The sequence below is a fragment of the Oceanidesulfovibrio marinus genome (assembly GCF_013085545.1).
GTDB lineage: Bacteria > Desulfobacterota > Desulfovibrionia > Desulfovibrionales > Desulfovibrionaceae > Oceanidesulfovibrio > Oceanidesulfovibrio marinus.
In genome coordinates this window covers 3321550-3435790 of sequence record NZ_CP039543.1, presented here as the reverse complement: position 1 = coordinate 3435790, position 114241 = coordinate 3321550, and the positions used below count along the sequence as shown (strand labels likewise).

Annotated in this window: 99 protein-coding genes (2 of these 99 running past the window's edge); 36 read left to right on the top strand and 63 right to left on the bottom strand. The window is 63.7% G+C overall.

Annotated features, from left to right (window positions below; all coding sequences use genetic code 11):
- Positions 1-410, bottom strand: the 5' portion of a protein-coding gene (locus E8L03_RS15225; RefSeq protein WP_144234028.1) for a homocysteine biosynthesis protein. Its footprint begins 799 nt before the window's first position; 410 of the gene's 1209 nt are visible here — the first part of the coding sequence; its start codon is at positions 408-410; its stop codon lies beyond the left edge, outside the window.
- A gap of 223 nt (positions 411-633) precedes the next feature.
- Between E8L03_RS15225 and E8L03_RS15220 the strand changes: the two genes are divergently transcribed.
- From E8L03_RS15220 to E8L03_RS15210, 3 genes are all read left to right on the top strand, one after another.
- Entirely contained in the window at positions 634-864 is a 231-nt protein-coding gene (locus E8L03_RS15220) for a rubredoxin (protein WP_144234029.1), read from the top strand.
- A gap of 282 nt (positions 865-1146) precedes the next feature.
- Positions 1147-1437, top strand: a complete 291-nt coding sequence (locus tag E8L03_RS15215) for a hypothetical protein (protein WP_144234030.1) — start codon at positions 1147-1149, stop codon at positions 1435-1437.
- Between the two features lie 254 nt (positions 1438-1691).
- Complete coding sequence (locus E8L03_RS15210) at positions 1692-2033, top strand: hypothetical protein (protein WP_171267792.1); 342 nt, start codon at positions 1692-1694, stop codon at positions 2031-2033.
- Between the two features lie 137 nt (positions 2034-2170).
- Here the strand turns inward: E8L03_RS15210 and sppA are convergent, their stop codons facing one another.
- From sppA to rimO, 3 genes are all read right to left on the bottom strand, one after another.
- Positions 2171-3067, bottom strand: coding sequence for a signal peptide peptidase SppA (sppA, locus tag E8L03_RS15205; protein ID WP_244963538.1), 897 nt, complete (start codon positions 3065-3067; stop codon positions 2171-2173).
- Positions 3057-4784: a 30S ribosomal protein S1 gene (locus E8L03_RS15200; protein ID WP_144234032.1), complete on the bottom strand. Its 1728-nt coding sequence runs from the start codon at positions 4782-4784 to the stop codon at positions 3057-3059. The genes sppA and E8L03_RS15200 overlap by 11 nt, the downstream gene beginning before the upstream one ends.
- 132 nt (positions 4785-4916) lie before the next feature.
- Entirely contained in the window at positions 4917-6311 is a 1395-nt protein-coding gene (gene rimO, locus E8L03_RS15195; protein ID WP_171267791.1) for a 30S ribosomal protein S12 methylthiotransferase RimO, read from the bottom strand.
- A gap of 214 nt (positions 6312-6525) precedes the next feature.
- Here rimO and E8L03_RS15190 point away from each other — a divergent pair, with 214 nt between their 5' ends.
- The 9 genes from E8L03_RS15190 to E8L03_RS15150 all read left to right on the top strand — a co-directional run bounded on the left by E8L03_RS15190 (position 6526) and on the right by E8L03_RS15150 (position 18570).
- On the top strand, positions 6526-8070 hold the full coding sequence (locus E8L03_RS15190; protein ID WP_144234034.1) for a two-component system sensor histidine kinase NtrB: 1545 nt from the start codon (positions 6526-6528) through the stop codon (positions 8068-8070).
- A complete protein-coding gene (locus E8L03_RS15185; protein ID WP_171267790.1) occupies positions 8071-8337 on the top strand; it encodes a hypothetical protein in 267 nt (88 codons plus the stop codon). It begins immediately after the preceding gene.
- Positions 8334-8972: an XTP/dITP diphosphatase gene (locus tag E8L03_RS15180; protein ID WP_171267789.1), complete on the top strand. Its 639-nt coding sequence runs from the start codon at positions 8334-8336 to the stop codon at positions 8970-8972. Before E8L03_RS15185 ends, E8L03_RS15180 begins: the two co-directional genes overlap by 4 nt.
- 60 nt (positions 8973-9032) lie before the next feature.
- A complete protein-coding gene (glmS, locus tag E8L03_RS15175; protein WP_171267788.1) occupies positions 9033-10880 on the top strand; it encodes a glutamine--fructose-6-phosphate transaminase (isomerizing) in 1848 nt (615 codons plus the stop codon).
- Positions 10881-10923: 43 nt separating this feature from the next.
- Positions 10924-12873: an N-acetylmuramoyl-L-alanine amidase gene (locus tag E8L03_RS15170; protein WP_171267787.1), complete on the top strand. Its 1950-nt coding sequence runs from the start codon at positions 10924-10926 to the stop codon at positions 12871-12873.
- Between the two features lie 53 nt (positions 12874-12926).
- Positions 12927-15542, top strand: a complete 2616-nt coding sequence (locus E8L03_RS15165; RefSeq protein ID WP_171267786.1) for a DNA polymerase I — start codon at positions 12927-12929, stop codon at positions 15540-15542.
- Between the two features lie 38 nt (positions 15543-15580).
- Positions 15581-15922, top strand: a complete 342-nt coding sequence (locus E8L03_RS15160; protein WP_144234040.1) for a DUF1844 domain-containing protein — start codon at positions 15581-15583, stop codon at positions 15920-15922.
- 15 nt (positions 15923-15937) lie between these two features.
- Complete coding sequence (argC, locus tag E8L03_RS15155; RefSeq protein WP_144234437.1) at positions 15938-16993, top strand: N-acetyl-gamma-glutamyl-phosphate reductase; 1056 nt, start codon at positions 15938-15940, stop codon at positions 16991-16993.
- A 230-nt stretch (positions 16994-17223) separates the two neighbouring features.
- Positions 17224-18570, top strand: coding sequence for an EAL and HDOD domain-containing protein (locus E8L03_RS15150; protein WP_171267785.1), 1347 nt, complete (start codon positions 17224-17226; stop codon positions 18568-18570).
- 202 nt (positions 18571-18772) lie between these two features.
- On the opposite strand, the gene E8L03_RS15145 is transcribed toward E8L03_RS15150, so the two are convergent.
- Positions 18773-20062, bottom strand: a complete 1290-nt coding sequence (locus E8L03_RS15145) for a phenylacetate--CoA ligase family protein (RefSeq protein WP_144234042.1) — start codon at positions 20060-20062, stop codon at positions 18773-18775.
- Between the two features lie 215 nt (positions 20063-20277).
- Between E8L03_RS15145 and purD the strand changes: the two genes are divergently transcribed.
- Together purD and purE are read left to right on the top strand one after the other, a co-directional pair.
- Positions 20278-21549 (top strand): phosphoribosylamine--glycine ligase, encoded by a 1272-nt coding sequence (gene purD, locus E8L03_RS15140; RefSeq protein ID WP_171267784.1) that lies wholly within the window; start codon positions 20278-20280, stop codon positions 21547-21549.
- A 233-nt stretch (positions 21550-21782) separates the two neighbouring features.
- Positions 21783-22280 (top strand): 5-(carboxyamino)imidazole ribonucleotide mutase, encoded by a 498-nt coding sequence (purE, locus tag E8L03_RS15135; RefSeq protein ID WP_171267783.1) that lies wholly within the window; start codon positions 21783-21785, stop codon positions 22278-22280.
- Between the two features lie 111 nt (positions 22281-22391).
- On the opposite strand, the gene E8L03_RS15130 is transcribed toward purE, so the two are convergent.
- A complete protein-coding gene (locus E8L03_RS15130) occupies positions 22392-22694 on the bottom strand; it encodes a hypothetical protein (RefSeq protein ID WP_171267782.1) in 303 nt (100 codons plus the stop codon).
- 148 nt (positions 22695-22842) lie between these two features.
- Positions 22843-23544, bottom strand: coding sequence for an ABC transporter ATP-binding protein (locus tag E8L03_RS15125; RefSeq protein ID WP_171267781.1), 702 nt, complete (start codon positions 23542-23544; stop codon positions 22843-22845).
- Positions 23545-23668: 124 nt separating this feature from the next.
- Here E8L03_RS15125 and mutL point away from each other — a divergent pair, with 124 nt between their 5' ends.
- Positions 23669-25579, top strand: a complete 1911-nt coding sequence (gene mutL / locus E8L03_RS15120; RefSeq protein WP_171267780.1) for a DNA mismatch repair endonuclease MutL — start codon at positions 23669-23671, stop codon at positions 25577-25579.
- Between the two features lie 155 nt (positions 25580-25734).
- Here mutL and rfaD read toward each other — a convergent pair whose 3' ends face one another.
- From rfaD to dsrA, 8 genes are all read right to left on the bottom strand, one after another.
- Positions 25735-26709: an ADP-glyceromanno-heptose 6-epimerase gene (rfaD, locus tag E8L03_RS15115; protein ID WP_171267779.1), complete on the bottom strand. Its 975-nt coding sequence runs from the start codon at positions 26707-26709 to the stop codon at positions 25735-25737.
- Positions 26710-26736: 27 nt separating this feature from the next.
- Positions 26737-27459: a YkgJ family cysteine cluster protein gene (locus E8L03_RS15110; protein ID WP_171267778.1), complete on the bottom strand. Its 723-nt coding sequence runs from the start codon at positions 27457-27459 to the stop codon at positions 26737-26739.
- Positions 27459-28892 carry a protein kinase domain-containing protein gene (locus E8L03_RS15105; RefSeq protein WP_171267777.1) on the bottom strand — a complete coding sequence of 478 codons (1434 nt, stop codon included), beginning with the start codon at positions 28890-28892 and terminating at the stop codon, positions 27459-27461. The genes E8L03_RS15110 and E8L03_RS15105 overlap by 1 nt, the downstream gene beginning before the upstream one ends.
- Before the next feature lies 1 nt (position 28893).
- Positions 28894-29616: a metallophosphoesterase family protein gene (locus E8L03_RS15100; protein ID WP_171267776.1), complete on the bottom strand. Its 723-nt coding sequence runs from the start codon at positions 29614-29616 to the stop codon at positions 28894-28896.
- 38 nt (positions 29617-29654) lie between these two features.
- Positions 29655-31094: a cobyrinic acid a,c-diamide synthase CobB gene (locus E8L03_RS15095; RefSeq protein WP_171267775.1), complete on the bottom strand. Its 1440-nt coding sequence runs from the start codon at positions 31092-31094 to the stop codon at positions 29655-29657.
- A 65-nt stretch (positions 31095-31159) separates the two neighbouring features.
- Positions 31160-31381, bottom strand: a complete 222-nt coding sequence (locus E8L03_RS15090) for a dissimilatory sulfite reductase D family protein (RefSeq protein WP_144234052.1) — start codon at positions 31379-31381, stop codon at positions 31160-31162.
- A gap of 78 nt (positions 31382-31459) precedes the next feature.
- Complete coding sequence (gene dsrB / locus E8L03_RS15085; RefSeq protein WP_144234053.1) at positions 31460-32620, bottom strand: dissimilatory-type sulfite reductase subunit beta; 1161 nt, start codon at positions 32618-32620, stop codon at positions 31460-31462.
- Positions 32621-32638: 18 nt separating this feature from the next.
- The gene (gene dsrA / locus E8L03_RS15080; RefSeq protein ID WP_144234054.1) at positions 32639-33952 is read right to left on the bottom strand and encodes a dissimilatory-type sulfite reductase subunit alpha; all 1314 of its coding nucleotides are present in this window, start codon (positions 33950-33952) and stop codon (positions 32639-32641) included.
- A gap of 449 nt (positions 33953-34401) precedes the next feature.
- On the opposite strand from dsrA, the gene E8L03_RS15075 reads away from it, so the two are divergent.
- The gene (locus E8L03_RS15075; protein WP_171267774.1) at positions 34402-34662 is read left to right on the top strand and encodes a hypothetical protein; all 261 of its coding nucleotides are present in this window, start codon (positions 34402-34404) and stop codon (positions 34660-34662) included.
- Here E8L03_RS15075 and E8L03_RS15070 read toward each other — a convergent pair.
- The 14 genes from E8L03_RS15070 to E8L03_RS15005 form a co-directional block, all read right to left on the bottom strand.
- Complete coding sequence (locus E8L03_RS15070) at positions 34655-35272, bottom strand: type I restriction enzyme HsdR N-terminal domain-containing protein (RefSeq protein ID WP_171267773.1); 618 nt, start codon at positions 35270-35272, stop codon at positions 34655-34657. The genes E8L03_RS15075 and E8L03_RS15070 overlap by 8 nt on opposite strands.
- 124 nt (positions 35273-35396) lie before the next feature.
- Complete coding sequence (locus E8L03_RS15065; protein WP_144234057.1) at positions 35397-36824, bottom strand: NADH-quinone oxidoreductase subunit N; 1428 nt, start codon at positions 36822-36824, stop codon at positions 35397-35399.
- A 19-nt stretch (positions 36825-36843) separates the two neighbouring features.
- Entirely contained in the window at positions 36844-38448 is a 1605-nt protein-coding gene (locus E8L03_RS15060) for a complex I subunit 4 family protein (protein WP_144234058.1), read from the bottom strand.
- 15 nt (positions 38449-38463) lie between these two features.
- The gene (locus E8L03_RS15055; RefSeq protein ID WP_144234059.1) at positions 38464-40275 is read right to left on the bottom strand and encodes a Na(+)/H(+) antiporter subunit D; all 1812 of its coding nucleotides are present in this window, start codon (positions 40273-40275) and stop codon (positions 38464-38466) included.
- Positions 40265-40738: a hypothetical protein gene (locus E8L03_RS15050; RefSeq protein WP_144234060.1), complete on the bottom strand. Its 474-nt coding sequence runs from the start codon at positions 40736-40738 to the stop codon at positions 40265-40267. The genes E8L03_RS15055 and E8L03_RS15050 overlap by 11 nt, the downstream gene beginning before the upstream one ends.
- A gap of 11 nt (positions 40739-40749) precedes the next feature.
- Positions 40750-42231: a monovalent cation/H+ antiporter subunit D family protein gene (locus E8L03_RS15045; RefSeq protein WP_144234061.1), complete on the bottom strand. Its 1482-nt coding sequence runs from the start codon at positions 42229-42231 to the stop codon at positions 40750-40752.
- A 4-nt stretch (positions 42232-42235) separates the two neighbouring features.
- A complete protein-coding gene (gene nuoK, locus E8L03_RS15040) occupies positions 42236-42547 on the bottom strand; it encodes an NADH-quinone oxidoreductase subunit NuoK (RefSeq protein WP_144234062.1) in 312 nt (103 codons plus the stop codon).
- A complete protein-coding gene (locus tag E8L03_RS15035) occupies positions 42544-43065 on the bottom strand; it encodes an NADH-quinone oxidoreductase subunit J family protein (protein WP_144234063.1) in 522 nt (173 codons plus the stop codon). Before E8L03_RS15035 ends, nuoK begins: the two co-directional genes overlap by 4 nt.
- An 18-nt stretch (positions 43066-43083) precedes the next feature.
- Positions 43084-43680 carry a 4Fe-4S binding protein gene (locus tag E8L03_RS15030; RefSeq protein ID WP_144234064.1) on the bottom strand — a complete coding sequence of 199 codons (597 nt, stop codon included), beginning with the start codon at positions 43678-43680 and terminating at the stop codon, positions 43084-43086.
- A 21-nt stretch (positions 43681-43701) separates the two neighbouring features.
- Positions 43702-44691: an NADH-quinone oxidoreductase subunit NuoH gene (gene nuoH / locus E8L03_RS15025; RefSeq protein WP_208738194.1), complete on the bottom strand. Its 990-nt coding sequence runs from the start codon at positions 44689-44691 to the stop codon at positions 43702-43704.
- Positions 44688-45908 (bottom strand): NADH-quinone oxidoreductase subunit D, encoded by a 1221-nt coding sequence (locus tag E8L03_RS15020; protein WP_171268502.1) that lies wholly within the window; start codon positions 45906-45908, stop codon positions 44688-44690. The genes nuoH and E8L03_RS15020 overlap by 4 nt, the downstream gene beginning before the upstream one ends.
- Positions 45909-45938: 30 nt before the next feature.
- Positions 45939-46586: an NADH-quinone oxidoreductase subunit C gene (locus E8L03_RS15015; RefSeq protein WP_167512328.1), complete on the bottom strand. Its 648-nt coding sequence runs from the start codon at positions 46584-46586 to the stop codon at positions 45939-45941.
- 19 nt (positions 46587-46605) lie between these two features.
- Positions 46606-47100: an NADH-quinone oxidoreductase subunit B gene (locus E8L03_RS15010; protein WP_235896530.1), complete on the bottom strand. Its 495-nt coding sequence runs from the start codon at positions 47098-47100 to the stop codon at positions 46606-46608.
- A gap of 29 nt (positions 47101-47129) precedes the next feature.
- Positions 47130-47507, bottom strand: a complete 378-nt coding sequence (locus E8L03_RS15005; RefSeq protein WP_144234067.1) for an NADH-quinone oxidoreductase subunit A — start codon at positions 47505-47507, stop codon at positions 47130-47132.
- 592 nt (positions 47508-48099) lie between these two features.
- Between E8L03_RS15005 and E8L03_RS15000 the strand changes: the two genes are divergently transcribed.
- Positions 48100-48879: a tetratricopeptide repeat protein gene (locus E8L03_RS15000; RefSeq protein WP_171267772.1), complete on the top strand. Its 780-nt coding sequence runs from the start codon at positions 48100-48102 to the stop codon at positions 48877-48879.
- A gap of 134 nt (positions 48880-49013) precedes the next feature.
- Here the strand turns inward: E8L03_RS15000 and E8L03_RS14995 are convergent, their stop codons facing one another.
- From E8L03_RS14995 to E8L03_RS14965, 7 genes are all read right to left on the bottom strand, one after another.
- Positions 49014-50279 carry an ABC transporter substrate-binding protein gene (locus E8L03_RS14995; RefSeq protein ID WP_171267771.1) on the bottom strand — a complete coding sequence of 422 codons (1266 nt, stop codon included), beginning with the start codon at positions 50277-50279 and terminating at the stop codon, positions 49014-49016.
- 244 nt (positions 50280-50523) lie between these two features.
- On the bottom strand, positions 50524-53019 hold the full coding sequence (locus tag E8L03_RS14990; protein WP_144234070.1) for a penicillin-binding protein 1A: 2496 nt from the start codon (positions 53017-53019) through the stop codon (positions 50524-50526).
- Positions 53016-53876, bottom strand: coding sequence for a hypothetical protein (locus tag E8L03_RS14985; protein WP_171267770.1), 861 nt, complete (start codon positions 53874-53876; stop codon positions 53016-53018). The genes E8L03_RS14990 and E8L03_RS14985 overlap by 4 nt, the downstream gene beginning before the upstream one ends.
- Before the next feature lie 229 nt (positions 53877-54105).
- Positions 54106-58710, bottom strand: coding sequence for a translocation/assembly module TamB domain-containing protein (locus E8L03_RS14980; RefSeq protein WP_171267769.1), 4605 nt, complete (start codon positions 58708-58710; stop codon positions 54106-54108).
- Positions 58711-58712: 2 nt separating this feature from the next.
- The gene (locus tag E8L03_RS14975; protein WP_144234073.1) at positions 58713-60563 is read right to left on the bottom strand and encodes an autotransporter assembly complex protein TamA; all 1851 of its coding nucleotides are present in this window, start codon (positions 60561-60563) and stop codon (positions 58713-58715) included.
- 87 nt (positions 60564-60650) lie between these two features.
- Positions 60651-60863, bottom strand: coding sequence for a hypothetical protein (locus tag E8L03_RS14970; protein ID WP_144234074.1), 213 nt, complete (start codon positions 60861-60863; stop codon positions 60651-60653).
- A gap of 97 nt (positions 60864-60960) precedes the next feature.
- A complete protein-coding gene (locus E8L03_RS14965; protein WP_171267768.1) occupies positions 60961-62379 on the bottom strand; it encodes an RtcB family protein in 1419 nt (472 codons plus the stop codon).
- A gap of 172 nt (positions 62380-62551) precedes the next feature.
- Between E8L03_RS14965 and E8L03_RS14960 the strand changes: the two genes are divergently transcribed.
- Together E8L03_RS14960 and E8L03_RS14955 are read left to right on the top strand one after the other, a co-directional pair.
- A complete protein-coding gene (locus tag E8L03_RS14960; RefSeq protein WP_171267767.1) occupies positions 62552-62755 on the top strand; it encodes a dodecin family protein in 204 nt (67 codons plus the stop codon).
- Between the two features lie 89 nt (positions 62756-62844).
- On the top strand, positions 62845-63486 hold the full coding sequence (locus tag E8L03_RS14955; protein WP_144234077.1) for a DUF72 domain-containing protein: 642 nt from the start codon (positions 62845-62847) through the stop codon (positions 63484-63486).
- Positions 63487-63520: 34 nt separating this feature from the next.
- Here the strand turns inward: E8L03_RS14955 and E8L03_RS14950 are convergent, their stop codons facing one another.
- The 5 genes from E8L03_RS14950 to cimA form a co-directional block, all read right to left on the bottom strand.
- Entirely contained in the window at positions 63521-65323 is a 1803-nt protein-coding gene (locus E8L03_RS14950) for a hypothetical protein (RefSeq protein ID WP_171267766.1), read from the bottom strand.
- The gene (locus tag E8L03_RS14945; RefSeq protein WP_171267765.1) at positions 65320-66276 is read right to left on the bottom strand and encodes a WxcM-like domain-containing protein; all 957 of its coding nucleotides are present in this window, start codon (positions 66274-66276) and stop codon (positions 65320-65322) included. The genes E8L03_RS14950 and E8L03_RS14945 overlap by 4 nt, the downstream gene beginning before the upstream one ends.
- The gene (locus tag E8L03_RS14940; protein ID WP_144234080.1) at positions 66266-67243 is read right to left on the bottom strand and encodes a glycosyltransferase family 2 protein; all 978 of its coding nucleotides are present in this window, start codon (positions 67241-67243) and stop codon (positions 66266-66268) included. Before E8L03_RS14940 ends, E8L03_RS14945 begins: the two co-directional genes overlap by 11 nt.
- Positions 67240-68349 (bottom strand): DegT/DnrJ/EryC1/StrS family aminotransferase, encoded by a 1110-nt coding sequence (locus E8L03_RS14935; protein ID WP_171267764.1) that lies wholly within the window; start codon positions 68347-68349, stop codon positions 67240-67242. The genes E8L03_RS14940 and E8L03_RS14935 overlap by 4 nt, the downstream gene beginning before the upstream one ends.
- A 344-nt stretch (positions 68350-68693) precedes the next feature.
- The gene (cimA, locus tag E8L03_RS14930) at positions 68694-70304 is read right to left on the bottom strand and encodes a citramalate synthase (protein ID WP_171267763.1); all 1611 of its coding nucleotides are present in this window, start codon (positions 70302-70304) and stop codon (positions 68694-68696) included.
- Positions 70305-70731: 427 nt separating this feature from the next.
- Here cimA and E8L03_RS14925 point away from each other — a divergent pair, with 427 nt between their 5' ends.
- Positions 70732-71388 carry a hypothetical protein gene (locus E8L03_RS14925; RefSeq protein ID WP_171267762.1) on the top strand — a complete coding sequence of 219 codons (657 nt, stop codon included), beginning with the start codon at positions 70732-70734 and terminating at the stop codon, positions 71386-71388.
- 84 nt (positions 71389-71472) lie between these two features.
- Here E8L03_RS14925 and topA read toward each other — a convergent pair whose 3' ends face one another.
- A complete protein-coding gene (gene topA, locus E8L03_RS14920) occupies positions 71473-73746 on the bottom strand; it encodes a type I DNA topoisomerase (RefSeq protein WP_171267761.1) in 2274 nt (757 codons plus the stop codon).
- A 224-nt stretch (positions 73747-73970) separates the two neighbouring features.
- On the opposite strand from topA, the gene E8L03_RS14915 reads away from it, so the two are divergent.
- Positions 73971-75461: a VgrG-related protein gene (locus E8L03_RS14915; RefSeq protein ID WP_171267760.1), complete on the top strand. Its 1491-nt coding sequence runs from the start codon at positions 73971-73973 to the stop codon at positions 75459-75461.
- 194 nt (positions 75462-75655) lie between these two features.
- Here E8L03_RS14915 and E8L03_RS14910 read toward each other — a convergent pair whose 3' ends face one another.
- Positions 75656-76933, bottom strand: a complete 1278-nt coding sequence (locus tag E8L03_RS14910; protein ID WP_171267759.1) for an adenylate/guanylate cyclase domain-containing protein — start codon at positions 76931-76933, stop codon at positions 75656-75658.
- A 231-nt stretch (positions 76934-77164) separates the two neighbouring features.
- Between E8L03_RS14910 and E8L03_RS14905 the strand changes: the two genes are divergently transcribed.
- A complete protein-coding gene (locus tag E8L03_RS14905; protein ID WP_171267758.1) occupies positions 77165-77827 on the top strand; it encodes a hypothetical protein in 663 nt (220 codons plus the stop codon).
- 114 nt (positions 77828-77941) lie between these two features.
- Here E8L03_RS14905 and nifB read toward each other — a convergent pair whose 3' ends face one another.
- From nifB to E8L03_RS14845, 12 genes are all read right to left on the bottom strand, one after another.
- The gene (gene nifB, locus E8L03_RS14900; RefSeq protein ID WP_171267757.1) at positions 77942-79213 is read right to left on the bottom strand and encodes a nitrogenase cofactor biosynthesis protein NifB; all 1272 of its coding nucleotides are present in this window, start codon (positions 79211-79213) and stop codon (positions 77942-77944) included.
- An 89-nt stretch (positions 79214-79302) separates the two neighbouring features.
- Complete coding sequence (locus E8L03_RS14895) at positions 79303-80691, bottom strand: nitrogenase component 1 (protein ID WP_171267756.1); 1389 nt, start codon at positions 80689-80691, stop codon at positions 79303-79305.
- Positions 80688-82127 carry a nitrogenase iron-molybdenum cofactor biosynthesis protein NifE gene (gene nifE, locus E8L03_RS14890; protein WP_171267755.1) on the bottom strand — a complete coding sequence of 480 codons (1440 nt, stop codon included), beginning with the start codon at positions 82125-82127 and terminating at the stop codon, positions 80688-80690. Before nifE ends, E8L03_RS14895 begins: the two co-directional genes overlap by 4 nt.
- A gap of 199 nt (positions 82128-82326) precedes the next feature.
- The gene (locus tag E8L03_RS14885; protein WP_144234091.1) at positions 82327-82629 is read right to left on the bottom strand and encodes a (2Fe-2S) ferredoxin domain-containing protein; all 303 of its coding nucleotides are present in this window, start codon (positions 82627-82629) and stop codon (positions 82327-82329) included.
- Between the two features lie 39 nt (positions 82630-82668).
- Positions 82669-83859, bottom strand: a complete 1191-nt coding sequence (locus tag E8L03_RS14880; RefSeq protein ID WP_171267754.1) for a radical SAM protein — start codon at positions 83857-83859, stop codon at positions 82669-82671.
- A 112-nt stretch (positions 83860-83971) separates the two neighbouring features.
- On the bottom strand, positions 83972-85354 hold the full coding sequence (nifK, locus tag E8L03_RS14875) for a nitrogenase molybdenum-iron protein subunit beta (RefSeq protein ID WP_144234093.1): 1383 nt from the start codon (positions 85352-85354) through the stop codon (positions 83972-83974).
- A 19-nt stretch (positions 85355-85373) separates the two neighbouring features.
- Positions 85374-87038 (bottom strand): nitrogenase molybdenum-iron protein alpha chain, encoded by a 1665-nt coding sequence (nifD, locus tag E8L03_RS14870; protein ID WP_171267753.1) that lies wholly within the window; start codon positions 87036-87038, stop codon positions 85374-85376.
- Between the two features lie 35 nt (positions 87039-87073).
- Entirely contained in the window at positions 87074-87448 is a 375-nt protein-coding gene (locus E8L03_RS14865) for a P-II family nitrogen regulator (RefSeq protein ID WP_144234095.1), read from the bottom strand.
- 2 nt (positions 87449-87450) lie between these two features.
- Positions 87451-87807, bottom strand: a complete 357-nt coding sequence (locus E8L03_RS14860; protein WP_144234096.1) for a P-II family nitrogen regulator — start codon at positions 87805-87807, stop codon at positions 87451-87453.
- 45 nt (positions 87808-87852) lie between these two features.
- Positions 87853-88677: a nitrogenase iron protein gene (nifH, locus tag E8L03_RS14855; protein WP_144234097.1), complete on the bottom strand. Its 825-nt coding sequence runs from the start codon at positions 88675-88677 to the stop codon at positions 87853-87855.
- 316 nt (positions 88678-88993) lie between these two features.
- Entirely contained in the window at positions 88994-90529 is a 1536-nt protein-coding gene (locus E8L03_RS14850) for a sigma 54-interacting transcriptional regulator (protein ID WP_144234098.1), read from the bottom strand.
- 74 nt (positions 90530-90603) lie between these two features.
- Positions 90604-91383: a Mut7-C RNAse domain-containing protein gene (locus tag E8L03_RS14845; RefSeq protein ID WP_171267752.1), complete on the bottom strand. Its 780-nt coding sequence runs from the start codon at positions 91381-91383 to the stop codon at positions 90604-90606.
- A gap of 77 nt (positions 91384-91460) precedes the next feature.
- On the opposite strand from E8L03_RS14845, the gene E8L03_RS14840 reads away from it, so the two are divergent.
- On the top strand, positions 91461-92759 hold the full coding sequence (locus tag E8L03_RS14840) for a M48 family metallopeptidase (RefSeq protein WP_171267751.1): 1299 nt from the start codon (positions 91461-91463) through the stop codon (positions 92757-92759).
- A 90-nt stretch (positions 92760-92849) separates the two neighbouring features.
- On the opposite strand, the gene E8L03_RS14835 is transcribed toward E8L03_RS14840, so the two are convergent.
- Together E8L03_RS14835 and E8L03_RS14830 are read right to left on the bottom strand one after the other, a co-directional pair.
- On the bottom strand, positions 92850-93257 hold the full coding sequence (locus E8L03_RS14835) for a hypothetical protein (protein ID WP_171267750.1): 408 nt from the start codon (positions 93255-93257) through the stop codon (positions 92850-92852).
- Between the two features lie 189 nt (positions 93258-93446).
- Complete coding sequence (locus E8L03_RS14830; RefSeq protein ID WP_171267749.1) at positions 93447-94034, bottom strand: Spy/CpxP family protein refolding chaperone; 588 nt, start codon at positions 94032-94034, stop codon at positions 93447-93449.
- Positions 94035-94256: 222 nt separating this feature from the next.
- Here E8L03_RS14830 and E8L03_RS14825 point away from each other — a divergent pair, with 222 nt between their 5' ends.
- The 9 genes from E8L03_RS14825 (at position 94257) to E8L03_RS14785 (ending at position 103948) form a co-directional block, all read left to right on the top strand.
- Positions 94257-96050 (top strand): ATP-binding protein, encoded by a 1794-nt coding sequence (locus E8L03_RS14825; RefSeq protein ID WP_171267748.1) that lies wholly within the window; start codon positions 94257-94259, stop codon positions 96048-96050.
- The gene (locus E8L03_RS14820; RefSeq protein ID WP_171267747.1) at positions 96047-97396 is read left to right on the top strand and encodes a sigma-54-dependent transcriptional regulator; all 1350 of its coding nucleotides are present in this window, start codon (positions 96047-96049) and stop codon (positions 97394-97396) included. The genes E8L03_RS14825 and E8L03_RS14820 overlap by 4 nt, the downstream gene beginning before the upstream one ends.
- A 31-nt stretch (positions 97397-97427) precedes the next feature.
- Positions 97428-98510, top strand: coding sequence for a magnesium/cobalt transporter CorA (gene corA, locus E8L03_RS14815; protein WP_171267746.1), 1083 nt, complete (start codon positions 97428-97430; stop codon positions 98508-98510).
- The gene (locus tag E8L03_RS14810) at positions 98501-99358 is read left to right on the top strand and encodes a mechanosensitive ion channel family protein (protein ID WP_144234106.1); all 858 of its coding nucleotides are present in this window, start codon (positions 98501-98503) and stop codon (positions 99356-99358) included. The genes corA and E8L03_RS14810 overlap by 10 nt, the downstream gene beginning before the upstream one ends.
- 3 nt (positions 99359-99361) lie before the next feature.
- Positions 99362-100330 carry a calcium/sodium antiporter gene (locus E8L03_RS14805; RefSeq protein WP_171267745.1) on the top strand — a complete coding sequence of 323 codons (969 nt, stop codon included), beginning with the start codon at positions 99362-99364 and terminating at the stop codon, positions 100328-100330.
- Between the two features lie 84 nt (positions 100331-100414).
- Entirely contained in the window at positions 100415-101494 is a 1080-nt protein-coding gene (locus E8L03_RS14800; protein ID WP_171267744.1) for a hypothetical protein, read from the top strand.
- Positions 101491-101937, top strand: a complete 447-nt coding sequence (locus E8L03_RS14795) for a universal stress protein (protein ID WP_144234109.1) — start codon at positions 101491-101493, stop codon at positions 101935-101937. The genes E8L03_RS14800 and E8L03_RS14795 overlap by 4 nt, the downstream gene beginning before the upstream one ends.
- A gap of 216 nt (positions 101938-102153) precedes the next feature.
- Positions 102154-102897, top strand: a complete 744-nt coding sequence (locus tag E8L03_RS14790) for a GGDEF domain-containing protein (protein ID WP_167512333.1) — start codon at positions 102154-102156, stop codon at positions 102895-102897.
- A 184-nt stretch (positions 102898-103081) separates the two neighbouring features.
- Positions 103082-103948, top strand: coding sequence for a GGDEF domain-containing protein (locus tag E8L03_RS14785; protein WP_171267743.1), 867 nt, complete (start codon positions 103082-103084; stop codon positions 103946-103948).
- A gap of 15 nt (positions 103949-103963) precedes the next feature.
- Here the strand turns inward: E8L03_RS14785 and E8L03_RS14780 are convergent, their stop codons facing one another.
- A complete protein-coding gene (locus E8L03_RS14780) occupies positions 103964-105613 on the bottom strand; it encodes a glycosyltransferase (protein WP_216367908.1) in 1650 nt (549 codons plus the stop codon).
- Positions 105614-105790: 177 nt separating this feature from the next.
- Here E8L03_RS14780 and E8L03_RS14775 point away from each other — a divergent pair, with 177 nt between their 5' ends.
- Positions 105791-106753: a DUF2333 family protein gene (locus E8L03_RS14775; RefSeq protein WP_167512335.1), complete on the top strand. Its 963-nt coding sequence runs from the start codon at positions 105791-105793 to the stop codon at positions 106751-106753.
- Positions 106754-107026: 273 nt separating this feature from the next.
- Here the strand turns inward: E8L03_RS14775 and E8L03_RS14770 are convergent, their stop codons facing one another.
- The 5 genes from E8L03_RS14770 to E8L03_RS14750 form a co-directional block, all read right to left on the bottom strand.
- A complete protein-coding gene (locus tag E8L03_RS14770) occupies positions 107027-107686 on the bottom strand; it encodes a redox-sensing transcriptional repressor Rex (RefSeq protein WP_144234114.1) in 660 nt (219 codons plus the stop codon).
- A gap of 84 nt (positions 107687-107770) precedes the next feature.
- Positions 107771-108115, bottom strand: coding sequence for an ATP synthase F0 subunit C (locus E8L03_RS14765; protein WP_171267742.1), 345 nt, complete (start codon positions 108113-108115; stop codon positions 107771-107773).
- A 70-nt stretch (positions 108116-108185) separates the two neighbouring features.
- On the bottom strand, positions 108186-108890 hold the full coding sequence (gene atpB, locus E8L03_RS14760; protein WP_144234115.1) for a F0F1 ATP synthase subunit A: 705 nt from the start codon (positions 108888-108890) through the stop codon (positions 108186-108188).
- Positions 108891-108894: 4 nt separating this feature from the next.
- Positions 108895-109371 (bottom strand): ATP synthase subunit I, encoded by a 477-nt coding sequence (locus E8L03_RS14755; protein WP_235896507.1) that lies wholly within the window; start codon positions 109369-109371, stop codon positions 108895-108897.
- A gap of 13 nt (positions 109372-109384) precedes the next feature.
- Positions 109385-109753 (bottom strand): AtpZ/AtpI family protein, encoded by a 369-nt coding sequence (locus E8L03_RS14750; RefSeq protein ID WP_144234116.1) that lies wholly within the window; start codon positions 109751-109753, stop codon positions 109385-109387.
- A gap of 449 nt (positions 109754-110202) precedes the next feature.
- On the opposite strand from E8L03_RS14750, the gene E8L03_RS14745 reads away from it, so the two are divergent.
- The 3 genes from E8L03_RS14745 to E8L03_RS14735 all read left to right on the top strand — a co-directional run.
- The gene (locus E8L03_RS14745; RefSeq protein ID WP_144234117.1) at positions 110203-112647 is read left to right on the top strand and encodes a Lon protease family protein; all 2445 of its coding nucleotides are present in this window, start codon (positions 110203-110205) and stop codon (positions 112645-112647) included.
- 197 nt (positions 112648-112844) lie between these two features.
- Positions 112845-113630 (top strand): hypothetical protein, encoded by a 786-nt coding sequence (locus tag E8L03_RS14740; RefSeq protein WP_171267741.1) that lies wholly within the window; start codon positions 112845-112847, stop codon positions 113628-113630.
- Positions 113627-114241, top strand: the start of a protein-coding gene (locus tag E8L03_RS14735) for a histone-lysine N-methyltransferase (RefSeq protein ID WP_171267740.1). It continues 735 nt past the right edge of the window; 615 of the gene's 1350 nt are visible here — the first part of the coding sequence; it begins with the start codon at positions 113627-113629; its stop codon lies off the right edge, out of view. Before E8L03_RS14740 ends, E8L03_RS14735 begins: the two co-directional genes overlap by 4 nt.

Sequence of the window (114241 nt, the reverse complement as noted above, 5' to 3'; positions counted from 1 at the left end):
TCGATGACGTGGCCGCCGCCGTACTTGAACTCGCCGGGGTAGACCTTGTTCAGCGGATCGTCCAGGGAGGTCTCGGTGGCGCCCAGGTAGCAGTCCACGGCGGCGATGCCGGCGTAGGCCGGCACATCGTTGACCGTCATCTGGGAGACGCGCATGGACTCCCCGCGCTGGCCGATGTTGAAGAGCATGCCCGAGGAGCACATGGGCGAGAACGTGCCGGTGGTGACGACGTCCACCTCCTTGGCCGCCTCCACCTTGCCCATCTCGGACACGGCTTTGGTCATCTCTTCGGCCGTCAGGACAACGGCCTTGCCTTTGCGAATTCGTTCGTTGATCGAGTCGAGGGTCTTGTTGACGACGTGTTCTTCGGACACGTGAGCCTCCGGTTGCACAGACTGACTTGGATGCATGAATGTAAACGGCTGCGACTGCGGGAGACGCCTCTCTACATGGTTTGTCCCCCAAGGAAAAGCCCTGGCTGAAAACCTTTGTTCAGGGCATCGAAACCGCGCGCAGCGCCTTGACTTTTGCTCGGCGTGTTTGACTCTCATAGTAAGGGGATGTGGACCCGTCAATGCACTCGACGGGTCTGGCGGCGCAAGCAGATTCATTGACATCCCACAAGGAGGCAGCATGTCCAGACCGGAAGAAATGTACCAATGTCAGACCGTGAACTGCGGTTACATCTACGACCCGGACAAGGGCGACCGCAAGGGCAAGATTCCCAAGGGCACGAAGTTCGAAGACCTTCCCGATACGTGGCGGTGCCCTATCTGCGGGGCGACCAGGAAGTGCTTCAAGCCCCTTGCCGGACCGGGCTCCACCAAGGACGATCTTTCCAAGTGCGAGACACCGACCATATGAGCGGGAGCAGATCGACTCGCGCGCTCTCCACAGCAAGGCGACGGCCAGCCCAGCCGTCGCCTTTTTGATGCACGGCGGCCACGCAACCCGTACATTTCTTTCAGAACTATTCGTATAGCTTTTAGACACGCTGTATACTTTATATACGCCTGTTCAGCTCTCGCCGCGCAGCCTGATTTCCATTTTTATCAACAATTGCAGCCTGTAAGCTGAACCATGTCGGTTTGGCATGAGTGATGCTTTTCTAGAGTCGAACGCAACGAAAAAAGAGGAGCAGACATCATGCGCAACGCCTTTTTCATCGCAACACTCTTCGCAGCGCTCATTCTCCTGGCCGGCCATTCCTTTGCCGCCGGCCCCAACACGGCCCGCCAGGGGTATCGATATGGGCACGGACCATGCGGCATGGGCATGGGACACGGCTACAACCACGCCGCATACAACAACCAGAACCGCGGTTACGGTTACGCACCCTGCTGGACGGGGAGCCAGGACGGTTCCCATATGAGCTACGACACGTACCGGCAGAACACACCCCGCCGACTGAACACCGGCGGCACCACCAACCGGTAGCCTTTCCAACGATCGTGCTCTTGGCCTGACGCCGCACAGGACGAGAGCGCATTGTTGGGCCACCCTCCTGCCGTCCGTAGGGAAGACGGGCTCCTGGCCCCCCTTGGCCCGTCTTCCCGAAACTTTCCTTCCGTCTGACCCGCCCTGGCAGCCGTCGCATGACGGCTGCCTTCTTTTTATACAGATATCGGACGCCCGCCGCCTGTGCTATGGTGCAGCCAATACCGACCGCTGACGCCACAAGGAGGACGGCCATGCGATATGTACTGCTTGCCTGGGCCATGCTCATCGCTTTGTCCTGCGCGGCCCCTGTGCATGCGCAGTCGAGGCTGGACCGCGGGCTCTACCGCCGCTACCCGAACCGCTACGACGACGCGCCCTCGCCCTTGGTGCGCCGCTGGCGCGAGGAACGCCACGGCGGGCGCTACGCGCCGGAGGGCCCGTATGTCTCGGAGGACAACGCAACAGGTAATGCAACGGGGAATGCGACGGATAACTCGACGGCGACTGCGGCAGCCAATGCGACAGGGAACGGAATGGACAACGCCGCGAATGACGCAGCGAGAAATGCGACGGGCGATGCCGGTCAGCAGTGAACCAGGCGGGCCGGAAACGCTGGCCACAAGCGAGACAGTGAGGCTGGTGAGCGGAAGCCGCTACGCGGCATGAGCGCGAACACGGCGCAACGCGCCGCAGCGATCACAGATTGTACAACGGTGCGGGCTGAAGCGCCCTAGCGGAGGGAGTACTCGAAGCGCGGGCCTTGTTGCGTCCTGGCGCCGTCCACGTGGGAGACGACGCTGCCGATGACCCTGTCGAGCAGGCTCTCCTCCTCGACCGGACCTTCGTCAAAGGGCAGGTCGCCCTTGCCGGTCTTCTTGCGCAGCACGTCCTTGGCGTCCTCGAAACCGCCGAGCTGGTCCACCAGGCCGAGCTTCTTGGCCTGGCGTCCGCTGTAGACACGGCCGTCTGCCAGCTCGCGCACCTTGGCCTCGTCCATGTGCCGGCCCTCGGCCACGTCTTCCACAAACTGCGAGAAGAGGTCGTCCACAAGGCTCTGGAAGTAGGCGCGCTCCTTGGGCGTGAGTTCGCGATAAGGCGAGCCGGCATCCTTCATCTCGCCGGAGGTGATGGCTTCGTAGGTGTAGCCGATCTTGCCCATGAGGTCCTGCCAGCTGCCCAGGGACATGATGACGCCGATGGAGCCGGTGAGGGTGCCGGGGTTGGCTACGATGGTCTCTGCCGGACAGGCCACGTAGTAGCCGCCGGAAGCGGCAAGGGAGCCCATGGAGACGACCACGGGCTTGACCGCGGCGAGCTTCTTGACCGCGGCATAGATCTCCTGCGCCGGACCGACCACGCCGCCCGGGGAGTCGATGCGGATGAGCACGCCGGGCACGTCCGAGTCCTCGCGCAGCGTGTCCAGGAAATCCACCACGGACTCGGAGTCCCCGATTTCCCCTTCCACGCGCACGAGGCCGTAGCGCTCGCCGCTCATGCCGCCATCCCCGTTCAGTATCCAAAGACGAACGGCAGCCGTGGCTCCAACCATGAAGACCACGACTGCCGCGAGAAGTGCGAATCCGAAAAGAAACGGGTGGCGCTGGCTGAAATCGCCGCTACTCGTCACCGTCCCCTTCCAGCTTTTGCTTCAACAGGTCGCCCAGGGTGGTGCCGGCTTCCTCGCCGGAGGAACGGAACTCCTTGGGCTTCTTGCGCTCTTCCTCTTCCTTGATCTGCTTGATGGAGAGGCCGAGCCGGCGCTCTTCAGCGCTGACATGGATGACCTTGGCTTCGATCTCCGCGCCCTCGGTGAACATCTCGGAGGGGCTCTTGACCTTCTTCATGGAGATCTCGGAGACGTGCACCAGGCCCTCGATGCCTTCCTCGACCTCAACAAAGAGACCAAAGTCGGTGATGTTGGTCACGGTGCCGCGAACAAGGCTGCCTACGGGGTAGCGCATGGGAACCTGGGTCCACGGGTCCTCGTTGAGCTGCTTGATGCCGAGGGTGAACTTCTCGTTCTCCTTGTCCACGGTGAGGACCTTGGCCTGGACGGTGTCGCCGACCTGGTAGATTTCCTCGGGGTGGCGGATCTTCTTGGTCCAGGAGATGTCCGAGACGTGGATGAGGCCGTCGATGCCGTCCTCGATGCCGATGAAGATACCGAACTCGGTGATGTTCTTGATGGTACCTTCGAGCACGGTGCCCTCGGGGTACTTCTCAGCCACGAGATCCCAGGGGTTCGGGCTGACCTGCTTCATACCGAGGGAGATGCGCTTCTTGTCGGGGTCGACGCCCAGGATGACCACCTCGACCTCGTCGCCCACCTTCACCATCTGGGAGGGGTGGCGCAGCTTGCGGGTCCAGGACATCTCGGAGATGTGCACCAGGCCCTCGACGCCGGGCTCCAGCTCCACGAAGGCGCCGTAGTCCACCAGGTTGGTGACCTTGCCTTCCAGGCGCTTGCCCTCGGGGTATTTCTCGGTGATGTCTTCCCACGGATCGGGCACGAGCTGCTTGAGGCCCAGGGAAACCTTCTTGGATTCCTTGTCGAAGTTAAGGACCTTGAGCTCCAGCTCCTGGCCCAGCTTGACCATTTCCTTGGGATGCTTGATGCGCTTCCAGGACATGTCCGTGATGTGCAGCAGGCCGTCGAGGCCGCCCAGATCGACGAACACGCCGTACTCGGTGATATTCTTGACCTTACCGGTAACGGTCTGGCCTTCCTCCAGCGTCTTGAGCAGCTCGGTGCGCTTGGACTCGCGCTCTTCTTCGAGCAGCACGCGGCGGGAGACAATGACGTTGGACCGGCGGCGGTTGATCTTCAATACGCGGAAATCGAATTCCTCGCCCACGAGCGCGTCCATGTCCGGCACGGGTCGCAGATCAACATGCGAACCGGGCAGGAACGCTTCCAGGCCGCCAAGATCCACCGTGTAACCGCCTTTGATGCGGCGCACGATACGGCCGTGGATCGTGTCGTCCTTTTCCTGAATCTCTTCGAGCTTGTCGAAGAGCTGCATGCGCTTGGCCTTGTCGCGCGAAAGGATCAACGTCCCTTCCAGCTCGTCCTTGCGGACGACGAAGACATCGACCTTGTCACCAACGCTCACCGTCAGGTTGCCTTCGGCGTCGGTAAACTCTTGCGCAGGGATCTGGCCTTCAGATTTGAAGTTGACGTCGACGAGGACGGTGTTCTCGTCTGCCTTGACTACCTCGCCCTGGACAATGGAGCCTTCTTCGAGGGCGCCGAAATCCGCGTTAAGGTAATCTTCAAGGGCAGCCTCGAAATCCAGGCCCCCATCGGTCATCAAAAGGTCTTTTTGGGTTGACTCGTTGGACATAAAGGGATTCACTCAAAATGACAAAAGGTTACACACTTGACCCGCAATACGGGTCAGGCCTTAAACACATCCTTCCTAATTCAAAGGAACCCGTCGTCTAACAGAGAAAAACAGGGTTGACAACTGTTATATTCAAGACAGCGCTACTAGATCGTAGGTTTTCGAGTCTTCCACCAGCGCTTTGACTACGACTCCCGGATGAACTCCCTTACCGGAGATATAGGTAACCCCATCCACATCCGGCGCCTGCAGCCACACCCGGCCCCGGTGCAGACCCGGCCAGTCCGGCACCATGTCGTCCACCAGCACGTCCATCTCCTCGTCCACGTAAGCCTCCAGCAGCTCCGCGCTGATCTCCGCCTGCATGCTCATGAGCCGCGCGAGCCGCTCCTGCTTCACCGCGTCCTCCACCTGGTTCTCCATGGCCGCCGCCGGCGTGCCCTCCTCCGGCCAGTAGGGGAACACCCCCAGATGCTGGAAGCGCACCTCGCGCACAAACTGCTCCAGCGCCTCGAAGTGCTGCTCCTCCTCGCCGGGATAGCCCACGATGAACGTGGTGCGCAGCACCGATTCCGGCACCTTGGCGCGCACCCGCTCCACCACGCGCATGGGATCGCCGGAGAACGGCCGCCCCATCCTGCGCAGGATATCCGGATGCGCATGCTGCAGCGGAATGTCGAAGTACGGCAGCAGGGTTCCCTGCGGATCGGCGTTGGCCCTGTAGAAGTCCAGCAGCCGCTCGTCCAGCCCGGCCGGGTAGAGATACATGGTCCGCAGCCAGGTCAGGCCGTTGATCTTCAGTAGGCGCTCCAGCAGCGCCGTCAGAGATTTCGAGCCCGTACCCCCGGTCCGACCCCAGGCCGTGAGATCCTGGCCCACGAGCACGAGCTCCTTGACCGGCGGTCCGTGCCTGCCGGCGACCAGGGCCTCGGCCTCGGCCACCAGGGCGTCGGCGTCGAAGCTCACATGCGGCCCCTTGATGGACGGGATGGTGCAGAAACCGCAGGCGTGGTCGCAGCCTTCGCTCACCTTCAGATAGGCATGCCCGGCCGTGGTGGAGAGCGAGCGCAGGCTGCCCGGCTTCAGATCCAGAGCCCCGACTGTGTCCGCCGCATCGCTCTGCCCGCCGGCGAACTTGAAGAGGCCGCCGGCGCGGCGTGCCTCCACAGCCGCAAGGACCAGGCCGTGCCAGCGCGGCCAGTCATCCGGAACAAGCCACAGATCCACCTCCGGCATCTCGGCGGCCAGCTCGTCTGCGCCGTAGCGCTGCACCAGGCACCCGGCCACGGCCACTACGGCCGTGGGGTTCTCCTCCTCTGCCGTGCGCACCAGCTCCAGAATCGTCTCGATGGACTCCTCCACGGCCGGATGGATGAAGGCGCAGGTGTTCACCAGGATGAGGTCGGCGTCGTCAGGATGGGGCGTGAGCTCCATTCCCGGCGAGAGGGCGCCCACCAGCCGCTCCGTGTCCACGGTGTTTTTCGGACAACCGAGGCTCGTGACATGAACTCGTATGGGGTGATCCATGTGGACATTCCATTCAAAAATGTTCTCGAGACAGGTGGTTGCGTTCATTCAGCCGCATTTCCCGCCGCCTTGTGCCGGAAAGGACGAGGCCAAACCAATCACCCCCCCTTTTCATATGCCTCGGAAAAAGTGTAGGCTCGAATATCACATCATTCCGAGCAGGCCGGTTTTACCGGTAGACTGAACGAGCTGAGGGGGCTCCGCTTAGACACGCATGCCCGAGCACACGAGACAAAACCCTCCGGATACGGACACCGACGCCAAGGCGTTCCTCATCGGCGCCGTAGGGCCACACACGGCTCTCGACGAGTTCGTCGAGCTCGTCAACACGGCCGAGTTCCGCTCCTCATGCCCCTGGATGGCCATAGGCGGCGTTGTTGTCATGAACGGCGGCGATCCCGCTGCCGATCCTCCGGCCCAAGTGGCGGCCCATGCCGCTGCCAACCCCGTCTTCTCCAGTGTTCCGGACCTCCTGGCCGCAGTGCCCGATCTGGAGCTGCTGCTGGACCTGAGCGGCGACTCCGAGCACTTCCTCGCGCTCCGCGCCTCGCTGCCTCCCACGGTCTCGGCCATCAACGCCCGCTCGGCAGGATGCTTCAGCCGGCTGCTACACTCCATGCACGAGTTCGGCAAGTGCGTGGGCGACCTCTCCTACACACGCTCGATCTTTAACACCTTGTTCGACGAGGTCCAAGAAGACATCGTGCTCCTCGCTCCGGACGGCACCATCCTGGACATGAACAACCACCTGCCGCAACGGGTGCACCAGCCCAAGGAGAGGCTCATCGGCGGCCAGTGCTCGGACATCGAGGGCGGCTCGTTCTGCTGCACCCTGGATGCTCAGTGCCCCCTGAGCAAGACCATGGAGACCCGCCAGAAGGCCGAGAGCGTGTACACCTACGTGGATAAGGACGGCCGGATGCGCTACTACCGCATCTACACCTATCCCGTGTTCAACGCCGAGGGCGAGATCCGCGCCGTGGTGGAGATGCGCCGGGACATCACCAACCGCACGCACATGGAGCAACGCCTCGCGCAGTCGGAGAAGATGGCCGCCATCGGCGAGCTCTCCACCTACATCGCCCACGAGATCCGCAACCCGCTCTTCGCCATCGCCGGGTTCGCCAATGCGCTGATGCGCTCCTCCGCCCTTGGGGAGAACGACCGCGAGAAGGTCTCCATCATCCTGGAGGAGTCCAAACGGCTGGACAGCATTCTCAAGTCCACCACCAACTTCGCCCGGCCCACGGACGCCAAGCAGGACTGGGTGGACGTGAACGCCATGGTGCGCGAGACCATGGAGCTTTTCGGCCTGGCCTGCGACTCCCAGAAGATCTCCTGCTGCATGGAGCTGGACGACTCCATCGCCCGCGCCAAGGGCGACGCCGACCTCCTCAAGCAGTGCGTCATCAACCTCATCCGCAACGCCATGGAAGCCATGCAGGGCGGCGGCAAGCTGCAACTGCGCACCGGCATGCGCGACCAGTTCATCTCCCTGGAGGCCGAGGACAATGGTCCCGGCATTGCCGAGGACCTGCGGGAAAAGGTCTTCAACCCGTTCTTCTCCACCAAGAACCAGGGCGCCGGCCTGGGGCTTGCCATGACCAAAAAAATCATCGAGGAAATGGGGGGCCAGGTGGAGCTGACCAGCCGCGTGGGTCAGGGCACTACGGTGCGCCTCCTGTTGCCTCCGGTCCTGGCTGTGGACGAAGACGCGGACGCCGAACTCGGCCAGGAGAGTGCGAACGGCTCAGAGTAGTTGTATAATACCATATTATTACAGCAGCTTATTCAAAACGCTTTTCCCGTGCGGTTTTCCCGCGCCTCCGGCGACGCCAAGCCCGCGACATCCCTTGTCTTTGTAGATGATCTCTTGAGTTTATCTATACTCTTTGATATCGAAGAAAGCGGACGTTTTTCGACAGCGCTTTCCCATGCGCTTTTTTTCAAGACCGCCGGCATGCCGCATGCGTCCGATGGCGTACGGGAAAACGCCGCGCTGCCGACGACTGGAGACGATTTGTGACGACACTGGTCCTGGCCACCCGCAACGCCGGCAAGATCGCCGAGCTCACGCGGCTGCTTGAACCTTACGGGGTCGAGGTCCTGGGCCTCGACCGCTTCCCCGAGATCGGCGAGATTCCCGAAGACGGCGAAACCTTTGCCGAGAACGCCCTGTTCAAGGCGCTCACCGTGGCCCGCGCCACGGGACACATTGCCGTGGCCGACGACTCCGGCCTGGCAGTGGACGCCCTGGACGGCGCGCCCGGCGTCTACTCCGCCCGTTACGCCCAGCCCGGCGACGTGCCCGGCGGCGAAGCGATGACCCAGGATGCGCGCAACAACGCCAAGCTTCTGGCCGCCCTGCAGGGCGTGCCCATGGATAAACGCACCGCGCGGTTCGTCTGCTGCATGGCCGCGGCAGCGCCCAACGAAGAGACCCTTGTGGCCGAGCGTGCCTGGGAAGGACGCATCGCCCTGGAGCCCGGCGGCGACAACGGCTTCGGCTACGACCCGCTCTTCCTCGTGCCGGACGCCGGCTGCACTTCGGCGCAGCTCGCCCCCGAGGAAAAGAACAGGCGCAGCCACCGCGGCCAGGCCCTCAAGGCCCTGCTGCAAGGTTGGCCCGAGTTTCTCGCCCGGGCCGGAGAGGCGCAATGAACCGGCGGAGCCGCTTCCGCAAACTGTTACCGGACACAATGTCCCGCTAGGAGTCCGTCCATGTGCGGCATTATCGGATACACAGGCGGCCGGCCGGCCGTCCCCCTGATCATAGAGGGCCTGCGCCGTCTGGAGTACCGTGGCTATGACTCCGCCGGCACCGCGTATGTCCAGGATGGAGAGCTGCAGGTGGTGCGCGCCGAGGGCAAGCTCATCGAGCTCGACACCAAGCTCGCCGCTCTCGACACCTCCAGGGCCCGCGCCGGCATCGGCCATACCCGCTGGGCCACGCACGGCGTGCCCGTGGAGCGCAACGCCCATCCCCACATCGACCAGGACGGCACCATCGCCCTGGTCCACAACGGCATCATCGAGAACTACCAGGAGCTGAAGGACGAGCTCACTGCGGCCGGCCACACCTTCCGCACGGAGACGGACACCGAGGTCATCGCCCATCTCATCGGTGCCGTGCTCAACGCCTGCATCGTAGAAGGCGTGCCCGAAGAGGACTGCATGATCCAGGCCCTGTCCCGGGCGCTGGCCCGCGCCGAAGGCGCCTACGCCCTGGCCGTGATCAACCTGGCCGAGCCGGACGTCATCTACGGCGCGCGGCACTCCAGCCCGCTGGTCATGGGCGTGTCCGACGAGGAGAACTTCCTGGCCTCGGACATCCCGGCGTTCCTGCCCTACACCCGCAACGTGGTGTATCTGAACGACGGCGAGCTCGTCCGCCTGACCAAGAACTCCTGGACAGTGTACGACTGCGCCACCGCCAAGAAGATCGAGCGTACGCCCCAGCGTATCGAATGGGATATCCAGGCCGCGCAGAAAGGCGGCTACAAGCACTTCATGCTCAAGGAGATCTTTGAGCAGCCCATGGTGGTGACCAACTGCCTCACCGGCCGGCTTTCCCCGGACCACAAGCACGTGACTCTGCCCGAGCTGGAAGAAATGCCCGTGCCCGAGCGCCTGCACATCATCGCCTGCGGCACCTCGTTCCACGCCGGACTGTGGGCCATGTACCTGATGGAGAACTGGGCCAAGATTCCCACCTCCGTGGAGATCGCCTCGGAGTACCGCTACCGCGACACCATCCTCGGCGAGGGCGACCAGGTGCTCGTCATCAGCCAGTCCGGTGAGACGGCCGACACCCTGGCCTGCCTGCGCAAGGTCAAGGAGCAGGGCGCCAAGGTCATCGGCCTGTGCAACGTGGTGGGATCGTCCATCGCCCGCGAGTCCGACACGGTCATCTACACCCAGGCCGGGCCGGAGATATCCGTGGCCTCCACCAAGGCCATGTGCAGCCAGCTCGTGGTGCTCACGCTCATGGCGCTGTTCTGGGGCCGGCGCAAGAACCTGCTCACCGAAATGGCCGAGACCGAGTGCCTGGACACGCTCAAGCGCATTCCGGAGCATCTGGAGACCGCCCTGCCCGAAATGCGGGAGACGGCACGCACCCTGGCGCGCCAATATTCCGGCGCGCGCAGCTTCCTCTTCCTGGGCCGCGGCTCCTGCTACCCCCTGGCCCTGGAAGGCGCGCTCAAGCTCAAGGAAATTTCCTACATCCACGCCGAGGGCTACGCCGCCGGCGAGATGAAGCACGGGCCCATCGCACTTATCGATCCGGACTTCCCGACCTTTGCCCTGGCCCTGGCCGACGACCTCTTTCCCAAAGTGCAGTCCAACCTGCAGGAGGTGCAGGCGCGCAACGGCAAAATCATTGCATTGACTCAGGACGGAATGGATTTAACTGTAGACAGTGTTTGGAAAATTCCCCACGCATGGGGACCGTTGGACGTATTTTTCGCACTCCCCGCCTTGCAGCTCTTTGCCTATGAGGTGGCGGACTATCTCGGCAAGGACGTGGACCAGCCCCGCAACCTGGCCAAGAGCGTAACCGTGGAGTAGCGTCGGTTTTCCGGCGAAAGGGGCAGGTGTGCGGGTTACTGACATGCTCGATACCATCCTGAAAACAAACGCAAGAAAGCGCCTCGCCGCCGTACTGGCGGCGTGTCTGTGCATCATGCTCTGGGCAGGCGCGGCTTCGGCCAACGCCGAGGCCGAGTTCAAGTCCGCGTGGAAGGACTTCCACTCCCTGCGGCAGGACTCGAAGCGCGCACAGTACCGCTCCCACTGGCAATCCCTGGAAACACGGTTCCTCGCCGTGTTCAAGGAGTCGCCCGAAGGCCCCTATGCGCCCAAGGCCCTGTTCTACGTCGGCCGGGTCAACTACGAGCTCGGCAAGCGCTCCTATCTGAAGACCGACTTCCGCGTGGCCGTGGACTACTTCCAGCGCGTGGCCACGCGCTATCCCGGCCACTCCTGGTCGGACGACGCCCTCTACCACATGGCGGTCATCGAGTATCAGCACCTCAAGAACGCGCCCAAGGCCGTGGACGTGCTCGACGCGCAGATCGCCACCTATCCTGAGGGCGACATGGTGGAGCGGGCCAAGGCCCTGCGCGCGGAGATCGTGGGCGAGGAGCACGCGGTCATCGCCGCGACGCCCACCGGCAAGCCTGATCCCGCCGAGCTGCAATCCACCGACGCCGGCGCAAAGGCCGTGGCCGAGGCTCCGGCGAAACGCAACGTGCCGCCCGGTGACGCCCGGCTCATCGACGTGCGCTACCAGTCCTCGGACGAGTTCTCCCGCGTGGTGGTGGTGCTGAACAAGGAAGCGGCCTACACCTACAACGTGCTGGGCCCCAACGCGGCTGCCAACAAGCCCCACCGCCTCTACATCGACTTCGAGCACACCCGCCTGGCCAACAACGTCAACAACGACCTGGCCATCTCCGACGGTATCCTGCGCCGGGTTCGCGCAGGGCAGAACACCCCCACCAAGGCGCGCGTGGTTCTCGATTTCCAGGACATCCGCAAGTACAAGATTTTCGCCATGGAGAGCGGCGAGGACTACCGCCTGCTCATCGACGTCTCCGCGCCGGACGCCAACCTCGACCCTGCCAGCCTCAAAGAGCAGGCCCTGAAGGAAGCGGCGCAGGCCGCGGCCCAGGCCGTACGCCAGCCTGTTGGCGACAATCCCCTCAGGCCGGTCAAGCGCCCTGTCCGCGAGCCCGTGAAGAAGGAGCCGGCCACGGTGGCGGACAACGCCAAGCCCTCTGCCGGCGGCGCGAAATCCTCCGGCGAGGCCAAGGTGAACTACGACCTCACCCCGGACCGCAAGAAGCACGCCGACCAGCTTGTGGAGCAACTCGGCCTGACCATCGGCACAATCATGATCGACGCAGGCCACGGCGGCAAGGACCCCGGCGCCATGGCCAACGGCGTGATCGAGAAGAACGTCAACCTCCAGTTCGCCAAGCTGCTGGGCGAGAACCTGAAGGAAAAGGGATTCGAGGTCCTCTACACCCGCGAAAAGGACATCTTCATTCCCCTGGAGGAGCGCACGGCCCTGGCCAACGTGAAAAAGGCCGATCTCTTCGTCTCCGTCCACTGCAACGCCTTCCCCACGTCGAACAAGATCAGCGGCATGGAGACGTACTACCTGGACCTCGCCACCTCGGACGACGCCGTACGCGTGGCCGCGCGGGAAAACGCCGTCTCCACCAAGAAAATCTCCGATCTCCAGTTCATCCTCACGGACCTGATGCTCTCCTCCAAGATGAAGGAGTCGCGCGAGCTGGCCAACTCCGTGCAGTCCGCCGCCATCACCTCTCTGCGCAAGCACTACAAGATCCGCGACCAGGGCGTGCGCTCGGCACCGTTCTACGTGCTCATGGGCGCGCGCATGCCATCCGTCCTGGTGGAGCTCGGCTACATAACGAACCACACCGAGGCCAAGCGGCTCAAGTCCAAGACATACCTGAAGCGTCAGGCCGAGGGACTGGCCGAGGGCATTGCCGCATACAAGAAGGCCATCGAGCGTTTCGCCAGCCTCTGATAAACCTTCCGGCCTCTGGTCTTTTCGGACGCAAGTCCGTATAGTTCCGGGCCATGTCCCTGAAAGAACGACTCGGGTTCGAAAAAGACCCGCTCTACCTCATCGACGGCTCCACGTACGTCTATCGCGCGTTCTACGCCTTTCCGGATCTGCAACGCGCCGACGGCTTTCCCACCAATGCGCTGTTCATCGTCATGCGGCTGATGCTCCGGCTGCTGCGCGAGGAAGAGCCCAGCCACATGGCCTTCATCCTGGACGGCCCGGGCCCCAACTTCCGCCACGAGCTGTACGAGCCGTACAAGGCCCAGCGCATGGCCATGCCCGAGAACCTCAAAGCGCAGCTCGCACCCATCCGTGAAGCGCTTGAGCTGCTGGGCTGCCCGGTAGTGGTCTCGGAAGCGTGCGAGGCGGACGACGTCATCGCCGCGGTCTCCAAAAAGGCGCAGGCCGAACGGCCCGTGGTCATCGTGGGCGCGGACAAGGACCTCAAGCAGCTCCTGGCTCCCGAGGTGGTCATGTGGGACCCGGGCGGCAAGCAGGAAAAGCTCGTCACCCTGGACTCCTTCACCAAGGAGACGGGCCTCAGCCCCCAGCAGTGGCCGGACTTCCAGGCTCTGATCGGCGACTCCGCCGACAACATCCCCGGCGTGCCCGGCGTGGGCCCCAAGACCGCCGAGAAGCTGATGCGGCGCTACCCCACGCTGGAGGACCTTTCCGCCGCGATCAAGGGCGGCGGCGACCTCACCAAGGCCGAGCGCAACAAGCTCAAGGACCACGGCGACGACATTTTCATCTTCAGAAAGCTCACCCGCCTGGACACGGACTGCGCAGACATCGACCTGACCACGCTTCAGACCCAGGCGCCGAATATCAAGGAGCTCGCGCACTTTCTGGAAGAGTACGAGTTCCGCTCCCTGCTGCGCGAGATGCCCAAGGAAAAGGCCATCCGCGTGCACGCCGAGGAGCTGCCCCTGTTCGGCGCAGGCGCGTCCAAGGACGACGCCCCGGAGCTGGACGAGATCTCCGGCCCCAACGCCCTGCCCGCCGTGGCAGGCAAGGAGGTCTGCCTCGTACCGCAGCAAGAAAGTGGGAAAGGGCTGCTCCTGGCCGTTGCCGGCGAGAAGGCCGGCTGCCGCTACGTCGGTCCGCTGGAGCCGCTGGCCACAAAGCTCGCCGGGGCGGAGCGTGTCTACTGCCCGGCGCTCAAGGAGCTTTTGCGCGTCCATCCCGTGTTCGAGGCCGTGGAGACCGCCCGCTGGTCCGACATCTCCGTGGCCGCCTACCTGCTGGAGCCCGAGGAGCGGGACTACTCCCTGCCCCATCTGTTGCAGCGCTACGAGCCGGAGCTGCCCACCCGGCCCAAGGACCTTGCCAGCGGCGGCCTGGAGCTCGGCAGGCTATTGAATCAGCGCCTGGACGCCGCGCAGATGCACGAGCTTTTCCGCGATCTGGAGATGCCCCTGGTCACTGTGCTCGCCGCCATGGAGCGTTGCGGCGTGGCCATCGACATGGAGGCATTCGCCGAGTTCCTGGACGAGGTCACCACCCAGGCCCAGGCCCTGAACGACAAGGTCATGGAGCTGGCCGGCAAGGAGTTCAACCCGCGCTCCAGCCAGCAGCTTGCCGAGGTGCTGTTCACCGATCTGGAGCTCAAACCGGCCGGCAAGACGCCCGGCGGCTCGGCCTCCACCTCCCAGGCCGTGCTGGAACGTCTGGCCGACAAGCACCCCATCGTCTCCACCATCCTGGAGTACCGCAAGATGGAGAAGCTGCGCTCCACCTACCTGGAGCCAATGCCCAAGCTGGTGGACCCAAAGGACGGCCGCATCCACACCACCTTTAACCAGACCGCCACGGCCACGGGCCGGCTTTCATCATCCGGGCCGAACCTGCAGAACATCCCCATCCGCGGACCCATGGGCAGCCGGATGCGCTCGTGCTTCATCGCCGCGCCCGGCCATCTGCTCGTTGCCGCGGACTACTCCCAGATCGAGCTGCGCGTGCTGGCGCACATGTCCCAGGACCCGACCCTGCTGGAGGCGTTCCGCAAGAACCAGGACATCCACTCCCGCACGGCCGGGCTGCTCTTTGACAAGAGCCCGGAGGAGGTCTCGCCGGACGAGCGCCGCAACGCCAAGACCATCAACTTCGGCCTGATCTACGGCATGGGTCCGCAGAAGCTCGCCCAGGAGCTTTCTGTCCCGCTCAAAGAGGCCAAGGCTTTTATCGACCGCTACTTCTCGCGCCTCTCCGTGCTGCGCGACTTCTACGAAAGCATCGAGGAAAAAGCCCGCGAGCAGGGGTACGTGACCACCCTGGCCAACCGCCGCCGGCTGCTGCCGGATCTCTACTCCCGCAACTCCCAGCTCCAGAGCCAGGCGCGGCGCCAGGCCATCAACACTGTGGTCCAGGGCAGCGCCGCGGACATCATCAAGCTCGCCATGCTCGCCGTTGCGCGCGACCATGCCTTGCAAAGCCTCAATGCACGTCTTATCCTCCAGGTACACGACGAGCTGCTCCTCGAAGTGCCCGCCGGAGAAGGCGAATCGGACGATGCGGCCCGCGAGGCCGGGACCCGTCTCGAAGCGCTCATGTCCGGCGTGGTCGACCTCGATGTGCCGCTCCTCGTGGAGTGGGGCACGGGCCGCGACTGGGGTTCCGCCCACTAGGCAGTACCGACGCACCAAACGTTCAGGAGCATTGTTTCATGGCAGACGAGAATTCCACACCCAAGGACGAGACCCGGGCGGGCGAGGCCCAGACCGGCGCAGGCGAGTGCCATTCCGGCCAGCACGACTGCCCCTACCCGCAGGTCACCTTTTCCACATTCATCCTCTCCCTGAGCTCTTCGGCGCTGGTCCACCTGGGCGAAGTGCCCGATCCGGACACCGGCCAGACCATGGAGAACCTGCCGCTGGCCAAGCACACCGTCGACATCATCGCCATGCTCAAGGAAAAGACCAGCTCCTGCCTGGACGCCGACGAGGCCAAGCTCATCGACGGCATTCTCTATGAACTGCGCATGAAGTACGTCATGCACCGCAAGTAAGGATCTTCCATGAGCATCGAGCGCATCCCCGTCGGCCTGGTAGGCGTGACGGGCTATACCGGCATGGAGCTCGCGCGCATCCTGGCGCACCACCCTTCTTTCGAGCTGGTCACCGCCACCTCCCGCGCCGAGGCCGGCAAGAAGCTGGTGGATATCTATCCCTTCCTCCAGGGGATGGACATGGGCTCCATCGAGATCAGCCAGCCCGACCCGGACCAGATCGCCAAGGCCTGCTCCCTGGTCTTTCTGGCCGTGCCGCACGGCGCTGCCATGGACATGGCCGCCGAGCTCATCGCCCGCGACGTGAAGGTGGTGGACCTCTCGGCCGACTTCCGGCTGCGCGACGCCGCCGTCTACGCCCAGTGGTACGGCCTGGAGCATCGCCACGTCGCGCTGATCCAGGAGGCTGTTTACGGCCTGCCGGAGCTCTACGCCGACGCCATCGCCAGAGCGCGGCTCATCGCCAACCCCGGCTGCTACCCCACCTCCGTCATCCTGGGCCTGCTGCCGCTTCTGCGCCACGACCTGATCGAGACAGACTCCATCGTGGCCGACTCCAAGTCCGGGGCCACGGGCGCCGGCCGCAAGGCCGCCACAGGCACGCTGTTCTGCGAGGTCTCGGACTCCTTCCGCGCCTACAACCTGGGCAAGCACCGCCACACCCCGGAGATCGAGCAGGAACTCTCGCGCATCGCGGGCTCGTCGCTCACTGTCTCCTTCAACCCGCACCTTCTGCCCATCAACCGCGGCATCCTGACCACGCTGTACACGCGCACCACAGGTGAAACGCCCACGGCCGAGTCCATCCACGAGCTCTATACGGACGCCTACGCCGAGCACGAGTTCGTCCGGGTTCTGCCCCTGGGCCGGCTGCCGGAAACGCGCTGGGTGCGCGGCACCATGTACTGCGACATCGGTCTGGTCTGTGATACGCGCACAAACCGCGTCATCGTGGTTTCGGCCATCGACAACCTGTGCCGCGGTGCATCCGGCCAGGCCGTGGCTTGCGCGAACCTTATGAGCGATTTCCCCCTGTCCGAGGGGCTCGCCATGGCGCCGCTGATGCCGTGATTTTTCCCTTGCATAGCGGGTAATTCGTTGCCTAATATGCGGTGTATTTTTTAAAAGAGCTATTTTAACTGCTTATTGGCGTATCAGTACGGCACCCCGGGGGGCGGTCCGCCGTGGCTTGGCTCGCCGTGCATTCTGCTGTAGCGCAGCCGGCCCTGTCCGTCTCCCTGCCGTCAACGGATTCGGGGGAGATTTTGGCGAAACGTATATTCCCGTTGCGCAGAGCCGCGGTGGGCTTCAAATCCGACGGCTCGGCTTCGGCGTCCAATGACCCAACGTCTACGGGTCCGGATTCCGAGGAGGATACGTCATCCCCCTTCTGCCTCCCGCCCCACTTTCCCATCTTTGTCGCACGGCAGCCCATTTTCGACCGCGCCGGCCACATCTGGGGCTATGAGCTGCTCTTCCGCAGCTGCGCGGAAGCCACTGTCGCCTCGTTCGACAATCCCGACCTCGCCACGTCCAAGATCATTGCGGACGGCCTCTCCCTGGCCGCCGGCCCCATGGAGAAAGAACGCAAGTTCTGCATCAACTTCACCCACGATCTGCTGGTGCAGGACGCCCTTTACGCCCTGCCGCCGGAGCACATCGTGGCCGAGGTCCTGGAAGACACGCCCCCCACTGACGAGGTGCTGAAGGCCATCCGGCGGTACAAGGACGCCGGCTACAGCTTCGCCCTGGACGACTACTCCGGCCAGCCCGAGCTGGAGCCATTTCTGGATCTCGTGGACATCGTCAAGATGGACTTCATGGCGCTCGAACACGTCGACCTCATCAAGACGACCCAGAAAATCCGCCAGCACGGGCAGTTCACCCTGCTTGCCGAAAAGGTCGCCACCTCCAAGAGCCTCCAGTTGGCGCAGGCCCTGTGTTATGACCTGTTCCAGGGCAACAGGCTGATGCGGCCGCGGCTCATTTCAGGCCGCTCGCTACCGTCGAGCAAGCTGGCCAAGCTGCGGCTTCTGAGCAAGCTGGCGTCGCAGGACTTCGAGGTGGCCGAGCTGGCGCAGCTCATCGCCACGGACGTCTCCTTGAGCTACCGCCTGCTGCGGCACATCAACTCCGCCTACTACGGCTTTGCGCGGAAGATATCCTCGCTCCAGCAGGCCGTGAGCCTCCTGGGCAGCGACGCCCTCCGCCACTGGATCATGGCCGCGGTGCTCACGGAGCTGGAGCCCGGTCCCCTGGGCAAGGAGCTGGCGTTTCTTTCCGTGCGCAGGGCGCGGTTCATGGAGCTTATCTCCCGTTGCATGCCGAAGCCGCCCGGCTCTGCCGAGTCCATGTTCCTTGTCGGGCTTTTTTCCATGCTGGACATCCTGCTGGGCACCACCATGGAGCAGGCCACCTCCGACCTGCCCCTGGACGAGCCGATCAAAGACGCCCTGCTCGGAGAGGACTCGGAGTACTCCAAGTGGTTCTCGCTGCTCAACGCCCTGGACGGCGGGTTGTGGGACGATGCTCTGGAGACGCTGCAACAGGCCGACCTCGCTCCCGAGACCGCTGCGGCCTCCCACGCCCTGGCCACCACGTGGGCCCGGCAGATGCTGGAGCTCTCCACAGAAGGCCAGGCGGCCTGAGCAGACTTCCCGACAAACTGCTGAAAGCTTTCTTCCGACAGGCCGTGCAGCGGCCGCACCGTGAAGGTGCACAGAATATTCAAAACCCTCGCGTATGCAGAAGTACGCGAGGGTTTTGATTTTTGACGCAAGCCACCTGCCGTGATGGTGAAGGGATGAGCCCGGCGTCACCATTTGGCGAACGGTCATTGTTGGAGGGCTTCTACTCCCGGTCGTCCACCACCCGCTTGGACTTGGCAAAGGACCGCGGCAGCTCGCCCGGATCCAGAATCTCCACCGTTGCCCGCGCCAGCAGCTTGTCGCGCAGGGCCACGCCGAAGTTCGCCGCGCTCTCTTTGTCTCCGGCCGGGTCCAGCCCGGGTTTGCGCTCCACCTGGATGGTCATGTTGTCGCGGCCTTCGCGCCGCTCCAGGAAGATGCGGTACTCCGAGGAAAGCCGCGGGAAGTGCTCCAGCACGTCGGCGATCTGTCCGGGGTAGATGTTCACCCCGCGGTAGATGATCATGTCGTCGGAGCGGCCTATGATCGGCGCATGCCGCGGCAGGGTGACGCCGCAGGAGCACTCGCCGGGGATCAGCCGCGACAGGTCCCGCGTGCGGTAGCGGATCAGCGGCGCGGCCTCCTTGCGCAGGGTCGTCACCACCATCTCGCCCACCTCGCCCGGCTCCACGGGCTTGAGCGTCTGCGGGTCGATGATCTCCAGGATATAAATGTCCGCCCAGTAGTGCAGGCCTTCGTGGGCCGAGCACTCCAGGGCCGAGCCCGGGCCGTACAGCTCGGTCAGGCCGGCGATGTCGAAGCTGTCCTCCAGACCCAGCTTTTCCGTGAACGCCTCGCGCATCTTCCTGCTGTGCGTCTCCGCGCCGAAGATGCAGCGCCTCAGGGCCAACCGGTCGGTCATGCCGCGCTTCTCCGCCTCCTCGCCCATAAGCAGGGCCATGGACGCCGTGGAGCACAGGCAGGTGGACTGCATGTCTTCGGCCAGGGCGAGCTGCATCTCCAGGTTGCCGGGACCGATGGGCACAGCCGTCGCCCCGAACCGCTCGCAGCCGAGCTGGAACCCGGCGCCGGCCGTCCACAGGCCGTAGCCCACGGCAATCTGCACGCGGTCCAGCCGGGTCAGGCCGGCCAGCTCGTAGCAGCGCGCGAACATCTCCTTCCAGGTGTCGATGTCGTTCTGGGTATAGGCCAGGATCTTGCGCTTGCCCGTGGTGCCGGAGGACGCGTGGATGCGCACGACGTCTTCTTCCGGAACGCTGAGGAGCGGCAGCGGGTAGCCGTCGCGCAGGTCCTCCACCGAGGTGAAGGGCAGCTTTTCCAGATCGTCCAGGCTGCGCACGTCGCCGGGTTGTACGCCGGCGGCGTCCAGCTTGGCTCTGTGTTGCGGGCTGTTCTCATAGGCGTGGCGCAGGGTCCACTGGAGACCGTCGAGCTGTTTTGCGGCGATTTCGTCGGCGGAAAGGGAGGGAATGAAACGGTGGGTCTGGCTCATGGGTACGCCTCCCGGCGCATATATGACGTGACACCCGGATAACAGGCCGCCTCCGGCGGCCGCCGGCGGCGCGGGGAAGCCGCCTTGTTTCCGGAACAAAAATTCTTTAGCCTGTTTCGATTGTTCCCCGTTGTTCGGAAGGAGATTTTCCTAGCACGTATGATCCCGGCGGAAAAGTCGCACCCGGCCGGGGATTTTCCCCAGGAGGATAACTCGTGAAGATTCTTATCGTCGGCTCGGGCGGCCGTGAGCATGCCCTTGCCTGGAAGCTCGCACAAAGCCCCAAGGTTGACGACATCTTCGTGGCACCAGGCAACGGCGGCACGGCCGGCATCGCGGAAAACGTGCCCATCCCGGACAGCCACGTACCGGCCCTGGCGCGTTTTGCCAAGGAGCGCGGCGTGGATCTCTGCGTGGTGGGTCCAGAGGTGCCACTGGTGCTCGGCCTAGCCAACGCCATGGCCAAGCAGGACATCCCCTGTTTCGGTCCGGACGCCTACGCGGCCCAGCTCGAAGGCAGCAAGTCCTTTGCCAAGCTCGTCATGGAGCACACCGGCGTGCCCACGGCCCGTTCCGCCACCTTTGACGACTACGACTCGGCCAAGGCGTACCTCGACAAGCACCCCATCCCCGTGGTCATCAAGGCCGACGGCCTGGCCGCCGGCAAGGGCGTAACCGTGGCCGCCACCCGCGAGGAAGCCGAGAAAGCCCTGGACACGTGCATGCGCAAGCAGTCCTTTGGCATGGCCGGCGAGCGCGTGGTCATCGAGGAGGCCCTGGAGGGCGAGGAAGCCTCCTTCCTGGCTCTGTGCGACGGCAAGACCGTCGTGCCCCTGGCCTCGTCCCAGGACCACAAGGCCGTGGGCGAAGGCGACACCGGCCCCAACACCGGCGGCATGGGCGCCTACAGCCCGGCCCCCATCCTGCCCGAGTCCGAGCTGGAAAAGGTCTGCGACCTCGTGGCCCGGCCCGTGGTCGAGGCCATGGCCGCCTCCGGCCACCCCTTCATCGGCATGCTCTATGCCGGCCTGATGGTCAAGGACGGCGCGTACAAGGTTCTGGAGTACAACGTACGCTTCGGCGACCCCGAGTGCCAGCCCCTGCTGGCGCGGCTCGACAGCGACCTGGCCGAGCTGATGCTCGCCTGTGTGGAAGGCCGGCTGGAGCCGTCCATGATCGCCTGGAAGCCGCAGACAAGCTGCTGCGTGGTCATGGCCAGCCAAGGTTACCCCGGCTCCTACCGCACGGGCATGGCCATCGAGGGCATCGACGAGGCCGAGGAGCTGGAGGGGGTCACCGTGTTCCAGGCCGGCACCAAAATCGAGGCCGGCCGGCTCGTCACCTCCGGCGGCCGCGTCCTGGGCGTCACGGCCCTGGGAGACGACCTCAAGGCGGCCAAGGAGCGTGCCTACGAGGCCGTGGACCGCATCCGTTTCGAGAACAGCTACGTGCGCCGCGACATCGGCGACAAGGGCCTGGCCCGCTAATAGTACCGGGAGCAGAAAATAACTGTATTTTCGCTCTCCAATTATAAGAACGGCCACGCCTCGGGCGGGGCCTCGCGGCAAATGCCGCGGGAGCACGAAGATAACGACTTGGTGCTCCAAGTAATAATCGGCGGCCGCTGGCCGCACCCCTATTCTTCCATGGAGGGCCGCGCACCGTCCCCCGGTGCGCCGTCCTTCATGTGCTTTCAATTGTTTGTAATCCTGGAGGATTCATGATCAAGGTAGCAATCTTCATGGGCAGCGCCTCGGACGAGGAGCTCATGCGCCCATGCGCTGACATTCTGGACTCGATGGAGATCAACCACCGCTTCACCATCACCTCGGCCCACCGCACCCCGGAGCGCACCGAAAAGCTTATCCGCGAGCTGGAAGGCGAAGGCTGCGAGATTTTTATCTGCGGAGCCGGCATGGCCGCCCACCTGGCCGGCGCCGTGGCCGCACGCACCCTCAAACCCGTCATCGGCGTACCGCTCACGGCATCCTCCCTGGGTGGCATGGACGCCCTGCTCTCCACCGTGCAGATGCCGCAGGGCTTCCCCGTAGCCACCATGGCCCTGGATCGCTCCGGCGCGCGCAACGCGGCCTGGCTCGCCACGCAGATACTCGCCCTCAAGGATGAGGCCATTGCGGCGCGACTCAGGGACGTTCGCGATGGGTTCAAGGAAGCAGTGGACGAAGCCGCATTCAACCTGGAAAACGGCGCGATCTAGATTCCGATCCGGTAATATTCACCCTGGCCGGGGCTGTCGCACGGGGGTTGTCGCACGGACACGCCGCCGGCTTGATCCGGCGGTAACGATCGACTACGCCGGCGACTTGCTCTACGCCCTGCCTGCGGCGCTCTCGCCGCATCCCGCGTACGACTCCACCCGCACGAGCATGGTCTTGAAGCTCTTCAGCTCCGGCGCGCAGTGCGGGCAGCCGTACGTGCCGATGAGGCAGGAGTAGTCGAGCTCTTCGGGAAGCAGGCCAGCGGCCTCGATGAGGCTGCGTGTGCGTGCGGGCCGCCAGAGCACCGGCCGGCCGCACTCCAGGCATTCCACATAGAGGAGAGCGGGATCAAAGCGTTTTGGTCCGGTGATCAGGGACAATGCGACGCGTTGGATGTCGATGCGGCCTTCCATGGGCTGCTCCTGCAGACGTGCTGCGCGGTTTCGGAGCGCGGATGGGCTGCGCCCCGCTTACCCATGCCTATCGGCCGCTTTGGCCAGGCCTTAAGCGTGTGGCCTGAAAGAATTCAGCGTCACACCGCGCGGGATTCCGAATCAGGCGTCACTCCTCATCGACCCGGCGCGCCTCTCCCCCGGCCACGCGCCAGTGTACGGCATCTGCCGGCGGCTCATACCCGTGGTGCGTCACGCAGACCACGGCCACATTGTCCTCGCGGTTGACCCGCTCCACCTCGCGCATCACCACCCCGGCCGACTCGGCGTCCAGGGCCGAGACCGGTTCGTCCAGCAACAGGGCTCGCGGCCGCATGAACAGCGCCCGTATGAGGCAGAGCCGCTGCCGTTGGCCCACCGAGCACTCCGTGGCCTTCTTGTCCAGGCCGAGATCGGCGAGCAGAAAGCGCTCCAGCGCCGCGCGCATGGCCGCGTCGTCAGGCGGCTCCGGTCCCTCGCTTTTGGTGATGGCGAACCCGAACGGCAGCAGCAGGTTGTTGCGGATGGAGTCATCCTGCAGCACCGGCGTCTGCTGCATGTGGATGACCCGGCGGCGGAAGACTTCCGGCCGTATGGCGGCCGCATCCTCGCCGTCCAGCAGCAGCCTGCCCGCGCTGGGCGCATCCAGCCGGCTGAGCAGCCGCAGCAGGCTGGACTTGCCGCCTCCGGAAGGCCCTGTGACAAGGGCGAACTCCCCGGCGCGCAGGTTGAAGTCCACACCGGCGAACACGGTTCCCCCGCCGGGGTAGGCGAAGTGCGCCCCTTCCAGAACAAGTAACGGCGGGGCGGGCTGCGATGGATTCTCTTGCATCGGAACTACTTATCATGAACAACCTGCGCCGGACAATCGTCTGCCTTGACACGGATACGCGCGCATGGAATCGTTTTGTTATTGACGACCATCCGCACTGCACCAGGCTTTCCCGAAACGCTCCATGACCAACGACGCAATACCCACCCGACGCCCCATCCGCGAACTGCCCCCGGCCCTGCGCAACCAGATTGCCGCGGGCGAGGTGGTGGAGCGCCCGGCCAGCGTGCTCAAGGAGCTGGTGGAGAACAGCCTGGACGCGCGGGCCTCGCGCATCTCGGTTACCCTGGATCGTGGCGGGCAGGGGCTCGTGGAGGTCCAGGACGACGGCCACGGCATGGGCGCCGAGGAGCTGGAGCTGGCCGTGATGCGCCATGCCACCAGCAAGGTGGCCACCTTTGAGGAGCTTCTGGCCGTGGGCAGCTACGGCTTCCGCGGCGAGGCCCTGGCCTCCATCGCCTCGGTCTCCACCTTCACTATCGCCTCCAGTCCGGACGGCGAGTCGGGCCACGCCCTGGAGGTGGTGCACGGCCGGCTGGAGTCCAGCAAGCCCGTAGCCATGCAACGCGGCACGCGCATCACCGTGCGAGAGCTCTTCACCAACGTCCCGGCGCGGCTCAAGTTCCTCAAGACCCCGGCCACCGAGAACCGCCGCTGCACCGAGATCTTCACCCGCCTGGCCCTGACCCGGCCCGAGGTCGACTTCCGGCTGGAATCCGGCGGCCGCGAGGTGCTGCGCTTCCTGGCCGGGCAGACCCTGCGCGAGCGGCTGGCCGTGGTCTGGCCGCCTGCCGTCACCGAAGGGCTCATCCAGGTGCACGAGTCGGCGCACGGCCGCCGTGTGTACGGGCTCATCGGCCACCCCGGATCGGCCCAGGGCCGGCCCGACCGCATCCTCTTTGCCGTCAACGGACGGCCGGTGCAGGACAAGCTCCTGCTGCGCGCCGTGCGCGACGCCTACTCCGGCCGGCTGCTCTCGCGCGAGCATCCGCAGGTGGCGCTCTTTCTGGAGCTCGACCCGCACGAGGTGGACGTGAACGTGCACCCGGCCAAGGCCGAGGTGCGCTTCCGCGACGAACGCGCCGTCTTCTCCCTGGTGCGGCGGGCCATTGTCCACGGGCTGGAGGGCTCCCTGCCCGGCGCGGCCCTGGGCGACCGTCCTCTGCACACACCTGCCGCAGATTCCTCTTCCCAGGGCGTCGCAGCCACATCCTCGGCGCCAGACATCCCGCAGGAGCAACGTCGCGAGCCCCACGCCCAACCGCCAGAGCGTCGACCGGCCGCCCTCAACGAGTCCTCGGCCAGCTATGCCGGCTCCCTGACCACGCCGGAGCCGCCACCGTTTACGCGCAGCGCGCCACCGCTCACGCCGCCGCGTTCATCGCAGCCGGATCGCTCCCAGGCGCCGCTGCCCTTTGCCCCTGCCGAGGTTTCTTCCACAGAGGCCCCTGCGGTGCGTGACGCGAGCCACGTCGGGCCCGGCGCTGCCGGCCGCGGGTTCGAGTACCTCGGGCAGGTGGCTGCCACCTATTTGCTGCTGCGTCTGGATCACGGCGGATTGGCCGTGCTGGATCAGCACGCCGCGCACGAACGCGTGCTCTTCGACAAGCTTCGCAACGCCAGGGACGCGGGCTCCCGGCCATTGGCCGTGCCCATGGAGCTGCCCCTGCACCCGTCCGAGGCGCAACGGTTCATGGAGCTTGCCGTGGAGCTGGAGCGGCTCGGCTTCTCACTCGTGTCCGAGGGCGCCAAGCTCTCCATCCACGCCGTTCCCGGCGGTCTCTCCCCGGCCAAGGCGCGCGAGTTTCTGCAGTCCTGCCTCGCCGAGCGCGTGGACGACCTCTCGGCCGTCTGGGCCATGCTCTCCTGCCGCATGGCGCTCAAGGCCGGCGAGCCTTTGGCTCCGGACGAGGCCATGGCCCTGCTCGAAGCCTGGGCCGGCTGCGAGGACCGCGACTACTGCCCCCATGGCCGGCCCGTGCTCATCTCCTGGAGCCCGGACGATCTTGCCAAGCTTTTCAAACGCCGCGGCTGACGGCTGTCCAAAAATCTCCGCCGGCTGTCTAAGAAAAGAAAACAGGGGGCAAACCTTTCTATAGAAAGGTTCTTCCCCCGGACCCCCTTTCCAAAGATTTTTATTTGCCTACTTTTGTAGACAGAAATCTCTGAAACACTTTGGAATAATTTCCTTTACAGGTACCTGTCATCCGTAGCCAGGTACTGCGTCACGTAGTCGGCCACGGCGTCTTCCAGCGAGGTGCCTGGCACCGGCGCGCCCACGGCCGCCAGGTGGTCCATGCTCGCCTCGGTGAAGTACTGGTAGCAGTCGCGAATGGCCTCGGGCATGGGGATGTACTCGACACGCATGAAGTTATCCATGGCCGCGAACACGGCTTCGGCCAGGTCGTTCCAGGTGCGCGCCTTGCCCGTGCCCACGTTGAACAGGCCGTTGGCCTCCGGGTTTTCCAGGAACCAGGCCATGACCCTGGCGCAGTCCTTCACGTAGACAAAGTCGCGCTTCTGGCCGCCGTCCGCGTAGTCCTCGCGGTGGGACTGGAAGAGCTTGAGCGAGCCGTGCGCCGCAATCTGCTCGTACGCCTTGCAGACCATGGAGCGCATCTCGCCCTTGTGGTACTCGTTCGGCCCGAACACATTGAAGAACTTGAGGCTGACGATATTTTCGAGCAGGCCCGCGTTCCTGGCCCAGAGGTCGAAGCGGTGCTTGGAGTAGCCGTACGGGTTGAGGGGCCGCAGGTCGTCCAGCGCATCCGGATCGTCGTTGAAGCCTTGGGAACCGTCGCCGTAAGTGGCGGCGCTGGAGGCGTTGATGAAGCGCGCGCCGTGCTCCAGGGTCCAGGCGCAGAGCGTCTGGGTGTAGCGCAGGTTGTTCTCCCAGAGGTAGTCCACGTCGCGCTCCGTGGTGGAGGAGCACGCGCCGAGATGGATGACGGCCTGCGGTGCGTCCCACGGTTCCTCGCCGTGGAGCATCATCTCCATGAACGTGTCCTTGTGGAAGTAATCGGTGTAGGCGAGGTTGCGCAGGTTGCGCCACTTCTCGCTCTTGCCGAGGTTGTCCACGACGATGATGTCCTGCACGCCCATCTGGTTGAGCTGCCAGACCATGGCGCTGCCCAGGAAGCCGGCGCCGCCGGTGACGATATACATGGTGATTCCTTGCTCGCTGAGGTTCGCTTACGGCCGCGCGGCCGGATGGTGGATAACGCCGCGCGCCGCCAAGTGGATAGCGCCGTCGGCGCTCTTTCGCAATTCCAGGCCGAACATGGCTGGGATGGTCTCTGTCAGCGGCCGGCCCAGGCAGCAGGCTGCCACGGCCGCCTTGTCCGCATCGTCCATTGCCGGCAGCCGCTCCAGGAGCATGCTCCGCGCTCCGGCGTCGAAGCGCACGGCCGCGAGAATGGCCTCCTGCGCAGCCGTATCGGTTGCATCCGCATGCAGCCGCCGCGCCCATTGTGCGAGGTCCTTGTAGCCGCACCGGGCCTCGTGCGCCGCGATGAGTTCGGCGATCGGCCCTTCTGCGCCCACGATGTCATGCCGGGTGATCCGGCCCGTGTCGTAGGCCGCGGCCAGGGGCTCTGGGTCCTTGCACAGCAGCAACCGGCACTCCAGGGGCCTGGCCTGGTAGCGCGCGCAGCCGGCCGTTACCTCTCCGGATTCCGGCTCCAACAAAAACATGCAGGCCCAGCCGCCCGGCAGGGAGCGCAGCTTGACCACCTCCTGCTCCAGCGGCACCAGCTCGCCGCGGATCTGATCGTGCACCAGCTCGCCGCGGCGGAAGGTGACCAGATGCACGAGATCGAACCCGCCGTCACCGCCGATAAGCGCCAGGTCCTCCTGATGCAGGGCCGGGGTGGAGCGCCGGCAGCACTCGCCGCAGCGGTCGCAGACCAGATCCATCAGTCCTCCTCCGTGCACACGGCGCGCGCCCAGAGCCGGCAGGTCATGTCTGCGCGGTCCACGTAGCCCATGACCGCGTTGACCATCCACGCCTGGGTGAAGGTGCGGCGGTCCGCGCTCCAGAGATAGCGCTGCTCGTGGTCGAAGAGCGGGTCCATGCAGTAGTCGCGCACCTCGCCGGCCGGGTCCAGCAGCCGGGACAGCTCGGCCACGGTGGGCAGCCGCCAGCGATTGCAGCCCGCAAAATTCTGTGTGTTGAGCGCATCCACGTACGCCTTGGCCTCGTCCCAGCCCATGGGATACGGCGAACCGGACCGCTGCCAGACGAGCCTGGCGGCCGGGTCGCGCACGGTGCCGCCCAACGGCTCAAAGGTTGGCCGACGCCCCGCTGCCGGCCGGCCCAGGTGGTCCAGACCGAACGCCTCCAGCTCGAAGCGCGGGCCTGTCTTGATGGGCTCGCTCCGCACGGCGACCTGCTCGGGCTGCGGCTCGTCCGCCTCATCCAGCCAGTTTTCCGGCACGGCACAGATGGCCTCCACCTCCTCGCGCCAGCGCGCCTCAAAGGCGTCGAGGTCGGCGCACATGGCCTCGGCGGTCTGGTACCTGTCCGCCGGGTTGGGGGCCAGGGCTTTCCGGAAGAACGCCTCGCACTGGCTGTAGAGCGCGTCGCTGAGCACGGTGGAGTCCAGCGGCGCCTCGCGCGAGAGGCCGTCCTCGTCACCGGCGTCCGGCTCCTTGCCCTGTGGCAGACCAAACCCGCACGCGCCCACATCGCCATGCGGCAGCCGGCCCGAGAGCATGCGGTACAGGGTGACGCCCACAGCGTAGAGGTCTGCCGGCGGCCCTGCCGAGTCCGGGTCGTCCTCCTGCTCTGGGGCCGCGTAGTACGGCGAGCCGACCTTGACGCCCGGGTGGCGGTTGGGGTCCACCTCGCCGCGCAGCTTGGACAGACCGAAATCGATGACCTTGACCGTGTCCTCGTCGCTGAGGAGCAGGTTGAAGGGCTTGATGTCGCGGTGGATGACACCCGCGTAGTGCATGCGCGCCAGGGCGTGCAGGGTCTGTCGCGTGTAGCGGAACGCCTTTTCCGGACGCAGCCGGCGGCTGGGCTCCTCCACGCGGTAGGTCTCGCCCATGACGCCGCCGAGGTTGTGGCAGGCGTACTCCAGCACAAAGTACGGCCGGCCGCGCTGGTCCTCATCCAGATCCCACACGGCGCTGAGGTTGGGATGATTGAGCCGCGCCATGAGCCGCGCCTCGGCCACGAACTGGCTCTCCAGCGCGTCCATGCCCACGAGGTCGGCGAGCTGCTCCACCGGGGCCAGCAGCTTGAGGGCCACGATCTTGCCCAGCTCGGGCAGCCGCGCCTTGTACACCGCGCCCATGCCGCCCTTGCCCAGCAGGCCGAGAACTTCGTAGCGACCGATCAGCATTCTACCAGAGCCTGTCCGCGTATTGCCTGGGGAGTCCTTTTTCCACAATAGACTCCGCCGTGGTCTTGATGTCGTAAGCCACCTTGCGCAGGGTCATCTCGCGGCGCACCGTGTCGTAGAGCACGTACTTGGCGCGGTTGTCGCCGTCGCGCGGCTGGCCCACGCTGCCGATGTTGGCGATGTAGCGGCGGGTGGGCGCGAACTGCGTGTGCTCCTCAAGCTCGGAATGCTCCACCGTGCGGCCGTCCCAGCTGACCAGGGCGAGCTCGTGGGTGTGTCCCACGAAGCAGATATGCTCGCGCATACGGCGGAAGCTGGCGGCCAGGTCCGTATCCTCCATGACAAAGAGGTAGGTGAGGGCCGACTCCGGCGGGAAGCCGTGCACCATGCGGCAGCCGTACTTGACCATGGCCAGCGGCATGTGGCTGATGTGGCGCATGGACTCTTCCGAGAGGAGCTCGCGCGTGCGCGCCAGGGCCTGCCTGGCGTGGCTGTTGAACCAGCTGCGCTGGTCTGCGCTGAGCAGGCCGAGCTCGTGGTTGCCCAGCACGGAGGGAATGGCGCGCTGCTGCAGCAGCTTGATGACCTTGTCCGGCTCCGGGCCGTAGCCCACGTTGTCGCCCAGGGAGTAGATGGCGCGCACGTCATACGCGTCGATGTCCGCCAGGACGGCCTGGAAGGCCATGAGATTCGCGTGGATATCCGAAAGCACGGCGATCAGCATCGGCCATGCATAGCAAACGATTGCGGGAGGTGTATAGCTCAGACGCTGCGGCCGGCAGGCTTGCCTTCCACGGCGCGCCGGTAGGCGATGGCCGCGGCCACAAAGCGCTTTGCCCAGTGCGGCTCGCCCACGGCGTGGAGGTGCGTGTAGGAAGCCCAGGTATTCTTGTAGAGCAGGCCGTCCAGGCCGGCGAGGATGCCGTGGCCGCGGTTCATCTTGAGCGCGAAGTTGAGCACCGTACCGTCGGCCGCGCTGCACAGGGAGTAGTGGAACTCGTGGCCCTTGATGACGGCGCCTTCATCGTGGAACGGGTTCTTGGCAACCACCTTCGCTTCCACGTAGCCCAGGCCCTGCGGCTTGCCGCACAGCTCCGTGCGCACTGGGAATACACCGGCCATGGGGAACTCCAGGCCATCCACCACCAGGGCGTCGCACAGGTACATGAAGCCGCCACACTCGGCGTAGATGGGCAGCTCCATCTCGGCCAGGGCGCGCACGCGCTGGCGGATGATGTTGTTGGAGGCCAGCTCCTTGGCCTTGAGCTCCGGGAAGCCGCCGCCGATGTAGAGGCCGTGCAGGTCGGGCCAGTCGGCCGGACGGAGCAGATCGACCTCCACAAGCTTGGCGCCGGCAAGCTCCAGGGCTTTGAGGTTCTCCGGGTAGTAGAACCAGAAGGCCTCGTCCTTGGCCACGCCGATGCGCACCTTGCTGCCGGCCGGTTCGGCGTCGAGGAAGAAGGGCTTGTCCGGCTTGTCGATGGGGCCTGCCGCCTCGGCCGCCTCACGGATGCGCGGCACATCGCAGTGCTCTTCGATGATATCTGCGAGGGAATTGAGGATGGCGTCAGACGCGGTCATGTCCCGGTCGCCCACCAGGCCCATGTGCCGCTCCGGGATGGGGTTGCCCGGGAGCTTGGGCAGCGCGCCGAGCACCGGCACGTCCGTGTCGCGCTCGATGCAGCGTGTGGCGAGGTTCTGATGGCGTTCGCCGGCCACGCGATTGAGGATCACGCCGGCCAGGGGCAGGTCCTTCTCGAACGCCTTGACCCCGGCGACCACGGCAGCGGCCGTGCGGGTCATCTTGGTGATGTCGAGTACGAGAACGACGGGGCAGCGCAGGGTGCGCGCCAGCTCGGCCGTGGAGGCGGAGCCGTCCTCATCCTTGCCGTCGAAGAGGCCGCGATTGCCTTCGATGACGGCGATTTCGCGTCCGGCGGCAGCGTGGAGAAAGAGGGAGACGAGAGTGTCGGATGGAAAGAGAAAAGGGTCCAGATTCGTCGCGGCAGTTCGTCCTGCAAGGGCGAGCCATGCGGCGTCGATGTAGTCCGGACCCTTTTTAAAAGGCTGAACTATTGAGCCGGCTCGCGCCCAGGCGCGGCAGAGTCCGAGGGAGACTAGCGTTTTTCCCGCGCCTCCGGAGAGGCCGGAAACGATAACCCGCGGCAGAGTCACAGCCCCGGACGAAGTCGGCGAGTTCATACGGTCTTCTCAGGCGGCCGCCAGGCGACGGCCTTTGCGCGTATAGCGGAAGACCGCGGCGCGGCTTAGCCTTCTTCCTGCTTGCCAGCGCCCGTGAGACCATACATGGTGGTGGAACCGGAAGACCAGAACTCAAGCTTGCCATCGTTGACGAGGGCGGTGAGCACCTTCTTGATCTCGCGAGGCTTCTTATCGGGCAGCGCCTTGGCGAAGTCGTTGAAGTAGAACTTGGTCTTGCCTTTCTTGCTTTCAAGGAATTCGATAACTTTTTGCTTATCTTCGTCCATTGTGAAGCCCCTTCAGGCTGAAGGTTGACCGGGCGCAGCCGACAATGGCCGCGCCCGGTTGGAATGTCAGGTCGCCAGCTACTTGACGTGGCTGGTGAACTTGAACTGCGTGGACTGTCTCCAGGTGTAGTACGCCGGATCCCGGAAGTCGTCGATGCAGTGGTGGGTGAAGGGAATGCCCGTCAGCTCGAAGAACTTCTCCCAGCCGATGCGCTCTGCCCAGTCACCCAGGCGCTCGTACTTGCGAGCGTTCTTGGAGTACACCTCGACGATGTTCTTGACCGTCTTGGTGAGGGTGGGCCAACGAGGCGGCTCGTTGGGCACGTAGGCAACCACGACCTTCGAGAACTTGGGCTCGGAGATGCGGTTGGAGATCTTGCCGCCAACCATGATTGCGATACCGTCGCCTTCCTTGTCGGCCAGGGGCAGCGCGGGGCACATGGTGTAGCAGTTACCGCAGTACATGCAGCGGTTCTCGTTGACGGCGACGGTGTTCACCTTCTCGCCCTGGAGCTCGGTCTTGGTGGGCTTGATGGCGCCCAGCGGACACGCGGAAACGGCCAGCGGGATCTCGCACACGTTGTCGAGCACGGAGTGGTCGATGATGGGGGGCTTGCGGTGGATACCCACAAGGCCGATGTCCGAAGCGTGCACGGCGCCGCACATGTTCAGGCAGCAGGCCAGGGAGATGCGCAGGGGAGCCGGAAGGTCCATGGAGGTGAAGTGCTCGTAGCAATCATCCATGACGGCCTTCACCGGGCCGGAAGCATCGGTGGCCGGGGTGTGGCAGTGAACCCAACCCTGGGTGTGCACGATGTTGGTGATACCGGCACCGGTTCCGCCGATGGGGAACTTGTTGGAGCCGCCAGCGAACTTGCGGGAAGCGAGGTCCTCTTTGAGGGCCTTCATCTTCGCTTCGTCATCCACCATGAACTCAACGTTGTTGCGGGTGGTGAAGCGCAGGTGGCCGCCGCAGTGCTTGTCGGCGATCTCGAGCATCTCGCGGATGTGCGAGGTGGTCATCAGGCGCGCGCCGCCGCAGCGGATGGTGTAGACCTTGTCGCCGCTCTTGGCCACGTGGACCAGGATGCCGGGCTCGAGGATCTCGTGATAGTCCCACTCGCCGAAGTTCTTCTTGATGACGGGGGGCAGGAATTCGTCGAATTTCCGGGGGCCGATGTCGGTGATACGATCTTCCATCGGCTTGTCCGGATTGTATCCGGAAGAAATGAAAGCCATTTCTCGTTCCTCCTAGGGTTATCTTTGGTGACGAGAGCGGTAATCGGCGATGTCGCGGGTCCAACCACCAGGAACCTCTTCTTCCTTGAAGAAGATGTAGGGGTTGTTCCGGGGCTCGGACACGTGCTGCGGAATCGCGTCAATGCCAGTAACCTCAAGCAGCTTCTGGAAGCCCATGCGCTTCATGGTCTCGCCCAGGCGCTCGCGGTTCTTGCCCTCTTCCATCCACCAATCCCAGATATTCTCGATGACTTCCTTGATCTCGTCGAAGGGCTCTTCGACCGGGATGAAGGGCACGAGCAGGGAGCCCATCTGGGCGCCGTCCAGGATAGGAGCCTTGGCGCCGCAGCAGATGGAGGCGCCGGTCTCGTCGCCGATCTTCAGAGCGCGAGGCATGACGTTGATGCAGTGCATGCAGCGAACGCACTCGGAGTTGTCGATCTTCAGCGTGGAGCCGTCCCAGGACATGCAGCTGGTCGGGCAGCGATCCACGACTTCGGCTTCGATGTCGAACTTGCCCCAGTCACGACCGGAGTGAGCGCCGGCGTTGGGAGCGAACTCGCCGCCCACGTAGGCCTTGACCTTCTCCTGGTCGATCTTGATGTCGTCCTTCCACATGCCGATGACGGAGAAGTCGGAACGAGCGATGGCAGCCACGCAGCCGTTCGGGCAGGCGTCGAACTTGAACTTGAACTTGTAGGGGAACGCCGGACGGTGCAGCTCATCCTGGTACTCGTTGGTCAGCGTGTGGCAGAGCAGCTGGGAGTCGTAGCAGGCATACTCGCAGCGGGACTTACCGAGGCACGCGGCCGGGGTACGCAGGTTGGAGCCGGAACCACCGAGGTCGGTGTTCAGGTTGTGGGTCAGCTCGTAGAAGATTTCTTCGAGCTGGGGAGTGGTCGTACCGAGCAGCACGATGTCACCAGTGGAGCCGTGCATGTTGGTCAGACCGGAGCCGCGAAGATCCCACAGGTCGCAGATCGAACGCAGGTAATCGGTGGTGTAGTACTTACCGGAGGGCTGGTTGACGCGCACGGTGTGGAAGTGCGCGACGCCCGGGAACTGCTGCGGCTGGTCACAGTAACGGCCGATAACGCCGCCGCCGTAACCGAACACGCCGACGATGCCGCCGTGCTTCCAGTGGGTCTCCTGGTCATGATAGGTGAGCTCAAGTACGCCGAGCAGGTCCTCCGGACAGTCCACAGGAATCTGATAGTCCAGGCCTTTCTCATTCTTGGCGCGGGCCTCAGCCTCCTGCTTAATGTCGGACACGAAGCTGGGCCAGGGCCCCTTTTCGAGTTCGTCCAACATTGGAGTTGGATGTTTCGCCATTGCCTTACCTCCACATGCTTGGTTGGTTGAACAGCATCATCACACGCTCCCGCTCCGGGGGAGACGCACGTTCCGGCCACGAGAGCGATTTGCGTCCTGTCGAAAATGCCCATGGCACGTTCGTGAGGGCGCATGAACTCTTAGTTTATCGGCCTATGGCAGATGCACACGCTAGAAGTATTCAGGTTGTTTGTCAACCGAAATCGGGTCTTACGCGCTTTCCTTCACAATCCCTCAGCCGCCGTCATTGGCCGATTTCATACATTCCGCATGCACCGTCCATCGCTCTATAGACGCCCTCTTGACACCCCTCTGGAAAACCATACGCGAGGCCGGCTTTCTCTCTGCAAACAGCCCGGATTTCATCCCGGCGCAGGTGTCTTTATCGGGCTTGACTCATTGCGTTTCTTCGGTCATGCCCCCTGTACGGATGCACCGAGGAGAATGCCATGCACGACGATAAAGGACACTACTACTATCCCAATCCCGCCGACAAGCAGGTTCGCATGTATGTGCGAGAAAGCGGGGAGACGCCCGGCGCGGTGGAGTTCCGGCTCTACTCGGCCGAGAATCCCGAGATCTGGGAGCGGCACCCGTGGCTTTCTCGCGATGTGGTCGTCGAGGCCGCCAAAATGTACGACAAGCCGGACCGCGATCCCCTTGGCCTGTACGACGAGGCCGTAGCCAAGGCCCTGCTCGGCATCAAATAGCCGTCCCCCCGCCGTTCTCCGGTTCGTCATCCGTTCCGGAGAACCGCGCCCCCCTGCCCTCCGCGGCGCAGGCCGCGCCGCCGCAGCAGTCGTAAAGCGACTCACTGTAGGCGTACAGAATTCTGGACTCCATGCACCGGCGCGTCTCATCGAGCGGCTCCACCGGATGCGCCGCCGCCAGCTCTTTGGCGCGCTCCGGCGAGGGCAACGCGTGCATGCCCTGCTCCAGCCGCTGGCCGTCCGCCGTGGCCAGAAGCACCGCGTCCCGTGAGTCAGTCACCGCCACCAACGGAGCCGGTCCGTTCTCCACAAGCCGTGCCGCGGCCAGGCTCTCCCGCTCGTACGTGGTCACGTCCCCCGGCGCAAAGAGCACCAAAATCAGCGGTCGGCCTGCCCCGTCGAACCCGGCAAGATCCACGACCCGCGTGTACTGCCGCTCGTTGATCGTGGCCTGGACAGGATAGCGCGGCTTGAGCCGTTCGGCCGGCCAGCCCCGTTCCTCCACCAGCAGCCTGGCCAGCGCCTGCCGTATATCCTCGTATGTGGTCGCCTCCACGGCCTCGCCGGTGAGGTAGTCCTCTATGCTGTGCCCGAGACTGATGTCGTGCATGTGCGCCTCCTGCAACAGCACCCACTATACCCCTGTCCGCGCCATCGCGCAAAACGAGAACGGCCGGGCGGCATCCCAGAAAGGACACGGCCCGGCCGACATATTTTCGCGTATCCGGTAGCTCCTACGGCAGCAGAGCGACTCCTGCCTGCATGGCCAGGTCGAACACCGGCGCAGGCGCGGCGCCGAGAACGAGCAGCACGATGGCCAGCACCGTGCCCCAGACCTGCGCTGAGACCGAGGCCCTGACGGCGTTGCGCGGCACGTCCTTCTCGTGGGTGTAGGCGTGGCGAACCAGGCCCAGATAGTAGTAGATGGCTATGGCTGTGTTCAGCACGGCCACGATGACCAGCCAGTTGTAGCCATTGTCCCACAGGGATTGCAGCAGGAACAGCTTGCCCATGAATCCGGCGGTGGGCGGCAGGCCCACCAGGGCGAAGGCACCCACGGCGAGCACCACGGCCAGCGCAGGCTCGCGCTGAGCCAGACCGTCCAGATCGTCCAGGGTGATGTTCTTGCCCGTGTGGGAGATGCGGCAAATGACCCAGAAGCAGGCCAGGTTCATGAGCACGTAGACCAGGGCGTAGAAGCTGGCCGCGGCCAGGCCCTCGGCCGTTCCGGAAACCAGGCCCATCATGATGTAGCCGGCGTGGGCGATGGACGAGTAGCCGAGCAGCCGCTTGACGTCGCGCTGGGCCAGGGCCGCGAGGTTGCCGAAGGTCATGGAGACCGCGCCGAGCACGGCGAGGAACGTGGCGATGGGCCAGCCGGGGACGATCAGCGCGGCAAAGCGCACCAGCACCACGGCGGCGCCCAGCTTGGGCAGCGTGGCGGCAAATGCCGCCGTCTCGTTGGCCGTGCCTTCATACACATCCGGGCACCAGAAGTGGAACGGGAAGAGCGCCAGCTTGAATAGGAAGCCGACCAGGAAGAGCGAGAGGCCGACAACCACCCAGGGCTGGGCCTGGAATGTCAGGGTGAGGCCCTGAAGGTCCGCGATATAGCTGGAGTGCGCGCCGGCCAGCACGTAGGCGTAGCCGAACAGGGCCACGGCCGTGGCCACGGCGCCGAACATGATGTACTTGATGCCGCCTTCGGCCGCATGGCGGTCGTTGGCCCGCAGTGGGATAAGCGCGTAGACGCTGTAGGAGGATATCTCCAGCGCCACGTAGATCGTGATGAGCTCCACGGCCGAGGCCAGGACCATGAGCCCGAACGCCGAGAAAGCGAGGAAGAGCATGTAGTCCGGCCGTTTGTCGCCCTCGATGTCCGGCGGCTTGACCGCGTTGAGGCTCGTGATGGCGAAGCCCACAGCCACGGCGAGCTTGAAGAACTGGGAGAGCTTATCCACGGAGTAGGCTCCGTAGAAGATCGTCCCTGTGAATCCGAGCGAAAGCACGGAGACCACGATTCCGCCGGCGGCGAAATAGGGAACCCAGTTCACGTTCTTGGGGCGCTCTCCCTTGGCCAGAGCCTGGATGAAGAGCAGCACTATGATGCCGAGCTGGAACAACTCGGGCCAACAGAGATCGAGCCGATATTCGGGGTTCACCGTCGTTCTCCGCGTCTGGCTACCTGAGGGCCGCAGCCGCGGCGTTCAGGTCGTTTGAGGTTTCGTCGAGGGAGAGACCGGCCGCGTTCAACCGCGCTTCGGCCACCTCTCGCGGCGTCGCCTCGTTCTCGGCGACCGCACTCGCGCGTTCGATCTTGGCGTTATAATCGGCCAGGACCTTGCCCACGGACGGGCTGACAACCTTCATGACGATGCCCGGCGCCAGGCCCAGGTACACCGTGAGGACGGCCATGGGCGCGAGATAAACCCACTCACGCAGGTTGAGGTCGGCCCAGCCCCTACCCTTGGGCGATGCAGGCTGGCCCCAGGCCATCTTCAGGCCGAGGCGCAGCATGTACGCCGCCGCGAGCATGGCTCCGGGAATGGCCAGCAGACCGATGAGCAGCTTGTCCTGGAACGCACCGATGAGCACCAGGGCCTCGCCCACGAAGCTGTTCAGCCCGGGGAAGCCGAAGGAGGCCACCGCAAAGAGGCCGAAGAAGCCCATGTACGCCGGCAGGTACTTGCCCAGGCCCATGTTTTCCACGATCTCGCGGCTGTGGCTGCGTTCGTAGATAGCGCCGACCATCATAAAGAGTGCGCCCGTGACGATGCCGTGGTTGAGCATGACGAACAGCGCGCCTTCCAGGCCGCGTTGGTTGAACATGAAGATGCCCAGGGTGACGAAACCCATGTGCGCCACGGAGCTGTAGGCGATCAGCTTCTTCATATCCTGTTGTCCCAGGGCCACGAAGCCGCCGTAGATGATGGAAGCGATGGATATGCCGATCATCAGCGGGGCGAAGTGCTCGGCCGCCAACGGCGTGATGGGCAGGCAGAAGCGCAGGAAGCCGTAGGTTCCCATCTTCAGCAGCACGGAGGCCAGTATGACCGAGCCGGCCGCGGGCGCCTGCACGTGGGCCGCCGGAAGCCAGGTGTGGAACGGGAACATGGGCACCTTGATGGCGAAGGCCAGGGCCATGGCCCCGAAGGTCCAGTACTGGAAGGTGCGGGAGAACTCGCTGTTCATCAGCTCGGGGATGGAGAAGGTCCCGGTCTGCGTGTAGAAGGCCACAATGGCCGCCAGGAACAGCGTGGAGCCCGCCAGCGTGTAGAGGAAGAACTTGAGCGATGCATAGCGCCGCTGGTCGCCGCCCCAGATGGCGATGAGCAGGTACATGGGTACGAGCATCGCCTCCCAGAAGACGTAGAACAGGACGAAGTCGAGCGCCGAGAACACGCCCACGCACGCCGCCGTCATGAACAGCAGGTTGACGTGGAACTCCTTGACCCGGCGTCCTATGTACGTCCACGAGCAGAGCACGCACAGCGGCAGGAGGAGGACAGTGAGCAGCACCATGAGGTAGCTCACGCCGTCCACGGCCAAGTGGTAGGAAAGCCCCAGGCGCGGCACCCATTCGGCGAACTCCGTAAACTGGAAGCCGGGGTTGCCGAGCTGGAACCGGGTTATCAGCGGAATCGCAAAGGCGATTTCGATGAGCCCGGCGCACAGGGTGAACATCCGAGCCGCGAACTCGTTTGCCCGTGAGAGCATGAGCAGCGCAGCGGCTCCGATCGGAAAGAAGATGAGCACGGAAAGAACGGGGAATCCGGTCTCCTGCATGTCCTTAAGCTCCCGTTAACCCATGAACCAGGCGACGGCGAAGACGATGAGTCCGATGATCAGCGCCGTTGCGAGGTAGCCTTGGAGTTTGCCGGTTTGAGTACGGGCCAGGGCATGACCCCCGCGACCCACGCCGTAGACACTTCCATCGAGCGCGCCGTCGATTCCTTTGCGGTCGAAGATCGAGGCGCCCTTGGCCGTGACCTTGAGGAAGGCCAGGCCCACTGTCCTGTAGACCTCTCCCCATACCGAGTCGATTGCGGCGGCCGGCCAGCTCACAAGCTTCATGAAGCCGCGGCCGAACAGCCTGTACAAGTACTCGAAATCGAGGTTGCGTTGCGCATGCGGCACCACGACCTTGCGCAGCACGTAGAAGCCGAGTCCTGTGAAGCCCAGGAGCATGAAGGCCTGGAGCATGTGCCACAGGGTGTACGGCGTATACACGTAGGGGGACATCGTCACGTACTGGCTATAGGGCTCGATTCCCGGCTGGAAGGGCAGCAGCCTGTACAGCAGGCTGGGCCACAAACCGGTGAGAATACAGAAGAAGGAGCCCAGCGCCATGGCGACGTACATGTTCACGGGGATCTTCTTCAGTGGCATCTTGTTTTCCGGCTTGGAGTAGAAGGCGAAGTACGGCAGCTTCAAGCCGACTGAGAGGAACGTACCGACCGCGGCGATCTCCAGCCCGATGGCCAGCCAGGTGCGGTGGGCGCTGGCTGCGCCGGCGATGGTCATGGTCTTGGATACGAAGCCGTTGAAGAATGGCATGCCCGAGATGGACAGGGCCGCGACCATGTAGAAGATGAAGACCAGCGGCAGCCGCCGGACCAGACCGCCCAGCTCCGTGAGCTTGGCCGTGCCTGCGGAGTAGAGCAGACAGCCGGCGCCCATGAAGAGCAGGCCCTTGTACAGAATGTGTGCGTAGGCGTGTGCGCAGGCGCCGTTGACCGTCATGGCTGTGCCTATGCCCACGCCGGCGACCATGTATCCCACCTGAGAGACGATGTGGTAGGAGAGGATGCGCCGCGCGTTGTTCTCGATGGTCGCGTAAAAGACGCCGTAGACAGCCATTATCGTTCCGGCGATGGCCAGAATCTCGACCCCGGCAAAGCCTCTGGCCAGGACGTAGACCGCGGTCTTGGTGGTGAAGGCGGACATGAACACCGCGCCCGTAACCGTGGCTTCGGGGTAGGTGTCCGGCAGCCAGGCGTGCAGCGGAACCACGGCCGCGTTCACGCAGAAGCCGGCCATGATCAGGTAGTCATAGAGCTGCAGGGCGTGGGGGTCCGTGGGCAGGAAGTCGAAGGTGCCCAGAGCCTGGGAGCGGAGCAGCAGTCCGCCCAGGAGCAGCAGACCGCCCATGGTGTGGAACAGGAAGTACCGGAACGCCGCCCCGGCCGCGAGCTTGTTCTCGCGGTTGAAGAGCACCAGGAACGTGGAGGCCACGCTCATGAGCTCCCAGAAGATGAACAGGGTCAGGTAGTCCCCGGCAAAGACCGAGCCGAATGCGCCGCCCACGTAGAGCAGCGCCGCGATGTGCTGCGTCTTGTTCTTGAGGTGGAAGGCGAACACGAAGCCGAGGAATGACTGGATGGCGAACACGTGGGCGAAGATAATGGAGAGCTGGTCCACTCGTCCGAAAGTCAGCTTCAGCCCGAGGTAGTGGATCTCCCAGTGGGCACCGTTGTCCATGCAGTAGATCGCGGCCAGCGCCAGGGCAGGCACGAGGAGCGTGATCCAGCGCACAATGTTGCGCGGCAGGAACGGCGTGATCAGTGCTGCCGGTATGAACAGCGCGGCTGGGTGGAAAAAGCTAGTCAGCATAGAAATCCTCTCTTCTGCCGAGCACTTTGGCCACGATCTTCTTGAGCACCAGAATCATGGCGGTGGCGCAGATGAACCCGAACAGCGGCCAGAAGCCGGGCCAGCCGTCGATTTCGAAGTGCGGCGCATCCACGTCGAAGAAGCCCATGGGAGCGTTGCCGTGCCCACCGTGGGCGGCCCCGCCGTGTGCTTCCTCACCGTGACCTTCCATGGCGGCTTCCTCGTGGTGCTCAGCCTCCTGCTCCTTGAGGGGCTCGACCTCCAGAGGCCCGTGCGCCTGACGCTCCAGCTCGGAGCTTTCCGTGATGTGTCCGGCCGGGTGGATTTCCTCCCCCTGCGGCGCGGGCCGCACGAAGACGTTCACGAGCACCAAGATGAGGAGAGCGATGAAGAGCAAATTCAACCAGAATTTTGCTCGCCGCCGCTGCAGCTCCAGCCAGTCGCCCAATGTGTCGGTGAACATGCTTCAATACCTCAGAAGGAGAAGGTCTTGATGAAGTTGAGGAAAATCTGCGGATACAAACCCAGGATCACGCTGATCGTGGCGGTGATCAGCAGCGGGACCACCATGACAGGCGAGGCCTCGCGGTACTCTTCCAGCTTCACGCCCGGAGCGGCCGGCAGGAAGAACGCCTTGTAAATGATGGGGCCGAAGTATCCCGCGTTGAGCAGGGTCGAGGCCAGGAGCGCAATGAGCAGGATGTTCTCGTGGATGCTCACCGCGCCTCGGACCATATACCACTTGGAGACGAAGCCGCAGACCGGCGGTACGCCGATCATGGATAGCGCGGCTATGGAGAAGGCGCCGAACGTCCAGGGCATCCTCCTTCCCATGCCGTGCATCAGGCTGATCTTCTTGGTGTGCGTGGCGACATAGATGGCGCCGGCGCCCATAAAGAGTGTGATCTTGCTGAAGGCGTGGTGGGCGATGTGCATGAGGCCGCCCTGCACCGCCAGCGGCGTGAGCATGGCCACACCGATGACCACGTAGGAGAGCTGGCTCACTGTGGAGTAGGCCAGCCGCGCCTTGATGTCGTCCTTTGTCAGCGCAATGAACGAGGCCACCACGATGGTGAAGGCCGCCACGTACGCCGTCGGAATTCCGAGGAAGTACTTGTCCATGAGCTCCAGGCCGAAGCCGGAGAGGATCATGCGGCACACGGAGAAGACGCCCGCCTTAACAACGGCCACCGCGTGGAGCAATGCGGAGACCGGCGTGGGCGCGACCATGGCCGAGGGCAGCCAGTTGTGGAACGGCATGATCGCCGCCTTGGCCAGGCCCGCCATGTACAGGATGTAGGTCAGCGTCACCAGGTTCTGGTCGGCGTTGGGCGGGAAGATGCCGTGCACCAGGTCGCCCAGGTTGAAGTCCAGCGTGCCGGCCAGTACGTAGGTGAGCACCATGGCCGGCAGGAAGAACAGCTTGGACGTACCCATGAGGTAGATGAAGTACTTGCGCGCGCCGATGAAGGCCTCTTCGTCCTCGTGATGCGCGACCAGCGGGTACGTGAACAGCGAGATGATCTCGTAGAAGAGATAGAGGGTGAAGATGTTCGCGGCTGTGGCCACACCCACGGCGCCGAAGATGGCCACCGCGAAGCAGAAGTAGTAGCGCGTCTGGGCGTGTTCGGAGAGCCCGCGCATGTACCCGATGTTGTAGCTGGTGACCAGTATCCACAAAAACGGCGCGATAAGCCCGAAGATGAGGGCTAGGCCGTCCACACAGAACTTCACATTGATGCCTTCGAGGATGGTGAAGACCGTGATGGTGTAGATCTTGCCGGACAGCACGCCGGGCACGAACTGGAGCATGGACGCCGTGGTCAGGATCGCGGCGGTGAAGCTCACGGCTTCGCGCACGTTGATGTTCTTCCGCAAGAGCCAGATGAAGAATGGCGCGGCGAACGTGAATGCGAGGGGCAGGAGCACGCGGCTCGTTGTGATTATCTCTGGCATGGGTTTATCCCTCGAGCTCCGAGACGCGATCGATTTCCACGGTGCCGAACCGTTTTGCGACCACGAGGATGATGGCGAGCACCAGTGTCGCTTCGGCCGCGGCGAGTCCCATGACAAGCAGCGACGAGAGCTGGGCCAGGTCGCCCGGCGCGCTCGTCAGCTGTCCGGAGGCCACGATGGCGAGGCCTGCGCCGTTGAGCATCAGTTCCACAGCGATGATCATGCCCACCAGGCTCTTGCGAGTGATGATACCGAATATCCCCAGGAACAAGAGCAGCAGGGCAACGGCTTGGTAAAGAAAGAGCGGCTCGCTCACTTGGACTTCCTCCTTTCGAATCCCAACAACACGGCTCCGGCCATGGCTACGAAAAGCACCACCGAGATGAGCTCGAACACGAGCACGTACTCGTTGAGCAGCGCTTTACCGAGCTGGTCGATGGACACTTCCGCCGGCATCCGCACAGCGCCTGTGGCTGCAGCCTGGGACCAGGCCACGGCAGCCAGGAGGCCCGCGGGAAGCGCGGCGGCAACCAGGGCCAGGAAGACGCGGCCAAACGATCGCGGCTTGGCTTCATCGCCGCTGGAGGTCGCGTTGGTCAGCATGATCGCGAAGAAAATGAGCACGGCGACCGCTCCCACGTAGATGAGGATCTGCATGAGGGCGATAAACGGCGCGGCCATGAGCAGGTACATGCCGGCCACGCCGAAGAGCGTGAGCACGAGGCCTACGAGGGCGCGCACCAGGCTCTTGGAGAGGACCGCCATGATACCGCCGGCCAGAATCACGACGGCGTAGACGATAAAGAGCAAAAGGGCTGCACTTTGGGTGTCCATGATATCCTCGACCCGGGCTTAGCCGGCGGCCTCTGCCGTCTCGGCTTCTTTTTCCGGCGCCGGCGCCTTTTTGGGCGCGGCCTCGGCCTGCTTGTGCAACCGCTCCATGAGATCGTACTCGAAATCTTCCTTCTGGAAACCGGAGAGATAGACGTCCCTGGAGTGCCGCAGCGATCCTACAGGACAGCTCTGCACGCACAGCGAGCACAGGCTGCACAGGTTGTAGTTGAGGTGGAAGACACCCACCTCTTTGGGCGCCTTCTTGGGCTTGGCGCCCTCCTCCACCGGCTCCTCCTTGGGCTGCTTCTTCATCTTCACGGTGATGCAGCCGGAGGGGCACACCCGCGCGCACATCATGCACAGGATGCACTTGGGCGCGAACGGGTCTTTGGGCTTGGGCACCAGCTCGATGTGACCGCGATAACCCACGAGCTGCTCATCGCCCACATCCTGGCGGGGGTAGTGGACCGTGACCTGGGAGTCCGCGAAGTTGCGGCCCGTCACGCCGAGACCCACCACGAGGCTCCACAGGCCGGAGAAGAAATCGCCGACCACGGCCGCCACGCTCTGCGGGCCCTTTTTCTTGTAGTGCCGTACTTGGTAAGTGCGTTTCATGATTCCTTTCCAATGCTCCGGCTAGACGAGTTTCACCACCAGGGCCGTGACGAGCAGGTTCACCAGGGCCAGCGGGATGAGCCACTTCCAGCAGATGTTGAGAATCTGGTCGAACCGCACGCGCGGGTAGGTCCAGCGGAACCACATCATGACCAGCAGCAGTACGTAGATCTTGATGAGGAACCACCACACGCCGTCCGCGACGCCGATGGGGCTTTTCCAACCGCCCAGGAACAGCACGGAAGCCACCGCGCTGATGACGATCATCTCTGCATACTCGGCCAGGAAGAAGAGGCCGAAGCCCATGCCCGAGTACTCGGTGTGGAAACCGGCGGTCAGCTCGCTTTCCGCTTCAGGCAGGTCGAAGGGGGCGCGGTTGGTCTCGGCCACGCCGCAGACCAGGAAGATGAGGAAGGCGATGGGCTGCTTGATGATGAACCAGCCGCCGAACCACGATCCCTGCTGGGCCGTGATCTCGCTCAGGTTCAGCGTGCCCGCCATGAAGCATATGGCCAGCACGGAGAGCAGCAGCGGAATCTCGTAGGCCACGGACTGCGACACGGCGCGGGCCGCGCCGAGCAGGCCCCATTTGTTGTTGGAGCCCCAGCCGGCCAGACACAGGGCCAGCACGTTGAACCCGGCAAAGGCCAGGATCAGCAGCAGGCCGAGGTTCGTGTTGATGCCGTAGAGGCCCGGCCCGAACTCGATGGGGATGAAGAGCACGAAAATGGGCGTGAAGGACAGGATCGGCGCGAGCCAGAACAGCAGCTTGTCGCCCTTGGGCGGGGTGAAGAGCTGCTTGCCCACGAGCTTCAGCGCGTCGCACACGGGCTGGATGATGCCGTGCGGGCCGACCTCGAAGGGACCGGGACGCCGCTGCACGTGGCCGGCGACCTTCCGCTCCAGATACACGAGGACCAGGCCGTTGAGGCCAATGAAGGCCGCAAGCGCCACGAGCGCGATGACGAGGCGCACCAGTTCCGGCGGGATGCTTGTGATGAGTGCGTTCACCGGTCGATCTCCGGGATGACGAGGTCCAGGCTGCCCAGAATGGAGACGGCGTCTCCAAGAAGCACGCCCTGGGCGGCCTCGGCGAAGAGGTGCAGGTTGCAGTAGCTCGGCGAGCGCAGCTTCACGCGGTAGGGATTGGCGCCGCCGTCGGAGGAGAGCAGGACGCCCACCTCGCCGCGCGCGCTTTCCACGGCGTAGTACACTTCGCCAGCCGGCGCCTTGTAGGTGGCTTTCGGCGCCTTGTCCACGATGTGCTTGCCCTTGGCGGATGGCAGGCGGTCAAGGCATTGCTCGATGATCTTGAGGCTCTCTTCGATCTCGTCGATGCGCACCAGGTAACGCGCCATGGCGTCGCCCTCTTCATAGAAGGGGATGTCGAAGTCGAGCTTGTCGTACACCGAGAAGGGCTCGTCGCGGCGGACATCGAACGGAATGGCCGAGCCACGGCTGACCGGGCCGGTCGCGCCGTAGCGGCGGCAGATATCCTGGCTGAACTCGCCCACATCCTCGACGCGTTTGCGCAGGATGAGGTTCTCGGTGACCAGCGCCTTGTACATGGGCAGCCGCTTGCGCATGTAGGGGATGAACTCGCGCATGCCGTCCATGAAGACGTCGTCCAGGTCGGCGGAAACGCCGCCGAAGCGGAAGTAGCAGTAGGTCAGCCGCGAGCCGGTGCAGCGCTGCAGCAGATCCATGGCGATTTCGCGGTCCTGGAAGGCGTACATGATGGGCGTGAATGCGCCGAGGTCCAGCAGGTACGCGCCCCACCAGAGGAGGTGCGAGGTGATGCGGTTGACCTCGTTGGTGAGCACCCGGATGTACTCCGCGCGCTCCGGCACCTCGATGCCGCCCAGCTTCTCCACGGCGCCCACCCAGACCCAGTTCCAGGCCAGGGCGTGCAGATAGTCCGTGCGGCCCATGTTGGGCAGATACTGCGTGGCCGAGCGGTTCTCGCCCATTTTTTCGTGCATGCGGTGCACGTAGCCAAGAACCGGTTCGGCTTTCTTGATGTACTCGCCTTCCAGCTCCAGGACGATGCGCAGAACGCCGTGCGTGGACGGGTGCTGCGGCCCCATATTGATGATGAGGGTGTCTTCGCTGGGGCCTTCCTGGAAATGGCGGGTGTAGGCGTCGCCCACCTCGAGCAGGCCGGGGTCGAACCCGCTGGCCTTGATCTTCGAAGGCTCGTCTGGCGTCAAAACCTTTTCCGTGGTCATGTCGAGCTGCTCGTCGGACATGGTCGCTTCCTAACCGGCTTCGCCGGCTTCCTCGGATTGTTTTGCGGCCTCTTCCTCCGCCGCTTTGCGCGCCGCCTCTTCCTCGGCCTTCTTGGCCTCTTCGGCGGCCTTGCGTTCCGCTTCCTCGCGCTCGGCCTTCCGTTTGGCCGCGAGCTCCTCCAGCGGATGGCCCTCGGCGCACTCCGTGATGGTGAACTCGGGCATCAGGTCGAGGTAGGACTTGCGGGACTTGTCGTCCTTTTCCAGGGGCTTGAAGGTGGAACCCTCGATCAGCAGGAGCCGCTCGGGGTTCGGGTTCCCGTCAAAGATTACGCCGTAGAAGTCCATGCTCTCGCGTTCGTGCCACTCGGCGCCCTGGAAGATGCCTGCAATGCTGGGGATGTGCGGATCGTCGTGCGGCGCGATGACGCGCAGCTCGATGCGCCCCGGCGTATCGTAGCGCCGGAAGTGGTAGCGGGCGTCGTACCCTTCGGTCACATCCAGAACGGAGACGTCCTCGAGGAAGAACTCCGCCCCGGCAATGGCCTCCACGGCTGCCGTGAGCGCCTCGCGCTCGAGGATCAGACAGAGATCGATGCCCGTGGCCACGGGATCCATGGCCAGACGGCATGTCGCCTCGACCTCGTCGAGAAAAGAGAAATCGCTACGCTCAGCCACCTCGTTCTCCTCGTCTCGCTTATTTACCCGGCTTGTTTGCAGAGGGCTCGGCCGGCGCATCAGGCCACCAGCGACGTCCCGTAATCTTTTCCTGGAGCTGGAACAGGCCTTCGAGCAGCCCTTCCGGCCGCGGCGGGCAGCCCGGCACATAGACGTCCACGGGCACGAGCTTGTCCACGCCTTCCACGATGCCGTACTGGTCCTTGAAGACGAACGGGCCGCCGGCGATGGCGCAGTTGCCCAGAGCCATGACGTACTTGGGAGCGGGCATCTGCTCGTAGAGCCGCACCAGGGCCGGAGCCATCTTGTTGGATACGGTGCCGGCCACAATCATCAGGTCGGACTGCCGCGGCGAGGGCCGGAAAACCTCCGCGCCGAAACGGGAGATATCGAACCGCGCCATGCCCACGGCCATCATCTCGATGGCGCAACAGGCCAGACCGAACGTCATGGGCCACAGCGACATGGCCCGGGCGACGTCGAAAATCTTCTGCGGCAGGGACCAGGAGATCATCGCCTTCTCCTGATCGGTAACCGCCGATTTTAAAACGCTTTCTTCGGCCATTCGAAGACCCCTTTCCTCCAGAAGTATACGCAGCCGAGCCCCAGCGCCACGAGGAAGATGAGCACCTTGACGAAGGGCACGAGCCCCGCGCTTTGCGGATAGTGCGCCGCTACCGGGAAGAGGTAAAGCACATCCACGTCGAACGCGAGAAACAGCAATGCGTAGAAGTAATAGTTGATGCCGAAGCGCACCCAGGAAGAACCGTGGGGAGGGATACCGCACTCATACGGCATCCCGAAGGCGCCGCCTTTGGCTTTTGGCGCCAGTAACACTGCGCCGATGAGCGGCCCCCCGGCAAAGAGAATGCCGACGATTAGGCAGATGAGAATTGCCACATTAAGCCAGGTGAAGACCATTACGGGACTCCTCTTAGAGCCGGTCAAGAGGACCGGAACTCGCAGCCATGGCTGTGGGTTTTTGAAAAGTTCATGTGTCTAAAACATAATTAATTAAAAGAAGTCAAGGCATGAATGTCACGTTTGTTCATCTTTTCACAACCATCTTGTTGGAGAGGCTGCTCCCTACATCCCTGATTCCCTTTCATTTCCGTTTGCAAGACATAATAATCTACCTGGAAGGTAGATTTGAATGTGGTTTCATTCCAAAGCCGTCATGTTAGCCCATTATATTTGTCGGGAAATACGTCTCGCTACGCGTATGTCGCCGTTTGCCTTCCGCGAATCCAGGCTTCCACATTCCTTTTTCTTGCCTTGCATCGCCCTGCTCGGCTCGTTGTACATGGGAATACTTTCACTTTGTTTTATTTTTCCTGTGGATTTGTTTGTTCCGACGTCTTTTCCATGTCGGCTTTCACACTATCGCCTTTTCCGCGTGGCGCACCTCGGCTTTTTGCAACCTTTTTCATTATGATTCTTCGCTCTTGACGCAATCTGCGGCCTACGCGTAAATCCAGGTGTCAATCTTCCTATTGATCCAAGTGAAATCGCAATGAAAGAGGCCTTCGAGAACCTTGCCCGCGCCAAGGGCTACTACCACCGGCATGACATCCTGCGCACCATGGCGACGTTCGCCCAGGCGCTCAAACAGGGGGCATCCGGCCAGCTCTTCGGTGCGGACAAGATGCGCTTTACCGGACAGGTCACGGAAATCGTTCAGCTTCTCAACAGGACCGATGAAATCCGCAACGCCCTGCCTGATGGCCTGCAGTACGAAAGCGGCGGCGAGAAGCAGCTCTTCATGGCCGTTGTCACTCGCCTTAAAAAGCTTCAGGAAGAGGCGGCACGGATTACAGAAAAAGAGATCGAGGAACGCAAGCTCAATATCGACAAGCTCCTCATCCGCGGCACCAAGCAGCTCCAGTCGGACAATGCCAAGGAAGCCCTGGAACTGTTCCAGGAAGCAACCAGCCTGTGCGTGGACGAGCACGTGCTTTTCACCATCATAGGCACGCGGCTGTTGGACGCCGGCCTGCACAAGCCAGCCCTCGACTATCTGACAAAGGCCGTGGAGTTGGACGACGGCAACGAGAATGCGCACCTGGCCCTGGCGCGGACGCACATCGCGCTGGACGAGCCGGAGCAGGCGCTGGCCGGGTTGCAAAGCGCGTGGAAGCAGCTGGGGCGGCCCACTGTGGATCTGGCCGTACTGCTGGCCCAGGCCGCTCAAAAAGCAGGAAAGGATGCAGTGGCCAAAGCCGCCGCGGCCAAGGCCCTGGAGATGGACCCCATGTCGCCCAAGGTGAAGAAGCTGTGCAAGCAGCTGCGCTGAGCACCGCCGCGCCACCATTCCTCATAGAGACAAGAACGGTCAGAATACCGGGACGCCTGCGTCCCTGTCGGACCTGCCCGCGCAAAGATGACGCGGCACCACTGCCCCTGTTCGGCTGTTCGGGCTATTCCTGATTACTGATTGCGCGCGGGCGTTGTCGGCGTCGCTGGCGAGTCCGGCACCGCCAGCAGTTGGCGCAGTGCGTCCATGTCGGCGGGTTCGGCTCCTGTTTGCGTGGGAGTGAGCAGATAGAGGTCCTGCGCAGCCCGGCCGGCCGCATCCCAATGCAGCGGCGCCATGGCCCAGTCCATGCGCGCGGCGTTCTGCAGCGCGGCGGTTACGTCCTGGGGCGTGGAATTTTCGGGCAAATCGCCCATCCGACAGGCAAGCCGCACGAAATCGAAGCCAAGGGCCTCCCAGAAGCCGGGACGAGCCCCGGACGCGGCCATGCCCTGGCGCAGGGCTCGTGCTGGCTGGGAGTCGCTGCCCGACCACCACGCGCCCGGGAAGACCGACCCCGAAAAAAGCAGTGCATCGTCCGGGCGGCGCATGTCCATGGTCTGCGCCCACAGCGCCGAGCCCAGGATAAGCGGCCGCCGGCGTTGCAGAACGAGCAGGTTGGGGATCAGCTGCCGCGCCTGGGACCAGACGTCTGGAATGTAGACCGCGCCAAGTTCCTGGCCGCCGGACTCCTGCAGCAGTCGCATCGCGCTCCTGGCTGCTCCCTGAGGATCGTCCGGGGTGTAACGCTGCGCAGCGGCGACGTGGAGGCCGCGGCCAGAGGCCATCTGCCGGAACAGGATGGACCGCCGCACGCCAAAGGATTCGTCCGGGTAGAGCACGCCGAGTTCGCGTGCGCCCACCTCTTCCGCACCGCTGAGAAGCGCATCCACATTATCCGCCGCACTGGTGAAAAACCGCCAGACATCCCGGCCCTCCGCGACGGCGCGCGCCGCGCCTCCGCTCTGCCCGGTAGTCACGGCGGCCGGCAGCTCGGCCATGAACGCCAGATGCGCCCGGCGGAACGCTCCCGGCGCGGACAGGACCTCGCCCAGCGCCTCCGGTCGCATGGGACCGCCCACTATGCGGATGGCTGACGGCAACGTGGCCAGGGAGCGCGCCCAGTCCTCCCCTGTGGTGTCTATGGTAGAGAGCGAGACCGGGACGCCGGCCCCGGCGATATGCGACACGGCCAGCCGCGCGCCTTGAAGGATACGCTGCGCATAGGCGGCGTAGGGACCGCTCAGAGGCAGCAGCAGACAGACCTGCGTCGGCTCCGGAGCCGGCAGCGGCTCCGCAACGGCCGTGGCGTTGACAACAGGCGCCATGGGAGGAGTGGCCTTTCCTGCGCAGCCCAACACGGCCGCAGCCCAGAGAAGCGAGCACGCCAGCAAAGCCATGGCGCGGGCTCGCCTCGATCTGCCCGTTCGCGTCTTCCTGTGAGTACGCGCCGTCATCGCCGTTGTCATCGTGATTCGATCCCCCCACTTTTTTACGAACGCTGCCGCCATCATGCGGCGCAACCAGCTGCCATGTCGTGCAGTTTATCATACACATCGGTTGCTTGTGCACCCTTTTCCAGCAAAAAAGCGCCCCCCTGAGGAGGCGCTTTCCTAAAACCATGTTGCGGCCGCGCGCCGCGCATCAGTAGAACATCTGCTTGAGCAGGAAGTCCTCCTGTTCCTCGATGGGCGCGTTCTGCATGACCCAGTGCGTGCCGGAGACGCTGGGCTGCGTGCCGTCCATGAACGGCAGCGACCACGTGGTGCCCTCCATCTGGCCCACGTCGGCCACGTTCTCGAACACGATGCCGCCCGGAGTCTTGAAGTCCTCTTCCGGGTACTCGTCCTCCACGTGCATGCGGTACTTGACCCAGATGGGCAGCGCAGCGCGGGAGCCGGTCTCCTTGTCGCCCATGGGCGAGAAGTTGTCGAAGCCCACGTACACGCCGGTGAGCAGGTACGGCGTGAAGCCCATGAACCATGCATCGCGCTGGTCGTTGGTGGTGCCCGTCTTGCCGGCGATGGGCCGGTTCAGCAGCTTGGCCTTGGTGCCTGTGCCGGTCTGCACCACGTGCTTGAGCAACGTGGTCATGATGTAGGCGTTCTGCGGCGAGATGGCCTCCTGCACCTCGGGCGCGGAGTGGTATATCTCGCGGCCACGCGAAGAGCTGATGGAGAGCACCAGCCGCGGATCGACCGTGGTGCCGCCCCTGGCAAAGGCGGTGTACGCCTTGCAGAGGTTGATGGGCCGGACCACCTGCGAGCCCAGGGCGATGGAGAGGTACGGCGGGAAGTCGGGCTCCAGCCCCAGGGCCTTGGCGCGGGCTATGATCTTGTTGATGCCGATGCGCTCGGCGATCTGCACGGTAACGATGTTGCGCGACTTGGCCAGGGCCGTGCGCAGCAGGGTCGGGCCGAAGTACTCTTCCTTGTAGTTCTGGGGCTTCCAGAGCTTCTTGGTGACCGGGTCCCAGTACTCGATGGGCTGGTCTTCCACCACGGAGGCGGGGGTGAAGCCGCTGTCCATGGCTGCGGAGTAGACAATGGGCTTGAAGGCCGAGCCGGGCTGGCGGTGGGCCTGGGTGGCGCGGTTGAAGTGGCTGTGCTGGAAGTCGTAGCCGCCGACCAGGGCGACCACCTCGCCGGTGGGCGGTTCCAGGGAGACCACGCCGCCCTGCACCACAGGCATCTGCTCCAGCCGAAGGGGCAGAGGGCCCTCTGCCGGCAGCGTCGCCGGGTACTCAGGATCAGGCGGCAGCTTCCTGTCCCACTCCGAAAACATGAGCAGGCTGTGAATGCGCGGCTCGAAGTTGGTGGGCAGGTAGGAAGCCCAGACCACGTCGCCGGGGTTCAGCACTTCGCGCGCATCCTTCACCGCCCGCACGGCCTCGGTGGGCCGCTCCAGGTTGGGCTTGCGGCACCAGTGCAGCGTCTCCACGGGGATGACGCCCTCGCGCGATCCGGCGCGGACCGTAGCCTTGTCCGCTTCCACCTTGGTGACCACGACCCTGATCCAGCCGCCGGTCAACAGCCCCTGCAGATCCTTGTCGTCCGGTCCGTTGGCCGCCGCGTACTCGTCGATCTCATTCGGCTCCAGTGTGCGGAGGGGACCGCGCCAGCCGCGGCGCTTGGACGAGGCGCGCAGCCCAGTGCGCAGGGCCTTTTCCGCCGCGGCCTGGTGCTCCAGGTCGATGGCCGTGAACACGTGCAGACCGCCCTCGTACACGGCGTCCTCGCCGAGACGGTCCAGGGCCTGGCCTTCCTGGTCCAGGTTCTCCGGCTTGAAGTAGTCGATGAGCCAGCGCCGGACCTCTTCGAGGTAGTAGGCGCCGAGCTTCCAGGAGGGGTCGGCCATCTCCTTGTACACCAGGGACTGGGCCAGAGCCTCGTCATGCTGGGCCTGGGTTATCCAGCCCAGCTCCAGCATCCGCCCCAGCACGTAGGTCTGGCGCTCCTTGGCGTCCTCCGGCCGGTGGTACGGATTGTACTTGGAGGGCGCCTTGGGCAGGCCGGCCAGCACGGCGGCTTCCGCCAGGTTGAGGTCCTGCACGTGCTTGCCGAAGTAGGTCCGCGCTCCGGCTTCCACGCCGTAGGCGCCTGCGCCCAGAAAGATGTCGTTGAGGTAGATCGCCAGAATGTCCTTCTTGGAGAGGTGGCGCTCCAGGCGGTAGGCCAGGATGGCCTCCTTGGCCTTGCGCACATAGGTCTGCTCTGTGGAGAGGAGCAGCCGCTTGACGATCTGTTGCGTGATGGTGGAGCCCCCCTGCACCACGGCGCCGGCGGCCACGTTCTTGGAAAAGGCGCGGAAGATGGCCGTGAGGTCGATGCCCTCGTGCTCGTAGAAGCTGGCGTCCTCGGCGGCGAGGAACGCCTGGACGAGGTAGTCCGGCATTTCCGAGAGGGGCACGAGGAAGCGCTTTTCCCGGTAGAGATAGCCCAGAACCCGGCCGTCGCGCGTGTACACCGTGGTGGTCAGCGCCGGCTTGTAGTTCATTATCTCCTTGAAGTCCGGGACGTCGGCCAGGGAGGCGTTGACGCTGCTGATGCGGAATTCGGGCCGGGCAAAGGCAGGCAGCGAGAACGCTGTCACGGCCGCCAGAACGACGAGGAGTATGCCGGTGCGGGTTCGCATAATCATTGCTGGGAAATGCTGATGGTAAAGAGCTTGATGATGTCGGTCACCTTGCGCATGGCAAGGACGTCCGAGACCTTTACGGGATCGTCCAGAACGACATCGACGGCGAGCTTGCCGGGTTGCTCCACATACCGGCCCAGCTCCGTGAGCGATTTGACGGCGTTCGCGCGGCCCTCGTCTTTGGCCTTGACGATCTCCTCGTCGATGCCTTCGGAAACGTAGCGCACGAGCTCCTCTTCATTCTTCCGTGTGTTCTGCATCACGGTCTGCAGGAAAACCACGTCATTGTAGGTAACGTGCAGCCGCTTGACGGCGAGGTCCTCGATCTCCAGGGCGCGCAGGGCCTTGACGTTGATGTGGTCCACTTCCGTGGCCAGCTGGAACGAGCCGAGGTTCTTCACCTGCACATCCAGCGGGTCCAGCACCAGCCCCTGGACATCCGGGTCCCAGCGGTAGGTCAGCGCGGCGTCGGCCACCACGGTCTGGAACCCGAGCTCCCGTACGGAGTCCACCTCGTCGTGGAAGTTCTCCTTGTCCACAGGAATGGACATGCCGTGGACGCTGACCGTGGCGTAGCGGGGGCGCTTGGGATGCTTGATGTCGTAGTCGTGCACGACAACCCGGCCCACCGTGAAGTGCGCGCCGTTCTTGAGCTTCACATTCAGGTCGGCGATGGAAAGATTCTGCTTCCACAGGTTCACGGACACGGAGTCGTACGCCACGTCCGCCTTGTCCTGGGTTTTTGCCAGCGCCTCACGCAGCTTGGTGTCGGCCATTTTGTTCGCCACGTACATGGCCGTAAAATAGCCCCCCACCAGGAGAACGCAGAGGATGCCGAGTATGATTGGTAGCTTACGCATAGCTCAAGTCCTGCCGGGAACCTGCCCGGACGAAGCTGGACGGGATTTGTCGCGCGGAATGATGCGAGGAACAGTGCTGTGTGTGCAAGCGCCGGTCGAGTTGTATCCCCGGCGGCATGTAGGAATGATACGACACGTCTATCCGTCTGTGTGAAATGATACGTTCCTCTAGTCCTTTCCCCAATACAAATCAAGTAATCATGCTGGCTCGAACAGCAACATGCATACATCAGTAATCGAGTCGCCAGTCCACCCCCACACCCTGGTCGCCCTGGTCGTCCACCGTGCCGCGCACGCTGAAGTTCCTGGTAAGATCGACCTCCACCTCCACCTGCGTGGCGCTGTTGCCCAGGCCCTGCTCCACGTTCACATGCACGTCCTCGGATACATCGGTGCCCACCTCCACGGCGCCGCCTCCTTCCGTATCCGCCAAGCCGATATCCACACCGCTCAGGAACGGAAGCTTGGAGGCGTTGCGCTGGATGGACATGAAGTCGGAGCCGGCCGCGATCATGGTGGCGGTCTGGGCAATCTTGATGGCCTGCACCGGGCTGATGCTGTTCAGCTCCCGGCCGAAGAGGATGTAGGAAATGATCTCGTCGCGCGGGCGGCTGGGCTCCGAGGCCAGCGAGAACTGCGGGGAGTCCGCCTGCCCGTACACGCGGATAATGGCCAACACGTCGCCGGCCTGTGTGGTGGCCTCCACCTCCACCCGCGGCGACGGCGGGTTCTGCCCCCAGAAGTTCAATGTTCCCTTGCGGATGTTGAACTTTTTGCCCAGAAACTCCAGGCTGCCCTGGGTGGTGGAGACATTGCCGGTGAGCTTTGGCCCGGAAAGCCGGCCGCTCACGTCGAGACGGCCCTTCCAGGTGGTGTCCACGCCCATGCCCTGCACGCGCATGCCCTCCTTCACCTCCACGCCCAGCTCCAGCGTGGGGTCAAAGGCGGCCGGCGCCGCGGGTTTGTCTTTCCCGGCCTTTTCCGTGGCGTTCTGCGCGGATTCCCCGGGCCCGGTCTGCTCCAAGGTCCGCACGTCCACCACCTCCACGTCGGTCACGCTGGGCGGGAGCTGCTCCGGCAGCCAGACCTGCACCGGGGCGAGGGAGATGCCGCCCACGATACGGCTCTTCTCCATATTGCCTTCCAGGGCGGCGTTGCCCGTGGCGGCCATGCGCAGCATGTCCATGCGCACGGCCGTGAACTGGTCCAGGGCCACGTTGATCATGAAGGGCGTGGCCTTTTCCGGATTGGCGTCGACCCAGCCGCTGACCTTTACCGAGCCCTTCTCGCCGTCCGCGGCGGTCAGGTTCACGATGAGCCGCGGCGCATCGCTCTCAGGAGAGTCCGCCGCCACGAACTCCAGGTCGAGGTTCGAGACCACGGAGCCCGTATCTACATACTCGATGCGGCCGTTCTTGATGGCGGCCTTGCCGCCGAAGCCGGGGTTGCTCGGGGTGCCGTTTATGGTGAAATCCGCCGTGAACGCGCCGGAGGCCGATACGCCGAAAAATGCGAGCACGGGTTCGAACCCCTTGAGCTCCGTGCTGGCCTGCACGTTCGCCGAGAGCGCGCCGTCCATGGGCACCTCGAAGGCAAAGGGCTCCAGCGAGAACGTGGCGGGCAACGCGGCCTCCAGCCTGGCCTGGCCGTCCGGCAGGCCGCCCACCTGGGCCGTGGCCGTGAGCTTGCCACCCGTAACGTGGGCCTCGGCGTCCACGCTGAGCTCGTTCATGGCCGTCAGAGGAGAATCCTCGGCTACGCGCATCCGCATGCCCTTGGCCGACACGGTCACGTCGGCAGACGGCCTGGAGAGCGGCCCTGTCACATCGAGCTGCAGCGCAACGGTCGCCTCCGGCCCCACGGCCTGGTTGCCGATGAGCTGCATCACGCTGTCCGCAGTAAGATCCGCAATGCCGGCGGTGAGGTCGGCGCGTTCCGCGCCCCAACCGCCCTTGGCCGAGATGCGGGCGTCGCCCCAGCCCAGGGTCAGCGGCTCGATGGCCAGCTTGCCGCCGGTAAAGGAGACGGAGCCGGGCTGCGGCAGGGTCAGGGGACGCTCGTCCAGCGACCCCGAAAGCTTGGTGAGGCGGAACAGCACGCCGCCCTCGGGCTGCTCCAGTCGGCCATTCAGGGAGAGGTCCACAGGCGCGGGCTCTGCCCCGGCCTCGATCTGGCCATCCAGCTTCAGGCCGATGTCCATGCCGTTCCCGCCGCCGTCGGCGGTCAGGGAGAAGGACCTGGCGGCGAAACCACTGGCCGAAATTTCCTGCACCTGCACACGGGCCGTGCCCTGCGGCGCCGCCGTGACGTCGGTGAGATGCGCCTCGATATCCGCGCTGCCCACGGCCGCGCCCGGGGCCTGCACGTTGCGCAGCGTGGCCGTGAGATCCACGGCCTGCGCGCCGGAGACGTCCTTGAGCGCGATGGAGGTCTGCAACGAGCCGCCCAGATCCACCTTGGCGAAGGCGCCCAGCCGGCCCAGGTCTTCTGCTCCGCCGGCCAGGGAGCCCGTGACCAGGCCCGATTCCGTAAGTAAGGCCAGGTCGCCGTTCAGGGCTATGCCCGGTCCCTTGATCGCGAGGTTGTCAAAGGCGAGACGCTCCGCGCCGCGGGTAAAGTCTGTGCGCACGTCCAGCGCTGCTGGCTGGCCCTCCACCATGGCGGCGAGGTTCACGGACGCTGCGCCGGACCAGTTGTCCAGCGGGCCGGAGCCGTCCACCTTCACGGCCAGCTTCTCGAACGCCTGCGCGTCCACCTGCGGCTGGTCGATGGCGAGGTCCAGGGACAGGTCGGGCGCATCCATGTCCCCGCTGCCGCGCACGGACAGGGCCAGCGCACCGCCGAGCTTTGTTCCGGCCAGGGCCGAGAACGGCTCCAGGCTGTCGGCTTTGGCGTCCACCGCCACCTTGAGCGGGGCCTTGGGGTCGTTGATGTTGGCCTGCGCCGATCCCCGCAGGGAGATCGCCCGCGCCGTGACCGTGAACTGGCTGACATCCAGCGCGCCGGACTCCGCGAGATCGCCCTTGACCGTGGCCGTGGGCTCGCTGCCCAGAATCGCGGCCAGGGAGCCCTGCGGCGCCGTGGCGTTGTTGGCGTCCACCACAAGCTGCCTGGTCTTGGCGTCCACGCGGACGGTCCCTGAAGGCACGCTCCAGTTGCCGTCGACGTCGATGGTCACCGTGGCTCCGCCGGCCAGGCCGGCGTCCTTCATGTCGAACGCATCGGCCAGGGCGGCCAGATCATCCGCCGTCAGCGTTACGTGGGTCTTGGCCGGACCGTTGAGGGACGTCTGGCCCGAGACGGCGAGGGTCGCCGTAGCCGCGGCCAGATTCAGGGATTCGATGCGCACCACGTCCCCATCCACGGTCTGGAACTCGCCTGTCAGCCTGGGGGAATCGCCCACGGCTTTGGCAACAGACTCCATCCCGGCGGGCAGAGCCAGCCCGGAGACATCGAGGGCCAGTTGCGCGCGCACCGGAGGCAGCGGCTTTTCGGGGTCCTCCGCCTTCCAGCCTTTGGCGTCCTCAAGAGGCGTGATGTGCAGGGTGACGGCAGCCTTGTCCGCGCCGAAGTCCTGGAACCCGGCGTCCTGCATGGTCAGGTTCACATCGCCGCGCAGAGCGCCCGTGTCGCTGGCCAGGTCGGCCGAAAGCGCCAGGGAGCCGCGTAGCGGCTCGTCCATGAACGCGTTGAGAAACGCGAGGTCCTCGATATTGGCCCGGGCTTTCACGTCCATGTCGTCGAGGCTGGAGCCGATCCGGCCGGTGGCATTCACGCCGAGACTGCGCGCCGAGATATCGGCCCGCCCCAGCTCCAAGCCCTGCACGTCGCCGCCGGAGTCCAGCAGACAGCGGCCGTGCACGGCCAGCGTCACGCGTTCACCCAGTTCGTGTACTGCGCCGCGCTCGGTCTCGGAAAGCATGGGCTCCAGCAGGCCCGGCGTTCCGGGCGTCCCCACCAGCGGAGCGGTAGCCACGCCGCCGTCCACGCCGAATCCGAGGGAGTCCTCAGCTACGGCCAGAGAGAGGCCCAGGTCGGCAAGCTGCTCCTGGCCATGGTTCGCGGCCAGGGTGCCATTCCAGGCGGAGAGCGGTCCCCTGCCGGTCAGGGTCAGGGAGAGAGGGGCTTTCTGCTCGATGCCGGTGGCCGCAGCAAGCAGGCCGTCCGGCGGCTCGTGCACCTCGATGTCCACATCGAGCTCCGGCGCGCCGGTGTCCACGCCGCGGGTGGCGATGAGCGCCTTGATGGCGGACTCCGGACCATCCAGCCGGGTTACGGAAAGATCGACATCCGCCTGGCCCCCGCCGACGCGCACATTACCGTGCACGCCGTAGTCCGCGGCCTGGCCCACCACGGCCTGGCCCATGCTGAACCGCTCCACCGAGAGCGTATCCACCTGCACATTGGGCAGGGAGAGGGACGGCGGCGGCCACACCGGCCCGCTCGGCTCTTTGGGCTTCGGCGTTTCGGAAGGGGGCGGCAGCTCGCGCAACGCCACCTCCTCCGCGCTCAGCGTATCCACATGCAGATTGCCGCTGATCAGGTCAAGGGGCGACCACGCAAGGTACAGATTCCGGACCTCCAGCCAGGGCTCGGCCTCTTCGGACTCCGCGATGGCCACGTGCTCCAGCCGGATGGAGAGCGGCAGCACGCCGGAGAGCCCCTCCACGGTCAGGTGCATTTCGTCGCCGGCCGCCGTGGCCGCAAAGTCTGCAATGGCGCGTTTGACCGGTCCGGTCTGCAAGGCCACAAACACTCCGGCCACAAGCAGAACCACCAGGACCACACAGGCCAGAAGGATTTTGATCGCTATGCGCACGCGACGGCTCGCCATGGTCAGAACGCCTGCCCTATGCTGATGTAAAACTGAAAAGGATCGTCCACGTCTTTCCGGCGCTTGAGGGGTACGGCAATGTCCGCGCGCAACGGCCCGAAGCTGGTGTGATAGCGGATGCCCAGCCCCGCGCCGAAGAGCATGTCGCCGTTTATGTCGAAGGGATCTTCATAGGCATAGCCGCCGTCTAGGAACGGGACGATGCCGAACTTCTCGGTGAGCATGGCCCGGGCCTCGGCCGAGAACTCCAGGAAGGCTGCGCCGCCCTGGGGCGTGCTGCCGCTCACGGGCCCGGCCATCTGGTATCCGTAGCCGCGCACGGAACCGCCGCCGCCCGGATAGAAACGCAACGTGGCGGGCAGGTCGTCGCTCGTGACACCCCAGGAAGCGCCGGCCGCGCCCCTGCCGGCAAGGACCAGTCGCGGGGAGTCGAGCAGCTTCAGATAGCTTGTGGCCGAAAGCACGGTCTGCACGAACTCGGAGCTCGCGCCCTCGGTGTTGCCCACCGGGAAGAACGGCTCGACGCGCAGATCGATGTTGTGGCCGCTCGTGGGGTCGAGCACGGAGTCCCGGTTGTCCCAGCTGGCCTTCAGCACCACGGAGAGGAGGTCGTAGAGGCGGTTGTTGTCAAAAGGCCTGGACTCGTCCTCGATGATATCGCCGTGACGGTAGCGGAGCCCGCCGCCCATGCTGAGGTGGTCCACCACTTCCTTGGAGATGAGGAATCCCGTCTCGAAGGTGTTGGCCTTGTAGGCCTCGGTGTCGGACTTGACGTACTTGCCGTCCAGATCAAAGGAGAGCTCGCGGCCCAGAAAGCGCGGCGAGTTGTAGGCCAGGCCAGCCTCGGACTCCACGCCGGAAGCACGGATCGAGGCCTTGAGCTTTTCGCCGCCGCCCAGCAGGTTGCGGTGCTCCCAGCCGACATGGGCCTGGGGCCCTTTGTCGCTGGAGTAGCCCAGGCCAGCGCGGATGGTGCGCTGCTTGCGCTCCGTAAGCTGGACCTTGATCGGCACCCGGCCGGAGTCGTCCAGCTTCGTGTCGGGATCGATGCGGATGGTGGAGAAGAGGTTCAGCTGGGAGAGCCTGTCGTAGTACGTGTCGAACTCGGTGCGGTCGAAGAGCTCGCCTTCCTTCCAGGGGATGTAGGCCCGGACGAACTCCTCGTCCACGGTGGTGAGGCCGGATATCTCGGTTGCGCCGAAGTCCGCCTTTTGTCCCGGAGTGACCGTATACACGGCCCGCACCGTATGGGCCTGGAAATCCGCCAGGATTCGCGGCTTGGCGACCTTGGGGAACGGGTAGCCGTTGTCGGCCAGCTGCGTCTGCACCTTGCGGGAGACCGCCACCACCGTCACGGCGTCGAAGCGCGCGCCCACGTCCAGGCCCAGGGCCTGCGCGTCCGGCAGTGTCATGCCCTCCACCGCGCCGTTCACCTCGTAGGATATGCCCTCCAGAATGAACGGCGGTCCCGTGTCCACCGTGTAGGTCAGCACCGGCGGCTTCACGCTGGTGTTCAGATCGGCCTTCACGGAGCTGTCCATGTAGCCCTTGCTGTTGAGCGCCGTCTGGAAGAGCTTTTTGTCGTCCTCGATGCGCCGGGCGATGAGCCCGCTGGAGACAAAGGGTTCGTCCGACTTGCCGGCCGCCACGGAGATCTGCTGCAACAGATCGCGCAGGTCGCCTTCCACACCCTGGAAGACCACCGTATATCCCGTCCCCTTCGACGCCGCTGTAGCGTTCGTCTCCTCTGCCCGGCACTCCCCTGCCCCGGCTGAGGCGAGAAGCGCAAACAGCACAAGGGCGATCAACCCGGGCAGCGCCGTGGATGCTTTCCGGCCAGTCCTATAGGTCATTCGGCTACTGTATCCATTCTCCAATGGTTTTGGTCAAGGCGGAAATAACGCGCCGCCGGCGGATGGGCGGCATGATGTGCAACGCCTCTAGCCCTTGCCGCTATCGCCACGTGGTTCGTCGAGGAAGTTGTCCACCACGGCGGCAAGGTCTTCGAGCTCGGAGGCGACCTGGTCGAAATCCTCGCGGCTCAGATGCTCCGGGTCGTTGTCCTGGAAGTAATTCGCAAGCTTGCGCAGGCCGATGCAGACCTGTGCGATGCGTTTGAGGTTACTGTCGTTATCCAATGTATTGGGATCCATGAAACTCTCTCTTATTTCAAATGATGTGTTTTGCGCAGACAGATATGGACTCGGGATATTGTTTACTATGCGTTGGATCGGTGGCGAAGGCAAGGAGTCAGTCTGCGGACATCTTGACCAGCGAGGGCCGGAAGGTGGCGATGATATCCACGAGATCCTCCTGCGCGCGCATCACCGCGCCGATGTCCTTGTAGGCGATGGGGCTCTCGTCCAGGCCGCCGGAAAGCAGCGTGACTTCGCGCTCCTTCAGCAGCTCCTGCAGGTGGCGGTGATTCTCGCGGGCCTTGGCTTCCTTGCGGCTCATGCGGCGGCCGGCGCCATGGGCGGCCGAGTGCAGCGAGGCGGCGTTGCCCCTGCCGCGGACCACATAGCCGGGATCGGCCATGGAGCCGGGAATGACGCCCAGCACGCCCGGTCCGGCCGGCGTCGCGCCTTTACGGTGGACCACCAGCTCGCGGCCCAGGTGCTCTTCTATCCAGGCAAAGTTGTGGTGATTCTCCACCACTGCCAAAGCCTCGAACCCGAGCGCGCCCAGGACCGAGGCGTGGAGCAACTCGTGGTTCGCGTGGGAGTACGCGCCCATGAGCTGCATGGCCGCCCAGTACGCCTTGCCCTCCGGGCTGGAGAGCGGCAACCAGGCCAGAGAACGCATGTACTTGGGCAGCTGGGGCATGCCCTGCTGCGCGATGCGCGAGTAGTACTTGGCCACCTCCCCACCCACGCCGCGGCTGCCGGAGTGGGAGAGCAGCGCGAGGTACGTGCCGGGCTCCAGCCCCGGAATCGGCTCGTGCACGGAAAGCGCGCCGAACTCGGCGAAGTGGTTGCCGCTGCCGCTGGTGCCGAGCTGGTCCCACGCTTTCTCGCGCAGGGAGCGTGTGACGGGGGTCGCGCCCCAGTCGAGGTCCATGACCGGGTGCTCGCGGCGATCCTTGAAGGACGCGCCCACGCCGAAACGGGTCTCCTGCTCCAGGGCCTTGGCCAGCCTGGGCTGCTTGTCCGTAAGCCAGGAGGCAGGCGCATCCACCACGGACAGGCGCATGCGGCAGGCGATGTCCATGCCCACGGCGTAGGGGATGACCGCGTCCTCCACGGCCAGCACGCCACCGATGGGCAGGCCGTAGCCCACGTGGGCGTCGGGCATCAGCGCGCCAGCCACGGCCACCGGCAGCATGGCCGCGTTCTCCATCTGCTTGGCCGCCTCGGGGTCCGGGCCGGCCTCGTCCGAGGCGAACACGGCCACCGGGGCCGGCTCCCTGCGCAGGCCGGCATACTCCGGGGCAAAGGATGTCACGGTTGAGGGACCCGCCGGTTGCAGGGCGGCAGCGGCCCGCGCATAGGCGGCCCAGTCCGGGTCGTCCAGGAACGGCTCCGGATCGGCAACGATCTTCTTGAGCCGCGCCTTGACCGCGCCGCGCTCCATGCCGGTCTTGAGCGCCCGCTTGGCCGTGCGCGAGGCGGCCTTGCGCAGCTCGTGGTCCCTGGGCAGACCGAGTTTGTCCAGATCTTTCGCTTTCATGGCGCCATCTTCGTTACGTTACCGCCCCCCTGCTGGCAACGAGTATACCGTGAGGCCGCGGTGCGATACAGCCGCCGCCGACATCTCACCATATTTTGCCCTACCGAAGAAAAGCACGGCAGCCGTACGATGGGCCGGAATCGAACAACCCCTTCAACGCAAGGAGGGAGCCATGAGCGTGGTCAAGGTCATCGAGATTCTGGCGCAGTCCGACAAGGGCTGGGAGGACGCCGTGCAGCAGGCCGTGACCGAGGCGTCCAAGACCGTACGGCACATCAAGTCCGTGTACGTGGAGGAGTTCCAGGCGCTGGTTGAAGATAACAAGGTTGTGAGCTATCGCGTCACGGCCAAGATATCCTTCCTGCTGGAACGGTGACGGCTCCGGCGCGCTGCATCGGCACGTCCGGCTGGCAGTATCAGCATTGGAAGGGCCCCTTTTATGCCCAGGGGACCGCTTCCGGGGATATGCTTGCGCGCTACGCCGAGCAGCTCTCCGCCGTGGAGGTGAACGCCTTTTTCTACGGGCTGCCCGACGCCGAGAGCGTGGCAAGCTGGCGCGACACCGTGCCGGAGGGATTCGTCTTTGCCGTGAAGGCGAGCCGCTACCTGACGCACATGAAAAAGCTCAAGGACCCGGAAGAGCCGGTGTCCAAATTATTGGACAGGGCCAGCGTCCTTGGCGACGCTCTGGGGCCCATCCTGCTGCAGCTTCCGCCGCGCTGGCGGTTCAACGGAGAACGGCTGGACAACTGCCTTGCCGCGTTTCCGAAATCCGTGCGCCTGGCCGTGGAGATGCGAGATACGAGCTGGATCTGCGACGAGGGATTGGCGATTCTACAGAAGCACAACGCGGCGTTCTGCGTGTACGAGCTGGCCGGATACCGCACGCCGTGGCACGCTACCGCGGACTTCGCCTATGTGCGCATGCACGGCCCGGCCGAGGACAAATACCGCGGCTCGTACAGCTCTGATCAGCTCCGCACCATTGCCGGTCATCTGGAAGGCTGGCTCGGCGATGGTTTGGATGTCTACTGCTTTTTCGACAATGACGAGGCGGGCTATGCCGCGCAGAACGCCGTGGAGCTCGACAGGATGCTGGCGGGCTGACGTTCCCCGGCATGCCTCGTGCGGTCGGCCCGATTCACTCCGTGCTGTTCCCGGCAGGGGCTCCGGCCTGGAACCCGGTTTCGGCCGGCCCGGTGAACACCACGAAGTCGTCATAGAGATGGCGCGGCGGATGATGGCCGATATCCATGCGTTTGTCCGCATGCTCCTCGACCAGGCGCATGACCTTGCTCTCCTGCTTCTTGTTGGAGAGCAGGTCCACGTTTTCTGAATAAAATACGCACCACGGCTTTCCACTGTCCAGAATGGCGCGTATCTCATTATAATACATGCCGTAATTCTGAGAGATGTACGACAGGCGCGGCGGCGCCTTGTGGTCCAGGAAGTAGTAGATCAGCGAGGAGTTGCGGAAGGTGATCAGGGCCTTGTTCGCGCATCCGAACTCATCGTAGGCTTGCTTGATGCGCGCAAACGTCTCTGCCCGCTCCGGCGATTCGAGAATGCCCTGGAAACGCGGATTGTCCAGCTCGACCTTGGGGCCCACCGGCCGGACCTCTGTTGTCCAGCCGCCGTAGTAAATATGCACCATGCAGCCCGCAACGAAAAGAACGGCCGCCACGCTCATTATGATCCTGCCCGCCCTGCCCATGCGTGCGGAAAGCATCACCAGGCCCAGCGCCATAAAGTATCCGGAGGCGAACACCATGGAGATGTTGACCGGAATGTCGCTGTAGAACGTCTGCTGCGCCCAGTATGCAATCAGCACCACCGCGCATAACGCCCCGCGCCTTTGCGCCTTGGTGCTCCAGTCGCCGTAGAAAACGGCCAGGCACAACACCGCATAGGCGTACTGCGGCATGATGATCAGCGGATGGGTGGCGGGAATAAGCGAAAGCGGGAAACCCGGCAGGATCTGGGCCATCACCAGCAGAAATCTCGCCAGATACGCCGCTACGGTCAGCGTCGCAATGAAGAGGCCGAAGGCGGCAGGGTTGTTTCCGCACAGCTTCCGGACTCCGGCAGCCACACAGGGCCACAAGCCCGATACTCTGCCTATCAGCCAGTAGACTCCCCAGCACGCAGGCATGAGCGCGCCCTGGGCAAGGATCTCCAAAGCCCGTTCATAGTGGAACCCATGGCCTTTGGGGACGCTGAACATCTGCGCCAGGCCCAGCTTGCTGAGGTATATGCCCAGCATCAGGGCCAGGAAGACTCCGCAGGACAGGGGGGCCAGCATGGAGCGGAAGTCCCGCTTGCGCCACGCCGTGTACAGGAGCCACAGACACAGCACCGCCAGCCCCGGCGCTATGGTGAGGTTCACCATGGCGGAGCAGGCCAGGAAAAAACCGGACGCGAGCCACACCGTCACACGTACGCCAGACGAACCCGCTTTTCGGGACAGCCAGTACAAGCCAAGGCCCATCAGCAGGAACAGGCTGGGCCCGTTCTGATAGTTGACCAGCGAGGAGAGCCCGGCGAAAAGAACGCAGCACAGCCCAAGGGGAATGATGAACCTGTTCGGAGCCTTTGCGCCGTCAATGCCCGCCATGACGGCCAGTCCGGCGGCGAGGCTGAATATGGTGTACACCCAGCGCAGGGGCAGATACCCCTCGCCGAGCACGGCCATGAATCCGGTGTTGAACAGGTACGCAGGCGCCTGGGGGAGGAAGAGGTTCAGCTCGCCATGGCGCAGGGCGCGCAGGGCGCTGTACAGATACCAGCCCTCGTCCCCGAAAAAGGCGCCCTTGCGGGGGGTGATGTACAGCAGGAACAACAGGGCCAATGCGACAAAGCCGGACCAGGCCAGCACAGTAGGCCAGAGTGGTGCTCCGCCCCGTGAATGCTGCAGCCCCCGGGACGAACTTTGCGTCAACATCATGATCCTTTCCGGGTCAGTCGCCGAAACTCGTCGAACTCGCGGATATACTCCGCGCTGTCGTACGGATGGGATGCGTAGACGCCAAGCACCGTATCAACGGAAAAGTTGTACTGGATGCCCCAGATCATCGGTGGCATGTACACGCCGATATCCGGCCGGTTCAACCTGATCTCGGCGGAACGCTCCCCGTCCGTCAGAACCAGGTTCAGGCTGCCGTGCAGCGCCACGAGGAACTGATGGCATTCCTTATGGGCGTGCTCGCCGCGAACTTTGTTGTCCGGCACGCCGAACACGAAGAACTGGCGCTTCGGCTCGAAGGGCAGGTCTTTCAGGAACTCCACCGGAACAATTGCGCCGCGAAGATCCTTAAAATGAGGCAGCGGCCAGACCTGCGCCTTGCCCACGCCCAGATCGCGCGGCCCGCCCTGGGCCTCGATATCCTCCGGTCTGAACTCCTGGGCCGAGCCCGTCCGGACCTCGGAAGGAAAGGTATACCCGACAATCCTGGCCGGGTTCCCCACAACAATGGCATGGTGGGGCACGTCGTGCGTTACCACCGCTCCGGCCCCGACCATGGCGGCCCGTCCCACCCGCAGTCCTGGCAGAATCGTTGCGTTGGCCCCGATGCTGGCCTCGGACTCCACGACTGTCTGCAGCACCTTCTCCTGATACTGGCGGGAGCGCGGGAAGTGGTCGTTAGTGAATGTGGCGTTAGGACCCACGAACACGTCATCACCCAGACGCACGCCGTCCCAGAGCTGGACCCCGCACTTGATCGTCACGCGGTCCCCGACCTGCACATCGTTTTCGATGAAAACGCCGTCGCAGATGTTGCAGTCCGCCCCGATTCTGGCGCCGGGAAGCACATGGGCAAACGCCCAGATTCGGGTGCGGGGGCCCACGTTTTCACTTTCGCACAGCCCCTTTTCATGCACAAAAAAATCAGTCGCCATCGTCTCCCCGACTGTTTTCAGGATCGAAACGCAACACTGTGGATACAAACGTGGCCGGGCGGCACTTGGTGTTCTCGAATATCCGCCACAGGTAGAAGCCCACGATTCCCGTGGCCAGAAGCTGCAAGGAGCTGAAAAACACCACCGCCAGCATCAGGGGCGTGTAGCCCTTGACCCCGACTGTGCCCATGGCCCAGGCCCCCAGAACAACCGCCGCCAGCACTATGCTGATGGAAACGCCCAGAAGGCCGATCCAGAACAGGATCATAATGGGCAGGTTGGTGAAGGACAGGACGCTGTCCAGCATGTACTTGAGCCGCTTGCGCATGTTCCAGGCGGACACGCCATGCTCGCGCTTGCGCCGCTTGTACGGCAGGAAGGCGCGGCGGTAACCGACCCAGAACAGCTGCGCCACGAGCGAGCTGTTTGCCTCGTTCAGGCTGAGCACCGCATCGCGCACACGCCGGTTGCAGCCGAAAACATCCACGCCGCCCCGCGGTATATCCGGGATCACGAAGCGGCGGTATATCTTCCAGAACGTCTGGGACAGCAGCTTGTACAGGAAGGGATCATCGCGTTCCGAACGCTGGCCGAAAACAACATCGGCCTTGTCATCGGCAAGGGTCTGGAACATCTCCAGCACCAGCTCCGGCGGCTCCTGCAGGTCCGCGGCCATTGCCGCCATATAGCTGCCGCGCGCAACGCCCATGCCTGTGCGGATCGCCGCAAAAGAGCCGAAGTTGCGGCTGTGCTCCACCAGCCGGGCCGGGTACGGTACGTTGGGCAACGCCCGTCGCAGCAGGTCGAAGCTGTCGTCCGGGGAGCCGTCCACGACAAAGACCACCTCCATGTCCCGCCCGGTACGTTCCCACATCTGTTCCAGAGCAGGGAGCAGATGCGGGATGTTTTCCGCATTGCGATAAACGGGAATCACTAAGGAGAATTCTGGTGCGCGCGCTTCGGTCATGGGGTGTAGGCGGCCAGGGCTTCGGCCACGATTGAGATTTCTTCCTGGGTCAGCTCCGGAAAACACGGCAGGCTGACAATCCGCTCGGAGCAACGGCGGCTGCTCGGGAGCTGCCCGCAAACCTGGGGAAGGTCCCGCCAGCCGGCCTGGTCGCAGTCGAGCACCGGGTAGTGGATGTCCGTTCCCACTTCGCGCTCCGCGAGATGCGCGCGGAACCCGTTCCTGTCCTCCACCATGACCACGGCCAGATGCGCAGACGGGACCTGATCGGGACGCTTCGGAAACACCACGCAGGACGGCGCCGCCGCGGCATAGGCCTCGATGACTGCGCGCCTCGCACCATTGGCGTCTTCCAACTTGGGCAAACGAGCGGACAGCACGGCCGCCTGAATCTCATCCATGCGGCTGTTCCGGCCGAACGGAACGGCAACGTTGTACCGTGTGTTCCAGCCGTACTGGTGCAGCCGGGAAAGCCGCTCCATGACGGCCTCGTCACGGCAGAGCACCGCGCCGCCGTCGCCGAACGCGCCGAGATTCTTGGTCGGGTAGAAGCTGAAGGTGGCCAGATCCCCGAAGCTCCCGGCCATTTGCCCCCGAAGGGATGCGCCATGGGCCTGGGCGCAGTCCTCTATGATTATGGGGCAGGCTTTGCCCTGGGCGGCAAGCTTGGCGCGCAACGCCTCGACATCCGCCACCGCGCCGTACAGATGGGTCGCCACAACGGCCTTCACGTTCGGATCGACCAGCGACGCCGCATCGTCCATGTCCATAAGCAGCGTGTCTGCGTCGATATCCGCGTACACGGGTACCGCGCCGATAAGCCGGCAGGCCGTGGTCGTGTACCCGCCGGCGTTCGCCACGGTGACCACATGGTCTCCGGCCTCGACGCCTGCGGCGCGCAGGGCCAGCTCCAGCGCGTCGGTGCCGTTGCCCACCAGGAGGCAATGCGGCATGCCGACGTACTCGGCGAACTCGCGGGAAAACGCTTTGCCATATGGCCCGCCAAGGTAATAGCCGCTGGCGCCAACTTTCGTGAGGATCGTATCGAAAACCGTCTGGTTGTCCCGGTAGGGCCGGGACAGGTCGTTCATGGGTATCTTCATCATGCCCACATGGTCTTTATGGCTGGAGAAACAACGCGATGGAGCAGGTCGAAACAGCAGCCGAATCCAGGAGTCCGCACACGGCGTCAGCGCCTCCACACGGTCGCCCCCTTGAAAACATCAGGCTGGCTCCCTGTCCACAATGTCGTTAGATGACTAACGAAGTCTTTAACATAGCTAGAGGAGTCATCAAATAACTACACGAGAGGGAATAGCACCGCAACCCTCGCCACTGTTCGGGATGGGGCCGCAGGATGTCTGGCGCAGGACTGACGCCGCATTGGGCGGCTGCGCCAGTCTTGCACGATCCCAATCGCGTAACGCACTCTGCCTTCTGGCCCTGGCCGCTACGGCTTATGGTTGGGCCATTTGCGCGGATCGTCCTTGAAGAGCTTGTACGTCAGGGAGTCGACAAGCGCGTTCCAGCTCGCGAAAATAATATTGTGGGAGACGCCCACCGTGGACCAGCGCGAGTTCTTGTCCGCAGACTCGATGAGCACGCGCACGTGGGAGGCCGTGCCTGGACTGCCCTGGGTGGTGCCGCTCAGCACGCGCACTTTGAAGTCGGTGAGGCGCACCTCGCTGATGCACGGGTAGAAGCGCTCCACGGCCTTGCGCAGGGCGCGGTCCATGGCGTTTACCGGGCCTTCGCCGGTGGAGGCGGTATGCTCCACCTGGCCGCGCACCTTGACCATCACCGTGGCCTCGCTCATGACCTCTTCGCCCTGGAGCAGGGCGTCGGTCACGCGGAAGTTGATGGGCGTGAAGTAGCGCTTGGACCAGCCCATGACGCGGTAGAACAGCAGCTCGAAGGAAGCCTCGGCCGAGGAGTACTCGTAGCCGCGGTTCTCGCGGTCCTTGATCTCGGCCAGCAGGTCGCCCACCAGGGCGTCCTCGCGCTCCAGCTTGTAGCCCAGCTTCTTGGCCTTCTCCAGAATGTTGCTGCGGCCGGAGAGGTCCGAGATGAGGATGCGCTGCTCGTTGCCCACGGCTTCCGGCTCGATGTGCTCGTAGGTCCGCCTGTTGCGCTGGATGGCGCTCACGTGGATGCCGCCCTTGTGCGCAAAAGCGGAGCGCCCCACGTACGGCTGGCGCAGGAAGGGGCGCAGGTTGGCGATCTCGGCCACGAACTGCGAGACCGTGGTCAGGTGCGTGAGCTTGCCCTCGGGCAGGCATTGGAACTTGCCGTCGCACTTGAGCTCCAGCGCCGGAATGACCGAGCAGAGGTTGGCGTTGCCGCAACGTTCGCCGTAGCCGTTGATGGTGCCCTGCACCTGGCTTGCGCCGGACTTGACCGCCACGATGGAGTTGGCCACGGCCATGTCCGAGTCGTTGTGGGTGTGGATGCCCAGGCGCGCCTCGGGCAGCTCCTTTCTGACCACATCGAATATCTCGCGCAGGTCGCTCGGCAGGGTGCCGCCGTTGGTGTCGCACAGCACCAGGACGCCGGCACTGGCCTCATGCGCCGCCTTGAGGGAGGACAGGGCGTAGTCGCGGTTCTCGCGAAAACCGTCGAAAAAGTGCTCGGCGTCGAAGAAGACGTCCTCGAAGTGGGGCTTGAGGAAGGCGACGGAGTCGCGAATGATCTCGAGATTGCGCTCCAGCGGAATGCGCAGCGCATCGGTCACGTGGAGGTCCCAGCTCTTGCCGAAAATGGTCGCAACGGCCGGCTTGGCCTCGATGAGCGCCTTGAGGTTGGCGTCGTTCTCGGCCTTGTGCTTGGGATTGTGGGTGGAGCCGAATGCGGCCAGACGCGAGTACTTCAGGTCGTAGCTCCGCATCTCCTTGAAGAACTGCTTGTCCGTGGGGTTGGAGCCCGGCCAGCCGCCCTCGATGTACTGTACCCCGAGGTCGTCCAGACTCTTGGCCACACGCAGCTTGTCCGTCAGGGAAAGATGTATCTCCACATCCTGAACGCCATCGCGCAGGGTGGTGTCGTATATCTCGATCGTTCTCATGAGTGAACTGCCTTGCCTTCGCTGAAAGCGTCCGCGACAGAAGCCAGAAACCGGCTCCAGGAGGAGCCTCCGGACGCAACACGCAACATTATTGAAAGGGAATACCCCCGTAACAGGTTTCCCAGCGGAGCGCCAGAGGCGGTTTTGGCCAAAACCTCATGGAATGATGTCATTTGCAGGCTCGCGGAGGCCCTATGCGAAAAATTTCGAACCGGCTCTGTCCACGAACCGTCACATGCGATGCGGTCCATGGTCGGGGGCGATCCTCAAAAAGAGTCCGGCAACCCGTCGCTTGGGACTGAACAGCAGGCCCATGCAGTTCTGGTATCGCATAGGCATTGCGCTATCTGGCACGCTTGTTTACTAATACGACAGCACTAGATATCTTTAATTTTTTTGTAGATTTTATAATACCAAGGATGCCGCAATGGATACCACTCGACGCCGGTCAAGACATAACTCCTTCACCATATTTAGAAGTCAGTCCGAAAATGTTTTCCTTAGATTGGCAAAATCTGACCTACGGCATGAGCGCCGATCCCAATTCTTTTCATTTTACATTATTCCCAAAGGCCGTTGGGGTAGAAATGATCCCACAACCGTCGATATTTTTTATGGAAGACGCTCCTTGGGCAGGTTTAGAAACTATGGAAAGAGCACGAGCATCTTCGATGTACAGGAAGAAACCCTTGCTGAATCCGGCACGACTCTCAGATATCAGCAGATACCTAACGGCTTGGTATTATGCATTCTTATCCCCTCAAGAACTCAAACACTTTCTCCAAGTTTTGATTTCGTTATTTTAGCAAATGGCATAGAGCCCTATACCCTAACAGGTGACAACACTTTAAGAAAACATTGGAAAATTTTTTCCTCTTTTGCGGAATCCTATTCAATGGATGGCGAACCTGATATTTGGGACAAGTTACGTGTTTGGTGGGTCTTGTTTTCAAAACCAATTTGTGTTGACAACCATATTAAGGAAAGAAAAATTACATCAGCTTGCAGCAAACTCCTTTTTTTTGTTTTAACGGTTGGCTTAAGTGGATTCTTATTACGCCTCATTCAGTTCTTGTTTGACTGACAAATAGTGTCTTCAAAAACACCGTCCTTTATTTAAGCTTCCGTTGCACATTTGGTTCCGTGCAGATTAAAGCAATTTATTGCCTCATACGGTCGTCTCGCTTTCTTCCTCCAGCTCGCGCGTGTAGCGGCACTTCTTGTCCGGGCAGGCCAGGTGCTCGCCACGGGCCTTGGTGGTCTTGCGCACCAGAATCTTGGAGCCGCACTGCGGGCACGGCTCGGGCACCGGCCAGTCCCACACCGCGTAGTCGCACTTGGGGTACTGGTTGCAGGCATAGAACACCTTGCCGCGGCGGGAGCTCTTCTCCACCAGCTCGCCGGGGCAGCCCTCCTTGGGGCAGGCCACGCCCGTGGAGAACGGCTGGGCGTAGTCGCACTTGGGGTAGCCCGTGCAGGCGATGAACCGGCTGCCGGTGCGGGCCTTCTTGATCACGAGGTCGGAGCCGCACTTGGGGCACTCGCCCACCTTCTGCGGCTTTTCCAGGTCCTCGGGCGCCACCTGAATGGTGCCATTCTCGTCGCGGTAGAAGTTCTTGGTGTTGCGGCACTCGGGGTAGCCCGTGCAGGCCAGGAACTGCCCGGCCTTGCCGAACTTGATGACCATGGGCTTGCCGCACTCCTCACAGACGATGTCCGTGGGCAGGCCCTGCTTGACCGAGGCCATGTTCTCCGCGGCCTCGGCCAGGGTGTCGTAGAAACCGCCGGTGAAGGTCTTCAGCAGCTCCACCCAGTTGGCGCCGCCTTCGGCCACCTTGTCCAGCGAGGCTTCCATGTTGGCCGTGAAGTCCACGTCCATGAGCTCCTGGAAGTGCTGGTCCAGCAGGTCGCTGACAATGCCGCCCAGGTCCGTAGGCGCGAAGTGCTTGTCCTCCAGCCGGGCGTAGTCGCGGTCCAGCAGCGTGGAGATGATCGCCGCGTACGTGGACGGCCGGCCGATACCCTTCTCCTCCAGCTCGCGCACCAGCGACGCCTCGGTGTAGCGCGGCGGCGGCTGCGTGAACTTCTGCTCTTTGTTCATGTTCAGCAGCGCGAGGATGTCCTTGGTTTCCAGCTTGGGCAGGTCCTGGCTCTTGGAGGCGCCGGCCTTGGTCACGGCCAGGAAGCCCGGGAAGAGCAGCCGCTCGCCCTTGGCCCGCCACTCCAGATCGCCGTTGGCCACGGTCACGGTGGTGTCCCAGAACTTGGCCGCGGCCATCTGCGAGGCCACGAACCGCTCCCAGATGACGCGGTACAGGGCCAGCTGGTCGCGGGGGAGATCGGCCTTCACGCTGTCCGGGGTGATGGCCACGTCAACAGGGCGGATCGCCTCGTGCGCGTCCTGCGCGCCGGACTTGGTCTTGAAGTGCCGCGCCTTAGGCGGGTAGTACTCCTTACCGAAGCTGTCGAGAATGAACTCGCGCGCCGCATCCTGCGCGTCCTTGGCAATGCGCACCGAGTCGGTACGCATGTAGGTGATGAGCGCCATCACGCCGCGGTCGCCGAGGTCCACACCTTCGTACAGCCGCTGCGCCGTGGACATGGTCTTTTTGGCCGAGTAGCCCAGGCGCTGGTTGGCGTGCTGCTGCAGGGTGGAGGTGATGAACGGCGGCGGAGGCGTGCGCGAGCGTTCCTTCTCCTGCACGTCGGCAACGCTGAAGGGGTTGGCCTTGCTGTCCTTCTCCAGGGCCTCGGCCTCGTCAGCCGATCCGATCTTGGGCTTCTTGCCCTTGACCTTGGAGAGCTCGGCCTCAAACGCGGCGGCCTCGTCGGCTTTTTGACTTTCCAGGGCGAGCTTGGCCTTGAACAGCCAGTACTCCTCCGGCACAAAGGCGCGGCGCTCCTTTTCGCGTTCCACCACGATCTTGAGCGCAACGGACTGCACCCGGCCGGCGGAGATGCCCCGCTTGACCTTTTTCCACAAGAGCGGCGAGAGCTTGTAGCCCACCAGACGGTCCAGGATGCGGCGCGCCTGCTGCGATTCGTAGAGGTGCCCGTCCAGCGTACGCGGGTGCTCCAGTGCCTCGCGCACGGCCCGCGGCGTAATCTCGTTGAACTGGATGCGCTCGATGTTCTGGTTCGTGCCCTTGATCAGCTCGGCCACGTGCCAGGCAATGGCCTCGCCTTCGCGGTCCGGATCAGGCGCCAGGTACACGCGCTCGGAGCGCGCCGCGGCTTTCTTCAGCTTGCTCACCACGTTCTGCTTGCCCTGGATGACCTGGTACTCGGGCGTGAAGTCGTGCTCTTCGTCCACGCCGAGCTTGTTGGGCGGCAGGTCACGCACGTGGCCCACGCTCGCTTCCACTTCGTAGTCGGAACCCAGAAATTTCTTGATGGTCCGGACCTTTGCCGGTGACTCAACGATAATCAGGTTTTTTCCCATAACTTGCGACTCTAATCAGCCCCACGCCTCTAGGCAAGGTCCGCAGAAAAAAGCGTGACGATATCTATGGTTTGGCGGCCACGTTCCTGCGCGTGGCACACGGTTTGCTTGTCTGTTCGTCGTAGAAAAACGGCCGTCTTGTGCAGGCCGTACCTGAGACGAACCATAGCATGCAAGAAGTATTCGATGCATCTGCCGCATGAAATGACCCAGGGAGCGCTTTCATGGCCTTGACGCCCCTCGACTTTCTTATCGACCACGAGCGTCTGAACAATATGGCACGCCAGCAGGTGAGCCGTGCCGAGGACACCTCGCCCGACCAGCACGAGTTCCGGGCGCTCGTCAAAGATTTGCTCATCCAGCCGGACAGCGACGCCATGGCCGACGTCCTTATGCAGGACGCCTCCGGAGCCATGGACAGCGAAGACGCCGGCCCGGACCAACAGGCGCTCACCGGCGCCATGGGCCTCATGAACCTCAAGGCCCTCTCTCTCATTAAAAGCATCGACCCCAAACAGAACGGCCCGGCGCAACTCCTCGGCACCGAGGTGCGCATGCCCATCACGGCCAAGCGGCCCGGCGCCACAATTCCCGCGCCCGCTCCTGAGCCCCTGGCCCAGGTGACGCTTGCCAGCCAAGATTCCGCCCAGCTGCCCCTCATGGCCACCCGATCCAGCCATTTCACGTCCAACGAGGCGGACCGGCTGGCCAAGCCGGACCCCATGCCCATGCCGGGCGACGCCCGCGCCGAACGGCCCGAGCAGGCCCCGCTTATCGAGTCCGCCAGCGCGGACACGCCCTACGAGGTGCGCCGGCCCATTGACAGATCCAACCGCATCCAGAACGCCGCGGCCACCGAAAGCGCCGACTCCTCGGACAGCTTCTTCGGTCCGGCCGAGGCCGAGGCCGCGGAGCTCAAGCCCTCGCCGGTGGAGAACCTGGGCCAGTCCGTGCGCATGCCCATCCGCACCACCTACGTCTCCTCCACCGATTTCGACGATCTCGTGGCCGACAAGTCCGAGGTGGTCCGCCGCAAGCTACGCGACATTGGTTACGCCGATGTGGCCGCCCGCGGCCGGGACATCACCCTGGGTACACTCACCGCCCGTTTCGAGTCCGGCAAGGAAGGCATCGCCGCCATCGGCTACGACCGCATGGGCGGTACCTCCTACGGCAAGTACCAGCTCTCCTCCCGCGCCGGCACCATGTCCCGCTTCATCGACTACCTCAAGACCGAGGAGCCGGCCTGGGCCGACCGCCTGAAAAACGCCGGCCCGGCCAACACCCGCGGCCGCCGCGGCACAATGCCCACCGAGTGGCGCGCCATCGCCGCCGAAAGCCCGGAACGCTTCGAGGCGCTGCAGGAAAATTTCATCATGAAAACCAGCTACCGGCCCGCCCTGGAAGCCATCAAGACCTCCACCCACCTGGACGTGGCCGATCTCTCCCACGCCGTGCAGGAGGTGCTCCACTCCACGGCCGTGCAGCACGGCGCCAACGGCGCCGCCCGCATCTTCTCCCGCGCCGTGCACAGCGCCGGCTCGCCCAATGCCGACGGGTTCGAAAAACGACTCATCGAAGCCGTGTACGACCGCCGCAAACGCAACTTCGGCGGCTCCACCCACCAGGTGCGCGTGGCCGTCAAAGCCCGCCTCTCCCGCGAAGAGCACATGGCCCTCGCCCTGCTCGAAGAAGGCGTCAAGAAAGTGGCGTAGATTTACGGACCGCGCTTGGCAAGGGAAACCTTTCTGGAAGAAAGGTTCTCCCCCGCACCCCTTCCAAAGACTTTCATCTAGGTTTAGGCCCCGACGTCCAGGCGAACACGGTTCTCCCGGGCCCATATTAGGGTCCAGGGAGCCATGCTCCCTGGCGGGGTGCCTGAGGGGGCGCGCCCCTCGGGACCATGTTCCTACTGTCCTTCCACCAGCGCGCCCAAGGCGCTTTCATCAATCTGCCAGCTCAGAATGTCGCTTTCCTGACCTTTCATCGCGGTTTTTTGCAGCACGCGGCGGGTGGGGTCGAGCTGTGGGGCGAGGTCCGGGCTGGCGGCGTCGAGCTTCCGTCGGGTGATGTTGGAAAGCAGGATACCGTTGGTGGCGCAGTTTTTTTCGAGCCGCGCGGCGAGGTTGATCTTGTCGCCCACAAACGTGAGGTCGATATCGTCGAGACCGATGTTGAGGACCCAGATCTCGCCGCTGGCAATGCCCACGCGCGTGCCCATGGCGATGGTCTCGTCCATGGACTGCTGCAGATCGCCGAGCACCTGCTTGCCGAGCAGGATGATGTTGGCGGCAAAGGCCAGGGCCCGGTGGTAAGCGCTGTCGTCGCGCAGGGGATAGTTGAACACGGCGAGCACCGAGTCGCCCATGAACTTGTCGAGGATGCCGCCGTGCTGGTCGATGAGGCGCTTGGCCTCGCGGTAGTAGCGCGAGAGCGCCTCGTTGAGGTCCTGCGGCGCGGCCGTGCGCACCAGGGCGGAGAAGTTCTTGATGTCCGTGATGACGATGATGGCATCCTGGGCCGCGGAGCCGATGCGGAAGAACGCCTCGGAGTCCTGCTGCGAGTCCATGAGCGCCCGGATGATGGACGGCGGCATCTTGCGCGCCAGGTGCACGTACTCCATGGGGATTTTGGTGCGGCCCTGGCGCACGGACTCCAGGATGCTCGTGACCTGCTCGGGCGTGACCGGAGTGGATGGACCGGAGGCGGATGCGGCGGGCTGTCCCTGTGAGGGGGTGCCGGGCACGGTGTCGCGCGGCCGGGCGAGCGCCATGGCCACGGAGGCGGCCTTGAGGGTTTTCTGGAACTCGGGCGAGGCGATGTCGTACTGCTCGGCCAGGCCCATCTCCCGGGCGTAGTCGTCCACGGTGAGCCATTTGAGCGTGTCCGCGATGTCCTGATAGTTGGTGTGCAGCAGCCCGACCTCCTCCGGGTTGGGCACGTACGGCGTGACCATGATGAAGGTGTCGAAGTGCTCGCCGTGGCGGCGGATCTTGTCGGCCATGATGTTGAGCATGGCCGAGGGCACCTTGGAGCGGATGTCGATGCCGGTGCGGCCGCCCTCGTCCTCGTAGATGAAGTTCACCGAGCTTTGCAGCGCGAACGGCACGGGGTGCTGCGTCTTGCCGAGCAGGGACAATAAATGCCCCACGGCGGATTGCATGTTGAGGTAGGAGGCGATGGACATGGCGGTGCGGTTGCTGGGGGTACAATCAGGGTCGGCGCAACGCTCGCGGGAGGGCTGCGAGTCCGCGCTCAGGATGGCTTCTTGTAGCGGAGAGGGGGAGGAGGAGGCAAGGGAGGGGGGGACGATCCTCGCTTCGCCATGAGACCAACTTCATAAAGATTTTCTATGGTGATTCCTTCTTGCAAATTATATAACAACTAGCGCAGACATAATACGCAGGAGGCAATAGCTGTGAAACCTATACTTTTTGCTATTTTAATCTGCATTTTGTTCTCAACAAATATCGCCTGGTGTAATGAGAACAACTTGTACCTTTCCCGAGAACAAGTCATCGGACTGGTTAAAGAAATTAATCTAAGTGTATATAACACTGTCAACAACAACTGCCTTACAAATGAAAAAGAGTTACGGGACAGAATCCGTTTTCGTCTGGAAGAGGCTGGGATAAAGGTGCATGAAGACAAATTTAACTACTTCCCCTCCCCGAAAGGTCTTGACCTTGGAGTTCTCTTGTTTGGCAGCAAAGAAGAGACGTGTATCGCTTCTGCAATCACAATCGCACGAATTACGAATCTCATGTATCCATTTCCATCTCACAGTATTAAAAGCGACAACAACCAAGAGGTGTACATAATGATAGATGGATTAGTATGGGAAATGGAGGGAGTATTCTCTTCTCAAGGTAACCTTGACGATGCCGCTTTGCGTTATATCAATAACGTTATGGATAATTTTCTAGCAGATTATTATTCCGCCCAAAAAGATGAACGCGTTAAATTGTCTAATGATCTTGTGTTTGAATACTACCCCATACAATTCACGGACGGTAAAAAACGTAAGAAAAGAACGCTCACGCTTACACTCGATCCTCATACTGCTCTACAGAACAAGTAATGTTCTCTCATTTCCCTGATAAAGTAAGACAACTATGAGCTGAGGCCGCTCCCCCATCCAGGAGGAGCGGCCTCATTCTTCTCATTATAAACTAACTAACTATCTACAGCGTCATCAGCAGCCTTCGCCCGAGCCGCCGCAGGCGTGGCCGCAGGCGCTGGGTTTCTTGTTCATCAGCTTGCTCAGGTCGCCGCCCTTATAGATGGCTTCCAGGCCCTGCTCGATGAAGCCGGACATCTCCACCACGGTGACGCCGGACTTCTCCAGCACCTCGCGCGGGGTGCGGCCCAGGGCTGCGCAGAGCAGCGCGCGGCAGTCCTTGAGCTGGGCGGCCAGCGCTTCCCAGCGCTTGGGGCCGCCGCCGATGTCCGGGGTGGCGCGTTCCTCGATCATCTCGAAGCCGCCGTCCTTCTCGGTCCAGATCTGCAACGCGGGCGCTTCGCCCAGGTGCTGGTTCACGAGCAGGCCCTCGTGGCTGGCCACGGCCACGCGGGTCCGTGCTTCATAGCGGGGAATCTCCATGCTCGAACACTCCTTGAGGCAGCTCGAAAACTCGCCGGAACGGTCGTTGTCCAACAGGCCCACGGCATCCGCGCGGCAGCGCCGGCAGTGGCGCATCAGGGGCAGGTGCTTTTCCACGGCGGCGCGCACCGTACGCAGCAGCTCACCGCTAGGCTCTTCCAGATCGCCGAAGGGCGTGCCTGCCACGGGCTTGATGGGCAGCACGTTGAGGATGTCCACGCCGAGCTCCTTCATGGTGATGGCGATGTCCTCCACGTGCGCGTCGTTCACGCCGGGGATGAGGATGGTGTTGATCTTGACGATCATGCCCAGGGACTTGGCCTTCCTGATGGCTGCGAGCTGGCGGGAAAGCAGCAGTTCCGCGCCTTCGCGGCCGCGGTAGACCACCTTGCCGTCGCGCACCCAGCCGTAGATCTTCTCGCCGATGGCCGGGTCCACGGCGTTGACCGTGACGGTGATGTGGCTGACGCCGGAGGCGGCCAGCTCGTCCAGCTTCTCTTCCAGGGCCAGACCGTTGGAGGAGAGGCAGAACAAGAGGTCCGGGTGCTTCTCGTGCAGGCGGCGGATGGTCTCCAGGGTTTCCTCCTGGTTGGCCATGGGGTCGCCGGGGCCGGCAATGCCCACCACGGAGATGCGCGGCTCCTTTTCGAGCACGCGGTCCATGTAGCGTGCGGCCTGGGCCGGGGCCAGGACAGCGGAGGTCACGCCGGGGCGGCTCTCGTTCACGCAGTCGTAGCGGCGGTTGCAGAAGTTGCACTGGATATTGCAGCGCGGCGCGACCGGCAGGTGCACGCGGCCGTAGCTGCCCTTGGCGTCCTTGTTGAAACAGGGGTGGCGTTCTGATTTCGGATTGATCGTTGTCATGGCTGTCCCATCCTTTGCGCCGCGTAAGCGCGGACTCGCAGACTGGTAAGACGTCGTATTCAAACAGATTGTTGTGTTGCAACAGCCTGTTATAAGTATCCCCAACCAAGAGGCGAATCGGCCTGCTTCTTCTCCAGAACCGCGTTCACGATCCGGTCGAAGAGAGTCTGAGTGCCCTTGTAGCCGACATGCATGGTGCGCTGCGCGCCAAAGCGGTCGTGGATGGGGAAGCCCACCCGCACGAGGGGCACGTTCCACTCGCGCGCCATGCGGTAGCCCTTGGAGTTGCCGATGACGAGGTCCGGGGCGAGCTTTTCGGCCTCGTTCTTGATCTCGTAGAAGTCCACGCCGGGCATGACCTTGGGCGGCTGGCGCAGGATGTCGCTGCCGGCTTCCTCGATGGCCGCGGGCAGGCGACCGGAGTTGCCGCCGGAGGCCACCAGCACGGGCTGGATACCGATCTCGGCGAGCATGGCCACCAGGCCGGCCACGAGGTCTTCGTCGCCGTAGACAACGGCGCGTTTGCCCGAGATGTACTTGTGGCCGTCCACCATGGCGTCCACCAGCCGGCCGCGCTCCTTGGCGTGGCGGGCCGGGGTCTCCTGGCCGCTGACCTCTTCCAGGGCGGCGAAGAAGGCGTCCGTGTTGCGCAGGCCGATGGGCATAGGCAGGCGGTGCAGGTCCACGCCGTGGCTCTCCTGCAAGGCCGTGCCGCCGGTCTTCTCCGCGCCGGCCAGGACAGCGCCGAGCTCGAAGGTTGCGCGCGCGCCGGACATGGCGCGGATGTCCTCCACAGGCGTGCCGCCGGAGGGAATCTTCTCGTAGTCTTCCAGGGCCGGGCCATCCAGGGTGTCGGAGTAGTCGGGCACCATGGTCACGGCCAGGCCGAAGTCGTCGAACACGTCGCGCAGGTGGCGCAGGTCTTCGGGCGAGACAAAGCCGGGCAGCAGGTTCACGCCGTCGTGCTTGTCCATTGCCGGGTCGGGAATCTGCTCGCAGACCGCGCGGACCGCCGAGTGGAAGCCTTCCACGTGCGAGCCCTTGTACGAGGGCGTGGAGACCCACACGAGGGTCGGCAGGTCAAGGTCGGCGAACTCCTTCTTGAACTCGTGCAGGATCATGGGCACGTCGTCGCCGATGGTCTCGGTCAGGCAGGTGGTGGCCACGCCGATGACCTGGGCCCCGTACTTCTTCATCACGTTGATGAGGCCGAGCTTGAGATTGGGGCCGCCGCCGTAGATGGCGTGCTTCTCGCCGAGAGCGGACGACGCGATGTCGATGGGCTCGCGGTAGTGGCTGATGAGGTAGCGCCGCATGTAGGTGGCGCAGCCCTGGGAGCCGTGCAGGAAGGGCACGCCGCCTTCGATGCCGCGGAAGACCACGGACGCGCCGAGCGGTGCGCAGGCCTTGCAGGCGTTGGTGGTGGAGACGTAGTCCACCTTTTCCGGCTTGATGCGGGTGATGGTCTCGACGGTCATAACGCTCCCTCCCTCATGCACCCTTCAGGCGCATCCAGGCTGCATGCGGAGTCTATATTCTTGGACTCAAGGGCGACCTTGTTCTGGGCCGCGCGACGGGGCACAAAACGCCATACCGGACTCATCGCCGTGCGGTAGACCTCCTCGGCGAAGTTGACCATGCCGATGAAACCTTCCAGGCATTCCTTGCGCTCGTGGTTGTGGTCGCAGAAGCCCACGCCCAGCTTGTGCGCGATGGGCCGCTCCTTGACGCCGCCCACGAAGATGTCCACGTCCTTCTCCTTGATGAAGGCCTGGAGCTCCAGGGGGTTGGCGTCATCCACGATGATGGTGCCGGGATCGGTGATGGCCTCCAGCTCGGCGTAGTCTTCCTTGGTGCCGGTCTGGGAGCCTACAACGGCGGTCTGCATGCCGAGGTGCCGGAACGTCTTGACCAGGGAGAAGGCCTTGAACGCGCCGCCCACGTAGACGGCGGCTTTCTTGCCTTCCAGATCCTTACGCAGCTCCTTGATCCGCGGCATGATCGCCTTGATCTCCTCGGACACGACCTCCTTGGCGCGGTTCATGACCTCGGGGTCCTTTTCCGCAAAGAACTTGGCCACGTCGTAGAGCGCCTGGGACATGTCCTCGATGCCGAAGTAGGAGACGCGGATGTAGGGGATGCCGTACTCCTCTTCCATCAACTGGGCGAAGGGCAGGGTCGCGCCGGAGCACTGGACCACGTTGAGGGCCGCGCCGTGGGAACGGCGGATGTCGGCCACGCGGCCGTCGCCCGTGACGTTGGCCACGACCTCGACGCCCATGCGCTTGAAGTAGTCGCGGATGACCCAGATCTCGCCGGCCAGGTTGAAGTCGCCGAGCAGGTTGATGGACAGAGGCGAAATATCGTCGGTGGGCGCGGTGCCGGCCAGGCGCATCAAGGCCTTGCACGCGGCGTCGTAGCCCTCGCGCTTGTTGCCCTTGAAGCCTTCGGACTGCACCGGAATGACCGGGATGCCCTTTTCTTCGGACACGCGCTTGCACACCGCTTCCATGTCGTCGCCGATGATGCCCACGATGCAGGTGGAGTAGACGAACGCACCGCTGGGATTGTGGCGATCGATGAGCTCGCACAGGGCGCGGTAGAGCTTCTGCTCGCCGCCGAAGACCACGTCGTTTTCGCGCAGGTCCGTGGAGAAGGAGAGGCGGTGCAGCTCCGGCCCGGAAGAGACGGCGCCGCGGATGTCCCAGGTGTAGGCCGCGCAGCCGATGGGGCCGTGCACCAGGTGCAGGGCGTCGGCAATGGGGTAGAGCACGACCCGGGAGCCGCAGAACACGCAGGCGCGCTGGCTTACGGCTCCGGCCAGGCTGTCGCGGTTGCAGGCCATCTCAAACGGCTCGGCCCCGCCCTTCACATATATCTGATCTTTCCGGTCTTCGAAAATTGGCTGTGTCATGACGTCATCCTTGGGCTACGTGATGAAACTTTTTTGACCTTTTGAGCCAAGGGGCGCTGCCCCTTGGGACCCCGCCAGGAAACTCAGTTCCCTGGACCCTTTACTGGGTCTGTTTTATGCAATCGCTTCGCTTTTCCGATGCGGCCGGCGCCTCCCGCAGCGCCGGCGCCCGTTGCCCCCAGACTGTGCCGAATCTCGACTAATCGAGTGCGTAATCTTCGGCGACCTCACCCTCTTCCAACGCGTCCAGAATCGCGTCCACGGCCTCTTCGCTTTCCACGTTGCCGTACCAGGTGTTGTTGGGCTGGATGACCAGCACAGGACCGGACTCGCACTGCTTGAGGCAGCCGGTGGTGGTGAGCAGGGCGTCCAGGCCGCGGTCCAGGATCTCTTCTTCGAGATACTGGGCAAGACCGTCGGTCTTCTTGTGGCAGACGCCCTTGGGCTCGCCCTTGGCGCGGAACGATTGACACATCAGGATATGATACGTGGGCTTTGCCATTGTCGTATTCCTCCTTCGCTATCTCGATGCGAATGGTGGTTATTGTTTTCCCTTGCCCCGGCCTTTGGGCTTGATGCCGAAGGCGTAGAGCACGGCCCCCTGAAGCGGGGCGTCTTCATACACGCGCACGTCGATGCCCTTGTCGGCGAGAATCGTGCGCGGATTGTCTCCGGCGCCGGCCGCGATCAGGACTTTGACGTCGGACAGAATCTCGGCCAGGGCGCTCCAGCGATTGTCGCCGCCGCCCCTGGGCGGGGTCTTCCGCGCCTCGTGCAGTGTCACGAGACCGTTGTCGTTGCTGTAGATAAGAAGCGTTTCGGCATGGCCGAGGTGCACGTCCACGGCCTCGCCGTCCGAGGTGGCCACGGCCACGTAGGGCCGGTCCAGATCGGGCATGGGCCGGTCGGTGACCGCTTCCGCCTGGGACGCCAGCTTGATGCCCCGCAGCAGAGTGGCCGCGTTTTCCTCGCCCAGCAGAGAGACTACGTCGCCGCCGAGGCTGCCGATGATGGCGCTCGGCATGACCGAACGGGCCGCCATAAGCGCTTCTTCCATGTCTTCTTTTGTTGCAGGGCGCGCCTTGCCCAGACCGGACTTCTCCCGCGGTTCGAACGGTACGAGCTCCAAGGCGTCCACGCCCCAGTCCTTCAATGTCGCCGCGATTTCGGCCATGTGGTCCTTGTTGATCTCCGGAACCACCGGCACCACGACCGTCGTGTACAGACCGTTGTGCCTAGCTTCGGCCACACCCTTCTTCTGCTGGGACAGGAGCACCTGCATGGCGTCGTCGCCGCGCATGGAGCGCTTGCCCGTGCGGATGAAGGCCACGAGCCCGCCGAGCCTGGAGGGGTCTACATCGGCCACGGAGAGCCGCACGCAGTCCACGCCGGCCTCGGCCAGATCGTGGGCGTAGCCGGGCAGGGCCAGGCCGTTGGTCGCCACGCTGATGCGCACATCCGGATACGCCTTCCGCACCATGCGCGCCGTGGCCATGGTCTCCTCCGGCCGGGCCAGGGGCTCGCCGGAACCGGACAGACAGACTTCCACCGGAGGCTCGGCCTTTTCCAGCAGCGCGGCCAGATACCGGGCCGACTCCTGGACGGACAGCGTCTCGGACGCCACACCATTGGGTGCGGTGTAGGCGCAGTCCATGTTCCTGTCGCAGAAGCGGCACTGAACATTGCAGAGCGCCGAGACCGGGAGCTTGATCCGGGTGGTATGGGGCGGCATGTGCGTCACGTTGTCTCCAGAGTTGTTTCCTTGGGAAAAAGGGGGCGCGGGACCGACGAGGCGACTGCGCCGGTCCACGCGCCCGAGCCCAAGGGAGTGTGGGAGTCCGGTGCTAGTAAACCAGCTCGAAGCTCTCCACAGGGTTGTCGCGATCCAAGCGGGAGAGGAGCGCGTCAACTATCTTTTCCAGGAGCCTGATGGCTCCGCGATAACCTACGGTGGGGAAGTACTGGTGTCCCACACGGTCTATGATGGGGAACCCGTGGCGGATATGCGGAATATCCTCGTCCCGGGCCATGTACTTGCAGTAGGTGTTGCCAATGATCAGATCGACAGGCTCGTTCTTGATCCACTGGTGGAGCAGGAACATGTCGCCGTGCTCCTTGACGTTCGGCTCGAACGGCGCATCCTTGGTAATCTCTTCGATGCGCTTGTAGAACGTCTTGCCCTGCGTACCGGTGACAATGTGCACGGGCTGCATGTCGATGGAGACCAGGAACTCGGTGAGCGCGATGAGCTGGTCTGGATCACCGACCAGAGCCACCTTCTTGCCGTAGAAGTACTGGTGGTAGTCGGAGATGAGGTCCACGAGCTGGCCGCGTTCGTGCAGGATGGTCTCGGGCACGCTCACGCCGCCAAGGCGCCGCAGGGTGTCCACGAACCGGTCCGTGTTGTTCAGGCCGATGGGCAGCGGCAGCACGGTGCAGGGAACCTTGTACTCGGTGTCCAGGTACCGGGCGCCTTCGGCAGAGGCCCATTCGCCCAGAGCCAGGGTGCCGCGGCTGTTGGCGCTGTCCTTCAGCTCATCCACGGTCACGCCGCCTTCGGGGAACATGTGGAACTCGCCGGTCAGCGGGCCGTTGAGCACGCCGGAGGTGTCGGGCATGACAATGGTCTTCACCTTCATCAGCTCGGCCAGGCGCTTGACCTCTTCCATGTCGGAGGGCTCCACGAAGCCGGGGATGATGTTGACCTTGCCGTTCTTCTTGCCCGTAGGCTCGGCGAAGTCCTTGATCATGCCGCGGACCATGTTGGCGAAGCCCGTGACGTGGGAGCCGACGTACGACGGCGTGGAGGCGGAGACTACGTACTTGTTGTCCGGAACCTTGCCGTCCTTCTTGGCCTTGTCCACGATCTGGGGCACATCGTCGCCGATGGTCTCGGAGAGGCACGTGGTGTGCACGGCGATGACATCGGGCTCATAGACCGTGAATATATTGTTGATGGCCTGGAGCAGGTTGGACTGGCCGCCGAAGACCGAGGAACCCTCGGTAAACGAGCTGGTGGCCGCCGAAACAGGCTCCTTGTAGTGCCTGGTGAGCATGGACCGGTGGTAGGCGCAGCAACCCTGGGAACCGTGCGAGTGCGGCAGGCAGCCGTGGATGCCGAGCGCCGCGTACATGGCGCCGATGGGCTGGCACGTCTTGGCCGGGTTGATGGAGAGCGCCTTGCGCTCTGCAACCTCGGTTGGTGTATGGCGTAGAAGCTTATCCATATGCTTCGTCCTTCTTGGCTTAGTTGTTCTCCCACACGAACGTGGCGGAGAGCTCGGGGTTCTTTTCCCAGGGAGCCTTCATGAAGCTCCAGACACGGCTGTTCACCAGTCGGTCGATTTCCTTGTAGAAGTTCACCGCGCCCTTGAATCCGGCATAAGGGCCGCCGGAGTCGTAGGAGTGCAGCTGCTTCATGGGAATGCCCATCTTCTGGATGCCGAACTTTTCCTTGATGCCGGCGCAGAAGACGTCCGGGCGGAACCGCTTGACCAGCTCGTCGGCCTCGTACTGGTTGAGGTCGTCGATGACGAGGGAGTCCGTGGACATGTCGGACATGATGCCGTCGTATCCCTTGAACTCGAAGCCCTCGGCCTCAAGCTGGGCCTTCTCTTCCTCGGTCTTGCGCGGCTTGAAGCGCGTGGGACAGGCTTCCACCTCGAGCTCCTCGATGTTCCGGGAGTCGGCGTCGACCTTGATGTCGCCAAGCACGCGGCGGCCTTCGTAGTCGTCACGGTGTGCGAACTCGTAACCAGCGGCCAGGGTGCGCATGCCCATTTCCTTGAACAGATCCTGGTAGTGGTGCGCGCGGGAGCCGCCCACGAACAGCATGGCCGTCTTGCCTTCGGTGCGGGGCTTGATGTCGGCCAGGGCCATCTCGACCGCGGGCATTTCCTCGGCAATGACTTCCTCGACCTTCTCGATGAGCTCCTTGTCGCCGAAGTACTGGGCGATCTTGCGCATGCTCTTGGCCGTGGAGTCCACGCCCAGGAAGTTCACCTTGATCCACGGAATGCCGAACTTGGTCTCCATCATCTCGGCCACGTAGTTGATGGACCGGTGGCACATGATGCAGTTGAGGTCGGCGGTATGCGCCCGGGCGAACTGGTCGTAGGTGGAGTTGCCCGAGAACGTGGAGTTGATCTCGATGCCGCAGCGGTTGAGCAGCTCTTCGATAACGAATGCGTCGCCGCCGATGTTGTACTCGCCCAGCATGTTGATGCTGTACTTGGCCGGCTTGGCGTCATCGTCCAGACCCACAACGTGGCTGAAGATCTGGTTGTTGGCGATGTGGTGGCCGGCGGACTGGGAGACACCCTTGTACCCTTCGCAGGAAAAGCCGAAGATGTTGATGTCGACGCCCTTGTCATTCAGATCCTGCTTGACCTCGCGAGCCGCAGCGTGGATGTCGTCGCCGATCAGGCCCACGGGGCAGGTGGCGAAGATCGCGATAGCCTTGGGCTTGAAGATCTCATACGCCTCGCGGATGGCCTGCTTGAGCTTCTTCTCGCCGCCGAACACGATGTCATGCTCGCTCATGTCCGTGGAGAAGGCGTACGGCATGAAGTTCCAATCGTCGTTGGACTCGGGCTTGGTTTGGTTGCGGCGGGTAAGCCAGGAGTAGAAACCGCAGCCGATAGGCCCGTGGGTGATGTTCACGATGTCGCGGGTGGGGCCCAGAATAACGCCCTTGCAGCCGGCGTAGGTGCAGCCGCGCATGGTGATGATGCCCGGGATGGTCCGGACGTTGGCCTGTATCTCTGGCGGGTTGCCGTCTGTGGCCTCGTTGACCATAAACTGCTTGGCCCGCTTTCTGGCGACCTTCGGAGGATACTTCTTGAGCAGTTCCTCCTTCAGGTCGTTCAAATCCCTGTTGGTGAAGTTCACCAGCTTGTCTTTCGTAGCCATGGTGTGACCTTTCTTTCCTTCGTCTTCAGTGCTCGCTAGGCGATGGAGGCATCGCCGGACTCACCGGTGCGGACGCGTACGGAGTCCAGCACAGGCATGACAAAAATCTTGCCGTCGCCTGGTTTGCCCGTGATGTTCACCTTCATGATGGTCTTGACCACGGTGTCCACCTGCTCGTCCGGAACGACGACGGTGAGCACCCGCTTGGGGTAGAGCCGGCCCTTGTCGCCCAGCAGGGCGACCGCTTCCTCGTGACCCTTTTCCGCGCCTTCGAGGATGTCGCGGCTGACCAGTCCCTTGCCCCGGCCCGTGGCCTCGCGGGCGAAGAATGCATCCACGCCGTTGTCCGAGAGGGCCTTCTTGGTCTGGTTCACCATGTTCATGCGGATGACTGCCATGATCTCCTTCATTGCTAGGAAACCTCCTCGACCTCTCCGGGAGCGGTCTCCTTGATGCCGGACGAGATTGTGTAGACTTCCTCGACCGGGGTGATGAAGATCTTGCCGTCGCCGAACGCGCCCTTTTCGCCGGTGCGCGCGGCTTCCATGATGGTCTTCACCACGAAGTCCTTGTCGGATTCCGAGATGACGCACATGAGCAGCGTCTTGGGAATCTCGTCATAGGTGATCTCGCCGATCTTGATGCCGCGCTGCTTGCCGCGGCCGGCAACCGAAAACTTGGTCACTGCGGGAAATCCCGCATCCATAAGGGCTGCCAATACGTCGTTGTCCTTTTCCGGCCGAACCACGGCCCTAACCATGCTGAACATGTGGTCTCTCCTTAAATCCTGGGTCTGCGGTAGGGTCCGCGGTTTCTAGTTGGCGATGCCGAAGTCGATGAGCAGCTGCTCGAGCTCCTCGATAGCCAGCGGCGTAGGCACGATGAACATCTCGTTGCCGTCGATCTTCTTGGCCAGAGTGCGGTACTCGTCGGCCTGGGGATGCTCAGGCGAGAAGTCGATGACGGTTTTGCGGTTGATCTCGGCGCGCTGCACCTGGTTTTCGCGGGGTACGAAGTGGATCATCTGGGTGCCCAGACGCTTGGCCAGCTCCTCGATCATCTCCTGCTCGTTGTCGACGTTACGGCTGTTGCAGATGAGACCGCCGAGGCGCACGCCGCCGGCGTCCGCGTACTTCACGATGCCTTTGCAGATGTTGTTGGCCGCATACATGGCCATCATCTCGCCGGAGACGACGATGTAGATCTCCTGGGCCTTGCCTTCACGAATAGGCATGGCGAAGCCGCCGCAGACAACGTCGCCGAGGACGTCGTAGAACACGTAGTCGAGCTCTTTCTCTTCCTTGTAGGCGCCGAGCTGCTCCAGAAGGTTGATGGAGGTGATGATGCCGCGGCCGGCGCAACCAACGCCGGGCTCGGGGCCGCCGGACTCGGTGCACATGGTGCCGCCGTAGCCTTCCTTGACGATATCTTCGATTTCGACGTCCTCGCCCTCTTCACGCAGGGTGTCGAGAACGGTCTGCTGGTTGAGGCCGTGCAACAGCAGGCGGGTGGAGTCGGCCTTGGGGTCGCAGCCGACGACCATGACCTTCTTGCCCATCTCTGCGAGACCGGCGACGGTGTTCTGCGTGGTAGTGGACTTTCCGATTCCGCCCTTGCCGTAGATAGCGATCTTTCTCATGAGCTTCCTCCCATGGGTTTGGTGTCGCGTTGTTCTCCAAAAACAACCTGAGGGTGACTGACATAGGGCAAGGTGTGTGCCAAATATGACAAACAAATCAAAACATACTGATTTCAAAAAGAAAAAGCCCCGAGAGGCTGTCCTCTCAGGGCTTACATTTGGTGGCTTTGGCTTACAAAAGCGAAGGGAAAATGCTACAATAGTGTAAGGTTTACAAATTTAACAATGAGCCCGGAAGATCTATTATCTCCGCGTTTCTCCTACATTTTCTGCGCTATTTAGCGCCGCCCCCCAGACCCCGGGCGAATCGTTCGCCCTACCGTCCCCGCCGCTCGGCCACCACGCCTTCCAGACCGAACTTCTTGATCCGGTAGCCGATCTGCCGCAGCGTGATGTTCAGCTCCCGCGCGGCCCGCGACTGCACCCAGCCGTTGCGCTCCAGCGCGGCGATGATCTCGTGCTTCTCGATGTCCTCCAGCGAGGCCAGCTCCGGCGGCCGCTGCATGGGCACGTCTGTCTTGTGGAAGAAGAACGAGGGAATGTCGCTCAGCTCGATGGTGTCGCCGTCGGTCATGATGGACAACCGCTCCATCAGGTTCTCCATCTCGCGCACGTTGCCCGGCCAGTCGTAACGCACCATGGCGTCCAACGCCTTGGACGTCAGCCGCAGGCGGCGGTCGTACTCCTTGGAGAGCTTGTCCAGAAAATGGTTGAGTAGCGCCGGGATGTCCTCCTTGCGCTCACGCAACGGCGGCACCAGAATCGGAAACACGTTCAGCCGGTAGTACAGATCCTCGCGGAAGCGGCCGGCCGCGACCTCGGCCTCCAGGTCCTTGTTCGTGGCGGCCACGATGCGTACATCCACCCGCCGCGTCTTGGTGGAGCCGAGCCGCTCGAACTCGCGGTCCTGCAGGAAGCGCAGCAGCTTGACCTGGATGTTCATGGGGATCTCGCCGATCTCGTCCAGGAACACCGTGCCCTTGTTCGCCTCCTCGAACCGCCCGGCCTTGGAGTCCGTGGCCCCGGTGAAGGCGCCCTTCTCGTGGCCGAAGAGCTCGCTTTCCAGAAGCGTCTCCGGCAGGGAGGCGCAGTTGACCATGGTGAAGGTATGGTTGGAGCGGTCCGAAAGCTCGTGGATGATCCGCGCGATGAGCGACTTGCCCGTGCCCGATTCGCCCAGCAGCAGCACCGTGGCCTTGGTGGGGGCCACCTTCTCGATGAGCTGGAGCACCCGCGCCATGGGCCGGCTTTTGCCCACGATGAAGAACCGCTGGTAGTTCTGGGAAAGCTTAGCCTTGAGGCTGACGTTCTCCAGCCGCAGATTCTCCTCGCGAGCGCGAACCTGGCGCTGGATGTTCACCATCTGCGAGATGAGCGTGGCCACGATGGTGAGGAAGCGGATATCCTCCTCAAAGGAGACGTCGAGACCGAAGAGCCGGTCCACGTTGAGCACGCCGATGGGGTGGCCGTGCAGCATGATGGGCACGCCGATGAACGAGACCTTGTCCTTCTCGAACCGGCGCGATTTGGTCTTGTCCAGGAACAGGGGCTCCTTGGCGATGTCCGGCACCACGAACGGCTTGGCCGTACGGAAGATGCGGCCCGTGACGCCTTCATCGAGGTTGTACACTCCGCGGCGGATCTCCTCGTCGTTGAGGCCGTGCGATGTGCGGATGAGCAACTTTTCGGACTGGTCGTCCTGCAGCGTCACAGTGGCGCGTTTCATGGAGAGCTCTTCGCCAAGGATGCGCAGGATCACCCCGATAGTCTCATCGAGATCGAGGGTCTCGCCTATCACACGGCTGATCTCGTAAAGGACCTGGAGCTCCAAAGCTATTATATTCTGACGCATGACATATGATCTCGAAGTAAGGGTTGGCGTGTAAAAAAGGACATCCGGTAGCTGGGGTTACCATAATGTCATTTTCACGAATTTGCAAAATTCTTTTTTTCCCCTTCCTCAAGCCGCCTGGAGAGCCATTCCACACGCTCCTGCAGTCGCTCGTGATGCGATCCGGCCCAGTACACCCGGCCGCATGAGGGGCACATCTTGAACGCGTCATAGTACTTCTTGGTCTTCGGCTCCAAAAGGTGCAGCACATCCGCCTTGGCCACGTCCACCAGGAGATCGTTGCAGCGCACGCAGCGCGTGAAGGTGGCGAAGGGCGGCCGCAGCCCGTAGAGGGTCAGCACCTCGGCAAGCTGCTCTTCCGGCTCCTGCGCTCGCAGCAACCTGCCCCAGACCACGTTGCTGCGCTTGAGCAGCGCGCGGTCCCGCGTGAGCACGATGCGCCGCTCCGCCTCGGCCATCGCAGCGGCGTCTTCGTCGTCCAGGGTGTTGTCGTACAGAGTATCGAACCCAAGCACACGGAGCTGCGTGGCCAGCCCGCCCACGTTCACGTCCGCCAGGAATGCCGGCCGGCCCGGCGCCCATGGCTTGAGCTGCGTCGGCGTATGGAAGTCCACCGGCGGCTCCGGGGCCAGCACTTCCACGCGCTGCCCCTCCTGGAGCCGATGGCCGAAATCCACTGGCCGCCCGTCCACGATAAGCGACTCCACCTCTGTATGCGGCGGGCCCACCGCCTCCAGCGCATCCTTCACCGAGGTGCGCCGGCCCAGCGGGTAGCGGAGCACGCCGTCCACGCACTGCTCCCGGTAGCGGTGATGCAGCAGCGCATCAAGATCGCCTCCAAGAACAAACTCCACGGATTGCCCGCGCGCGTTCCCCGTTTCCCCATCGGAAATCATGGCGTCCGCTGCCGTGACGTGATAAAGAGTATACGATGGAACACGTCTACCTCGCTGTTGCTCTGGCCGCCATTGCAGGCGGCTTTTTCCTGGAATCCATGGTGCGCCGGGCAACAATGCACAGCCTGCCGGCCGTTCCGCCCAAGGAGCTGGACGACAGCTACGCGCCGGGCGAGTTCAGCCGCTTCATCCACTACACCCGCGCGCGCCTGCATTTCGGCAATGTCCAGGGCGTCATCACCTCCGGAGCGATTTTTCTTTTCATTGCCCTGGGCGGCATCGGCCTCGCGGACTTCTGGGCCGCGTCCATAGCCACCTCCCTGGGTTTCGATGGCTTCAACGCCGCCAGCATGTCCGGCGATATCGTGCGCGGTCTCATCTTCCTGGTCATCCTCGCCGTGCTCTCCGCCGCCCTCGGCCTGCCGTTCACGCTGTACGACACCTTTGTTCTTGAAGAACGCTACGGCTTCAATCGTACCACATGGAAGACGTTTCTGCTCGACCGGATCAAGGGCGCGATTCTTACGGCGCTGCTGGGCGGTCCGCTGATTGCGCTGGTCATCGCCGCCTTCCACCTGGCCGGAAGCTGGGCCTGGCTCGCCGGCTGGGCCGTGGCCTCGGCCTTCTCCCTGCTTATGCTCTGGCTCGGCCCCTCCCTGCTGCTGCCGCTGTTCAACAAGTTCGAGCCCTTGGAGGAGGGCGAGCTGCGTAGCGATATCGAGAAGTACTGCTCGGCCCAGAACGTCGATGTGACCGGCGTCTTTGTCATGGACGGCTCGCGCCGCTCATCGCGTTCCAACGCCTTTGTCACCGGGCTGGGGTCCAAGAAGCGTATCGCGCTTTTCGACACCCTTATGGAATCCCTGCAGACCAACGAGATCGTTGCCGTGCTGGCGCACGAGGTGGGCCATTACACGCTGGGGCATATCCCGCGCACGGTGGCGCTTTCCCTGATACGCAACGCCGCGCTCTTCTTCCTCCTGGGGCTGGCCCTTGCCGATCCGGACCTGTACGCCTCCTTCGGCGTGACGGGCATGCCGGTAGCGGCCGGGCTGGTCTGCTTCGGTCTGGTCATCGCGCCCCTCTCCTACGTGCTTGGCGTGGTGGATAACGCCCTGTCGCGCAAGCACGAACGCCAGGCCGACGCCTATGCCGCGCGCACCCTGGGCAAGGCTCTGAACATCGACGCCGGCGCGAGCCTGGCCGGGGCACTGAAAAAACTCACCACGGACAACCTTGCCAACCCGTCGCCCCCGCGCATCGCCGTGGTGCTGCACCACTCCCATCCGCCGCTTCTGGAACGTATCCGCAGCCTGCGCTCGCAAGCCGCCTGACCTATCCAGTATTCTGGACAGCAAGAGACAGATTCATCCCGTCTAACTGTCCATAAATCTAGACACACATCGGATGCTGCTCCTTGTAGCTCAGGCTTTGCCGTCCGTGCGCAGCAGAAAGTACGCGGCGACGACTCCCCAGATGGCGTTGAAGAAAAGCACGAAAAGCGGGGCCGTGGCGCCAGCGCCGAAGCCCCACATCCCCTTGCCCAGCTTGGGGAAGACCACGAGCAGCATGTAGGCCGTGGGCGCCAGCGAAATGAGCAGACCTTTGAGCACCCAACGGCGCTCCCAGAACGGCAGCAGGAACAGCAGCCCCCACAACGCGCCGTAGAATAGCCGCGGCAGCAGCCATCCTATGGTCAGCGCCGGGGCCATCATGAAGCCCAGGGCCTGGCTGATGCCCACAGCGCCGAACAGCCACACCGCGATGGAGTTGGCAAGACCGCCCAGCGCTCCGGCCACAAGACAGAGGATGATGCGTTTGATCCAGGCCATGGCGTTCCTCCTTTTGCCAGGGAGTATACATCCATTGCCAGGGCCGCGCCATGGCCGGCCGCAAATTTCGCTGCCTCGGTCGCCAAAGGAAAAGCCCGGCGCCTCACACAAGGACCGGGCTTTTCTGTTCCTGAGGGACACTCCCTATCCGGAAGGAGCGGGCGCAGCCCGCATTCCGAACTTTATCTGCTAATATGCTCCGCAGCCGCCAGGGCCGTAGCCACCGCAACCGCCACGGGGCCCCATCATGCCGTAACCACCGCCGCGACCGTGGTGGGGACCACGCATGCCAGGACCGCCGCGCGAGCCCATCATGCCGGGACCGTAGCCGCCGCAGCCACCGCGCTGCCCCATCATGCCAGGACCAAATCCGGGACCGCCGCAACCGCGACCAAAACCGCCGGGCACGCCGATCGCATCGAGCTTGGCGCGCAGGTCCGTACGCTGGGCATACATCTGCTTGCGCACCTCGCGCATTTTCTCGACCAGGTCGGTGATGGTCTTCTGGTCGGCTCCGGCCTGGCTCAGGGCGTCGAGCTCGGTGTGGTACGCCCACATGTCGTCGCGCAGGGGCTCCATCTTATCCTGAAACTCATCGAACGCCTTCTGCACGGCTTCCTGTTTCTCGGGGGAAAGCGGCCCCGCGGCCGTTCCCTTGGCATAGGGGCATCCGTACTGCTGCGCCGCCGGCGGCGTCTGGTCGGGCTGGGCCTGGGCAATGGCGGCCACAACCAGAATCGCCATAATCGCCAGAGGGATGAAAAGTGTGCGTCTCATGGGTATCCTCCTTAAAGTGTATGAAAACACATATTCGGTGCGTCACTTGCATCTCTTCTGAGCAATGTCGGTGCCAAGTTCTTCAATAAACATTTTTATCTTGTTATTTTAAATAGTTAATACAGAAAGCAGTCCTCAATAATTCAGGTGCGACTCCCTTGAGTGTTCATAATCTATACATATACGTGTTGTTCCTGTATAAAGATTGAGCAGGTTTACCATATGCAGACCTCATCCAAATCCTCATCGAGCTGGCTCGTAGCCGGTGCCGTGGCCGTTCTCGTGGCTGTGGTCACCGTCTGGGCGCTTCGCGACATCCAACGCAACCGGGAATCCACGGGCCGGCTGCTCGCCCAGCAGGGCGCCGGGCTCATCAAGGCCCTGGAGGCCGGCGCGCGCACCGGCATGCGCGGCAGGCTGGGCCGTGGCGTGCGGCTCGAAGCACTGCTGCAGGAAGCTGGCCGCCAGGACAACATCCTGTTTATCGCGGTGACGGACCGCACGGGCCGCATCCTGGCGCACAGCAACCCGGCGCGGATCGAGCAGCCGCTCTTCCCACCGCCGGTCATGAGCGGCTTCATGCCCGGCCCCCACGCCAAATCGCGGCTCGTGCCCAAGCCGCCGGACGGGCCTCCGAACCCCGATCACCCCGGCCAGCTGGAGGACGCCCCGGGCGACGTGTTCCTGGTCTATCGCGACTTTCTGGACCCCCGCGAGGCACGCAACAGACACGGCATGAACCAGTTCCTCTGCCCTGGCGCCTGCCCGCCGGACCGCGCCGCGCAGCAGTTCGGCCACTCCCTGGTAATCTTCGTGGGCCTGGACCCCGCGCCGTTCTACGAGGCCGTGCACGCCGACGCCCGCGCCACCATCTTCTTTGCGCTGCTCATTCTCGCGGCCGGCGGCGCGGCCATCGCCGCGCTCTCCTGGGCCGCACGGGCGCGCGCATCCGGCCGCAAGCTTTCCGAGGCCCGGGCCTTTGCCGACGAGCTCGTGGCCAACCTGCCCGCCGGGCTCATTGCCTGCGACGCCTCCGGCACCGTGGTCTCCATGAACGAATCCGCCGGGGCCATCCTCCAGCTCGATACGGAGGAGCACATCGGCCGCAAACCCGAGGACTTCCTCACAGGCGAGCTGTATGACGTCTTTGCCGCGGCCCACGCCGGCAAGCGCGTGGTGGAGCAGGAGATCGCCGTGCCGGCAGGCACGCCCGCCGCGCCGCAGGAGCGCACCCTGCTCGTCTCCGCATCCACCGTGAGCACAGCCAACGGCGAGGCTGCCGGCAGCGTGCTCATCCTGCGCGACGTGAGCGAGCTCAAGCAGCTGGAGGAACAGGTCCGGCGCCAGGAGAAGCTGGCCGCCGTGGGCCAGCTCGCGGCCGGCGTGGCGCATGAAATCCGCAACCCGCTAAGCTCCATTAAGGGCTTTGCCGTGCACCTGGGCAGCCGTTTTCCCAAAGACAGCGCAGACGCCCAGGCCGCGCGGACCCTGGTGGCCGAAACTGACCGTTTGAACCGCGTGGTCACCGAACTCATCGAGTACGCCCGGCCCACCGAGGCGGCGCGGCAGCCCACCGACCCGGCCATGGTCATCGAGCACACCCTGCGTCTGGTCCGCCAGCAGGCTGCGGACGCCGGCGTAACCGCGCGGTTCGAGCCGTGCGGCGAGCTGTACGACGTGGACATCGACCCGGACCGCGTGAACCAGGCGCTGCTCAACCTCTGCCTCAACGCCATCCAGGCCATGGATCACGGCGGCGAGCTGATCGTGCGCGCCTGCGTGGAAAACGGTGCGCTACGGATCGATGTCGAGGACACCGGCCCGGGCATCGACCCTGATCTCTTTGAGCAGATCTTCGATCCATACTATACGACAAAGGCGAGCGGGCAGGGCCTCGGCCTGGCCGTGGTGCGCAAGGTCGCCCAGGCGCACGGCGGGTACGTGGAGATCGACTCCGCGCCCGGCGCCGGCAGCCGCTTCACCCTTGTCCTGCCATTCACGCGGAGCGATTCATGACCAGCATACTCATTGTCGACGACGATCCCGGCCACCGGTCCATGCTTGAAACCCTGCTTGCAGGCTGGGGATACGCCATCACCTCAGCCGGCGACGGGGCCGAAGCCGTGGAGAATATAGCGGCCGGTCCCTTTGACGCCGTGCTCATGGACGTGCGCATGGCCGGCATGGACGGCCTCACCGCGCTCAAGAAGATCATGGAGCTGAACTCGGCCATCCCGGTGATCATCATGACCGCCTACGGCTCTGTTGATACGGCGGTGCAAGCGCTCAAAACCGGGGCCTTCGACTACCTGCTCAAGCCGCTGGACTTCGAGCTTCTGCGTCACACCCTGGACCAGGCCCTGGAGCACACCCGGCTGCGCGCCGAGAACCTGGACCTGAAGAAGGCCCTGAGCACGGGCGACGGCTTCGCCTCCATCGTAGGCAAGAGCGAGGCCATGCGCGATTGCGTTGCCCTGGCCTCACAGGTGGCGCCGTCCGAGGCCACGGTGCTCATTACCGGCGAGTCCGGCACCGGCAAAGAGCTCATTGCCCGCGCCATTCACGCCGAAAGCCCACGCGCGCCCGAACCCTTCATCGCCGTGAACTGCGCCGCCCTGCCGGACTCCCTGCTGGAGAGCGAGCTCTTCGGCCACGAGAAGGGCGCCTTCACCGGAGCAGAGAAGGCCCGCGCCGGACGGTTCATCGCCGCCGACGGCGGCACCCTTTTTCTGGACGAGGTGGGCGAGATGGCCCTGCCCGTGCAAGCCAAGCTGCTGCGCGTCATCCAGGAAGGGGAGGTCTCCAGGCTGGGCAGCGACAAGCCCGTAGCCGTGGACGTGCGCATGCTGGCGGCCACCAACCGCGACCTCTCTGCCGACGTGCGCGAGGGCCGATTCCGCGAGGACCTCTTCTACCGCCTCAACGTGGTGGCGGTGCACGTACCGCCGCTGCGGGATCGCAGGGGGGACATTCCGCTGCTGGCCAGCCATTTTCTGGAGCGCTACGCCGCGCGGAACAAGAAGACGGTGAAGGGCTTTACCCCCGAGGCCATGGACCGGATGTCCCGCTACGGCTGGCCCGGCAACGTGCGCGAGCTGGAAAACGCCGTGGAGCGCGCCGTGGTGCTGGCCACGGCCGAGTATGTGGACGCGCCGCAGCTCCCGCCTGAGGTGGCCCACGCCGGCGAGACATCGGAGTGCGCGCCCGAAGCAGATAGCGCCGCCACCCTGGACGACGTGGAGCGCTCCACCATTCTGCGCACCCTGCGCGAGACCGACGGCAACAAGAGCGAGGCCGCCAGACGCCTTGGTATCACCCGGGCGACACTGCACAAGAAGCTCAAGCGATACGGCGAGTCTTGACGCAACGCTGCCGCTGGTGCACCACAATCGCATGTTCGACCTGCTGCGAAGCCACTCCGCCAAGGCCGGCGACCCGCCTGGACAGGCGGCCTACGTGGGTCCGGTAAAGGACTTCATCCCGTACATGGAGTGCGTGACCTACTCCGGCGAGGCCATGGAGCGCCGGCGCATCGAACCTTCCGAGCTGCACGATGTGCTTGATTCATGCCGAGCCACCGGCACGGTGCTCTGGATACGGCTGGTGGGCATTCACGATCCGGCCCTGGCGCGTCAGGCGGGCGAGGCCATCGGCCTGCATCCCCTGCTCATCGAGGACGCCCTGAACACGGCGCACCGGCCCTCTCTGGACGAGGGCGAAACCATCCTCTTCGCCACCTCCAAGGCGCTCTCATACGACGAAGAGAATGACAGAATTCTCTCGGAGCACGTGGTCATCGCCCTGGCCGACGGCATCTGCCTGACCCTGGAGGAAAACCCGAAAAACCCCTGGGACGCCATCTATCCCCGGCTCCAGACCCCAAAGAGCCGGATGCGCCAGATGGGCGCGGACTACCTCTTCTCCTGCCTGTACGACACCCTGGTGGACAACTGCTTCCTCGTGGTGGACGCCATTGCCGCCTCCAGCCGCCAGATGGAGGAGACCCTGATCCGCCAAGGCGAGGACGGCGACGCCCCCCTGCTCAAGGACATCTACAGCCTGCGCAAGCAGCTCCTGCTCTTCCAGTCCGTCGTGCTGCCCATGTACGAGACCACCGCGCGCCTGGTGCGCGACGAGCAGCAGCATTTCTCCGAGGAGGTGCGGCCTTTCCTGCGTGACATCCGCGACCACGCCGTGCATGTACGCGACGCCACCATGCTGCTCTCCACCCTGCTGGAGAACCTTACGGACACGGCCATCTCCCTGGCCGGGCTCAAGCTCAACGCCGTGATGCGGGTGCTCACGGTCATCGCGACCATCTTCATCCCCCTCACCTTCATTGCCGGCGTCTACGGAATGAACTTCCAGAACATGCCTGAGCTCCACGCCCACTACGGTTACTACATAGTGCTCTGCATCATGCTTATCGTGGCTATTGCCATGCTCTTATTCTTCAGGAAGCGTAGATGGATATAAACGAAATCCACCAGTGGTTCTCCGGCATGCCGAGCTGGGCCGAGAACATTATCCTCAGTCTCATCGCCGTTGTCGTCGTGCTGGTGGTGAAGCGACTGCTGTTGGCCATGGTCCGGCCCACGGAAGAAGACATCAAGTTCCGTTTCGTCATCGAAAACGGCCTCTCCATCACCTCGTCCGTGGCCATCATCCTGGCCATGGTCTTCATCTGGCTGGACGGTTTCAAGCCGCTTTTCACCGTGCTGGGCCTCATCGCCGCGGGCCTCACCATCTCCTCGAAAGAAGTCGTGATGAGCTTTCTCGGCTTTTTCGCGCTGGTCACACGCGACCACTTCGGCATCGGCGACCGCGTGTGCGTGGGCGACAATATCTGGGGCGACGTGACCGGCAAGGGCATCCTCTTCTTCACCGTCCTGGAGATCTCCCAGGACATTCAGGGCCAGTCCACGGGCCGGCTCATCCGCGTGCCCAACATGGTCGTGTTCACCCACCCGGTGATCAACGCGACCAAGGGATTCGACGCCGTCTGGCACGAGATACCCATACGGGTGACGCCGGACAGCGACTGGCGGGAGCTCAAGACCATCATGCGCCATGCGGCCGACGACTGGCTGGAGCGCTCCCACCTGGACCTGGACAAGCTCCAGCGCAAAATGCAGCGCGCCCAGGTGACGTTCCGCGTCCGCCGGCCCGGGGTCTACGTCTCCGTTGGCAACGGCACCATCAACGTCACGGTGCGCTATCTGTGCCCGGCGCGGCAACGGCGCGACAGCGAACACGAGATTACCGAACAGATTCTCGCCGGCATCGAGGAAAACGCCAACATCAGGCTCCTTGGCGAGTACTGATCCATGCCTCCGGTGCTCCAGCTGCTCATTGGTCTGCCGCTGCTCCTGGTCGGCGGCCACTTTCTCGCCACCGGCGCAGGCGCTCTGGCCCTGCGGCTGCGCATCCCGCAGCTCACCGTGGGGCTGACCATCGTGGCTATGGGCACCTCGGCCCCGGAGCTGGCCGTCTCCTTGCTGGCGGCCATGCGCAGCTCGCCGGACATCGCCATGGGCAACGTCATCGGCTCCAACATCGCCAACCTGCTGCTCATCCTCGGGGCGGTGGGTGTTCTGCGACCACTGACGCTCACGACCTCCATCCGCTGGCGGGAGATACCGTTCATGCTCCTGTCGATCATTGTGCTCGCCGCGCTGGTGAACGACGCCTCCCTCTCCAGCATGGGGTCCGGCACGGGACCCGACGTGCTGGGCCGCGGCGAAGGCGTGGCGCTCATCGGCTTCTTCGCCGTCTATCTATACTACGTGGTCTCTGTGGCGCGATCCTCGGGCATGCAGGCCGAGGAGGAAGTCACCACGCTCTCACTGCCCGTGGCCTCGCTGATGACCGTGGGCGGCCTCATCGCCCTCATCGCCGGCGGCAGACTCACCGTGTCCGGCGCCAGCGGCGTGGCCCTGGCCATGGGCGCCAGCGAAGCGCTGGTGGGGCTGACCATCGTGGCCATCGGCACCTCCCTGCCCGAGCTCGTCACCTCTCTGGCCGCGGCGCGGCAGGGCAACGCGGACCTGGCCGTGGGCAATGTGGTGGGCTCAAACATCTTCAATATTTTCTGGATACTGGGAGTTTCCTCCACCATCTCGCCGGTGCCGTTCAATACGCGGCTCAACGCGGACCTCGGCGTGCTCGCCGCCGGAACCCTGCTCTTCTTCCTGTTCACATACACCGGCCGCCGGCACACAGTGGATCGCGGCGAGGCCGCCCTGTTTCTGCTCATGTACGCCGCCTACGTGGGCTACCTGGCTGTTCGGGGATGAAATCTTTTATATTATGGTGTATTCCTCAGTCGTCGTTCATTCTTACAATGTTCAACATCATGCACACGACCCCTCCATGACAACATGAGCACTCTTTTAAGCAGCCGCTCCAACAGCCATTCCTCTCCGCTGCGCAGAATGCTTGCGGTGATCATCGCCCTTGCAGGCGCGGCATACACTGTCGCTGGCGCTAAAGGAGTTACCGACTCGGTGTGCGTCACAGCCGGATGCGCGCTGTACAAGGGCCAGACATTTTTCGGGTACTCGGTATGGTGGCTGGGGACAGCCGGCTTCGCACTGATCGCCCTTCTGGCCATCTTCCACCGCATGAGCCTGGCGCGTTTCGCTGCCGGGATGGGCCTGCTCATAGATGTAGGGCTCCTGGCCCTGCTCGCGATTACTTCGCCGTGCCTGGCCTGCCTCATCGCCGGGTTCCTGCTGCTTCTGCTCTTTCTCGTGCTCGCCGTGCCCATGGGGCTTCTCGGCCGTACCGTCGTCATCGCCTGGTTGCTTGTCTTCTCGCCCAACGTCATCGGCTCCATGCGCTCCGTCACCAGCCCGTGGCCCATCTACGGCCAGGCCGACGCGCCCATGCGCCTGTTCTTTTCTCCCTCATGTCCGGCGTGCATGCTTTCCACCAAGGAGTCGCTGGAGGCGTACCCCGAGTACGTGGCGCTGTTCCCAGTGGCAGAATCCGACGCTGACAAGCGCAAGATAGCCGCCCTGGTCAGGAGCCTTGCCGAGGGCAAGGGCATGCCCCGGGATCTGCGCGCCTTTTTCGCCGGCGTGGATGCGGACACCCTGCCGGAGCCCGGCACCGAGCTGCGCTGGAAGCTCTTCCGCAACCGACTGGCGCTCTACTCCTACAGCGGCGGCGACACCATACCCTTCATGATGATCACGGGCCGTCCCGGACCGCTGGTTCCGGAAGCCCAGGAAGCGCCCGCCACGCCGGCTCCGGCACAACCGGACAGGCCAATGCCCCTGCACCCGGGCATGCCGGGCATGTCGCACGAGCTCCCCCCGGCCGTCTCGCCCACGGCGCCGCGCATTCCCAAGCCAATTTTCCCCCAAACGGATACTCCGTCGCCCTTTAGCGGTTGCACCGCCGATGAGCCGTGCCCGGATCCCGGTCAGCCCAATTCCGACAAGGAGCTCCCATGAAGACCATCAAGAAGATACTCTGCGCCGTCGATTTTTCCGAAGCCACGGCTCCGGTCAGCAGCTACGCCGTGCTGTTCGCCAATGCGCTGGGCGCTTCGATTGAGGTGCTGTACGTCGCCCCCGACCTGCAGCGCTACAATCTCTTTGAGGTTCCTTCGCGGGACATCGACTCCTTTGTGGACAACATCATCGGCGGGGCCGAAAAAAACATGCGCAAATGCCTGGATACCGAGTTCGCAAACACCAAGGCCCATGGCGTTGTGCGCACGGGGTATGCGCCGCAGAAGATTCTTGAGTACGCCGAGGAGACCGGTGCCGAGGCCATCATCATCGGCAGCCACGGCCGTCGCGGCGTGGACCGGATCGTCTTCGGCTCCGTAGCCGAGAAGGTGGTGAAGCAGTCGCGCATTCCTGTGGTGACCGTGCCTGTGCGCCACGAGTAGCCCTGTAGCGAAGTACCGTAGTCCGGACCGTTCTTCTCTGAATGCGCCCGGCTGGCGCGGCAGTCGCACCTGGTAATCCACCGCTAATGCCTCCGGTTGAATGGGGTGTCCATGCCTCGAAGATCGAAGCTGCATACGTCGCCTATCGCATCGCCCGAGCCTCCTGACGCCGTTTTTCCAAAGCAGGAGGCGGCTTGCCAGAATTGCCGCCCGAACATGGGCCGCCCGCTGAAGCGCTTTCTCCAGAGCGCGACCCTCGCCCTTGGTGCGCCCACCGGCTGGCTGCTCATCGTTTATCTCATGGGCGCCGGCAGTCAGGCTTCCGGGACGTACACGTTTGGTGTGGTCCTCTACATGTTCCTCGGCTCTGTCATCGTCTTTGGCGTGTACTCGTACGTTCTCGGCAGAAGCGAGGAGCGTTTCGCCGAGCTCTCCATGCACGACCATCTTACCGGCCTGTACAACACGCGGCTGTTCCATGACACGCTCAAGTCGCAGTTCTCCCTGGCGGAACGCCATGGCCACAACCTGACACTGCTGCTTCTGGATGTGGATCGCTTCAAGCGCGTGAACGATACGTACGGCCACCAGGTTGGCGACAGGGTGCTCAGCACCATCGCCCAGAAGGTAACGGGCGAGGTGCGCACCGGCGATATGGTCGCCCGGGTGGGCGGCGAGGAGTTCGCCGTCATCCTGCCGGAAACGGACACGGAAGGCGGAGCCGAGCTTGCCGAGCGCATCCGCGAAACCATCCAGCAGACCACCCTGACACTGGCCGGGAACGTTCAGCTCTCAGTCACGGTCTCCATAGGCGTGGCCGGAATGGATACCCTGTATCCCGAGACCACCACCGAGCTCTTCGCCTCCGTGGATGCGGCCCTGTACGAAGCCAAGGACAGCGGCCGCAACTGCGTTCGCGTCGCCCAAAGGAGGCCTGTAGAGGACCTGGGGCACGGCTGAAGGCATTGTTCCTTTTGGTTTCCGGTTGTCGTGGCAAAGCCACCCATGGTAATTATATCGGATGGCATTCTCTTCCCCTCGGCCTTCGGCCCTTATCTCTGTTGCGAAAATGCACGACGGGGAGCGACTTTTTCAGACCTTGCAATCGTGTTTCCAGGTATTTCGCGCGCCGGAGCATGGCCGTGTGATCGAGCTGTTGCATGCTGAAACGCCGCCGCACGAAGGGTTGATCATCGGCAGTACGCCGGACCACCCGATCGACATCGTCATTCTGGACGATTCCGACTCCGAGGCCGCCCTGGAGGTCCTCTCGCAGATCAAGGATTCGTCGTCGCTGCGCATGATTCCCGTGGTCATCGTCTCCGAGAAGGGTTCAGCCTGCTTGACCGAGCTGGATGCGCTGAAGCACGGCGCCGCGGACTTCTGGACGCTGCCCATCGCCGATCAGGTGCTGCTGGCGCGGGTGGCCGTGCATACGCGCCGGACTCGCGTCACCAGGAGCCTGGCCCGCATGAGTATGACCGACCTGGCCACAGGCGCGGCGAGCCGGCGATTATTCGCGGATTCTCTGAGGCGGGAATGGGGCCGTGCCATGCGCGAGAATGTATGGCTCTCCCTGGCCTTCATCGCCATGGACGGCTATGAAACCTATGCCGAACGGCTGGGCGGCGAAAGCGCCGGCGAGTGCATGACCATGCTCTCCGAGGCGCTAGGCACGTGCCTGCGCAGGCCGGGCGACCTCATATCCAGATTCTCCGACGACATCTTCTCTGTGATTCTGCCTGTGACGGACCACCATGGCGCGGCCCACGTCTCCCGGCAGATGCACTCCTCCATCGAAGGCCTGCAGCTCGCCTTCCCCGGCAGTGTGACCAGGCTGCCTCTGGCCGAGTACGTCAGCATCTCCATGGGCATGACGTCGGCCGTGCCTGTCTCCGGCTGCGACTACGAGCGGTTTGCCGAATCCGCCTACAGCGCCCTGGGCAAGGCCATGGCGCGTGGTCCGGGGACCACCAACCTCCAGCCGACGCTCATGGAAGTGCTCAACTAGCGCAAGGCAGGCCGGTTAACGGCCCAGCGCGATCACGCCGCCGTCCATCAAACGACGCCACTTGGCGTTGATGTCGTCCAGGAGCAAGGCCTCCTGCTTGTTGAGGAGCTTGGCCATGTGTGCGGTATGCTTGGCGCGCAGCTTGTAGTGGTTGGCTTCCGCGGCCTTGGCCTGCTCCCAGGTGATGTTGGCCAGGTGTGGGAAGGGCCGGCGATGGCCCACGGCCAGGTGGCCCTGGTACACAGGCGCGGCTCCGGCGGCGAGCAGCCCCAGGTCGTGGTCCACATCGTCGAACTGGCTTGGCGAGAAGCGCAGATCGAAGCCGCCGCTTTTCTCCAGCGTGGATGTCCGGAAGAGATGGCAGCACCCCATGACCGAGGCGCACGGCCGCATGTAGCGGAACTGCCCGTAATCCGGATCAAAATGGTGCAGCGCGCTGAGAGCCAGCGGAGACGGGACCTTCTCGCCCTGAGCGCCCAGGGACGGCTGCTCTCCGGGGTCTGGCTCCAGGGTGAAGTCCGCTCCCTGGATGGCCTCGCGGACCGTGGCGTTGACCACCTTGGCGCCCCAGACGCCGGCCTCGGGATACGCCTTGGCCGCCGCCGAGAGCCTGCCGAGCCAGTCGGCCGGCAGCTCCACATCGTCATCCAGAAACGCCGTCCACTCGTAGCCGCGCTCCACGACCTCCCGGATGAGCCAGTTGCGCGCCCCCGGCGCGCCCACGTTGACCGGCGCGCGCAAAGCCTCCAGGCGGTCTGCGGAAATACGCGACCTCCAGCCGGCCAGCATGTCCTGCGTCTCTGTGCCGCTGCCGTTGTCGAGCACCAGCACCTTGGAACCGCCGATCTCGCCGGCAAAGAGCGATTGGAGGGTGGCGTCCAGCTCGCCGGGCTTGTCGAAGCAGTACAGGAGCACGGCGCAGCTCTCCGGAACCCTGGCCACGCTGCGGTCGGCGCGGCTCACGGCATCGTGCAGCACAAGCAGCGCGTTTATCAGCCAGGGAGAGCGCTCCACGCTCTGCCGCCACGACTCGCGGGCGTCATCCAGCCTGCCGGCGCGCGCCAGGGCGTTGCCACGCCGGAAGAGCAGCCCCGGCCACTCGGCCCCGCCCTCGATGGCGTCGTACGAGGCCACGGCGTCGTCCAACTCGCCGGCCAGAAACAGCGCATCGCCCAGAATCTTGGAGACCAGCGCGCCGTTGTTCAGGGGCAGATTGCGAATGCGATCCACCAGCCATTCGGACCGGCCGAAGATACCGGCGAGCTGGCGCGCCTGGTTGAGCCGATAGAGCAGATGATTGGACGAGGCGAGCTCTTTGTCCAGGTATGACAGCGCCGCCTCGGCATCCCGCTGCTCAAAAAGGGTCAGGAACTCCAGGTCCTCCTCGGGCATGTTCCACGTGGATGCAACGGTCGAGAGCGCCTCGGCCAGCACGGGCGGAATGGGATCGAACAGATAGGCGTGGCGGCCGTGGATGGAGCGGATGGACTCGGCCAGGCCGCCGTCCAGCGGATCGTCCACCCAGGCCTGGAGCATGAGCCCCAGCCCCACGCGGGCGCAGCGCTCGGCATGCTCCGGCGGGACATGGGACGTAGCGTCGAAGAGAGTGCGCGAGGTGTGCAGCAGATGGTGCTTGCCCACGGCACCCATTCCCAACAAGCGCACGCCTTCCCGGGGAAGCCCGGCGAGCGGCGTGTCATGGAGCGTCGTGGCTCGGATTTTTCTATGCGTCGGCACAATCCCCCCAGCTGTGTCAGTTTCCCACACTTGCAACCCGTGGTTTGCCCATTTATCCTGCCTTTTTCCGTGCAACCTCTCAAGAGTCAAAAAGGGAAGCTCTCCATGAAAAAGATGCCGAAGCTGCCACGTATTCCTCTGAAATACCTTATAATTATAGTGGCATTGTTCCTGTTCTGGCCGTTACTCTTCGGGGGGTACTACGCGATGTACAACCTCTACCGCTCCGTTGATCCCACCCAGTTCCCGGCGGTGAGCGAGGCCGTCTCGGAAACCATGGCCTTGACCGGCGCCAATGCCACCGACCCCGAGAAGGGCGCGGCGCTGCTCACCTCGGTCAGCGCACAGCTCCAGCGGGAGCTGGACTCGCCCTTTGGCTGGAGCGCGAACGACGCCTTCTACTTCCCGACCAAGTACCTGGATAACCGCGCCAACCGCCAGCGCGGCGTCATCTTCGCCACGCGCATGCTCACGCGGTACTTCTCCACCCATCTGGCCAAGCTCGGCCAGGCCGACCCCGAGAACGAGCACCTCAAAGAGGTGCGCGAGAAGCACATTGTCTACGGCGCCGAGATCTGGGGCTTCTTCCGCGCCTCTGCGGAGAAGGAATACAAGCGCAGCATCGAGCTGATGGACGAGTACAAGGCCGAGCTTGCCGACGGCAAGGCCACCTTCAACGCCCGCACCGACGACATTTACAACAATCTCACCTTTATCGACGGCGAGGAGTTCCTGGGGCAGGTGCTCGGCTCCCTGGTGCAGGCCAACGACGAGGTCTCCTTCTGGGAGCTGGACGACCGCATCAAGTACGCCCAGGGCGTTGTCCTCGTGGTGCGCGACTACCTGACCATGCTCGTGCACCTCTACCCGGAGATTGTGGAGAAGGGCGGCGAGCAGAACGTGGCTGTGGCCTTCAAGGACATGGACAGGATCTGCACCTTTGATCCGCTCATCGTGCTGCGCGGCGACCACGACTCCCTGCTGGCCGACCACCGCGGCAAGATGGCGCGCTACTTCATCTCCATGATGAGGCGGCTGGAGGACCTGGCCAACTCGTTAAGAAGCTAGCAATTGCGCATAGCCGCCGGTTGATGACTGGCGGCCGCCACTTTGCTGCATTGAGTAGGGGCCCCCGACAGGGGGCCTTTCTTATGTGGTCCTGGGCTTTCGGCGGGTCGAGTTCTTCGCCGGGCGGACGTCATCGCGCACAACCGCCATGGCATGCCATGCGGAACGTGCCGGGCGAGAGAGGGCACAACACAACGTTGCACACCGGAAGCGGTGCACAACGCAGCTCGAAAGGGAGTCTACGCGCCCTGCCATGGACGCGTGGAGGCGCTCCTAGCGTTCCTTTTCCAGCGTGATGTGGAAGGCCAGGGAGTACATGTGGTGGAAGAAGTCCACGTACTCGACATAGACGTAGTCGGGCACGGTAATGCGCGCGGGCGCAAAGTTGAGGATGCCGTGGATGTTGGCTTCCACCAGATGGTTGGCGGCGCGTTGGGCGCGCTCCGGCGGCGTGGTGATGATGCCGAGGTTCACGTCCAGCTCGTGGACCTTCTCCTTGAGCCGCTTGGTGCAGAGCACTTCCAGCCCGGAGACCTGTTCGCCGATTTTGAAAGGATCGCAGTCGAACGCCCCGATGATGTCGAAACCACGGAGGCGGAACTCGGCGTGATTGAGCAAGGCCCGGCCAAGGTTACCTACGCCGACCAGTACCGTCTTCCAGACGTGGTCGACGCCAAGGCTTTGCTTGATAGCGCCAATGAGGTCCTTGATGTAGTAGCCTACACCGCGGACGCCGAACTCGCCGAAGTAGGCGAGGTCCTTTCTGATCTGGGAAGGATTGACCGTGCAGGCCTTGGCCAGCAGTTCGGACGAGATAACCTCGGTTCCCTGGCGGTCGAGATCCTCCAACACCTGGACATAGAGTGCGAGCCTTTGGATAGTGGCTCTGGGGATGTTCTCGCTTTTGAGCGAGTAAAGCTGTTTGGGAGGCACTGTTTTTCTTGTGAAATCTGTAACTTGTAGAATCTAAAAAGGAGGCCGTCCGGAACGGAGACGGCCTCCTCGAAAAGAAGTCGCTTAGCCGATGAAGGGGTTGGCGACGAGCAGGATCAGGTTGACGACCAGGGCGTAAATGGCCAGGGACTCAACAAAGGCCAGACCCAGGATCAGGGTAACCATGATCTTACCACCAGCCTCGGGGTTGCGGGCGGTGCCGTCACAAGCAGCCTTCAGACCCAGGCCCTGGCCGATGCCGCAGCCGGCAGCAGCAATGGCCATGCCGATGGCGGCGGCGAAGCAGGTCAGGCCGAGAGCGCTGGCGTCCATGGTGGCGCCGCCGGCATGCTCCTGAGCGAAAGCGGCAACGGCGCCGACGAGCAGGATGGCCATGGTGTTCAGAACGATAAAGAAGGTCTTGCGCATTGGGATAATCCCTCCGGTAAAAAAGTGGTTATGATTGAGGCCTTAGCCATTTCCCCAATGTTAGGCGCGACTAGTGCGCGTGCTCCATGGAGCCCTTCAGATAGATCATCGTCAGCATGAAGAAGATGAACGCCTGCAGGAACTTCGCGAGCATGAACAGGAAGTAGATCGGAATCGTGCCGACGATGGGCGCCAGGATGAAGAAGAGGATCAGCACGATTTCCTCGCCGCGGATGTTACCGAAGAGACGCAGCGTAAGCGAGAGCGGCCGCGCGATGTGCGAGATGATCTCAAGGATCAGCATCAGCGGGGCGAGCGGCAGCATCGGGCCCATGAAGTGTTTAATGTAGCCGGGACCCCAACGCATGATGCCGATGCCGTTGTAGTAGAGGAAGACAAACACGGCCATGGCGGCGTTGGTGTTGACGTTCGCGGTAGGAGCGTCGCAACCGGGAACAAGACCCAGGAAGTTCTGGGTGACGATAAACAGGAAGAGAACGATGAGCACCGGGTAAACCTTGCGGCCGTCCTCGCCCATGTTTTCGACAACGAAGTTTTCGAGCCCGCCTATGATGGTCTCAAAAATATTCTGGAGCGTCCCCGGCACCGTCTTCAGGCTCTTGCGAACGAAAAACGCGGTGATGAAGAGGATGGCCATGGCGATCCATGTATAAAAAATATGCTTCGCCTCGTGCACGCCCAACATATGCGAGAGTGCCTCGTCAGCGCCCGTCAGGTTGGAGAAGAGCACCGGATGCGGAAGTCCACCTGCCATATGCCTAAGCCTCCTTCGCGTTTTGCTCGAAAAGCCGAGCGCCGCCCCACACCACTATGGTCGCAACAACCGTGGACAAACCAGCCACGAGAGCGACAACAGGCACCCGACACCAGACAATCAACAGGAACAGTGCAACTGCCGTGATTCCGAGCCGCCCATAGAAGCGGAGCAGCACGGATACGAGCAACTGCCGGTCATATTTGACAAAGACTATCTGCTGTAAGGACTTGGCGAGGAAGTAGAAGTTGAACGTGGCGAGCAGGGACCCGGCCACAAAGGCCAACGGCCACAGGCCCAGCCAGAAGAACAGCACGCCCGCGGGCAACACGGCCAGGGTCACCAGAACCTGCCAGGTGATGAGACGGCGCACCGCCGGCTGGGTGAAGCCGCGCTTGTACAGCTTCGCCTCCACGCCATGGCTCAGACGGCCGGCCATGGCCCGGGCTTGCTGCATCATTGTGGTTCCCTGCGTCTGCATGCTGCGTCGCCTGTCAGTCCTTGTCGTTCGTTTTCTTCCTGCTGGCGTCGCCCGCGTCGGGCTCCGCCCCTTGCGCCTTGTCTTTCTCGTCTTCTGCCAGCGCGGCTTTGGGCGAGGGCACGGCGTTCTTGTCGTGCATCCGCTGCAACCGCTTGGCTTCGAAAAAAACGTTCCGGAACCCGGCCACGATCCCCATGAACAGAAAGAAGAACGTGAGGTACGGCTTGGTGCCGTATTTCGGGTCGAGCCACTTATCCAGGTAGTACCCCATGGCCAGTCCGATGAAGGTGCTGCCCACCAGATGCATCCCTATGGTGCCGACGCCGAAGAGCGCGTCCCGTGCGTCCTTGTCGAAGATCCGAAATTTGCCCTTCTTGAACATGCGCGAATGTTGTCCCACCTCTTGGCCACTTTGCCTGGAAGGCATCGGGGGCCGTTTATTTCCGGCGCGATCACTTCGTGCAATTGTTCACAAGTCGCTTGCCTCTACCACAGCCCATAGCGCCAGTCAACGCGAATTGACCCTTGAAACGAATTTGGTAACACTGCGTCAGCCAACGTCATCCGGGCCATAACGAGATTTCCGGAATGCCGTCGCCGCTGCCCTTCGCGGAATTTACCGCCTGGCGCGCATTGCACGTACATGCTGTACGGCGGCGTTTTCCACGACCTTCCCTGCCGCGGCTGCGCGAATATGCCATTGGCCGGCGCAGACTGCAAAAAGAAATGTGCGGACATGCCCGCTGAGCCATCGACAACCAGCGCCGTCGTCACTACATTCGTGCACACGCTGCGCGCCGCGTGCAGCAGACACCGAACGTGAGGAGATACATGCCCAAGGTAAAGCCTTTGCCGGCCAGCCGACTGCGCGCCCGGCTTGACCCCAAATCCATACCCTTTGAAACGAGCGACGACATCCGCCGCGCGGCCGTGGCTGACCATCCGCCGCAGCCACGTGTTCTCGAGGCCCTGGAGCTGGGCCTCTCCATAGACGACCCCGGCTATCACATCTTCCTGTGCGGCGAGGAGAACATGGGCCGGACGTACCTCATCCGGAACTACCTCGACCCGGTGGCCAAAAAGGCCCCGCCGCCGCCGGACGCTGTCTACCTCTATAACTTCGACGACCCGGACAAGCCCATCGTGGTCACGCTGCCCGCCGGACAGGGGCGCGTGTTCAAGGAAGAGCTGGCCGACGCCGTGGACCGCGTGCGCCAGGAGGTGCCCGCCTCCTTCGAGCGCGATTCGTATCTGCACCGCCGCCGGGAGATCCTGGAGGCGTATCAGAAGACGCGCGACAAGCTCATGTCCGAGATGGAGAGCCAGGCCACCAAGAAGGGCTTCAACCTCGACATGGACGACGAGGGCGGCGTGACCATCTACCCTCTTGTGGAGGGCAAGGTGCTCACCGAGGAGGACTACGAGCGGCTGGAGCCCTCGCTGCGCAGCAAGCTGAAGGCCCAGGGCGACACCCTGCTCCACGCCGTCAACGATGTTTTGCGCCGCGTGAGCAAGGAGGACCAGGACTTCAAGGAGCAGGAGGACGCGCTGGACCGCGAGTTCGTGGAGTCCGTCCTGGCCATCCATCTTGATCCCCTGACGAAAAAATGGGCCAAGCGCTGCCCGGAAAGCGGTCTGGCCGAACACTTCGAGGCCATGCGCAAAGATCTGATCAAGAACCTGGAGCAGCTTGCCCCGCGCGACGGCGTGAGCGAGCCCACCAGCCTGGCCGGCCTCCTCGGCGGCGGCGAGCAGTCCAACGAGGACCACTTCAGCCGCTACGAGGTCCATCTCTTTGTGGACAACGCCGGCGCCGAAGGCGCGCCCGTGGTGGTGGAGGACCATCCCACGGCCCGCAACCTGCTGGGCTCCATCGAGCGCGAGTCCGAGATGGGCACCCTGGTCACGGACTTCACGTTGATCAAGGCCGGCGCCCTGCACCGCGCCAACGGCGGCTACCTCATCATCCACATAACCGACGTGATGCAGTACCAGAGCGCCTGGGAAGGGCTCTTGCGCTCGCTGCGCTCCGGCTTGGCGCGCATCGAGGAGGTTGACGAGGGGCAGGACCAGGTCAAGACCAAGACCCTGGAGCCCGAGCCCATGCCCGTGAACTGCAAGGTGGTGCTCATCGGCGACCACGACGCATACGAGACGCTTCTGGCCTACGACGACCGCTTTCCCAAGCTGTTCAAGATCAAGGCCCACCTGCAGGAGCACGTCTGGCGCAAGGCTCCGGCCATCAAGAGCTTTGTCAAAGCCCTGGCCCGCGTCATCGACGAGGCCAAGCTCATGCCCTTCGACCGCGCCGCCCTGGCCGGCGTGGTGGACTACGCCTCCACCCTGGCCGAGGACCAGCGCAAGCTTTCCCTGAAGACGCCGCTGGTGCGCGAGATCATGCTGGAGGCCGACGCCATGGCCCGTTCCGCCCGCAAGTCCGTGGTGGATGTGGAAAGCCTGGCCCGGGCACGCCGCGCCAAGGAGTACCGCGCCAACCTCTATGAAGAAGAGTTCCTGGAGGAGTACGACCGCGAGCTCATCAAGGTGGGCACTCACGGCTCGGCCGTGGGCCGGGTCAACGGTCTTTCCGTCACCTGGTTCGGGGACTACGAGTTCGGTCTGCCGCACCAGATCGCCTGCACCGTGGGCGTGGGCGACGAGGGCGTGGTGGACCTGGAGCGCGAGGCCGACCTGGGCGGCCCCATCCACACCAAGGCGATGATGATCCTGAAAAGCTACCTCATGGGCTGTTTTGCGCAGAACAAGCCCCTGGTCTTCTCAGGCAGCCTTTGCTTCGAGCAGTCCTACGCCCGCGTGGAGGGCGACTCGGCCTCGGCCGCAGAGCTCGCCGCCTTGCTCTCCGCCCTTGCCGAGGTGCCGATCAAGCGCTGCTACGCCTTCACCGGCGCGGTCAGCCAGTCCGGAGCCATCCTGGCCGTGGGCGGCGTAACCCGCAAGATCCAGGGCTTTTTCCAGGTCTGCCAGCGCCGCGGCCTGAACGGCAGGCAGGGCGTGCTCATCCCGGTGGACAACCGCGACCACCTGATGCTCGACGACAACGTGGTGGAAGCCGTGGAGCAGGGCCTTTTCCACATCTGGCCCGTCTCCACCATCGAACAGGCCCTGGAGCTGCTCACCGGCATGCCCACCGGCAACCCCCTCAAGCGCGGCGGTTTTACGGCCGGGTCGCTCTACGCCCGGGTGGACGCCCGCCTGGCAGAGCTGGCGCGGCTCGCCAAGCAGACCCTGCCCGGAGGCAGACGCCGGGCCATGTAGCGCTGCGGCCGGCCGCCAAGGCGGCATGGCCGGTCGCGCCGTGTCGATTCGGGCGGGCACGCCGCAACGAGGCGAACATCCGTCCATCAAATGGGTGGGCCGTCCATTGGCACAGCCCTGGCGCGCGTTGCGTGTTGTCGTCCCTGCGTGGCCATGGTACATGCGGAGCTGTCGAGTGCATTGCATGAAGGAACATTATGTCTAAGGTGTGGATCAAGGCCAAACGGCTCGAATTCGCCCGCGACGTGTTGCGGGACTTCTGCATATCCAGCAAAGAGCTGGAGGCGTGCTTCACCTCGTATGAGCAGGAAGGCCGCATCGGCTTTCCCTCCCTGCGCGACCTCATCGGCCAGGAGATGAACAAGGGGCTGCTCTGGCGTCTCAAGGACACGGCGCATCTTTTGTTCCGCCACGGCGAAGAAGGGCTGCTGGGCCGGTTCCTGGACTGGGGCCTGGGCTACATCTTCCACGAAGCCGTGAAGCTCAAGGAAGACGCCCACCAGCTTGAGAACTACGCGCCATGGTTCAGCGACATCGCCGCCTCCCCCCTGGATGAGGCGGAACGCGAGCTCATGGAGCGGCTTACCGTGGTCCTGGGCCAGACCCGCGAGTCCATCGACCGCGAGATTCGCCGCATCCGCTACATCATGGACGCCTGCCTCGACCTCTTCCCCATCTGCTACAACCAGTACGCCGAGAGCCAGCTCCTGGCGCGCTACCTGTTCGATCAGCAGGCCATCGTGCGCGAGGTGTTCCGCAACAAGTACGATCCCCTGGTGGAAGGCATCTACGGCGCTCCCCCGGAGAACATGCCCCTGCTCGCCGCGCGGAGCCTGCGCGAAGGCGGCTGGGTCGATCACGCCAACGCCGCGCTGGACATGCTCGAATCCATGCGGCCGGACCACCCCGATCTTGCCGCGGAGCGGGCCCTGCTTGCAAAGGGCATGAAGCTCTCCGGGCAAAGGAGGAAGGCCGCCGGATGAGCCGTTCCGGGAGTCCGGAGGAGCCGGCGCTCTTCCGCAGCATCTTTCCATACGGCGCCGTGGCGCGCATACCGTTCGAGGGCGCGCCGGAACTCCCGGCGCCTGCCGCCCGTCCGTATATTGCGGACTCCACCTTCCGCGACGGCCAGCAGGCCGCGCCGCCGTATCGCGTGGAGGCCGTGGTCACCCTGTTCGACCTGCTCCACCAGTTGGGCGGCGTCTCCGGCCTGATCCGCACCAGCGAGTTTTTCCTGTACACGGAGCGCGACCGCCGAGCCGTGGAGAAGTGCCTGGAGCGCGGCTACGAGCACCCGCGCATCGTGCCCTGGATACGCGCCGCCGAGCCGGACCTCCGCCTGGTCACGGACATGGGCTTTACCGAGGCGTGCATGCTGCTCTCGGTGTCGGACTACCACATCCATCTCAAGCTGGGCTCGGACCGGGACCGCTACAAGAAGCAGGCGCTGGCCATGGCCGAGGCCGCCCTGACCGCCGGCGTCTCGCCGCGCATGCATTTCGAGGACATCACCCGCGCCGACATCCCCTACTGCGTGGAGCTGGCGCGCGATCTGGCCGCCCTGGCCGCGCAGGAAAACCGCCCCCTGACGGTG

What these genes read in the sequence shown, in the direction of transcription:
- E8L03_RS14955 (WP_144234077.1), top strand. Translation starts at nt 62,845, where the DNA reads ATGCTTGCGCGCTACGCCGAGCAGCTCTCCGCCGTGGAGGTGAACGCC.
- E8L03_RS15000 (WP_171267772.1), top strand. Translation starts at nt 48,100, where the DNA reads ATGAAAGAGGCCTTCGAGAACCTTGCCCGCGCCAAGGGCTACTACCAC.
- E8L03_RS14865 (WP_144234095.1), bottom strand. Translation starts at nt 87,448, where the DNA reads ATGAAGGAGATCATGGCAGTCATCCGCATGAACATGGTGAACCAGACC.
- nifD (WP_171267753.1), bottom strand. Translation starts at nt 87,038, where the DNA reads ATGGCTACGAAAGACAAGCTGGTGAACTTCACCAACAGGGATTTGAAC.
- E8L03_RS14990 (WP_144234070.1), bottom strand. Translation starts at nt 53,019, where the DNA reads ATGATTATGCGAACCCGCACCGGCATACTCCTCGTCGTTCTGGCGGCC.
- E8L03_RS14800 (WP_171267744.1), top strand. Translation starts at nt 100,415, where the DNA reads ATGAGCACTCTTTTAAGCAGCCGCTCCAACAGCCATTCCTCTCCGCTG.
- E8L03_RS14965 (WP_171267768.1), bottom strand. Translation starts at nt 62,379, where the DNA reads ATGAAAGCGAAAGATCTGGACAAACTCGGTCTGCCCAGGGACCACGAG.
- nifE (WP_171267755.1), bottom strand. Translation starts at nt 82,127, where the DNA reads ATGACACAGCCAATTTTCGAAGACCGGAAAGATCAGATATATGTGAAG.
- nifH (WP_144234097.1), bottom strand. Translation starts at nt 88,677, where the DNA reads ATGAGAAAGATCGCTATCTACGGCAAGGGCGGAATCGGAAAGTCCACT.
- E8L03_RS14985 (WP_171267770.1), bottom strand. Translation starts at nt 53,876, where the DNA reads ATGCGTAAGCTACCAATCATACTCGGCATCCTCTGCGTTCTCCTGGTG.
- E8L03_RS14995 (WP_171267771.1), bottom strand. Translation starts at nt 50,279, where the DNA reads ATGGCTTTGCTGGCGTGCTCGCTTCTCTGGGCTGCGGCCGTGTTGGGC.
- E8L03_RS14945 (WP_171267765.1), bottom strand. Translation starts at nt 66,276, where the DNA reads ATGGCGACTGATTTTTTTGTGCATGAAAAGGGGCTGTGCGAAAGTGAA.
- E8L03_RS14790 (WP_167512333.1), top strand. Translation starts at nt 102,154, where the DNA reads ATGGGCCGCCCGCTGAAGCGCTTTCTCCAGAGCGCGACCCTCGCCCTT.
- E8L03_RS15105 (WP_171267777.1), bottom strand. Translation starts at nt 28,892, where the DNA reads ATGCTGATCGGTCGCTACGAAGTTCTCGGCCTGCTGGGCAAGGGCGGC.
- E8L03_RS14860 (WP_144234096.1), bottom strand. Translation starts at nt 87,807, where the DNA reads ATGTTCAGCATGGTTAGGGCCGTGGTTCGGCCGGAAAAGGACAACGAC.
- E8L03_RS14805 (WP_171267745.1), top strand. Translation starts at nt 99,362, where the DNA reads ATGCCTCCGGTGCTCCAGCTGCTCATTGGTCTGCCGCTGCTCCTGGTC.
- E8L03_RS15075 (WP_171267774.1), top strand. Translation starts at nt 34,402, where the DNA reads ATGCACGACGATAAAGGACACTACTACTATCCCAATCCCGCCGACAAG.
- E8L03_RS15145 (WP_144234042.1), bottom strand. Translation starts at nt 20,062, where the DNA reads ATGAGCCAGACCCACCGTTTCATTCCCTCCCTTTCCGCCGACGAAATC.
- E8L03_RS15190 (WP_144234034.1), top strand. Translation starts at nt 6,526, where the DNA reads ATGCCCGAGCACACGAGACAAAACCCTCCGGATACGGACACCGACGCC.
- E8L03_RS14935 (WP_171267764.1), bottom strand. Translation starts at nt 68,349, where the DNA reads ATGATGAAGATACCCATGAACGACCTGTCCCGGCCCTACCGGGACAAC.
- E8L03_RS15045 (WP_144234061.1), bottom strand. Translation starts at nt 42,231, where the DNA reads ATGCCAGAGATAATCACAACGAGCCGCGTGCTCCTGCCCCTCGCATTC.
- E8L03_RS14895 (WP_171267756.1), bottom strand. Translation starts at nt 80,691, where the DNA reads ATGACCGTCGAGACCATCACCCGCATCAAGCCGGAAAAGGTGGACTAC.
- rfaD (WP_171267779.1), bottom strand. Translation starts at nt 26,709, where the DNA reads ATGTATATCGTCACCGGCGGCGCCGGCTTCCTGGGCAGCGCCATGGTC.
- topA (WP_171267761.1), bottom strand. Translation starts at nt 73,746, where the DNA reads ATGGGAAAAAACCTGATTATCGTTGAGTCACCGGCAAAGGTCCGGACC.
- E8L03_RS14980 (WP_171267769.1), bottom strand. Translation starts at nt 58,710, where the DNA reads ATGGCGAGCCGTCGCGTGCGCATAGCGATCAAAATCCTTCTGGCCTGT.
- E8L03_RS15055 (WP_144234059.1), bottom strand. Translation starts at nt 40,275, where the DNA reads ATGCTGACTAGCTTTTTCCACCCAGCCGCGCTGTTCATACCGGCAGCA.
- corA (WP_171267746.1), top strand. Translation starts at nt 97,428, where the DNA reads ATGTTCGACCTGCTGCGAAGCCACTCCGCCAAGGCCGGCGACCCGCCT.
- E8L03_RS15070 (WP_171267773.1), bottom strand. Translation starts at nt 35,272, where the DNA reads ATGCACGACATCAGTCTCGGGCACAGCATAGAGGACTACCTCACCGGC.
- cimA (WP_171267763.1), bottom strand. Translation starts at nt 70,304, where the DNA reads ATGAGAACGATCGAGATATACGACACCACCCTGCGCGATGGCGTTCAG.
- E8L03_RS14750 (WP_144234116.1), bottom strand. Translation starts at nt 109,753, where the DNA reads ATGTTCAAGAAGGGCAAATTTCGGATCTTCGACAAGGACGCACGGGAC.
- E8L03_RS14960 (WP_171267767.1), top strand. Translation starts at nt 62,552, where the DNA reads ATGAGCGTGGTCAAGGTCATCGAGATTCTGGCGCAGTCCGACAAGGGC.
- E8L03_RS15060 (WP_144234058.1), bottom strand. Translation starts at nt 38,448, where the DNA reads ATGCAGGAGACCGGATTCCCCGTTCTTTCCGTGCTCATCTTCTTTCCG.
- purE (WP_171267783.1), top strand. Translation starts at nt 21,783, where the DNA reads ATGATCAAGGTAGCAATCTTCATGGGCAGCGCCTCGGACGAGGAGCTC.
- E8L03_RS15210 (WP_171267792.1), top strand. Translation starts at nt 1,692, where the DNA reads ATGCGATATGTACTGCTTGCCTGGGCCATGCTCATCGCTTTGTCCTGC.
- E8L03_RS15020 (WP_171268502.1), bottom strand. Translation starts at nt 45,908, where the DNA reads ATGACCACGGAAAAGGTTTTGACGCCAGACGAGCCTTCGAAGATCAAG.
- E8L03_RS15110 (WP_171267778.1), bottom strand. Translation starts at nt 27,459, where the DNA reads ATGGATCTGGTCTGCGACCGCTGCGGCGAGTGCTGCCGGCGCTCCACC.
- E8L03_RS14745 (WP_144234117.1), top strand. Translation starts at nt 110,203, where the DNA reads ATGCCCAAGGTAAAGCCTTTGCCGGCCAGCCGACTGCGCGCCCGGCTT.
- dsrA (WP_144234054.1), bottom strand. Translation starts at nt 33,952, where the DNA reads ATGGCGAAACATCCAACTCCAATGTTGGACGAACTCGAAAAGGGGCCC.
- E8L03_RS14880 (WP_171267754.1), bottom strand. Translation starts at nt 83,859, where the DNA reads ATGCCGCCCCATACCACCCGGATCAAGCTCCCGGTCTCGGCGCTCTGC.
- E8L03_RS14740 (WP_171267741.1), top strand. Translation starts at nt 112,845, where the DNA reads ATGTCTAAGGTGTGGATCAAGGCCAAACGGCTCGAATTCGCCCGCGAC.
- E8L03_RS14910 (WP_171267759.1), bottom strand. Translation starts at nt 76,933, where the DNA reads ATGTCCATCGCCTCCTACCTCAACATGCAATCCGCCGTGGGGCATTTA.
- E8L03_RS15170 (WP_171267787.1), top strand. Translation starts at nt 10,924, where the DNA reads ATGCTCGATACCATCCTGAAAACAAACGCAAGAAAGCGCCTCGCCGCC.
- atpB (WP_144234115.1), bottom strand. Translation starts at nt 108,890, where the DNA reads ATGGCAGGTGGACTTCCGCATCCGGTGCTCTTCTCCAACCTGACGGGC.
- E8L03_RS14840 (WP_171267751.1), top strand. Translation starts at nt 91,461, where the DNA reads ATGGAACACGTCTACCTCGCTGTTGCTCTGGCCGCCATTGCAGGCGGC.
- E8L03_RS15050 (WP_144234060.1), bottom strand. Translation starts at nt 40,738, where the DNA reads ATGTTCACCGACACATTGGGCGACTGGCTGGAGCTGCAGCGGCGGCGA.
- E8L03_RS15130 (WP_171267782.1), bottom strand. Translation starts at nt 22,694, where the DNA reads ATGGAAGGCCGCATCGACATCCAACGCGTCGCATTGTCCCTGATCACC.
- E8L03_RS14915 (WP_171267760.1), top strand. Translation starts at nt 73,971, where the DNA reads ATGGCCTTGACGCCCCTCGACTTTCTTATCGACCACGAGCGTCTGAAC.
- E8L03_RS15030 (WP_144234064.1), bottom strand. Translation starts at nt 43,680, where the DNA reads ATGAAACGCACTTACCAAGTACGGCACTACAAGAAAAAGGGCCCGCAG.
- E8L03_RS14795 (WP_144234109.1), top strand. Translation starts at nt 101,491, where the DNA reads ATGAAGACCATCAAGAAGATACTCTGCGCCGTCGATTTTTCCGAAGCC.
- E8L03_RS14925 (WP_171267762.1), top strand. Translation starts at nt 70,732, where the DNA reads ATGGATACCACTCGACGCCGGTCAAGACATAACTCCTTCACCATATTT.
- E8L03_RS15160 (WP_144234040.1), top strand. Translation starts at nt 15,581, where the DNA reads ATGGCAGACGAGAATTCCACACCCAAGGACGAGACCCGGGCGGGCGAG.
- rimO (WP_171267791.1), bottom strand. Translation starts at nt 6,311, where the DNA reads ATGGATCACCCCATACGAGTTCATGTCACGAGCCTCGGTTGTCCGAAA.
- nifK (WP_144234093.1), bottom strand. Translation starts at nt 85,354, where the DNA reads ATGGATAAGCTTCTACGCCATACACCAACCGAGGTTGCAGAGCGCAAG.
- E8L03_RS14850 (WP_144234098.1), bottom strand. Translation starts at nt 90,529, where the DNA reads ATGCGTCAGAATATAATAGCTTTGGAGCTCCAGGTCCTTTACGAGATC.
- E8L03_RS14835 (WP_171267750.1), bottom strand. Translation starts at nt 93,257, where the DNA reads ATGGCCTGGATCAAACGCATCATCCTCTGTCTTGTGGCCGGAGCGCTG.
- E8L03_RS14940 (WP_144234080.1), bottom strand. Translation starts at nt 67,243, where the DNA reads ATGACCGAAGCGCGCGCACCAGAATTCTCCTTAGTGATTCCCGTTTAT.
- dsrB (WP_144234053.1), bottom strand. Translation starts at nt 32,620, where the DNA reads ATGGCTTTCATTTCTTCCGGATACAATCCGGACAAGCCGATGGAAGAT.
- E8L03_RS14775 (WP_167512335.1), top strand. Translation starts at nt 105,791, where the DNA reads ATGAAAAAGATGCCGAAGCTGCCACGTATTCCTCTGAAATACCTTATA.
- mutL (WP_171267780.1), top strand. Translation starts at nt 23,669, where the DNA reads ATGACCAACGACGCAATACCCACCCGACGCCCCATCCGCGAACTGCCC.
- E8L03_RS15100 (WP_171267776.1), bottom strand. Translation starts at nt 29,616, where the DNA reads ATGCTGATCGCCGTGCTTTCGGATATCCACGCGAATCTCATGGCCTTC.
- E8L03_RS14820 (WP_171267747.1), top strand. Translation starts at nt 96,047, where the DNA reads ATGACCAGCATACTCATTGTCGACGACGATCCCGGCCACCGGTCCATG.
- glmS (WP_171267788.1), top strand. Translation starts at nt 9,033, where the DNA reads ATGTGCGGCATTATCGGATACACAGGCGGCCGGCCGGCCGTCCCCCTG.
- E8L03_RS14830 (WP_171267749.1), bottom strand. Translation starts at nt 94,034, where the DNA reads ATGAGACGCACACTTTTCATCCCTCTGGCGATTATGGCGATTCTGGTT.
- E8L03_RS15035 (WP_144234063.1), bottom strand. Translation starts at nt 43,065, where the DNA reads ATGGACACCCAAAGTGCAGCCCTTTTGCTCTTTATCGTCTACGCCGTC.
- E8L03_RS14825 (WP_171267748.1), top strand. Translation starts at nt 94,257, where the DNA reads ATGCAGACCTCATCCAAATCCTCATCGAGCTGGCTCGTAGCCGGTGCC.
- E8L03_RS14885 (WP_144234091.1), bottom strand. Translation starts at nt 82,629, where the DNA reads ATGGCAAAGCCCACGTATCATATCCTGATGTGTCAATCGTTCCGCGCC.
- E8L03_RS15005 (WP_144234067.1), bottom strand. Translation starts at nt 47,507, where the DNA reads ATGGTCTTCACCTGGCTTAATGTGGCAATTCTCATCTGCCTAATCGTC.
- E8L03_RS15125 (WP_171267781.1), bottom strand. Translation starts at nt 23,544, where the DNA reads ATGCAAGAGAATCCATCGCAGCCCGCCCCGCCGTTACTTGTTCTGGAA.
- E8L03_RS15200 (WP_144234032.1), bottom strand. Translation starts at nt 4,784, where the DNA reads ATGTCCAACGAGTCAACCCAAAAAGACCTTTTGATGACCGATGGGGGC.
- E8L03_RS14765 (WP_171267742.1), bottom strand. Translation starts at nt 108,115, where the DNA reads ATGCGCAAGACCTTCTTTATCGTTCTGAACACCATGGCCATCCTGCTC.
- E8L03_RS15220 (WP_144234029.1), top strand. Translation starts at nt 634, where the DNA reads ATGTCCAGACCGGAAGAAATGTACCAATGTCAGACCGTGAACTGCGGT.
- E8L03_RS14755 (WP_235896507.1), bottom strand. Translation starts at nt 109,371, where the DNA reads ATGCAGACGCAGGGAACCACAATGATGCAGCAAGCCCGGGCCATGGCC.
- E8L03_RS14970 (WP_144234074.1), bottom strand. Translation starts at nt 60,863, where the DNA reads ATGGATCCCAATACATTGGATAACGACAGTAACCTCAAACGCATCGCA.
- E8L03_RS15010 (WP_235896530.1), bottom strand. Translation starts at nt 47,100, where the DNA reads ATGATCTCCTGGTCCCTGCCGCAGAAGATTTTCGACGTCGCCCGGGCC.
- E8L03_RS15165 (WP_171267786.1), top strand. Translation starts at nt 12,927, where the DNA reads ATGTCCCTGAAAGAACGACTCGGGTTCGAAAAAGACCCGCTCTACCTC.
- E8L03_RS15215 (WP_144234030.1), top strand. Translation starts at nt 1,147, where the DNA reads ATGCGCAACGCCTTTTTCATCGCAACACTCTTCGCAGCGCTCATTCTC.
- nifB (WP_171267757.1), bottom strand. Translation starts at nt 79,213, where the DNA reads ATGACAACGATCAATCCGAAATCAGAACGCCACCCCTGTTTCAACAAG.
- E8L03_RS15090 (WP_144234052.1), bottom strand. Translation starts at nt 31,381, where the DNA reads ATGGACGAAGATAAGCAAAAAGTTATCGAATTCCTTGAAAGCAAGAAA.
- E8L03_RS15095 (WP_171267775.1), bottom strand. Translation starts at nt 31,094, where the DNA reads ATGAACTCGCCGACTTCGTCCGGGGCTGTGACTCTGCCGCGGGTTATC.
- E8L03_RS14810 (WP_144234106.1), top strand. Translation starts at nt 98,501, where the DNA reads ATGGATATAAACGAAATCCACCAGTGGTTCTCCGGCATGCCGAGCTGG.
- E8L03_RS14950 (WP_171267766.1), bottom strand. Translation starts at nt 65,323, where the DNA reads ATGATGTTGACGCAAAGTTCGTCCCGGGGGCTGCAGCATTCACGGGGC.
- E8L03_RS14975 (WP_144234073.1), bottom strand. Translation starts at nt 60,563, where the DNA reads ATGACCTATAGGACTGGCCGGAAAGCATCCACGGCGCTGCCCGGGTTG.